This is a genomic window from Allobosea sp. WAO (assembly GCF_001509835.1).
In the GTDB taxonomy this organism is placed as follows: domain Bacteria; phylum Pseudomonadota; class Alphaproteobacteria; order Rhizobiales; family Beijerinckiaceae; genus Allobosea.
The window spans coordinates 568,915-680,021 of sequence record NZ_JXTJ01000004.1; the positions used below are offsets into that span (position 1 = coordinate 568,915).

General features: G+C 67.2%; 111 protein-coding genes and 1 pseudogene (2 of these 112 only partly in view). 44 read left to right on the top strand and 68 right to left on the bottom strand.

Annotation, left to right across the window (positions count from 1 at the left end; translation table 11 throughout):
- Nucleotides 1–281: the 3' portion of a YARHG domain-containing protein gene (locus DK26_RS06980; protein WP_066469700.1), read on the top strand. The gene continues 1 nt to the left of window position 1, outside the view; 281 of the gene's 282 nt are visible here — the last part of the coding sequence; only part of the start codon is in view: it crosses the left edge, with 2 bases visible at nt 1–2; its stop codon occupies nt 279–281.
- Between the two features lie 139 nt (nt 282–420).
- Here the strand turns inward: DK26_RS06980 and DK26_RS06985 are convergent, their stop codons facing one another.
- Both DK26_RS06985 and DK26_RS06990 read right to left on the bottom strand, forming a co-directional pair.
- Nucleotides 421–1,134, bottom strand: a complete 714-nt coding sequence (locus tag DK26_RS06985; RefSeq protein WP_066469701.1) for a DNA helicase — start codon at nt 1,132–1,134, stop codon at nt 421–423.
- A 159-nt stretch (nt 1,135–1,293) separates the two neighbouring features.
- Nucleotides 1,294–2,208: a LysR substrate-binding domain-containing protein gene (locus DK26_RS06990; protein WP_066469702.1), complete on the bottom strand. Its 915-nt coding sequence runs from the start codon at nt 2,206–2,208 to the stop codon at nt 1,294–1,296.
- A gap of 116 nt (nt 2,209–2,324) precedes the next feature.
- Here DK26_RS06990 and DK26_RS06995 point away from each other — a divergent pair, with 116 nt between their 5' ends.
- The 4 genes from DK26_RS06995 to DK26_RS07010 all read left to right on the top strand — a co-directional run bounded on the left by DK26_RS06995 (nt 2,325) and on the right by DK26_RS07010 (nt 5,659).
- The gene (locus DK26_RS06995; protein WP_066469703.1) at nt 2,325–3,050 is read left to right on the top strand and encodes an SDR family oxidoreductase; all 726 of its coding nucleotides are present in this window, start codon (nt 2,325–2,327) and stop codon (nt 3,048–3,050) included.
- Nucleotides 3,051–3,060: 10 nt separating this feature from the next.
- Nucleotides 3,061–3,522: a carboxymuconolactone decarboxylase family protein gene (locus DK26_RS07000; protein ID WP_066469704.1), complete on the top strand. Its 462-nt coding sequence runs from the start codon at nt 3,061–3,063 to the stop codon at nt 3,520–3,522.
- A gap of 74 nt (nt 3,523–3,596) precedes the next feature.
- Nucleotides 3,597–3,887 carry an Atu4866 domain-containing protein gene (locus tag DK26_RS07005; protein ID WP_066470207.1) on the top strand — a complete coding sequence of 97 codons (291 nt, stop codon included), beginning with the start codon at nt 3,597–3,599 and terminating at the stop codon, nt 3,885–3,887.
- 263 nt (nt 3,888–4,150) lie between these two features.
- Nucleotides 4,151–5,659 carry an ATP-binding protein gene (locus DK26_RS07010; RefSeq protein ID WP_066469705.1) on the top strand — a complete coding sequence of 503 codons (1,509 nt, stop codon included), beginning with the start codon at nt 4,151–4,153 and terminating at the stop codon, nt 5,657–5,659.
- A gap of 127 nt (nt 5,660–5,786) precedes the next feature.
- On the opposite strand, the gene DK26_RS07015 is transcribed toward DK26_RS07010, so the two are convergent.
- Complete coding sequence (locus DK26_RS07015; RefSeq protein WP_066469707.1) at nt 5,787–6,359, bottom strand: TIGR00645 family protein; 573 nt, start codon at nt 6,357–6,359, stop codon at nt 5,787–5,789.
- Between the two features lie 231 nt (nt 6,360–6,590).
- On the opposite strand from DK26_RS07015, the gene DK26_RS07020 reads away from it, so the two are divergent.
- From DK26_RS07020 to xth, 3 genes are all read left to right on the top strand, one after another.
- Nucleotides 6,591–7,034, top strand: coding sequence for a BA14K family protein (locus DK26_RS07020; protein ID WP_066469709.1), 444 nt, complete (start codon nt 6,591–6,593; stop codon nt 7,032–7,034).
- Nucleotides 7,035–7,343: 309 nt separating this feature from the next.
- Nucleotides 7,344–8,555, top strand: a complete 1,212-nt coding sequence (locus DK26_RS07025) for an NAD(P)/FAD-dependent oxidoreductase (protein WP_066470209.1) — start codon at nt 7,344–7,346, stop codon at nt 8,553–8,555.
- A gap of 170 nt (nt 8,556–8,725) precedes the next feature.
- Nucleotides 8,726–9,505 (top strand): exodeoxyribonuclease III, encoded by a 780-nt coding sequence (gene xth / locus DK26_RS07030; protein ID WP_066469712.1) that lies wholly within the window; start codon nt 8,726–8,728, stop codon nt 9,503–9,505.
- 169 nt (nt 9,506–9,674) lie between these two features.
- Here xth and DK26_RS07035 read toward each other — a convergent pair whose 3' ends face one another.
- Together DK26_RS07035 and ilvD are read right to left on the bottom strand one after the other, a co-directional pair.
- Nucleotides 9,675–10,634 (bottom strand): tetratricopeptide repeat protein, encoded by a 960-nt coding sequence (locus DK26_RS07035; RefSeq protein WP_083533025.1) that lies wholly within the window; start codon nt 10,632–10,634, stop codon nt 9,675–9,677.
- Nucleotides 10,621–12,351: a dihydroxy-acid dehydratase gene (ilvD, locus tag DK26_RS07040; protein ID WP_066469715.1), complete on the bottom strand. Its 1,731-nt coding sequence runs from the start codon at nt 12,349–12,351 to the stop codon at nt 10,621–10,623. Before ilvD ends, DK26_RS07035 begins: the two co-directional genes overlap by 14 nt.
- Nucleotides 12,352–12,909: 558 nt before the next feature.
- On the opposite strand from ilvD, the gene DK26_RS07045 reads away from it, so the two are divergent.
- The 3 genes from DK26_RS07045 to DK26_RS07055 all read left to right on the top strand — a co-directional run bounded on the left by DK26_RS07045 (nt 12,910) and on the right by DK26_RS07055 (nt 17,496).
- Complete coding sequence (locus DK26_RS07045; protein WP_066469718.1) at nt 12,910–13,923, top strand: extracellular solute-binding protein; 1,014 nt, start codon at nt 12,910–12,912, stop codon at nt 13,921–13,923.
- Nucleotides 13,924–14,018: 95 nt separating this feature from the next.
- On the top strand, nt 14,019–15,614 hold the full coding sequence (locus tag DK26_RS07050) for an iron ABC transporter permease (RefSeq protein WP_248309885.1): 1,596 nt from the start codon (nt 14,019–14,021) through the stop codon (nt 15,612–15,614).
- A gap of 148 nt (nt 15,615–15,762) precedes the next feature.
- A complete protein-coding gene (locus DK26_RS07055) occupies nt 15,763–17,496 on the top strand; it encodes an AsmA-like C-terminal region-containing protein (protein ID WP_066469720.1) in 1,734 nt (577 codons plus the stop codon).
- 197 nt (nt 17,497–17,693) lie between these two features.
- Here DK26_RS07055 and gyrA read toward each other — a convergent pair whose 3' ends face one another.
- Nucleotides 17,694–20,507 carry a DNA gyrase subunit A gene (gene gyrA, locus DK26_RS07060; protein ID WP_066469721.1) on the bottom strand — a complete coding sequence of 938 codons (2,814 nt, stop codon included), beginning with the start codon at nt 20,505–20,507 and terminating at the stop codon, nt 17,694–17,696.
- A gap of 212 nt (nt 20,508–20,719) precedes the next feature.
- Between gyrA and DK26_RS07065 the strand changes: the two genes are divergently transcribed.
- The 3 genes from DK26_RS07065 (at nt 20,720) to DK26_RS07075 (ending at nt 22,494) form a co-directional block, all read left to right on the top strand.
- The gene (locus DK26_RS07065) at nt 20,720–21,352 is read left to right on the top strand and encodes a MarC family protein (RefSeq protein WP_066469724.1); all 633 of its coding nucleotides are present in this window, start codon (nt 20,720–20,722) and stop codon (nt 21,350–21,352) included.
- Nucleotides 21,353–21,493: 141 nt separating this feature from the next.
- The gene (locus DK26_RS07070; protein ID WP_066469726.1) at nt 21,494–21,919 is read left to right on the top strand and encodes a hypothetical protein; all 426 of its coding nucleotides are present in this window, start codon (nt 21,494–21,496) and stop codon (nt 21,917–21,919) included.
- A gap of 2 nt (nt 21,920–21,921) precedes the next feature.
- Complete coding sequence (locus DK26_RS07075) at nt 21,922–22,494, top strand: hypothetical protein (RefSeq protein ID WP_066469729.1); 573 nt, start codon at nt 21,922–21,924, stop codon at nt 22,492–22,494.
- 83 nt (nt 22,495–22,577) lie between these two features.
- Here the strand turns inward: DK26_RS07075 and DK26_RS07080 are convergent, their stop codons facing one another.
- The 4 genes from DK26_RS07080 to DK26_RS07095 all read right to left on the bottom strand — a co-directional run bounded on the left by DK26_RS07080 (nt 22,578) and on the right by DK26_RS07095 (nt 25,579).
- Complete coding sequence (locus DK26_RS07080; RefSeq protein WP_066469732.1) at nt 22,578–23,966, bottom strand: PepSY-associated TM helix domain-containing protein; 1,389 nt, start codon at nt 23,964–23,966, stop codon at nt 22,578–22,580.
- 99 nt (nt 23,967–24,065) lie between these two features.
- Nucleotides 24,066–24,470, bottom strand: a complete 405-nt coding sequence (locus DK26_RS07085) for a hypothetical protein (protein WP_066469735.1) — start codon at nt 24,468–24,470, stop codon at nt 24,066–24,068.
- A gap of 72 nt (nt 24,471–24,542) precedes the next feature.
- Nucleotides 24,543–24,890: a gamma-glutamylcyclotransferase family protein gene (locus DK26_RS07090; RefSeq protein WP_066469739.1), complete on the bottom strand. Its 348-nt coding sequence runs from the start codon at nt 24,888–24,890 to the stop codon at nt 24,543–24,545.
- Between the two features lie 23 nt (nt 24,891–24,913).
- Nucleotides 24,914–25,579: a DJ-1/PfpI family protein gene (locus tag DK26_RS07095; protein ID WP_066469742.1), complete on the bottom strand. Its 666-nt coding sequence runs from the start codon at nt 25,577–25,579 to the stop codon at nt 24,914–24,916.
- A 74-nt stretch (nt 25,580–25,653) separates the two neighbouring features.
- On the opposite strand from DK26_RS07095, the gene DK26_RS07100 reads away from it, so the two are divergent.
- Nucleotides 25,654–26,616 (top strand): helix-turn-helix domain-containing protein, encoded by a 963-nt coding sequence (locus DK26_RS07100; RefSeq protein WP_066469750.1) that lies wholly within the window; start codon nt 25,654–25,656, stop codon nt 26,614–26,616.
- 28 nt (nt 26,617–26,644) lie between these two features.
- On the opposite strand, the gene DK26_RS07105 is transcribed toward DK26_RS07100, so the two are convergent.
- Together DK26_RS07105 and DK26_RS07110 are read right to left on the bottom strand one after the other, a co-directional pair.
- Nucleotides 26,645–27,175 carry a gamma carbonic anhydrase family protein gene (locus DK26_RS07105; RefSeq protein ID WP_066469752.1) on the bottom strand — a complete coding sequence of 177 codons (531 nt, stop codon included), beginning with the start codon at nt 27,173–27,175 and terminating at the stop codon, nt 26,645–26,647.
- Nucleotides 27,176–27,229: 54 nt separating this feature from the next.
- On the bottom strand, nt 27,230–27,559 hold the full coding sequence (locus DK26_RS07110; protein ID WP_066469756.1) for a hypothetical protein: 330 nt from the start codon (nt 27,557–27,559) through the stop codon (nt 27,230–27,232).
- Nucleotides 27,560–27,763: 204 nt separating this feature from the next.
- Here DK26_RS07110 and DK26_RS07115 point away from each other — a divergent pair, with 204 nt between their 5' ends.
- Nucleotides 27,764–28,489, top strand: coding sequence for a hypothetical protein (locus tag DK26_RS07115; RefSeq protein ID WP_157089549.1), 726 nt, complete (start codon nt 27,764–27,766; stop codon nt 28,487–28,489).
- Between the two features lie 175 nt (nt 28,490–28,664).
- Here DK26_RS07115 and DK26_RS07120 read toward each other — a convergent pair whose 3' ends face one another.
- Nucleotides 28,665–28,877, bottom strand: coding sequence for a DUF3126 family protein (locus DK26_RS07120; RefSeq protein ID WP_066469761.1), 213 nt, complete (start codon nt 28,875–28,877; stop codon nt 28,665–28,667).
- A gap of 177 nt (nt 28,878–29,054) precedes the next feature.
- Here DK26_RS07120 and DK26_RS07125 point away from each other — a divergent pair, with 177 nt between their 5' ends.
- The gene (locus DK26_RS07125) at nt 29,055–30,428 is read left to right on the top strand and encodes a serine hydrolase domain-containing protein (protein WP_066469763.1); all 1,374 of its coding nucleotides are present in this window, start codon (nt 29,055–29,057) and stop codon (nt 30,426–30,428) included.
- A gap of 189 nt (nt 30,429–30,617) precedes the next feature.
- Here DK26_RS07125 and DK26_RS07135 read toward each other — a convergent pair whose 3' ends face one another.
- The gene (locus tag DK26_RS07135) at nt 30,618–31,289 is read right to left on the bottom strand and encodes a GntR family transcriptional regulator (protein ID WP_066470214.1); all 672 of its coding nucleotides are present in this window, start codon (nt 31,287–31,289) and stop codon (nt 30,618–30,620) included.
- Nucleotides 31,290–31,508: 219 nt separating this feature from the next.
- Here DK26_RS07135 and dctP point away from each other — a divergent pair, with 219 nt between their 5' ends.
- The 4 genes from dctP (at nt 31,509) to DK26_RS07155 (ending at nt 35,040) form a co-directional block, all read left to right on the top strand.
- Complete coding sequence (dctP, locus tag DK26_RS07140; protein ID WP_066469773.1) at nt 31,509–32,498, top strand: TRAP transporter substrate-binding protein DctP; 990 nt, start codon at nt 31,509–31,511, stop codon at nt 32,496–32,498.
- A 243-nt stretch (nt 32,499–32,741) separates the two neighbouring features.
- The gene (locus tag DK26_RS07145) at nt 32,742–33,260 is read left to right on the top strand and encodes a TRAP transporter small permease subunit (RefSeq protein ID WP_066469775.1); all 519 of its coding nucleotides are present in this window, start codon (nt 32,742–32,744) and stop codon (nt 33,258–33,260) included.
- Nucleotides 33,257–34,570, top strand: coding sequence for a TRAP transporter large permease (locus DK26_RS07150; protein WP_066469777.1), 1,314 nt, complete (start codon nt 33,257–33,259; stop codon nt 34,568–34,570). The genes DK26_RS07145 and DK26_RS07150 overlap by 4 nt, the downstream gene beginning before the upstream one ends.
- Before the next feature lie 35 nt (nt 34,571–34,605).
- Nucleotides 34,606–35,040, top strand: a complete 435-nt coding sequence (locus tag DK26_RS07155; RefSeq protein ID WP_066469784.1) for a type II 3-dehydroquinate dehydratase — start codon at nt 34,606–34,608, stop codon at nt 35,038–35,040.
- A gap of 192 nt (nt 35,041–35,232) precedes the next feature.
- On the opposite strand, the gene DK26_RS07160 is transcribed toward DK26_RS07155, so the two are convergent.
- A complete protein-coding gene (locus DK26_RS07160) occupies nt 35,233–36,558 on the bottom strand; it encodes an aminotransferase class I/II-fold pyridoxal phosphate-dependent enzyme (protein WP_066469785.1) in 1,326 nt (441 codons plus the stop codon).
- Nucleotides 36,559–36,683: 125 nt separating this feature from the next.
- On the opposite strand from DK26_RS07160, the gene DK26_RS07165 reads away from it, so the two are divergent.
- Nucleotides 36,684–37,565, top strand: a complete 882-nt coding sequence (locus tag DK26_RS07165) for a LysR substrate-binding domain-containing protein (protein WP_066469786.1) — start codon at nt 36,684–36,686, stop codon at nt 37,563–37,565.
- A 113-nt stretch (nt 37,566–37,678) separates the two neighbouring features.
- On the opposite strand, the gene DK26_RS07170 is transcribed toward DK26_RS07165, so the two are convergent.
- The 6 genes from DK26_RS07170 to DK26_RS28905 all read right to left on the bottom strand — a co-directional run bounded on the left by DK26_RS07170 (nt 37,679) and on the right by DK26_RS28905 (nt 42,695).
- The gene (locus DK26_RS07170) at nt 37,679–38,125 is read right to left on the bottom strand and encodes a GNAT family N-acetyltransferase (RefSeq protein ID WP_066469787.1); all 447 of its coding nucleotides are present in this window, start codon (nt 38,123–38,125) and stop codon (nt 37,679–37,681) included.
- 11 nt (nt 38,126–38,136) lie between these two features.
- Entirely contained in the window at nt 38,137–39,315 is a 1,179-nt protein-coding gene (locus DK26_RS07175) for a homoserine O-acetyltransferase (RefSeq protein ID WP_066469789.1), read from the bottom strand.
- A 186-nt stretch (nt 39,316–39,501) separates the two neighbouring features.
- Nucleotides 39,502–40,617 (bottom strand): M20 family metallopeptidase, encoded by a 1,116-nt coding sequence (locus tag DK26_RS07180; RefSeq protein WP_066469791.1) that lies wholly within the window; start codon nt 40,615–40,617, stop codon nt 39,502–39,504.
- A gap of 154 nt (nt 40,618–40,771) precedes the next feature.
- The gene (locus DK26_RS07185) at nt 40,772–41,410 is read right to left on the bottom strand and encodes a VOC family protein (protein ID WP_066469794.1); all 639 of its coding nucleotides are present in this window, start codon (nt 41,408–41,410) and stop codon (nt 40,772–40,774) included.
- Nucleotides 41,411–41,522: 112 nt separating this feature from the next.
- On the bottom strand, nt 41,523–42,071 hold the full coding sequence (gene ssb / locus DK26_RS07190) for a single-stranded DNA-binding protein (RefSeq protein WP_066469796.1): 549 nt from the start codon (nt 42,069–42,071) through the stop codon (nt 41,523–41,525).
- 372 nt (nt 42,072–42,443) lie between these two features.
- Nucleotides 42,444–42,695: a hypothetical protein gene (locus tag DK26_RS28905; RefSeq protein ID WP_157089550.1), complete on the bottom strand. Its 252-nt coding sequence runs from the start codon at nt 42,693–42,695 to the stop codon at nt 42,444–42,446.
- A gap of 151 nt (nt 42,696–42,846) precedes the next feature.
- On the opposite strand from DK26_RS28905, the gene DK26_RS07195 reads away from it, so the two are divergent.
- Nucleotides 42,847–44,433: a winged helix-turn-helix domain-containing protein gene (locus tag DK26_RS07195; RefSeq protein WP_066469799.1), complete on the top strand. Its 1,587-nt coding sequence runs from the start codon at nt 42,847–42,849 to the stop codon at nt 44,431–44,433.
- Nucleotides 44,434–44,473: 40 nt separating this feature from the next.
- Here DK26_RS07195 and DK26_RS07200 read toward each other — a convergent pair whose 3' ends face one another.
- Nucleotides 44,474–44,758 (bottom strand): hypothetical protein, encoded by a 285-nt coding sequence (locus tag DK26_RS07200; protein ID WP_157089551.1) that lies wholly within the window; start codon nt 44,756–44,758, stop codon nt 44,474–44,476.
- Between the two features lie 132 nt (nt 44,759–44,890).
- Here DK26_RS07200 and DK26_RS07205 point away from each other — a divergent pair, with 132 nt between their 5' ends.
- Nucleotides 44,891–45,331: a CBS domain-containing protein gene (locus DK26_RS07205; protein ID WP_157089552.1), complete on the top strand. Its 441-nt coding sequence runs from the start codon at nt 44,891–44,893 to the stop codon at nt 45,329–45,331.
- A 77-nt stretch (nt 45,332–45,408) separates the two neighbouring features.
- Nucleotides 45,409–45,711, top strand: a complete 303-nt coding sequence (locus DK26_RS07210) for a hypothetical protein (RefSeq protein WP_066469804.1) — start codon at nt 45,409–45,411, stop codon at nt 45,709–45,711.
- Nucleotides 45,712–45,749: 38 nt separating this feature from the next.
- Here the strand turns inward: DK26_RS07210 and DK26_RS07215 are convergent, their stop codons facing one another.
- The 9 genes from DK26_RS07215 to DK26_RS07255 all read right to left on the bottom strand — a co-directional run bounded on the left by DK26_RS07215 (nt 45,750) and on the right by DK26_RS07255 (nt 54,152).
- Nucleotides 45,750–45,959: a hypothetical protein gene (locus DK26_RS07215; protein WP_066469806.1), complete on the bottom strand. Its 210-nt coding sequence runs from the start codon at nt 45,957–45,959 to the stop codon at nt 45,750–45,752.
- An 81-nt stretch (nt 45,960–46,040) separates the two neighbouring features.
- Nucleotides 46,041–47,126: a hypothetical protein gene (locus tag DK26_RS07220; protein WP_066469808.1), complete on the bottom strand. Its 1,086-nt coding sequence runs from the start codon at nt 47,124–47,126 to the stop codon at nt 46,041–46,043.
- Between the two features lie 238 nt (nt 47,127–47,364).
- Nucleotides 47,365–48,075, bottom strand: coding sequence for a L,D-transpeptidase (locus tag DK26_RS07225; protein ID WP_066469810.1), 711 nt, complete (start codon nt 48,073–48,075; stop codon nt 47,365–47,367).
- 229 nt (nt 48,076–48,304) lie between these two features.
- Complete coding sequence (gene aroA, locus DK26_RS07230) at nt 48,305–49,588, bottom strand: 3-phosphoshikimate 1-carboxyvinyltransferase (protein ID WP_066470217.1); 1,284 nt, start codon at nt 49,586–49,588, stop codon at nt 48,305–48,307.
- A gap of 193 nt (nt 49,589–49,781) precedes the next feature.
- Nucleotides 49,782–50,519 carry a DUF1629 domain-containing protein gene (locus DK26_RS07235; protein WP_066469812.1) on the bottom strand — a complete coding sequence of 246 codons (738 nt, stop codon included), beginning with the start codon at nt 50,517–50,519 and terminating at the stop codon, nt 49,782–49,784.
- Nucleotides 50,520–50,623: 104 nt separating this feature from the next.
- Nucleotides 50,624–50,923 carry a putative quinol monooxygenase gene (locus DK26_RS07240; RefSeq protein WP_066469814.1) on the bottom strand — a complete coding sequence of 100 codons (300 nt, stop codon included), beginning with the start codon at nt 50,921–50,923 and terminating at the stop codon, nt 50,624–50,626.
- An 89-nt stretch (nt 50,924–51,012) separates the two neighbouring features.
- Entirely contained in the window at nt 51,013–51,885 is an 873-nt protein-coding gene (locus DK26_RS07245) for an ABC transporter permease subunit (RefSeq protein WP_248309886.1), read from the bottom strand.
- Nucleotides 51,882–52,877, bottom strand: coding sequence for an ABC transporter substrate-binding protein (locus DK26_RS07250; RefSeq protein WP_066469816.1), 996 nt, complete (start codon nt 52,875–52,877; stop codon nt 51,882–51,884). The genes DK26_RS07245 and DK26_RS07250 overlap by 4 nt, the downstream gene beginning before the upstream one ends.
- Before the next feature lie 390 nt (nt 52,878–53,267).
- Complete coding sequence (locus DK26_RS07255) at nt 53,268–54,152, bottom strand: LysR family transcriptional regulator (RefSeq protein ID WP_066469818.1); 885 nt, start codon at nt 54,150–54,152, stop codon at nt 53,268–53,270.
- 113 nt (nt 54,153–54,265) lie between these two features.
- On the opposite strand from DK26_RS07255, the pseudogene DK26_RS29615 reads away from it, so the two are divergent.
- The 4 genes and pseudogenes from DK26_RS29615 to uvrA all read left to right on the top strand — a co-directional run.
- A pseudogene (locus DK26_RS29615) lies at nt 54,266–54,406 on the top strand (DUF1127 domain-containing protein); the annotation flags it as partial.
- Between the two features lie 69 nt (nt 54,407–54,475).
- Nucleotides 54,476–55,042 carry a GNAT family N-acetyltransferase gene (locus tag DK26_RS07260; protein ID WP_066470223.1) on the top strand — a complete coding sequence of 189 codons (567 nt, stop codon included), beginning with the start codon at nt 54,476–54,478 and terminating at the stop codon, nt 55,040–55,042.
- Nucleotides 55,043–55,222: 180 nt separating this feature from the next.
- Entirely contained in the window at nt 55,223–56,401 is a 1,179-nt protein-coding gene (locus tag DK26_RS07265) for an MFS transporter (protein WP_066469819.1), read from the top strand.
- Between the two features lie 189 nt (nt 56,402–56,590).
- On the top strand, nt 56,591–59,506 hold the full coding sequence (uvrA, locus tag DK26_RS07270; RefSeq protein WP_248309897.1) for an excinuclease ABC subunit UvrA: 2,916 nt from the start codon (nt 56,591–56,593) through the stop codon (nt 59,504–59,506).
- Nucleotides 59,507–59,565: 59 nt separating this feature from the next.
- On the opposite strand, the gene DK26_RS28910 is transcribed toward uvrA, so the two are convergent.
- Both DK26_RS28910 and DK26_RS28475 read right to left on the bottom strand, forming a co-directional pair.
- Entirely contained in the window at nt 59,566–60,081 is a 516-nt protein-coding gene (locus tag DK26_RS28910) for a hypothetical protein (RefSeq protein ID WP_157089553.1), read from the bottom strand.
- The gene (locus DK26_RS28475; protein ID WP_083533031.1) at nt 60,072–61,790 is read right to left on the bottom strand and encodes an HD domain-containing protein; all 1,719 of its coding nucleotides are present in this window, start codon (nt 61,788–61,790) and stop codon (nt 60,072–60,074) included. The genes DK26_RS28910 and DK26_RS28475 overlap by 10 nt, the downstream gene beginning before the upstream one ends.
- A 796-nt stretch (nt 61,791–62,586) precedes the next feature.
- Between DK26_RS28475 and DK26_RS07280 the strand changes: the two genes are divergently transcribed.
- The 3 genes from DK26_RS07280 to DK26_RS07290 all read left to right on the top strand — a co-directional run bounded on the left by DK26_RS07280 (nt 62,587) and on the right by DK26_RS07290 (nt 64,281).
- Complete coding sequence (locus DK26_RS07280) at nt 62,587–62,853, top strand: c-type cytochrome (RefSeq protein WP_066469828.1); 267 nt, start codon at nt 62,587–62,589, stop codon at nt 62,851–62,853.
- 7 nt (nt 62,854–62,860) lie between these two features.
- On the top strand, nt 62,861–63,685 hold the full coding sequence (locus DK26_RS07285) for an arylamine N-acetyltransferase (RefSeq protein WP_066469830.1): 825 nt from the start codon (nt 62,861–62,863) through the stop codon (nt 63,683–63,685).
- Nucleotides 63,686–63,780: 95 nt separating this feature from the next.
- Nucleotides 63,781–64,281 (top strand): invasion associated locus B family protein, encoded by a 501-nt coding sequence (locus DK26_RS07290; RefSeq protein WP_066469832.1) that lies wholly within the window; start codon nt 63,781–63,783, stop codon nt 64,279–64,281.
- Nucleotides 64,282–64,404: 123 nt separating this feature from the next.
- On the opposite strand, the gene DK26_RS07295 is transcribed toward DK26_RS07290, so the two are convergent.
- The 3 genes from DK26_RS07295 to DK26_RS07305 form a co-directional block, all read right to left on the bottom strand.
- Nucleotides 64,405–65,079: an RraA family protein gene (locus DK26_RS07295; RefSeq protein ID WP_066470225.1), complete on the bottom strand. Its 675-nt coding sequence runs from the start codon at nt 65,077–65,079 to the stop codon at nt 64,405–64,407.
- Between the two features lie 168 nt (nt 65,080–65,247).
- A complete protein-coding gene (locus tag DK26_RS07300; protein WP_066469834.1) occupies nt 65,248–65,715 on the bottom strand; it encodes an SRPBCC domain-containing protein in 468 nt (155 codons plus the stop codon).
- A complete protein-coding gene (locus tag DK26_RS07305; protein WP_083533032.1) occupies nt 65,712–66,050 on the bottom strand; it encodes a metalloregulator ArsR/SmtB family transcription factor in 339 nt (112 codons plus the stop codon). The genes DK26_RS07300 and DK26_RS07305 overlap by 4 nt, the downstream gene beginning before the upstream one ends.
- A 187-nt stretch (nt 66,051–66,237) precedes the next feature.
- Between DK26_RS07305 and DK26_RS07310 the strand changes: the two genes are divergently transcribed.
- Nucleotides 66,238–66,480, top strand: a complete 243-nt coding sequence (locus tag DK26_RS07310) for a hypothetical protein (protein ID WP_066469836.1) — start codon at nt 66,238–66,240, stop codon at nt 66,478–66,480.
- A 23-nt stretch (nt 66,481–66,503) separates the two neighbouring features.
- On the opposite strand, the gene DK26_RS07315 is transcribed toward DK26_RS07310, so the two are convergent.
- A complete protein-coding gene (locus DK26_RS07315) occupies nt 66,504–67,163 on the bottom strand; it encodes a ceramidase domain-containing protein (RefSeq protein ID WP_066469838.1) in 660 nt (219 codons plus the stop codon).
- A 442-nt stretch (nt 67,164–67,605) separates the two neighbouring features.
- Here DK26_RS07315 and DK26_RS28480 point away from each other — a divergent pair, with 442 nt between their 5' ends.
- The 3 genes from DK26_RS28480 to DK26_RS07325 all read left to right on the top strand — a co-directional run bounded on the left by DK26_RS28480 (nt 67,606) and on the right by DK26_RS07325 (nt 70,939).
- Nucleotides 67,606–67,761: a DUF1127 domain-containing protein gene (locus DK26_RS28480; RefSeq protein WP_083533033.1), complete on the top strand. Its 156-nt coding sequence runs from the start codon at nt 67,606–67,608 to the stop codon at nt 67,759–67,761.
- Between the two features lie 161 nt (nt 67,762–67,922).
- Nucleotides 67,923–69,335, top strand: coding sequence for a methylenetetrahydrofolate--tRNA-(uracil(54)-C(5))-methyltransferase (FADH(2)-oxidizing) TrmFO (gene trmFO, locus DK26_RS07320; protein ID WP_066469840.1), 1,413 nt, complete (start codon nt 67,923–67,925; stop codon nt 69,333–69,335).
- 293 nt (nt 69,336–69,628) lie between these two features.
- Nucleotides 69,629–70,939 (top strand): MFS transporter, encoded by a 1,311-nt coding sequence (locus DK26_RS07325; RefSeq protein WP_066469842.1) that lies wholly within the window; start codon nt 69,629–69,631, stop codon nt 70,937–70,939.
- Nucleotides 70,940–71,026: 87 nt separating this feature from the next.
- Here the strand turns inward: DK26_RS07325 and DK26_RS07330 are convergent, their stop codons facing one another.
- The 5 genes from DK26_RS07330 to yajC form a co-directional block, all read right to left on the bottom strand.
- The gene (locus DK26_RS07330; RefSeq protein ID WP_066469843.1) at nt 71,027–71,911 is read right to left on the bottom strand and encodes a phytoene/squalene synthase family protein; all 885 of its coding nucleotides are present in this window, start codon (nt 71,909–71,911) and stop codon (nt 71,027–71,029) included.
- A 220-nt stretch (nt 71,912–72,131) separates the two neighbouring features.
- Nucleotides 72,132–72,509, bottom strand: a complete 378-nt coding sequence (locus DK26_RS07335; protein ID WP_066469844.1) for an Mth938-like domain-containing protein — start codon at nt 72,507–72,509, stop codon at nt 72,132–72,134.
- A 24-nt stretch (nt 72,510–72,533) separates the two neighbouring features.
- The gene (gene secF, locus DK26_RS07340) at nt 72,534–73,475 is read right to left on the bottom strand and encodes a protein translocase subunit SecF (RefSeq protein ID WP_066469845.1); all 942 of its coding nucleotides are present in this window, start codon (nt 73,473–73,475) and stop codon (nt 72,534–72,536) included.
- A 27-nt stretch (nt 73,476–73,502) separates the two neighbouring features.
- A complete protein-coding gene (gene secD, locus DK26_RS07345) occupies nt 73,503–75,113 on the bottom strand; it encodes a protein translocase subunit SecD (RefSeq protein ID WP_066469852.1) in 1,611 nt (536 codons plus the stop codon).
- Between the two features lie 111 nt (nt 75,114–75,224).
- Nucleotides 75,225–75,494 (bottom strand): preprotein translocase subunit YajC, encoded by a 270-nt coding sequence (yajC, locus tag DK26_RS07350; RefSeq protein WP_066470227.1) that lies wholly within the window; start codon nt 75,492–75,494, stop codon nt 75,225–75,227.
- Between the two features lie 300 nt (nt 75,495–75,794).
- Here yajC and DK26_RS07355 point away from each other — a divergent pair, with 300 nt between their 5' ends.
- Complete coding sequence (locus DK26_RS07355) at nt 75,795–76,673, top strand: ATP-binding protein (protein ID WP_066469854.1); 879 nt, start codon at nt 75,795–75,797, stop codon at nt 76,671–76,673.
- A gap of 198 nt (nt 76,674–76,871) precedes the next feature.
- Here the strand turns inward: DK26_RS07355 and DK26_RS07360 are convergent, their stop codons facing one another.
- The 11 genes from DK26_RS07360 to nagZ all read right to left on the bottom strand — a co-directional run bounded on the left by DK26_RS07360 (nt 76,872) and on the right by nagZ (nt 87,249).
- Nucleotides 76,872–78,206 carry a peptidoglycan DD-metalloendopeptidase family protein gene (locus tag DK26_RS07360; RefSeq protein ID WP_066469856.1) on the bottom strand — a complete coding sequence of 445 codons (1,335 nt, stop codon included), beginning with the start codon at nt 78,204–78,206 and terminating at the stop codon, nt 76,872–76,874.
- Nucleotides 78,207–78,346: 140 nt separating this feature from the next.
- Nucleotides 78,347–79,006: a methyltransferase domain-containing protein gene (locus DK26_RS07365; protein WP_066469859.1), complete on the bottom strand. Its 660-nt coding sequence runs from the start codon at nt 79,004–79,006 to the stop codon at nt 78,347–78,349.
- 198 nt (nt 79,007–79,204) lie between these two features.
- The gene (gene surE / locus DK26_RS07370; RefSeq protein ID WP_066469863.1) at nt 79,205–79,966 is read right to left on the bottom strand and encodes a 5'/3'-nucleotidase SurE; all 762 of its coding nucleotides are present in this window, start codon (nt 79,964–79,966) and stop codon (nt 79,205–79,207) included.
- A gap of 4 nt (nt 79,967–79,970) precedes the next feature.
- Nucleotides 79,971–81,275 carry a serine--tRNA ligase gene (serS, locus tag DK26_RS07375; RefSeq protein ID WP_066469866.1) on the bottom strand — a complete coding sequence of 435 codons (1,305 nt, stop codon included), beginning with the start codon at nt 81,273–81,275 and terminating at the stop codon, nt 79,971–79,973.
- Nucleotides 81,276–81,485: 210 nt separating this feature from the next.
- On the bottom strand, nt 81,486–82,325 hold the full coding sequence (gene tatC / locus DK26_RS07380; protein WP_066469867.1) for a twin-arginine translocase subunit TatC: 840 nt from the start codon (nt 82,323–82,325) through the stop codon (nt 81,486–81,488).
- Entirely contained in the window at nt 82,322–82,867 is a 546-nt protein-coding gene (gene tatB / locus DK26_RS28485) for a Sec-independent protein translocase protein TatB (RefSeq protein ID WP_083533035.1), read from the bottom strand. Before tatB ends, tatC begins: the two co-directional genes overlap by 4 nt.
- Before the next feature lie 158 nt (nt 82,868–83,025).
- Complete coding sequence (locus DK26_RS07390; RefSeq protein ID WP_066469872.1) at nt 83,026–83,265, bottom strand: twin-arginine translocase TatA/TatE family subunit; 240 nt, start codon at nt 83,263–83,265, stop codon at nt 83,026–83,028.
- A gap of 66 nt (nt 83,266–83,331) precedes the next feature.
- The gene (locus tag DK26_RS07395; RefSeq protein ID WP_248309887.1) at nt 83,332–84,444 is read right to left on the bottom strand and encodes an ABC transporter ATP-binding protein; all 1,113 of its coding nucleotides are present in this window, start codon (nt 84,442–84,444) and stop codon (nt 83,332–83,334) included.
- 207 nt (nt 84,445–84,651) lie between these two features.
- Nucleotides 84,652–85,335, bottom strand: a complete 684-nt coding sequence (scpB, locus tag DK26_RS07400; RefSeq protein WP_066470230.1) for an SMC-Scp complex subunit ScpB — start codon at nt 85,333–85,335, stop codon at nt 84,652–84,654.
- 13 nt (nt 85,336–85,348) lie between these two features.
- Nucleotides 85,349–86,167, bottom strand: coding sequence for a ScpA family protein (locus DK26_RS07405; protein WP_066469874.1), 819 nt, complete (start codon nt 86,165–86,167; stop codon nt 85,349–85,351).
- Nucleotides 86,168–86,235: 68 nt separating this feature from the next.
- Nucleotides 86,236–87,249 carry a beta-N-acetylhexosaminidase gene (nagZ, locus tag DK26_RS07410; RefSeq protein WP_066469875.1) on the bottom strand — a complete coding sequence of 338 codons (1,014 nt, stop codon included), beginning with the start codon at nt 87,247–87,249 and terminating at the stop codon, nt 86,236–86,238.
- A gap of 129 nt (nt 87,250–87,378) precedes the next feature.
- On the opposite strand from nagZ, the gene DK26_RS07415 reads away from it, so the two are divergent.
- A complete protein-coding gene (locus tag DK26_RS07415; RefSeq protein WP_066469876.1) occupies nt 87,379–88,068 on the top strand; it encodes a hypothetical protein in 690 nt (229 codons plus the stop codon).
- A gap of 170 nt (nt 88,069–88,238) precedes the next feature.
- Here the strand turns inward: DK26_RS07415 and DK26_RS07420 are convergent, their stop codons facing one another.
- From DK26_RS07420 to DK26_RS07440, 5 genes are all read right to left on the bottom strand, one after another.
- Nucleotides 88,239–89,333 carry a TRAP transporter substrate-binding protein gene (locus DK26_RS07420; RefSeq protein WP_066469882.1) on the bottom strand — a complete coding sequence of 365 codons (1,095 nt, stop codon included), beginning with the start codon at nt 89,331–89,333 and terminating at the stop codon, nt 88,239–88,241.
- Nucleotides 89,334–89,632: 299 nt separating this feature from the next.
- The gene (locus DK26_RS07425; protein ID WP_066469885.1) at nt 89,633–90,571 is read right to left on the bottom strand and encodes an arginase family protein; all 939 of its coding nucleotides are present in this window, start codon (nt 90,569–90,571) and stop codon (nt 89,633–89,635) included.
- A gap of 187 nt (nt 90,572–90,758) precedes the next feature.
- A complete protein-coding gene (locus DK26_RS07430) occupies nt 90,759–92,372 on the bottom strand; it encodes an SPOR domain-containing protein (RefSeq protein WP_066469890.1) in 1,614 nt (537 codons plus the stop codon).
- A 188-nt stretch (nt 92,373–92,560) separates the two neighbouring features.
- Nucleotides 92,561–94,327: an arginine--tRNA ligase gene (gene argS / locus DK26_RS07435; protein WP_066469892.1), complete on the bottom strand. Its 1,767-nt coding sequence runs from the start codon at nt 94,325–94,327 to the stop codon at nt 92,561–92,563.
- 58 nt (nt 94,328–94,385) lie between these two features.
- On the bottom strand, nt 94,386–95,621 hold the full coding sequence (locus DK26_RS07440) for a deoxyguanosinetriphosphate triphosphohydrolase (protein ID WP_066469894.1): 1,236 nt from the start codon (nt 95,619–95,621) through the stop codon (nt 94,386–94,388).
- A 115-nt stretch (nt 95,622–95,736) separates the two neighbouring features.
- Between DK26_RS07440 and DK26_RS07445 the strand changes: the two genes are divergently transcribed.
- On the top strand, nt 95,737–96,087 hold the full coding sequence (locus tag DK26_RS07445; RefSeq protein WP_066469896.1) for an iron-sulfur cluster assembly accessory protein: 351 nt from the start codon (nt 95,737–95,739) through the stop codon (nt 96,085–96,087).
- Nucleotides 96,088–96,192: 105 nt separating this feature from the next.
- Here DK26_RS07445 and DK26_RS07450 read toward each other — a convergent pair whose 3' ends face one another.
- The 4 genes from DK26_RS07450 to DK26_RS07465 form a co-directional block, all read right to left on the bottom strand.
- Nucleotides 96,193–97,782 (bottom strand): ABC-F family ATP-binding cassette domain-containing protein, encoded by a 1,590-nt coding sequence (locus DK26_RS07450; protein ID WP_066469898.1) that lies wholly within the window; start codon nt 97,780–97,782, stop codon nt 96,193–96,195.
- A 160-nt stretch (nt 97,783–97,942) separates the two neighbouring features.
- Nucleotides 97,943–98,989: an HD domain-containing phosphohydrolase gene (locus tag DK26_RS07455; protein WP_066469900.1), complete on the bottom strand. Its 1,047-nt coding sequence runs from the start codon at nt 98,987–98,989 to the stop codon at nt 97,943–97,945.
- A 106-nt stretch (nt 98,990–99,095) separates the two neighbouring features.
- Nucleotides 99,096–99,773, bottom strand: a complete 678-nt coding sequence (locus tag DK26_RS07460; protein ID WP_066469902.1) for an HPP family protein — start codon at nt 99,771–99,773, stop codon at nt 99,096–99,098.
- Nucleotides 99,774–99,987: 214 nt separating this feature from the next.
- On the bottom strand, nt 99,988–100,602 hold the full coding sequence (locus DK26_RS07465; protein WP_066469903.1) for a cold-shock protein: 615 nt from the start codon (nt 100,600–100,602) through the stop codon (nt 99,988–99,990).
- Nucleotides 100,603–100,976: 374 nt separating this feature from the next.
- Between DK26_RS07465 and DK26_RS07470 the strand changes: the two genes are divergently transcribed.
- Both DK26_RS07470 and DK26_RS07475 read left to right on the top strand, forming a co-directional pair.
- Complete coding sequence (locus DK26_RS07470; protein WP_083533037.1) at nt 100,977–102,368, top strand: oxygenase MpaB family protein; 1,392 nt, start codon at nt 100,977–100,979, stop codon at nt 102,366–102,368.
- A 257-nt stretch (nt 102,369–102,625) separates the two neighbouring features.
- Nucleotides 102,626–103,258 (top strand): LysE family translocator, encoded by a 633-nt coding sequence (locus tag DK26_RS07475; protein ID WP_066469904.1) that lies wholly within the window; start codon nt 102,626–102,628, stop codon nt 103,256–103,258.
- Here the strand turns inward: DK26_RS07475 and DK26_RS07480 are convergent, their stop codons facing one another.
- On the bottom strand, nt 103,259–104,014 hold the full coding sequence (locus tag DK26_RS07480; RefSeq protein WP_066469906.1) for a Sir2 family NAD-dependent protein deacetylase: 756 nt from the start codon (nt 104,012–104,014) through the stop codon (nt 103,259–103,261). It abuts the gene before it with no gap.
- 118 nt (nt 104,015–104,132) lie between these two features.
- Here DK26_RS07480 and DK26_RS07485 point away from each other — a divergent pair, with 118 nt between their 5' ends.
- Nucleotides 104,133–105,317: an aminotransferase gene (locus DK26_RS07485; protein ID WP_066469907.1), complete on the top strand. Its 1,185-nt coding sequence runs from the start codon at nt 104,133–104,135 to the stop codon at nt 105,315–105,317.
- Between the two features lie 168 nt (nt 105,318–105,485).
- On the opposite strand, the gene DK26_RS07490 is transcribed toward DK26_RS07485, so the two are convergent.
- On the bottom strand, nt 105,486–106,688 hold the full coding sequence (locus DK26_RS07490; protein WP_066469909.1) for an ABC transporter substrate-binding protein: 1,203 nt from the start codon (nt 106,686–106,688) through the stop codon (nt 105,486–105,488).
- 58 nt (nt 106,689–106,746) lie between these two features.
- Entirely contained in the window at nt 106,747–107,685 is a 939-nt protein-coding gene (locus DK26_RS07495) for an alpha/beta fold hydrolase (protein WP_066469912.1), read from the bottom strand.
- 87 nt (nt 107,686–107,772) lie between these two features.
- Here DK26_RS07495 and DK26_RS07500 point away from each other — a divergent pair, with 87 nt between their 5' ends.
- A complete protein-coding gene (locus tag DK26_RS07500; RefSeq protein WP_248309888.1) occupies nt 107,773–108,282 on the top strand; it encodes a MarR family winged helix-turn-helix transcriptional regulator in 510 nt (169 codons plus the stop codon).
- A 25-nt stretch (nt 108,283–108,307) separates the two neighbouring features.
- On the opposite strand, the gene DK26_RS07505 is transcribed toward DK26_RS07500, so the two are convergent.
- A complete protein-coding gene (locus DK26_RS07505; protein ID WP_157089555.1) occupies nt 108,308–108,700 on the bottom strand; it encodes a hypothetical protein in 393 nt (130 codons plus the stop codon).
- A gap of 167 nt (nt 108,701–108,867) precedes the next feature.
- Between DK26_RS07505 and DK26_RS07510 the strand changes: the two genes are divergently transcribed.
- Complete coding sequence (locus DK26_RS07510; protein WP_066470235.1) at nt 108,868–109,851, top strand: VOC family protein; 984 nt, start codon at nt 108,868–108,870, stop codon at nt 109,849–109,851.
- A gap of 173 nt (nt 109,852–110,024) precedes the next feature.
- On the opposite strand, the gene DK26_RS07515 is transcribed toward DK26_RS07510, so the two are convergent.
- Both DK26_RS07515 and gnd read right to left on the bottom strand, forming a co-directional pair.
- A complete protein-coding gene (locus tag DK26_RS07515; RefSeq protein WP_066469916.1) occupies nt 110,025–110,552 on the bottom strand; it encodes a gluconokinase in 528 nt (175 codons plus the stop codon).
- Between the two features lie 4 nt (nt 110,553–110,556).
- Nucleotides 110,557–111,107 carry the 3' portion of a phosphogluconate dehydrogenase (NAD(+)-dependent, decarboxylating) gene (gnd, locus tag DK26_RS07520; protein ID WP_066469918.1) on the bottom strand. It continues 436 nt past the right edge of the window, so only the last 551 of its 987 coding nucleotides appear in the window; its start codon lies off the right edge, out of view — the gene reads right to left on this strand; the stop codon is at nt 110,557–110,559.

A 111,107-nucleotide genomic window follows, 5' to 3' on the forward strand; every position in this document is an offset into this window, starting at 1 on the left:
TGTCGAAGCCTATCCTCCTCGCCTCCGCCATCGGCCTCGCTTTGCCCCTGCTCTCGGCAGCGACGCCGGCCGCGGCCCAGAGCTGCGAGGCGCTCTGGTACCAGCGCAACGAGATCTACAAGGCGCAGGGCTACTGCTTTCGGACGCAACGCGGCATCCGCGCCTTCGGCAATGCCGGCTGCCAGTACGACAATGTCGAGGATGTCCCGCTGTCGGCGAACCAGCGCCGGCAGGTTGCCGATATCCAGCGCGAGGAACGCGCCTATGGCTGCCCGCGCTGAACATCGACCATCGCCTGCCGTTTTCCGGTCGTAGCGAAACGGAGCCCTGGAACTCATCGTAGGGCTCGGCACTGTTTGACCGATTCCGGAACTGTGCGGCTTCGGCGCCAGTCTGGAATGACGGTGTAGTCTGAAGCGGTTAGCCGGTCGCCTGGAACCGGACCTCGCCCGCGTTCAGGAAGCAGGCCTTGCTGAACAGCGAGAGGTCGAGCGGATTGGGCAGGCGGACATCGTCGAGATCGGGACAGGGCTTCGTCGCCGGATCGTAGGATCGGTCGATCTGCGAGATGAAGCCCAGGATCAGCCCCCTCTCCCGCGCAAAGGCCTTGAGTGCGCTGATCTGCGCGCCAAGCTCGGGATTGCCGCGCTTCTGGTCGAGCAGCTGCAGATAGTCGACGATCGCCAGCGTGCCATCAGGCGCATCGGCCAGCACCTGCATGATGTGATCGGCATTGATCGCATCGGAATCGTCGAAGGTGAACAGCGCCTCGAATTGCGCCGGCTCGGCGCCGAGCGCCCGGAAGCAGCCGAGCACGTCCCTGGTCGTATATTCCAGTGTGAAGAAGACCGCCCGGCGGCCGGCCTTCATCGCCTCGACGGCGAGCTGGAGGCTCAGCAGCGTCTTGCCATGCCCCGGCCTCGCGCCGATCAGCAGCAGATCTCCCGGTGCGAGGCGATCAAGGAGCCCGGCGGCGGACAACATTTCTGCAGATTTGGCCGAAAGCAGACTCCAGGCGCCGACCCCCTCGCCGATGGCGATGCGGTCGAGCGCGCGATGCAGCGGAATGTTTTCCTTGCGCGAGAGTTCCCTGGCCTTGCGCTTCAAGCGGTAGACGGGTGCGGAAAGCTTCATCGGTGACCTCCTGATGCGAGCTACATCCGCAACCCCTCCTTATGCGCAGCGCTCGAACAGTCGGTTCGATGATCGGATCGGCCCTGCACGGCAGCGTGCTTCCCGATTGGAGGGTGGAGGCGCGGGCAGCGCCTGGAATCGGATCATAGCCGATCCCGCTCAGGCCGTCGCCTCGTGCCTGCTCCATTCGAAGCGCCGCAGATGGTCGACGAGCGCGCGCAGCTTAGGCGCCATGGCGCGGCGCCCGGGATAGTAGAGATAGAATCCCGCAAAGCTCGGGCAGAACGGCTCCAGCAGCGGGACCAGCTCGCCGCGCGCCATCGCCGGCTGGAAGCTCTCCTCCATGCCGAAGGTGATGCCGGCTCCCGCCACCGCGAGCTTGATCATCAGCGCCATGTCGTTGGTCGTGATCTCGGGCGCGACCGCGACGCTGAACTCCTTGCCGCCCTCCGCGAACTCCCAGCGATAGGGCGCGAGCTTCGGCGCCGGTCGCCAACCGATGCAACGATGCGCGGCGAGTTCCCTTGGATGCGCCGGCACGCCGAAACGCTCGCGATAGGCCGGCGAACAGACCGCCAGCTGGCGCTCCTCGCCACCGATCGAAACCGCGATCATGTCCTGCTCGATGACCTCGCCGAGCCGAACGCCGGCATCGTAGCCGGCGGCGACGATGTCGAACTCCTCGTCGGTCACCGTGATGTCGAGCTCGACCTCGGGATTAGCCGCCACAAAGCTCGCGAGAAACGGCCCCGACAGGAAGCGCTCGGCGATCGACGAGACGGCGAGGCGCAGGCGCCCGCGCGGTCCGGCCCGCAGATCCCGCGTCGCCTCGACGGCGGCGCGCAGATCGGACAGTGCCGGCGCGAGATCGGCGAGAAGGCGCGCGCCCGCCTCGGTCAGGCTGACGCTGCGCGTCGTGCGGCGGACCAGCGCGATGCCGAGCCGCTCCTCGAGCTTCCTGATCGTCTGGCTGACGGCCGAGCGCGTCACGCCGATCCGGTCGGCCGCCCCCCGAAAGCTGCTCTCCTCGGCGACGAGGGCGAACACGGCGAGCGCATTGAGATCGGGCTCCATTGGTTAGAATTTCTCTCCAGATCAGAAATAACAAGGCCGCTTATCGCGACAATGCCGCGCGCCTAGCTTTCGGGCAACCGCAATTCGCGGTGACAGGAACAAGCACGGAGTTCGACATGCCTCTCGACAAGGTCGTCCTGATCACGGGCGCCTCCAGTGGAATCGGCGCCGGCATTGCCCGCGAACTCGGCGCCGCCGGAGCCAGGCTGATGCTCGGCGCGCGACGTACCGATCGCCTCGATGCCCTCGCCCAGGAGATCCGGGCCGCAGGCGGCGAGGCTCGCATCCGCCGCCTCGACGTGACCGACCGCAGCGATGTCGCAGCCTTCGCCGATGCAGGCCGCGAAGCGTTCGGCCGCATCGACGTCATCGTCAACAATGCCGGCGTCATGCCGCTCTCGCTGCTGGCCTCGCTCAAGGTCGAGGAATGGGACCGGATGATCGACGTCAACATCAAGGGCGTGCTCTACGGCATCGCCGCCGTGCTGCCGCAGATGACGGCCCAGGGCTCCGGCCATGTGATCAACATCGCCTCGATCGGCGCGCTCGCCGTCTCGCCGGCTGCGGCCGTCTACTGCGCGACGAAATACGCGGTACGCGCAATATCCGACGGGTTGAGGCAGGAGCATGAGGAGCTGCGCGTCACCTGCGTCCATCCGGGCGTGGTCGAGAGCGAGCTCGCCGATTCGATCACCGATCCGATGGCGGCGGCACTGATGCGCAGCTACCGCGCCATCGCGCTCCAGCCCGACGCGATCGGCCGGGCGGTGCGTTTCGCCATCGAGCAGCCCGGCGACGTCGACGTCAACGAGATCGTCATCCGCCCCACCGCCGCCCGCTGAGGAGATCGCAATGAACGCTTACATCAGTACACCGCTCAAGATCGCCGCCACGGCCCTCTTCCTGGCCACACCGCTGCCTGCCGCCGCAGAGACCACCGAGGAGCGCCTGAAGCGCGGCGATGCCGTGATCCGCAGCCTCAACAAGGGCGCACCGCAGCCGGCGCTGGAGCGCCTGCGGCAGGAGTTTCCCTTCCTGGCCGAGGCGACCGAAGGCTATGCGCTCGGCGACGTCTGGTCCCGTACCGCGCTGGACAGCCGGACGCGGCAGCTCGCCGCCGTCACCGCCTTCGCCGCGCTGGGCGAGCTGCCCATCATGAAGGTCCATGCCGGCTACGCGCTCAATATCGGCGTCAGCGAGGAGCAGCTGAAGGAGGCGATCTATCTGGTGACCGTGACCTCCGGCTTTCCGCGCGCGCTCGCCGCTTCACAGGCCCTCTCCGAACTCTTCGCCGAACGCCGGAGGCAGCAATGACCAGGAGCTCGAACAAGAACCGCCTGCTGGCGGTGGCCGGTGCATGCGCCGCGGCCATGACCATCGATCTCGCAATGGAAGGTCCGATCCGCATGACGGTGACGCGAGCCGCCTCGGCCCAGACCCCGCAGAGCCACCCCTATGTCGGCATGTGGGTGACCGAAGACGGCCATGTCCGGCACAACCTCCTGCCCAATGGCCGCTATGACGAGGCCCGCGGCAGTCGCGAGAGCGCCTATCGCGGCCGCTACAGGGTCACCGGCGACCATATCGACTATTGGGACGATACCGGCTTCACCGCGGACGGAACCTTCATCGACGGCGTGCTGCACCATGGCGGCATGGTGCTCTACCGGCGCGAATAGCGGCCTCGCTTTATGCCCGAGGCGCTCCGGTATTTTGTGGATGCGGCGTTAGGCAGCGCTTCTAGCCCGCGCCGCGTATGCTAGACCTCGCGCCCGCCCGATCCGCACCGAATCGGGCCGCTGGAGCCGGATCCGGTCAGGCTGAATCGTCCTGGCTGGCGAATCCGCTTCCAAATGATTGATAGGGCACGCAGTTTCTGGCCGGTTTGCATCGCAATCCGACCGGCGCGTGCCCTAGGACCGAAAGCGACGCGCAAGCAGGCATGAAGACTGGCATCGACATGGGTTCGACGCGCAGCGGCGAGCCCGCTGAGCTCGATCTCGCCGAATTGCTGGCGACGCGGCTTCTGGTCCAGGGCAATTCCGGCTCGGGAAAATCGCATCTGCTGCGCCGCCTGCTCGAGCAGAGCGCGCCGCTGGTGCAGCAGGCGGTGATCGATCCCGAAGGCGATTTCGTCTCGCTGGCCGACCAGTTCGGCCATGTCGTGGTCGACGGCACGGCGAGCCCGCCCGAACTGCAGAAGATCGCACTGCGCGTACGCCAACACCGTGTCTCCGTCGTCCTCAATCTCGAGGAGCTCGATGCCGACGAGCAGTTGCGCGCCACTGCCGCCTTCCTCGGCGGGCTGTTCGATGTCGACCGCTCTTGCTGGTATCCGATGCTCGTCGTCGTCGACGAGGCGCAGCTCTTTGCCCCGGTGATGGCGGGCGAGGCTTCCGACGAGGCCCGCCGCCTCTCGCTCGGCGCCATGACCAACCTGATGTGCCGCGGTCGCAAGCGCGGGCTGGCCGGCGTGATCGCCACCCAGCGCCTCGCCAAGCTCGCCAAGAACGTCGCGGCCGAGGCCTCGAACTTCCTGATGGGCCGCACCTTCCTCGACATCGACATGCAGCGCGCCGCCGACCTGCTCGGCATGGACCGCCGCCAGGCCGAGATGTTCCGTGACCTCGAGCGCGGCCAGTTCGTCGCGCTCGGCCCGGCCCTGTCGCGGCGCCCCCTGCCGGTGCGCATCGGCTCCGTCGCCTCGGTCGACCGCGGCGGCGCGCCGAGCCTGCTGCCTCTACCCGACCAGGCCCCCGAGGATGCGAGCAAGCTGATCTTCACCGCCGGCGAAGGCGAGGCCACGCCCGCCCCCTGGCCGCGTCAGGCGCGCCCCCGTCCGGTCGTCGCCCCGGAGATCATCCGCCGGATCGAGACGCACCAACCGCCGGCGCCGCCGCCGGAACCCGAGATCGAGATGACGCCGGAGGAGCGCGAAGCGGCGCTCGTCGAGATCCTCAACGAGCTGCTCGACGATACCGAAGCGCGCGACCGGCCGGTCGCCGTGCTCTACCAGGACTTCACCGTGCGCTGCCGCATGCGCCGCGTCAGCGGCCCGGAGACTGGACTGGAGGCCTTCCGCAAGCGCCTCGCCGTCGCCCGCGCCGGGGCGAGCGAAGCGGTGCTGTCATCCGATGCCTGGGAGAAGGCGCTCACCGCCGCCGAGACGCTGCCGGAGGACCTGCACGGGCTCTTCCTCTTCATCGCCCGCAGCGCGATCGAGGGCGTCCCCTGCCCGTCCGATGCAGAGCTCGCCGAAGCCTATGGCAGCCATTCGCCGAGCCGGGCCCGCCGCCTGCTCGGCTATATCGAGGAGCGCGGGCTGCTCGTCTGCCATGTCGACTTCCGCGGCCAGCGCACCCTCGCCTTGCCGACGCTCGGCGTCGAGACCGCCGCCGGCCAGGCCGCGCCGCTGGTCAAGGGCCTGCCGCCGCGCCGAGCGCGGGGGTAATACGCGTCATTCTCGGGCGCAGCGAAACGTAGACCCGAGAATCTCCTGACGAGAAGGCGCTGTATTGACGCCTCCTCCGGCCCGAGATGCTCGGGTCAAGCCCGAGCATGACGCGTTTTGAACGTCCTCAATGCCCCTTGCCGCTGCCCACAGTCATCTTGTCGACCCAGGCGATTCCGAGCGCCGAGACGATGAAGATGGTGTGGATCAGCGTCTGCAGCAGCACCCCCGTGGTCGTATAGTTCGTCGCCGTCGGCCCGCCGATATTGCCGGCCTCGATGAAGGTCCGCAGCAGGTGGATCGACGAGATGCCGATGATCGCCATGGCGAGCTTGATCTTCAGCACAGAGGCGTTGACGTGGCTGAGCCATTCCGGCTGGTCGGGATGGTTCTGCAGCTTCAGGCGCGAGACGAAGGTCTCGTAGCCGCCAACGATCACCATGATCAGCAGGTTCGAGATCATCACCACATCGATCAGGCCGAGGACGACGAGCATGATCTGCTGCTCGGTGAAGTCGAAGGAGTGGGTGACGAGGTGCCAGAGCTCCTTGAGGAACAGGAAGACATAGACGCACTGCGCCACGATCAGGCCGAGATAGAGCGGCACCTGCAGCCAGCGCGAGGCGAAGATGATCATCGGCAGCGGCTTGAGCGCGGCGGAGGCCGGCAGCGCGCCGGCGGGTTCGACGGGGTGCGACATGTCGGGTTCTGGACCTCTGAGGGAATCGGACGCGAGGCGTCTTGTGCAGCGCGAAATGGTGCGTTGTTGCGACGTTCGCAAGCGAAATTGCTGAATTATCGCCGAGAACGTTGAAGTTTCGCCGTTTTTGGCGATTAGTGCTTTTGGCTACGTAGCGCCGCCACCGATGGCGGCGGTTACTCGGGGGAACTGTTTGCGTTCCTCTCGCGTTGGAGAGGAAAGGAGATTTCTATGCTCAGGACGACCATGATCGCAGCCGCTGCCGTTGCGGGTGCATTCGTTCTCGCCGCCCCCGCCGGCGCCGCTCCGCTGGCCCCGGCCACGGCAGCCGTCGCGGCCTCCGCCAGCGAAGGCTTGGTCGAGGCGGTTCAGTATCGTCGCTATTACGGGCCGCGCTACGGCTATCGCGGCGGCTACTATGGCGGCTATCGCTACAACCGCGGCGCCGCCGTCGGCGCCGGCATCGCGGCTGGTGCGATCGGCGCACTCGCGGCCGGCGCCCTGCTCGCGCCGGGCCCGGTCTATGCCGAGCCGGTACCGCCGCCCTATCGCGGGCCGGTCTATGCCACGCCGGATGCCGACGCGATCGCCTATTGCTCGCGCCGCTTCCGCAGCTACGACCCCGAGACCGGTACCTATATCGGCAACGGCGGCGTGGTCCGCGCCTGCCCGTAAGGGTCGCGCTTGTCGAGACGCGTCGAGGCCTCCCCGGATCGGGAGGCCTTTTTCGTCCGCGGCCGCGCGACGGGCTCCCGGTCGTTCGCCTCGGCGGTTGCTGGCGGAGCGCGGATCATCTACCCGAGGCCGGGCGTCGCGCGATGCCGCCGAAAGCGCGGTGCTATGCCCGTCCGGGCTATGCTGGGGCCAGAATCGGACCGAGAAGCGGAAACCGCGTTTCGGAGGAATCCGATGCTTAGACTAAGGGGATAGATCGCCGTTTTGCGTCCACCGGGACGCATGGCGATCGAGCACTATCCGATGCCGATCGAGCGTTTTGACACCGTCATCCTGGGCGCCGGTGCTGCCGGAATGATGTGCGCCATCCATGCTGCATCGCGCGGCGGGCGTGTTCTCGTTGTCGATCATGCCAGGGCCCCCGGCGAAAAAATCCGCATCTCCGGCGGGGGGCGCTGCAACTTCACCAATATCGGCACGAGCGCGCGCAACTTCCTTTCCGGCAACCCGCATTTCGCCAAATCGGCGCTCGGGCGCTACACGCAGCACGATTTCATCGGCCTGGTCGAGAAGCATGGCATCGCCTACCACGAGAAGACGCTAGGCCAGCTCTTCTGCGACGATTCCGCCAAGCAGATCATCGCGATGCTGCTCGACGAGATGGCGCAGGCAGCCTGCGAGCTGCGCCTCGGAACAACGCTGGAAGCTCTCGAACGAAGCGATGACGGCTTTGCGGTCAGGCTTGGCGGCGACGGCGCGGCCGACATCCGGTGCCGGCACTTCGTCGTGGCGTGCGGTGGCAAGTCGATCCCGAAGATGGGCGCGTCCAGCCTTGGCTACCAGATTGCCGACCAATTCGGCCTGGCGGTGACGGAAACGCGCCCGGCCCTGGTGCCGCTGACATTCGGCGACGAGGTTCTTGCCGGATTTCGCGAAATTGCCGGCGTCGCCGCCGATGCACGGGTCTCATGCGGCAAGACCAGCTTCGAAGAGGCGCTGCTGTTCACGCATCGCGGACTTTCCGGTCCCGCGATTCTGCAGATCTCGTCCTACTGGCGGGAGAAGCAACCGATCAGGATCGCCCTTCTCCCCAGGCTCGATTTTTTTGCCGCCTTGCGCGCCTCCCGACAGGAGAACGGTCGCAGGAGTATTTCAAACACCCTCGCCGAGATTCTTCCGAAGCGGTTGGCGGCCCACCTTGCCGATGCCAATGGCTGGGCGGGGCCGATCGGAGATGCCAGCGACAAGAAGCTCGCCGCGATCGCCGCGATCCTCCATGGCTGGGAGGTTCTGCCCATCGGATCGGAAGGATATCGGACCGCGGAGGTCACGCTGGGCGGCGTAGACACCTCCGGTCTGAGCTCCCGGACGATGGAAGCAAGGGCGGTCGACGGCCTGTACTTCATCGGTGAAGTCGTGGACGTAACCGGCTGGCTCGGCGGCTATAATTTCCAATGGGCGTGGTCGTCGGGATGGGCTGCGGGGACAGCGATCGCGGAACGGAGTTCGCCGCGCAACTGAGCCCTCTACCCGCGGCTTCAGGGTTCTTCCCGGTCCAGACTCCGCGCATTGCGGGGCGGGCCTCCTGGGGGCGAGACGCCGGCCCCCTCTTCGCCTGGTGAGGTTGCTGACTTGCCTTGGCGCCCACCCCGGTCCTTATGGTGCACACCAGTAGAATCCGGAGTCAGCCCGTGCGTATCGCCACCTGGAACGTCAACTCGGTCCGCCAGCGGCTTCAGCACCTGCTCACCTTCCTGAAGGAGGCCGAGCCCGATGCGCTCTGCCTGCAGGAGCTGAAATGCGTCGACGGCGACTTTCCGCGCGCCGAGATCGAGGAGGCCGGCTGGCAGGTCACGACCCATGGCCAGAAGGCCTTCAACGGCGTCGCCATCCTCTCGCGCAGCAAGCTCGAGGATGTCCGGCGCGGCCTGCCCGGCGACGATGGCGACGAGCAGGCGCGCTATCTCGAAGGTGTCCTGCCGCATGGCGACGGCGTCGTCCGTCTCGCCTCGATCTACCTGCCGAACGGCAATCCACCCAACACCGAGAAATATCCTTACAAGCTCGCCTGGATGGAGCGTCTGGCGGTGCATGCGCGCGGCCTGCTCGCGCATGAGGAGCCGCTGGTGCTGGCCGGCGACTACAACGTCATCCCCGAGCCGCGCGACGCGCGCGATCCCGCTGCCTGGGTTGGCGATGCGCTCTTCCTGCCGCCGACCCGCACCGCCTTCCGCAAGCTCGTCAATCTCGGCTTCACCGAGGCATTGCGCGCGACCAGCGATGCGCCCGGCCTCTACACCTTCTGGGATTACCAGGCCGGCGCCTGGCAGCGGAACAACGGCATCCGCATCGACCATCTGCTGCTGTCGCCACAGGCGGCCGACCGGCTCGCCGGCGTCTCGATCGCCAAGCATGTCCGCGGCTGGGAAAAGGCCTCCGACCACGTCCCAGTGCTGATCGAGCTGAACTGAACGCAGTTCAGCTCCCTGCCCAGCCGGTTGTCCTGATCGCCCGTCATCAGCGGCCGCACAGCAGCTTGATCAGGATGGATGCAGTCGGCGGCCGAGGGGGGCCCAGCCGCGAGGCTGCCCTGCCCTGTTGGACTGCTGCGGTGCAACGTGGCGCTGGAAGTCCAGGCCGTCAGCGACGCCCGCCGCGGCCCGCCACCTGCTGGCGTTCAACCAGCGCCAATGCCGCGGTCCGGTCGGCCGGGCTTGCGGCCGCAAAGGCCGCATCATAGCGCTCGACGATCCAGCCTTCGCGGGTCTCGTCGGCACCCTCGCGGGCCAGCGCCAGCCACATCAAGCCGAGGATCGGATGGCGCGGAACGCCATCGCCGCCACGCAGGAGCATGTCGCCGAAGACAGCGCGCGCCGGGGCATGCCCCTTCTCGGCGGCGAGCTTCATCCAACGGGCCGCCTGGCGCGGATCGCGCTGCGCGCCGGTGCCGTTCATGTAGAGCCGGGCGAGATTGTACTGGCCGTCGGAGTCGCCGAAATAGGAAGCGGCATAGTGGAACATGTCGAAGGCACGGTCGGCATTGGGCTTCACATAGGTGCCCTTGATGCCGTCAAGGAAATAGCCCCCAAGCGCCACGAAGGCGCTGGCGACGATTCGCGCATCGGAGGTGCCGGGAATTTGGTCGGCGTTCTCATCCGCGATCTTCGAGAAATACTCGAAGGCTTTGAGATCATTGACTGGAACACCGTCGCCGCTGGCGTAGACGCGGCCGAGCTTGAACTGTGCCGCGAGGTGGCCGCGCGAAGCGGCGAACTCGAGGGCGCGCACCGCGCCGACCTGATCGCCGGCCGAGGAATCGCGCATCCAGGCCTTGAGCGCGTCGCGCGCACTGGTGAAGGGAGCCAGCGGCAGGGCGGTATGCGCAGCAGGCCCGCTCGGCGGGGCGGCGATGGCACGGCCGCCGGCGAGCGGGGCGGGTTCGCCGACCGCGCCATCCTCCGGCTCCGGCAGGGCGATGCCGGGAATCGGCCGCGGCGGCAGGAGCCCGCGCGACTGGCCCGACGCCTCCTGTGCCCAGGCTACCGACTGGCAGCCCAGGGTGAACAGGAACCCGGCGAGGATGGTTTCAGATATCCGCATAGCAATGGGTCTCGGCCGCCCCTCCGGGGTGGGTAACGGCCCCTCCCTTGGCGGAGCCGACAGTCTGCGCGTATTTCCAGAGCGCGCCGGAGTTGTAGTCGGTCCTGCGCGGCTTCCAGGCCTTACGACGCTCCTCAAGTTCGGCATCAGAAAGGCGGACTGCGAGCTTTCCTGTGATGGCATCGAGCTCGATGATGTCGCCGTCGCGAAGCAGTCCGATCGGCCCACCGACGGCGGCCTCGGGACCGACATGGCCAACGCAGAAACCACGCGTCGCGCCGGAGAATCGCCCATCGGTGATCAGCGCGACCTTATCGCCCATGCCCTGGCCGTAGAGGGCTGCGGTCGTCGCCAGCATCTCGCGCATGCCAGGGCCGCCCTTCGGCCCCTCATAGCGGATCACCAGCACGTCACCGACCTGGTATTCACGATTGGCGACGCATTTGAACGCGTCCTCCTCGCAGTCGAAGCAGCGCGCCGGGCCGCTGAACACGAGGCTTTCCTGCGGCATGCCGGCGATCTTCACGATCGCCCCTTCCGGCGCGAGATTGCCGACCAGGCCGACGACGCCGCCATTGTCGGAAAGCGGCTTGTTGGCCGGGCGGATCACGTCCTGCTCGTCATTCCATTTCACCGAGGCGAGGTTCTCGGCGATGGTGCGGCCGGTGACCGTCATGCAGTCACCATGCAGATAGCCATGGTCGAGCAGGGTCTTCATCAGAAGCGGGATGCCGCCGACCTCGAACATGTCCTTGGCGACGTATTTCCCGCCCGGCTTCAGGTCGGCGATGTACGGGGTCTTCTTGAAGATCTCGGCGACGGCGAAAAGGTCGAAGTCGATGCCGCATTCATGCGCGATCGCCGGCAGGTGCAGCGCGCCATTGGTCGAGCCGCCGGAGGCCGCGACGACCATGGCGGCGTTCTCGAGCGCCTTGCGGGTGACGATGTCGCGCGGCCGGATGTTCCGGGCGATCAGCTCCATCACCATCTCGCCGGCGGTGTAGCAGAAGGTGTCGCGGACATCGTAGGGCGCCGGCGCGCCGCAGCTATAGGGCAGCGCGAGGCCGATCGCCTCGGCGACCGTAGCCATGGTGTTGGCGGTGAACTGCGCGCCGCAGGACCCGGAGGACGGGCAGGCCACCTCCTCCAGTTCCTTCAGATCCTCGTCCGACATCGCGCCGACCGAATGCTTGCCGACCGCCTCGAACACGTCCTGGATGGTGACCGGCTTGCCCTTGAAATTGCCGGGCAGGATCGAGCCGCCATAGATGAAGATCGACGGCACGTTGAGGCGCACCATCGCCATCATCATGCCGGGCAGCGACTTGTCGCAGCCGGCGAGGCCGACGAGCGCGTCATAGCAATGGCCACGCATGGTCAACTCGACCGAGTCGGCGATCACTTCGCGCGAAGCCAGCGAGGACTTCATGCCCTGGTGGCCCATGGCGATGCCGTCGGTCACCGTGATCGTGCAGAACTCGCGCGGCGTGCCGCTCGCCGAGGCGACGCCCTTCTTCACGGCCTGGGCCTGGCGCATCAACGCGATGTTGCAGGGCGCAGCCTCGTTCCAGCAGGAGGCGACGCCGACGAAAGGCTGCGCGATCTGGCGGGAGGTCATCCCCATCGCGTAATAGTAGGAGCGGTGCGGAGCGCGGGCCGGGCCGACGCTCACATGTCGGCTGGGTAGCCTAGACTTATCGAAAACGCGTCCGTCCATCGTACTCTGTCTTCCTGACCCCAGACCGCGCCTTCTGCGCGGCTTGGATGTGCCACGCGGCCAGCGCGGGGCGCAACGTCACCTCGCCGCCTCCAGGAAGCATGAAACCCTTTCCGGAAATCCGGAAAAACAATCTCAAATCTTCCATAACGCGACGAATTGACGGGATCATTTGCTGAGAGCGCTTTGTGGCGGCTTCGCGGCAATTGCGGCGCTCAGCTTTGGGCGCGCTGCAATCCGAACAATTGTTGTAGAAATATCACGAATTTTCGAGCGGAAATCGCGGCATTCAGCGGCGTTTTCGCGTGCCGCACCGCAGCATGTCCCCGCCAGCCCGTCCCGCGCCGCAACAGCCACCTGCGCGCGCCTCGAGCGCCTCGGCCGTACCACTTCCAGAGCGATCGGCAGGCATTAGTTTAGAATTCCTAGAAAGAGAGATTACTTTAGAATAGATATAACTCATTGATTACAAAGCATATTTCCTTGACCAAGCGCCTTCCGCGGACTACCCCGAGCGGACACCCGACGAGGTTCGGGGACCGTATCCAGGAGTGAGCAATGTCCGTAAAGTCCCGCCTCTATGCCGCAGCGCTGACCTCCTGCCTGCTCGCCGGCCCGGCTTTCGCACAGAGCGTCAACCTCTACACCACGCGCGAACCGGCCCTGCTCAACCCGGTGATCGAGGCCTTCACCAAGGACACCGGCATCAAGGTCAACGCTGTCTTCCTGAAGGACGGCCTGCAGGAGCGCATCAAGGCCGAGGGCGCCAACAGCCCGGCCGACGTGATGCTGCTGGTCGATGTCGGCCAGATCAATGATGCCTCCGATGCCGGCATCACCCAGCCGATCCAGTCGGCCCTCGTCGACAAGACCGTGCCGGCCGCGCTCCGCGGCCCCGGCAACAACTGGGTCACGCTGACCCAGCGCGCCCGCATCGTCGTCGCCTCGAAGGACCGGGTGCAGCAGGATGCGATCACCTATGAGGAGCTCGCCGATCCCAAGTGGAAGGGCAAGTTCTGCATCCGCGCCGGCCAGCACCCCTACAACAACGCCTTCTTCGCGGCCTATCTCGCCCGCAACGGCGCGGAAAAGACCGAGGCCTATCTCAAGGCGCTGAAGGCCAACACCGCCCGCAAGCCCGGCGGCGGCGACCGCGAGGTGGCGCGTGACATCCTCTCCGGTCAGTGCGACATCGCCGTGATCAACACCTACTACATCGGACTGATGAGCCAGGCGAAGAACGAGCAGAAGGGCTGGTACGACGCGATCAAGCCGCTGAAGAGCAGCTTCGCCGGCGGCGGCACGCATGTGAACGTCTCGGCTGCGGCGATCGCCAAGAACGCGCCGAACAAGGAGAACGCCGTCAAGCTGGTCGAGTACATGCTCGGCGAGAAGGCCCAGCATCTCTATGCCGACGGCAATTTCGAGTACCCGGTCAACGCCGATGTGAAGGAGGCCGCCTCGGTCAAGCTGCTCGGCGCCCTCACCCCGGACACGACCCCGCTCGGCGACGTCGCCAAGAACCGCAAGGCCGCTTCCGAGCTGGTCGACAAGGTCGGCTTCGACAATTGAGCTCGGGTGCCTTCAGCACCCTGAATCGACGGCCGTCACTCTCGTGGCGGCCGTCGACGCGTCTTGCCTGGCTCGCCGCGCTGGCGGCCGGCCTCGTGGCACTGCCCGTTCTATCGCTCGGCCTCACCGCGCTCTCGCGCGAGGCGCTGGCGGTCTGGCCACATCTCACCGCCAATGTCCTGCCGGCTGCGCTCGGCGACACGCTGCTGCTGCTCGCCGGCGTCGCCGCCTTCTGCGGCATTGTCGGCGTCGGCACCGCCTGGCTGGTCACCCAGCACGATTTTCCCGGCCGGCGGAGCCTGGAATGGCTGCTCGTCCTGCCGCTGGCGATGCCGACCTACATAACGGCCTATGTCTATGTCGAGATCCTCGGCTTCCAGGGGCCACTGCAGAGCGCCCTGCGGGCACTGACCGGCTGGCGCACGCTGCGCGACTACTGGTTCCCCGATCCGCGCAACCTCACCGGCGCGATCCTGATCCTCGGCCTCGTGCTCTACCCTTACGTCTATCTCAGCGTGCGGGCACTGTTCGGCATGCAGAGCGCCGCCATCGTCGAATCGGCGCGCACGCTCGGCGCCTCGCGCTGGACGTTGTTCCGGCGCGTCGGCCTGCCCATGGCCCGCCCGGCATTGGTCGCCGGCCTGACGCTCGCTCTGCTCGAGACCCTCAACGATATCGGCGCCAGCGAATATCTCGGCGTCCGCTCGCTGACCCTCTCGGTCTACACCACCTGGCTCAACCGCTCCTCGCTGCCGGGTGCCGCGCAGATCGCCTGCATCATGCTGCTGGTCGTCGTCGGCCTGATCATCGCCGAAATGCGCACCCGTGGTTCCCGTCGCTTCGCCCTGCCGGTCAAGCGGCTCCGGCCGGTCGGCCGCAGCAGACTGCCCCGTGGCTGGTCACTGGCGGCGACTGCGGCCTGCGCTCTTCCCGTCCTGCTCGGGGCGCTCCTGCCCCTCGCCTTTCTCTTCAGCGAGTTCCTGCGTCGCGACCTGATCGCGCAGCTCGACGCGGCGATGCTGCGCTCGCTCGCCAACACGCTGGCCATCTCGGCGGTTGCCACCGCTCTCGTCGTCGCCGTCGGCCTCGGCGTCGCGGCGGCGGTCAGACTTGGGCGCGAGCCCTGGCTGCCCAGCGTCGCGAGGCTGGCCTCGCTCGGCTATGCCCTGCCCGGCACCGTGCTGGCCCTCGGGCTCCTTGTGCCGCTCGCCGCCTTCGACAATCTCGTCGCCGATGCCAGCCGCGCCGCCTTCGGCGCCAGCCCGGGGCTGATCCTGCTCGGCTCGGGCGCCGCGCTGATCATCGCCTACCTCGTCCGCTTCCTGTCGATTGCGCTGGCCGGCACCCAGAGCGGCCTCGCACGCATCTCGCCGCGCATCGACGATGCCGCCCGTTCGCTCGGCGCCGGACGTCGCGAGTTGCTGCGCCGGCTACACTGGCCACTGGCCCGCCCCGCCGTCGCCGCCGCCGCCCTGCTGGTCTTCGTCGATTGCATGAAGGAATTGCCGATGACCTTGCTGCTGCGGCCGCTGAATTTCGACACGCTCGCGACGCTGGTCTATGGCCACGCCTCGCGCGGCGTCTTCGAGGACGGCGCGCTGGCGGCGCTGCTGATCGTGCTGATCGGGATCTATCCCGCAATCATGCTGGCGCGCGCCGGCGACGGCGAGAAACTGGCCACCGGCAGTTGAGATCGGCCCGGCAAACTCGACATTCGCGAGCCGGGGGAATACACCCTTTGCCGCGCGAGTGCCGTTCCGGCCCGATTGGCGCCGATTCGCTTGCGATTTTTTCGTGCACCGCGGCCCGAAACGGCAGCCGCAGCGCAGACCGAGGCCCATGACACGACGCGCTTCCATTCTCGGCCTGGCAGTCGCCGCGGTGCTGCTCGCGCTCGGGTTGCAATCCTGGGGACTGGCGCTGGCGCTGGTCGAGCGTCATGTCGTCGCCGGTATCGAGAAGCGCGTCGGCCTTAAAGTGACCTCGCTGAAGCGGGCCGAATTCGCCTTCCTGCCCTTGCCGCGCATCAGCCTGTCCGGAGTCACCTTCGCCGCTCCCGATGGCAGCCTGTCCGGTACGGCCGTGCGCCTGCGGGCCCGGGCGCGCCTGCTCTCGCTCGTCGCCGGCCAGCTCGATTTCGACCGCGTCGACCTGATCGGGCCGGAAATCGACATCGCCGTCCCCAATGAGCCCGAAAGCTATGCCAACTGGGTCGCACCGCCCTTGGCCTATCTGTCCGCCCTCAAGGGTGAAACCCAGCTCGTGATCAGTTCCGGAAGCCTGATGGCACGCTCCGGCAGCACGATTCTGACCACGTTGCGCGACGTCAATCTGGTCATCGAGGACCGCGACGAGGGCGAGCCCGTCGCCTTTGCCGGCAGCTTCACCTGGCGCGGCGAGACGACAAGGGTCAACCTGCTCTGGCCGGTTACCGGCGAACGGGCCCGGGTCGCGCTGGCGCTCTCCTCGAACCTGATGAGCTTCCGCCTCAACGGCACGCGCCTCGGCGCCCAGGGCGTCACGACCGGCCAGATCGAGTTCAACGCGCGCGCCCTGCCCGACGCGCTCGCCTGGATCGGCCCGCGGCCGCGGATCGCGACGCTGGTGCGCCAGGTCGAACTCACCGCCGAGGCACAGATCGCCGGCGACAACATCTCGCTCAGCAACGTCATCGCCAAGCTCGACGGCGACCAGCTCGAGGGGGCGCTCAAGCTCGACGGCAGTGGAGCGCGCCGGGTGCTCTCGGGAACGCTGGCCGGCGCCGAGTTCGATCTCGCCCGGCTGCTCCGGCAAGCCGGCCAACCGCTGTCGGGTACCGGCGTGGCAGACGAGACACCGCTCGAGTTCGATAGCTGGACCGCCCACGACGTCGATCTGCGGATTTCGCTCGACGCCGCCCGCATCGGCACCGCCAAGCTCGGCGACCTCGCCGCCCAGCTCCTGGTGCGCAAAGGCCGTTTCGAAGCCGCGGTGCTGCGCGCCGCCGCCTATGGCGGTTCGGCCCGCGCCCGCATTCTCGCCACCGCCGTTCCGGCCGGCGCCGAAGTCAAGCTCCAGCTGGGTCTCGACCGGGTCAACCTCGCCCAGGCCGGCGCCGATCTGCCGGAGCTTCTCGGCGGCCTGACAGGCTTCGCCACCGGCCAGATCGCTCTCGATGGCAGCGGCGACAGCTTCGAGCAGGTCGTCGGCTCGCTGACCGGCCGTGCCAATGCGACCCTGCGCCAGGGCGAGTTCAAGGGCATGGCGTTCGGCGAGTTGCTGCGCCGGGCCGAGAAGCCCGCGGCGGCGCGCGACTGGCGCCATGGCAAGACCGCTTTTGATACCGCGCAGTTCGCCGCGCTGGCGAACCGCGGCGTGCTGACCCTGACCGAGGCGCAGATGGCCGGTCCCGGCTATGCCCTGTCGATGACCGGCAGCGCCGATCTCGGCCGGCGCTGGCTCGAGCTCACCGGCCAGTTGAGTGCGACCAGCGGCTCCGCCCGCACGCCTTTCGAAATCCGCGGCCCGTTCAACGACGCCGCCTTCACCCCGACCTTCGACGCCGCCATCCATCCAACCGGATCGCTCAGGTAGCCGGGCACTCCCGCCTTCCTATTGTCTGGGGCATTGCCAGCGACGATCGGGCGTATCCGGCCGACACACGCTGCGCCGGCCATTCCCCACGACCCGGCTTGCGCCCTCAAGACAGCCGAACGAAACGGGGCGCCGCTGCCTGGCCAGGCAGCGGCGCCCCGATAATGCGTCCAGCTTCGTAGCGAAGGTGGGGTTGCTCAGGCCTCGCCGCCGGCCTCTCCGGCGTCACCGCCCTCGCCGCCCTCGCCGCCTTCGGCCTCCGCCTCGCCTTCGCTATCCTCGCCGGCGTCGCCGATGCACTCGACCGAGACGACCTTCTCGTCGCCATGGGTGTTGAACACGGTGACGCCCTGGGTCGAGCGGCCGGCGATACGGATGCGATTGTTGGGCCCGGCATCGACCGGCACGCGGATCACCTGGCCGCCATCGGTGACCAGCATGATCTGGTCGGTGTCGACGACCGGGAAGGAGGCGATCAGCTTGCCGTTGCGCTCGTTCACCACCATGGCGACGATGCCCTTGCCGCCGCGCCCGGTCACCCGGTACTCGAAGGACGAGGTACGCTTGCCGTAGCCCTTCTCCGACACGGTCAGGATGAACTGCTCGGAAGCGCCCATCTCGGCATACTTCTCCTGGCCGAGCTCGATGTCGCCGACGGCCTCTTCCGCATCGGCGGCCGGTGCGCTCGCCTCCTCGCCATCACCGGTCACGGCACGCCGCGCCGCCGAAGCGAGCTTCAGATAGGCGGCGCGCTCGTCGGCCGTGGCATCGAGGTGATGCAGGATCGCAAGCGAGATCACCTCGTCGCCCTTGGCGAGGTTGATGCCGCGCACGCCGGTCGAGTCGCGGCCCTTGAAGACGCGCACCTCGGGCACGGCGAAGCGGATGCACTGGCCTTCAGCCGTCGTCAGCAGCACGTCGTCATGCTCGGAGCAGATCTGCACGTCGACGATGGAATCGCCCTCGTCGAGCTTCATCGCGATCTTGCCGTTGCGGTTGACCTGGACGAAGTCGGACAGCTTGTTGCGGCGGACATTGCCGCTCTTCGTCGCGAACATCACGTCGAGACGGCCCCAGCTCTCCTCGTCCTCCGGCAGCGGCATCACCGTGGTGATGCGCTCGCCCTGGTCGAGCGGCAGCATGTTGTTGAGGAACTTGCCGCGCGCATTCGGCGCCGAAAGTGGCAGGCGCCAAACCTTCTCCTTGTAGGCCTGGCCCAGCGAGGAGAAGAAGATGATCGGCGTATGGGTGTCGGCGACGAAGAGCCGGGTGACGAAATCCTCGTCCCTGGTCGCCATGCCCGAGCGGCCCTTGCCGCCGCGCTTCTGTGCCCGATAGGTCGAGAGCGGCACGCGCTTGATATAGCCGGCGTGGCTGACGGTGACGACCATGTCCTCGCGGGCGATCAGGTCCTCGTCGTCGAGGTCGGAACCCCAGTCCATGATCTCGGTGCGACGCGGCGTGGCGAACGCAGCCTTCACCTCGGAGAGCTCGGTCTTGATGATCTCCTGGATGCGCTGGCGCGAACGCAGGATGTCGAGATAGTCGGCGATCTCCTTGGCGAGCTTTGCAAGCTCGTCGCCGATCTCGTCGCGGCCGAGTGCGGTCAGGCGGGCGAGACGCAGCTCCAGGATCGCCTTTGCCTGGGCGTCGGACAGCCGATAGGTGCCGTCGGCGTTCATCGGATGGCGCGGATCGTCGACGAGCGCGATCAGCGGCGCGATGTCCTCGGCAGGCCAGTCGCGCGCCATCAGGGCCTCATGCGCAGCCGACGGCGTCGGCGCCGTGCGGATCAGGCGGATGACCTCGTCGATATTGGCGACGGCGGTGGCAAGGCCGCACAGCACATGGGCGCGCTCGCGCGCCTTGTTGAGCAGATAGCGCGTGCGCCGCGAGACGACCTCTTCGCGGAACTCGACGAAGGCCGAGATGAAGTCGCGGAGGTTGAGCACTTCGGGCCTTCCGCCGGTCAGCGCCACCATGTTGGCGCCGAACGAGGTCTGCAGCGGCGTGAAGCGGTAGAGCTGGTTCAGCACGACATCGGCGACGGCATCGCGCTTGATCTCGATGACGACGCGCACGCCCTCGCGACTCGACTCGTCGCGCAGGTCGGAGATGCCCTCGATCCGCTTCTCGCGGACGAGATCGGCGATCTTCTCGACCATCGTCGCCTTGTTCACCTGATAGGGAACCTCGGTGACGACGATCGCCTCGCGCTCCTTGCGAAGCTCCTCGATATGCGTCTTCGAGCGCATCATGATCGAGCCGCGGCCGGTGTGATAGGCCGAATGGATGCCGCTGCGGCCCATGATCAAGGCCCCGGTCGGGAAATCGGGACCGGGCACGATCTCGATCAGCTCGTCGATCGTTATCTCGGGATTTTCGATCAGCGCGATGCAGGCGTCGATGACCTCGCCGAGATTGTGCGGCGGGATGTTCGTCGCCATGCCGACGGCGATGCCGCCGGCGCCGTTGACCAGGAGGTTCGGATAGCGCGCCGGCAGGACCGTCGGCTCATGCTCCTTGCCGTCATAGTTCGGCTGGAAGTTGACCGTGTCGAGATCGAGATCCTCGAGCAGCGGCATCGCCGCCTTGTCGAGCCTCGCCTCGGTGTAGCGATCGGCCGCCGCACTGTCGCCGTCCATCGAGCCGAAATTGCCCTGGCCGTCGATCAGCGGCAGGCGCAGCGAGAAGTCCTGCGCCATGCGCACCAGCGCGTCATAGACCGCGAGATTGCCGTGCGGATGGTACTTACCCATCGTGTCGCCGACGATGCGGGCGCATTTGGTGTAGGGCCGCTCGGGCAGGTTCTTGTTCTCGTGCATCGAGAACAGGATGCGCCGGTGCACCGGCTTCAGGCCGTCGCGGACATCGGGCAGAGCGCGGCTCACGATCACGCTCATCGCGTAATCGAGATAGCTCTTCTTCATCTCGTCGGTGATCGCGATCGGCTTGATGTCGCCACCGAACTGCGAGCCGTCGTCGCGCTTGTCGTCGTTGTCTTCGCTCAAGGGAAAATGCCCCGATTCAACCCAGTTTTTCAGCTTTCTGGCTATCCGATTCCGTGCGCCGAAGCCAGCAAAAGGCGAGACAATCCAGTGAAAATAAGTCTCTGATTTTTCAGCGCTTTACCGCCCGTTCCTGAATCGGTTCCGCAGGCTTACCGCAATCTCGCCATGTTTCGCGCGTGACGCCGGCGCGGCAGCATGCGTAAGGTCGCCGGATGTTCGTCGAATATCTCACTTCCGCCCTCGTCACGCTGCTGGTGACGCTCGACCCGCCGGGGCTCGCGCCCATCTTCCTGTCGCTGACCCGCGGCATGACCAATGACGAGCGCCGCCAGGTCGCGATCCGCGCCTGCCTGATCGCCTTCTGCATCATGGCGTTCTTCGGCCTGGCCGGAGACCTCGTGCTGAAGGCGCTCGGCGTCTCGCTGCCGGCCTTCCGCATCGCCGGCGGGCTGCTGCTGTTCTGGATCTCGTTCGAGATGGTCTTCGAGCGCCGCAACGAGCGCAAGCAGGCGACCGCCGAGACAGCGATCACCCAGGATCACATCCGCAATGTCGCCGCCTTCCCGCTTGCGATCCCGCTGATGGCCGGGCCCGGTGCGCTCACCGCGGTCATGCTGCTCGCCGGTCGCGCCGGCGGCGACGTCGCGATGCTCACCTCCCTCGCCGTGATCTGCGGGCTCGTCATTCTCTCCTGCCTCGCCGTCTTCTTCCTGGCCGTGCCGATCGCGCGCCTGCTCGGGGTTACCGGCAATGTCGTGCTGACGCGCCTGCTCGGCGTCATCCTCGCGGCGCTCGCCGTGCAGTTCGTGATCGACGGCGTGCGCGCGGTCGTCGGCGGCGGCTAGCTCCCCGCAGGCGGGACAGCACAGCGGCGCAGCACGGCCGCGAACTAAGGAGTGGTAAATCCGCTCGCTCGACTTGAAAGGCGTGGGAAGAACAAAAGCTTACGCCCTGCGGCTAAGACGAGGCTGCATCGGGAGATCAATATGCGCCTCGTCATCCTATCCGCCTGCTTCGCACTCGCCACCGCCGTCAGCCCCGGCTCCGCCGCCGGCCTCGACGGCTCGCTCTGGGACCATAACGGCTCCGCCATGGTGCTGGAGCAGAGCGCCGGCAGGATCGTCTATGACGAGCCCAAGGCCGCGATCACGGGCACGGTCCGCCGCGGCACGGTGCTGTTCGAAGGCCGTTTCTCGGGCAAGCGCATCAACGGCACCGCCTATGTCTTCAAGAAGGGCTGCGAGCCGGCGCCCTATCCGGTCTCGGGCGTAATGGAGAACAATCCGCGTGGCTTCGGCTCGCGGATCGTGCTCACCGGCCCAGCGCCCCGCCGCGACAGGAATTCCTGCGCCATCATCGGCACGACCGGCGCCCATTCGCGCCTCGTTTTCGAAGAGATGGGCGACATCTGAGCATGCCTCGCATCCTCGAGACCTGCACGCATCGGCTCTATTGCGGCAGCCAGGACGAAAGCACGGGCAGCAAGGGCGACGCCCAATGGGGCCATGTCGTTCCCGACAGGGCGGCGCTGGACGAGCAGCTCGCTGCATTGGCAGCGGAACTCAGCGAAGGCGGCTGGGAGATCAAGGCGGTCACGCCGCTGATCGCCAGCTACTACTACGCCGCCAGCCAGTACATGGTCTCGCTCGACCGCTCGAACTGGGGCGGCTACGGCGTCGGCTATGGCGCGCCCTATACCGAAGGCCTCGTCGTGGTCGCGCAGCGCTGGGTCGAGATCACTCGGGAGCAGCAGGACGAGCGTGAACGCCGGGGCGCGGAGCGCGCGGCGGCAGAGGCGGCCGCGGCGCTTGAGGCAAGGCGCCAGGCACGCGAGGTCGAACTCGCCAGGCTCGCCGCCGAGCCGGTCGGCAAGGCCGGGCTGCTGCGTGACAAATGGCGCTTCCGCGGCCAGGACTATCCCACGGAAGCGCTCGCCCAGAGCGCAAAGGAAGCTGCCTACAAGGCGTTGCGGGACCGCCCGCTCTAGCCTGCGCGAGGGCCCATGTCCCCGGCGCCGCGGCTGAGCCGCGCCGGGCAGAGACCGCCGACGCGCGCTCCATGCTCGGCTGCTCAGGCCGGCCTGGAGAGCCGCCAGCGGACGAGATCGACGAGGCAGAACAGCGTCAGGCTGACGCCGACCAGCGGCAGCGCCCAGCCCAAGGCCGCAGCCATCCCGATTGTTGCCGTCCGAGCCGGCCAACCCAGCCGCAACCAGGCGACAACGAGCGTGCTCGGCAGCCCACCGGGCGCCGGCCGCTGGCGCCACCAGATCCGGTAGCCGAGCACGGTCGCCACCATCAGCCCGAGGCCGAGCAGCGCCATCAGCAACTGGTTGGGCCAGCCGAACAGGACGCCCATATGCGCGTCGATCCCCCAGCGGACCAGCTTGGCGACCAGCGGAAAGGCTTCGAAATCGGCCCGGCTGACCACGGCGAGGTCGCGCGGGTCGAGTGCGAGCGTGTCGACCTGCGTCGGCCAGCTCCGGTCATACTCCCGCACCAGCCAGGCCTGGCCTTCGCCGCGCGGCGGCCGCATCTCGACATGCCCGGAATCGATCCCCGCTGCCTTCGCCGCCGCGAAGACGGCGTCGAGCTGGCCGACACTGCCGGGAGCAGCGCCTCCCACCGAAGGGCCGTGATCGCCGTGGTGGGCGTGCTCGCCACCCGCTGCAGGCGCGGCACCGAGCTTCAGCGAGACCGAGGGCGTCACCCAGCCGAGATTGGCCCGGAGCGCGTCGATCCGATCGCCGGCATATTTCGACCAGGTCAGCCCCGTCACCGACAGGAAGACGAGGCCGAGCGAAAGCGTCAGGCCGATCAGCCCATGCCAGCGCCGGTCGCGTAGCGCCGGGTTGTTGCGGGCGCGCTCGGCCGCTTTCGGGTGGCGTCGCCAGAACCACATCAGGATGCCGCCGAACACCACAGCCCAGAGCCACGATGCGGCCAGCTCGCTGTAATTGCGACCGAACTCGCCGAGCAGAAGATTGCGGTGCAGATAGTCGAGCTGGGTTCGGAACGGCAGGATGCCGCTGGTGCCATAGGCGATAAGGTCGCCCTTCACCGCCAGGGAGACCGGATCGACGAAGATCGCCCGGCTCTCGGAATCACCGAGCCTCGCCTGCGCGAACATCACCCGTGTGGTCTCGCCGGATCGCGGCGCCGGGCGGATCGCAAAGAAGCGCGGCCCCTCGCCGATATGCCGGCGCGCGGCCTCGACCTGCGCGGCGAGCGAAGCAGGCTCGCCCGCGCTCGTTGCTGTCAATTGCTCGCGGTAGATCAGGCTCTCGATCTGCGGCGTCAGCACATAGAGCGTGCCGGTCAGCGCCGCGATCAGGATGAAGGGGCCGACGAGCAGCCCGGCATAGAAGTGCAGCCTCGTGATGAAGGCCTTGAATTCCGACGACAAGGCGAAGGCGCGGCCGGAATTGGCGCGCGTCTGGACATCCGCGTGAGCGGTCATTGCTGAATTCCTCGATGGACCTGCCGACGCTCCACCGGCGACTGGGATTGGGCGGAGCTTCGGTCATTGCGACAGGGCGGCCAAAAGGCCGCTGCGGCGTCAGGTCAGGTGAGGAGGACCTCTAGGACGGGCGGCGAGCCGCTCCTGCCCGGGCAGCGGCGGCGCTATGAGATCGCCGAAGCTGACGGGCTCGACACTGGGCTCTGCTCGCTCTGCTATCGCGGCCCGAACCGGCGGCGCATGGGCCGCGCCGATCCAGGCGCAGCCGAGCAGGCAGCACGCCGGCAGGTGCGGCGTCCTTTCCTCCCCCGGCAGCGGCAGGCTCTCGGAGCCCGGCGCGCACAGCGTGAGATGGATCGTCCGGTCGAGCAGCGCCGGCGCAAGGCTCTGCCCGGACAGAACCGCGCCGAACAGCCCCTGCAGCACGAGCACATAGGCCGCTGCGATCGCAACCCAGGACCTCGTTCTGATCGACCTTGTTCTGACGGACTCGGCTGCGCTCAAGGACGGGCTCTCCTGCACCGTCGATAGCGATGCCCCGGAAACTTGTCTATCAGCCGAACTGCCGCAGCGGCACTAGGCCTTGACGTAGACAAAGGCTTCCTTGCCCGAGGCGAGCCGGACGCTGATGCGCTTGTAGTCGGCGACCTCGTAACGGTCGGCCGCCGCGAGTTCCTCGGCGCTGATGCTGAAGACCTTGCCGGGCACGCTGTCGGCCGGGTCGTCGCTCGGCGCCACCACCGGATGGAAGCGCTTGCCGCTGGCGCGGATCACCTCGGGATCGGTGATCTCCAGCATGGTCTGGGAATAGCCCGGCATGGCGTCGTCATGGCCGTCGAGCAACCGCCCGAACGAGGAAAGCTGGACGTTCTCCTGCTGCAGCGTGCCGTAGGAAAACAGAAGGATGCTGCGTTCGTCGGCCATGCTCGCTCCGGATCAGCCGCGGCTCACGACGCCGCCAGCAGTTTTTCGCGTGCGGCGCGCGAGCCGGCAAGGCGCCGCCGCGCCGCAGCCAGGATCGCCTCGGGCGCCTCCTGCGGCGTGCCGGCCTTGAAAGGCGGCTCCGGCGCGTATTCGAGCGAGAGCTGGATCAGTTGCGCCTCCTCCTCGCCGAGCAATTCTGCGATCACCGTCAGCCCGAAATCGATGCCGGCGGTGACGCCGCCAGCGGTGATCAGATTGCCGTCGCGCACTACGCGCCCCTGCGTCGGGATCGCGCCGAAACGCGCCAGGAAATCATGCGCGTTCCAGTGGCTGGTCGCGCGCTTGCCTTTCAGCAGCCCGGCCATGCCGAGCACCAGCGATCCCGTGCAGACCGAGGTGAGATAGCGCACCTGCCCTGCCCGCTCGCGCAGGAAGGCGAGCACGGCCTCGTCCTTCAGCAGGGCGTTGACCCCGGCACCACCCGGCACGCAGAGCACATCGAGCGGCGGGCAGTCGGCGAAGGTCGTGGTCGGCGTCAGCGTCAGCCCCGTCGCGGCCTTGAGCGGCGCGGTGTCCTTCCAGATCAGATGCACCTGCGCATCCGGAGCCGAGGCGAAGACCTCATAGGGGCCGGTCAGGTCGAGCTGCTGGACTTGCGGGAAGACGAGGATGCCGAAGCTGAGCGACATGGGATGATCTCCTGGTTGACGAGAGCACCCTACAGAGAGATGATCTGGCCGAACTGCCAAGCATCCCTCGCTTCATGCCAAACCAGCGCCGCATCGAAATCCTGACCTTCCCCGGCGGGCAATTGCTCGACGTTGCCGGGCCCTTGCAGGTCTTTGCCACCGCCAACGACCTCGCGCATGTCGCCGGATGCCCGCTACCCTATGAGACCGCGGTGGTGGCGGCAGAGGGCCGCGTCGTCACCAGCGCGAAGCTGGAGCTCGGCGCAGCGCCGCTCCCGGAGCCGTCCGCACCGCTGCACACGCTGGTCGTCGCCGGCGGCTATGGAGTCAACGCCGCCTGTAGCGACCCCGCCCTAGTCGACTGGGTCAGGCAGCGCTCCAAGGCAGCGGAGCGTGTCGCCTCGGTCTGCAGCGGCGCCTTCCTGCTCGCTGCGGCCGGCCTGCTCGACGGCAGGCGCGCCGTGACGCATTGGGGCCGCTGCGATGAATTCCGGGCGATGTTCCCTGCGGTGCGGCTGGAGCCCGACCCGATCTATGTCCGCGACGGCGATGTCTGGACCTCGGCCGGCGTCACCGCCGGCATCGACCTCGCGCTCGCACTGGTCGAGGCCGATCTCGGCCGCGAGCCCGCGCTCGCCATCGCGCGCCAGCTCGTCGTCTTCCTCAAGCGCCCCGGCGGCCAGGCGCAGTTCAGCGCCGCGCTCACCCTGCAGGAGAAGGATGAGCGCTTCGACCGGCTGCATGGCTGGATCGTCGAGAACCTGCGCAGCGACCTCTCGCTGGAGGCCCTCGCCGGGCAGGCCAATATGAGCCTGCGCAGCTTCGCCCGGCATTATCGCCAGGCGACCGGGCGCACGCCGGCTCGCGCCGTCGAGGAGATCAGGATCGAGACGGCGCGCCGCCTGCTCGAACAGGGGCTTTCCGTCGCCCAGGCCGGCCGCCGCTGCGGCTTCGGCTCCGAGGAGACCTTGCGCCGCGCCTTTCTGCGCCGGCTCGGGGCGAGCCCGCAGGCCTACCGCGAGCGCTTCGCCGGGTAGCGCCCGCGGCCTCTTGGCCGGCCGGCGTTCAGCCGACCTGCTTCATGCCGGCGGCAAAGCGCTTCCAGTTCTTGACATAGCCGGTCGAGGCCCGGCGCAGCCCCTCGACGGCCGCCTCGTCGAGCGAGCGCAGCGCCCGGGCCGGCGAGCCGACGATCAGCGAATTGTCCGGATACTCTTTGCCCTCGGTCACCAGCGCATTGGCGCCGACCAGGCAGTTGCGACCGATCTTGGCGCCGTTGAGGATGGTCGCGCCCATGCCGACGAGGCTGTTCTCGCCGATCGTGCAGCCATGCAGGATCGCCCGGTGACCGATCGTGCAGCCGGCGCCGATGGTGAGCGGGAAGCCCATATCGGTGTGCAGCACGCAGCCTTCCTGGATGTTCGAGCGTTCGCCGATCTCGATCCACTCGTTGTCGCCGCGCAGCACGCAGCCGAACCAGATCCCGACTTCATGGCCGAGGCGGACCCGGCCGATGACATGGGCGTCGGGCGCGAGCCACCATTCCCCCTCCGGCGCTGTCTCCGGCGCGGTTCCATCGAGCGAATAGAGCGGCATGGGCATGATCCTCGTTAACAGGCGACGAGGAATGCAAGCCCGGCGCCCCTGCCGTCAAGCCGCGCCGAGCATCAACAGGAGGTCGAGCACGACGCGCCCGCTGATCAGGCTCCAGAGCGAGGCGATCATGCTCGCCGCCATCACGAAGAAGAAGGGCCGTCCCTCGATGCGCCGGCCACGCACCGTGTTGCGCAGGATCAGGAAGGGCGCGCTGAAGACCACGACCGGCACGCTCGCCACCGCCCTCACCCCACCAGTCTCGAGCAGCTCGAAGCCGGCCCGGCGCTGCGTGAACAATTCGAAGGCGCTGGCCAACAGCCCGGCGAAGGCGAAGCCGATGAACAGCGATTTCAGCGCCTCGACGGCGGCGGGTTCGAGCGACACGGGGACACGGGCCTTACGCTACTGGCGATGCCCGACCATGCCGCAGGCAGGCCAAAGCGGAAAGCGGGATCGTAACCTTTGGTTAACCATGACGACCTCGCCCCTTTCGAGGCCGCCCCGGCGAACATGGTTTACGCGCCGTTAAGCGCGCTCTGGTTCAGTCTTGGGAAGGCCGCAGCGGCGGCCATCCCGGATGCCCTGATCATGAGCCTGCACGCCCCCCCGGAACGCCATTACCCCGGTCACGGCGCCGCCGATGTCGCGACGCTGATCCGCACCCGCCTGCAGCGCCGGCCGCCTCCGGTGCTGCCGAGCGGCGACCGGGCCCTGCTGCGCCTCGCCGTAGCCGTGCTCTTCCTCGGCGCCGCCGGCACCGGTCTCGCCTTGCTGGCGACGCGGAAGCCGGCCGATACCGGCAACGAGCTCCAGGCGACGCGCGTCGGCGACACCGTGCTGGCGATCCCCGAGAATCTGACCGGCGCCGATTCGGAAGAAGGGCGCCTCGTCGGCATGGCGCGGCTGCGGCTGGACTGGCCGAGCCTCGGCCCGGTCACGCCGGAGACGCGTAGCCGGTTGCTGGTGACCCTGAGCCCGCAGGACAAGGTCAACGAACCGGCGACGCAGCTTTCGGTCTATGCGCGCTTCCTGACCAATACGGTCTGGTCCAATCCGGGCGGTCTCGTGGTCCGCGGCTTCCGCAAGGGCTCTCCCTATCAGGGCGACGAGCTGTTCGTCTCGGTGCCCGACGGTCGCGGCTTTGCGGCGCGCTGCCCGATCGCGGTGCCGGCCTCGGGGCTCGACGAGCTTTGCCGCGTGACCTTCCGCCATCGCGGCATGGATGTGAACATCCGCTTCCCGCGCGCCATCATCGCCGATTGGGAACTGATGCTCGGCGGCGTCCGCCGCGCAGTCGACCGGCTGGTGCGCTAGGACCGCCGCACGCTCCTAGCGCCGTCGCTCTGGCTGGGACAAAGCGAAACGCCGGAATCCATCGCAGGACCCCGGCGTTCGAAGATGGATTCCGGCGCTACACGGCTTCGCCGCGTCTCCGGAATGACGAGCTTGGCCTAGCGGAAAAGCACGTTTCCACAGAGCCTTAGAAGCCTCAGTCGTCGAGATCGACGTCGAGGATCGCCATGGTGAAGTTGAAGGAACGGTCGCCGTCCTCGTCGTCGACATGGATGATGCCGATGAACTCGTCGGCGAGGTAGACCTCGGCGGAATCGGTCTTCTTCATCCGCGCCCGTACGCTGATCTGATGGTTCGAGAAGGTGCGGCGAAGATAGGCTTCGAGCTTGGCGAGTTCGGTCTTGTCCACGTGGGCGATCCTTTTGCGTTGGGCGGACGGATGCCATGCGAGGCCGGCGAGAGCAAGCGAAACGGCATCTCGCCCGGACGAGCGCGACCTGCATGGGCCCATCCGCCGGAGCACCTGACGCAACGGCGCCGCGCGTGACATGTTCCCGCTGAACCGGCTCGAAGGATAGGTCTAGCGATGAAACCCTGGTTGCCCGCCGCCCTCGACTATATCGGAAGCTGGCTCGCCTTCCAGCGCCGCCATCACGACCAGCCCGGCTGCGCGGTGGCCGTCGCCAGCGGCGGCGAGATCGTGCTCGAGGCCGCCTTCGGCAAGGCCGATCTTTCCAGCGGCGAGGCTCTGACGCCGCGGCACGGCTTCCGCATCGCCTCGCATTCGAAGAGCTTCACCGCCGCGGGCCTGCTGCGCCTCGCCGAGGCCGGCCGCCTGCGCCTCGACGACAAGGTCGGCGCCTATGTGCCGGGCCTGCACGAGGACGTCGCGAAGGTCACTCTCACCCAGCTCCTCTCCAACAGCGCCGGCCTCGTTCGCGACGGCGCCGATTCCAGCCAGTTCTTCGATCGTCGTCCCTATCGCCGCCGCGACGAATTGCTGACCGACCTTGCCCAGCCGCCGGTCTACCCGGCTGCCCAGCGCCTGAAATACTCCAATCACGGCTTCGCCCTGCTCGGATTGGTGATCGAGGCGGTGACCGGCGAAGCCTATCCCGACTGGATTCTCCGCGAGATCGTCATCCCCGCCGGCCTGCGCGAGACGCAGCCCGATATCGGCCTCTGGACCGGCCCGATGGCCAAGGGCCATAGCGGCACCCAGCCGCTCGGCCGGCGCGTGGTGATCCCCGCCGACAATCCCGGCAACGCCATGACGGCGGCCGCCGGCTTCGTCGCCACCGCCGCGGATGTCGCCCGCTACTTTGCGCAGCTTTCGCCGCGCGCCGAATCCAGCATCCTCTCCCCGCTCAGCCGGCGCGAGATGACCCGTCGGCTCTGGCCCGACAGCGAGAGCAGCCTCGGCCGGCATTACGGGCTCGGCACCATATCCGGCGGCGAAGGAAGCTGGCACTGGGTCGGCCATTCCGGCGGCTTCCAGGGCTTCATCACCCGCACCGTGATCCTGCCGGAGCATGACCTGACCGTCTCGGTCCTGACCAATGCGATCGACGGCCTCGCCCATCCCTGGCTCGACGGCATCGTGCACATCCTCAAGGCCTTCTGCGAGCACGGCGCCCCTTCCAAGGCGACGCAGGATTGGAGTGGACGTTGGTGGACGATCTGGGGCGCGGCCGATCTCGTTCCGGTCGAAAGCAAGGTGCTTTGCGCCAATCCGGCCCTGTTCACGCCCTTCCTCGATGCACAGGAGATTGCCATCGAGGCGCCCGATCGCGGCCGCATCGTCAGGGCGTCGGCCTTCAACAGCCCCGGCGAGCCGGCCCGGCTCGAACGCGACGACGCGGGCAATGTCGCGTCGGTCTGGCTGGGCGGCGGCCAGGCGATCGGCGAGGACGCCCTGCGCGCAGAGATGCAGGAACGCTATGGCCGGGCCGGGAGCTGAAGCGAAGGCGCTCAGACCGATTTCAGAAGTCGTCCCGGGCGACCGGAGGGAGACCCGGGACCCATGCCTGAACTTTCCCGAAAAATGGCCCGGCATGGATCCCGGATCGACGCGGCTGAAGCCGCTTGTCCGGGATGACGGCGCGGGTAGACGGAGGAACAACGCGGGCGAGGAGCAGGCCGTCGAAACCTAACCAAGCATCCCCAGCGCCAGCGTGTGCTCGACGCAGGCGTTGACATGGGTGCCGAGCACGGCGGCGGCGCGCTCCTGATCGCGCTTTAGCGCGCAGTCGAGCAGAATCTGGTGCTCCTCGGCCGCGATCTGCCCGCGAAAGATCACCGCGACCATCTGGTAGCGCAGATACTTGTCATAGATCGCGGCATGCGTATCGAGCAGAACTTGCGAGCCGCAGGCCGAGATCAGCGCGTGGTGGAACTCCCAGTCATAGCGCTTCCAGAGCTCGGCATCGGCCCGGCCCTTGTCGAGCATGCGCTTTTCCATCTGGGCGAGCTTGTGATGGGCGGCGACGACCCGCCCTTCCCACTCCATGTCGCCCGCAGCGAAGGACTGGGCCAGCGCATGCCCTTCGAGCAGCAGCCGCATCGCAGCGATCTCGCGCAGATTGGTCGCCGAGACCGGCGCGACCATGAAGCCCTTTTGACCCTCGGCCGCGATCAACCCTTCCGAGGCGAGCCGGTTCAGCAATTCCCGCAAGGTGCTGACGCTGGCGCCATAGCCCTCGCGCAGCACCTCCAGCTTGAGCTTCTGCCCGGGCGCCAGCCTGCCGAAGATGATGTCGGCGCGGATGCGGCGATAGGCCAGCTCTCCGACAGACGCGTCCGGCGGGGCGATGTTGAGCATCTTCACGGCCTCGATGCGGGTGAACGGATCATGCCGGCGCCGAAGCTCCCGCCCCGTGCCGCCGGCCAATGCTAGCGCAGTGCCGCCGGATTGCACAATCATCCGGCAAAACCAAAAACATCATACGAAACTGAAAATCGAGGTTGCGCCTGTGCCGAGCTGTGGCGATAGTGCGCCGCGACAGGCGGCACCATAAGCCGCCATGCAGGAGGGATCGGCATGACATTCAAGCTCGACAGGCGCGCTCTGCTCGCTGGCGGCGCCGCCGCGGCGACGGTTGGCTTCACCGGTGCGGCCATGGCCCAAGGCAAACCCAATCTGCGCTTCTCCGCGGTGTTCTCCGAGCAGGACATCCGCGCCGAGATGATGAAGAAGTTCGGCGAGGCCATCAAAGACGACTTCACGCTCCAGCCCTATTACGGCGGCAACCTGTTCAAGCAGGGCACCGAGCTGGTGGCGATGCAGCGCAACAACCTCGAAATGGGGAACATCGCGCCGCAGGACGTCTCGAACCAGATCCCGGCCTGGTCGATCGTGACCTCCGCCTATCTCTTCCGCGACGCCGACCATCTCAAGAAGGTCTTCGCCAGCCCGGTCGGCGCCGAGCTCAAGAAGATGGCCGAGGACAAGCTCAACATCAAAATCCTTGGGCCGACCTATTTCGGCGCCCGCCAGGTCGGCCTGAAGCCGAAGAAGAAGATCAACACCCCCGCCGACATGGCCGGCATCAAGCTGCGCATGCCCGGCGGCGACGCCTGGCAGTTCCTCGGCCAGTCGCTCGGCGCCAACCCGACGCCGATGGCCTATGCCGAGGTCTATACCGGCCTGCAGAGTGGCGCGATCGACGGCCAGGACAACCCGCTGCCCAACGTCCAGAACATGAAGTTCTACGAGGTCTCCTCGCAGATCGTGCTGACCTCGCATCTCGTCGGCTTCGACCTGCTCTGCGTCACCAAGCGCGTCTGGGACGGTATGGATGCGAAGAAGCAGGCCGCCTTCCAGGCCGCCGCCGATGCCGCGATCGACTGGAGTACCAAGGAGCACCTCGCCAAGGAGGTCGAGCTCGCCGACTTCTTCAAGAAGCAGGGGCTCGAGGTCTACACGCCCGACCTCAAGGCCTTCCGCGACTTCGCCCAGAAGAAGTACCTGGAATCCGACCTCGCCAAGGGCTGGACGCCGGGCATGCTCGACAAGATCAACGCGCTTTAGAGCCGCTCCGGCCGGGTCGATACGGGTCCGGCCGGAAGCTCCACCTTTTGAACCATCGATCGGGAACGCATGATCCGGTCAGCCTGCTCGGTGGGCTGACTGGCGTGGGCTCTGTCGTCACCCGCCTTCGGCCAGTGGCCGGGCGATCCAGTTTCTGCGCTGGCCTCCTTGGGGCCGGCGCGGCCCGCCGAGGCGCGGCCCGCCGATTGAGGGGTCGGCGGGCCGAATTTCACGGGAGGACCGATGCTGCGCTCGCTGAAACCGCTCGGAGCCTGGCTGGCGCGCCGCGCCGAGAATGTCCTCGTGCTGATGCTCGGCGCGATGTTCGCCGTGTTCCTCGTGCAGATCGTCTTCCGCTACGTCTTCAACCTGCCGATCGGCTGGACGCATGAGATCAGCGTCCTGCTCTGGCTCTGGCTGGTGCTGTTCGGCGCCGCTTTCGTCACCCGCGAGAGCGACGAGATCCGCTTCGACATCATCTATGGCGCCGTCGGCCCTAGGGCCCGGCGCGTCATGGCGGTTGTCACCGCCGTGCCGCTGATCGTGCTCTACACGATCTCGCTGCCGGCCATGGCGGACTACGTCTCCTTCATGAAGGTCGAGCGCACCGCCTATCTGAAGCTGCCCTTCAACTGGGTCTATTCGATCTACATCGCCTTCGCGGTCGCCGCGATCGTGCGCTATCTCTGGCTCTGCACGCAGGCCCTGCGCGGCAAGGCACCGGAAGCCTTCGACCCGACCAAGGCGGGCTCCGGCGTATGAGTCCCTTCGCCCTCTGCATCGCGACGATCGTCGCCCTGTCGCTGCTCGGCCTGCCGATCGGCCTGCTCGGCCTGCCGATCGGCCACGCCATGATCGCCGGCTCGATCTTCTATCTGCTGCTGGCCGGCCAGGACCTCTCCATCGCCGCCGAGCAACTGCTCAACGGCATGTACACCAACTACGTCATCCTCGCCGTGCCGCTCTTCATCCTGGCGGCCGAGCTGATGAACATCGGCAGCATGACCGAGCGGCTGCTGCGCTTCTGCGATGCGCTGGTCGGCCGCTTCCGCGGCGGCCTCGCCCAGGTCAACGTCGTCCAGAGCGTCATCTTCGCCGGCATGTCCGGCTCCGCGATCGCCGACGCGGCCGGCACCGGCCGGATGATGCAGGCGATGATGACCAAGGACGGCAAGTACCCGCCGAGCTTCGCCGCTGCGCTGACGGCGGTCACGGCCGTCATCGGGCCGATCATCCCGCCCTCCATCCCGATGGTGCTCTACGCCCTGGTCTCGGATGCCTCGATCGGCTTCCTCTTCCTCGGCGGCGTCATCCCCGGTCTGCTGATGGCCCTGGCGCAGATGAGCCTGATCGGCGCCACCGCACGCCGCCGCAATTTCCCGGTCGAGGCTCCTGTGCCCTTGCGCGAGCTACCCGGCATCACCTGGCGCGCCTTCCCGGCGCTGATGATGCCGGTCGTGCTGCTCGGCGGCATCTATGGCGGCGCGACGACGCCGACCGAGGCCGCAGCGGTCGCCGCCGCCTATGCGCTGGCGATCTCGGTGCTGCTCTACCGCAGCGTCTCGCTGCGCGCCTTCTACGCCTCGCTCGCCTACAGCGCCCGCACCACCGCCTCGATCGGCATGCTGATCGCCGGCGCGCTGGTCTTCAACTACGTCGTCACCATCGAGAACATCCCGGAGAGCCTGAAGGTCTTCCTCTCCGGCTGGGATCTTTCGCCCATCGGCTTCCTGATCCTGGTCAACCTGATCCTGCTCGTCCTGGGCTGCCTGCTCGAAGGCACCGCGATCCTGCTGATCGTCGTGCCGGTCTTCATCCCGACCGCCAAGGCGCTCGGCATCGACATGGTACATTTCGGCGTCGTCGTGGTGGTCAACATCATGCTCGGACTGATCACCCCGCCCTATGGCCTGCTGCTCTTCGTCATGACCAACATCACCGGCGTCCCGCTGCGCGACATCGTCCGCGAATGCATGCCCTTCCTCGGGGCGATGCTGGTGGCGCTGGCCCTCATCACCTTCATCCCCGAGCTCGTGCTCTGGCTGCCCCGGCTGATGGGTTACCAGGGCTGAGCGCCGATGAACGGAAACCACGAACAGGTGCTGCCGTGAACAAGCCGATCTATGTCCTGAACGGGCCGAACCTCAATCGCCTCGGCAAGCGCGAGCCGCATATCTACGGCAAGACCACGCTCGCCGAGGTAGAGACCATGTGCCGTGAGACGGCCGGCGACTGGCCGGTCGAGTTCCGGCAGAGCAACCGCGAATACGAGCTGGTCGACTGGATCCATGAGGCGATCGACGAAGGCAGCGCGATCATCATCAACCCCGCCGCATATTCCTTCACCTCGATCGCGATCCTCGACGCGCTGAAGATGTTCCCGGGCCCGATCATCGAGCTCCACATCTCCAACATCCACCGCCGCGAGGCGCACTACCACAAATCCTATGTCTCGCTCGCCGCGACCGCGATCATCGCCGGCCTCGGCGCCCGCGGCTACGCCACGGCGATCCGCTCGGCGATCGAGCTGGTCGAGGGTTAGCGGCGCAGTCATTCGGAGCTGGCCTACCCATCCCACAGCCCTCATCCTGAGGAGCCATTCCGACAGGAATGGCGTCTCGAAGGATGCTTCAGGAGGCTCCGGAAGCAGCTGGACCATCCTTCGAGACGCAACCTTCGGCTGCGCCTCAGGATGAGGGGCTTTTCTACCCGTGCCGGCCGCGCGGCACCGGCCTCAGCGCATATAGTGCAAACTGGTGAAAAGCTTGCGGAAGCCGCTCACCTCCTGCGCCACCGTCTCGGCCGGGCGCGCACCTGACAAGCCGTCGGCAATGTAGCCGGCAAGTTCCGGCATATGCTCCGGCTTCATGCCGAAGCGCACGATCTCCGGCGTACCGAGCCTGAGCCCGTTCACGTCTCCCGGCACTTCCGCGATCGGCAGGCCGATGCCGCAGCTCAGGATGTTGGCGGCGCGAAGCCGCTTCGCCGCCGCCTGGCCGCCGCCATAGGCGCCCGCCTCGATGGCGAACTGGTGCGATTGGGTCATGCCGCGCTCGCGTGCGAAGACCGGCACCTGCCGCTCGACCAGCGCGTCTGCCAGCGCCTTGGCCGTCGCCGCCATCATCTGCGCATAGTCACGCCCGAACTCCTGCCAGTCCATCAGCGTGATCGCCAGCGACGCCGATTTCGCCACGTCGAAATTGGCGGTCAGCCCGGGATAGGCGATGGCGTCGAGCTTCTTGGCGATCGCCGCGTCATTGGTGACGATCAGGCCCGAAGGCGGCCCGCCCAGGCTCTTATAGGTGCTCATCGTCATGACATGGGCGCCCTCGGCCAGCGGCTGCTGCCAGGCATGGCCGGCGATCATGCCGGAGAGATGGGCCGCGTCGAACAGCACGATCGCGCCGACCTCGTCGGCGATGGCGCGGATCTCGCGGATCGGATGAGGGAACAGGTTGAGGCTGCCGCCGATGCTGATCAGCTTGGGCTTCAACCGGAGCGCATCCGCGTGCAGCTTGTCGAGATCGACCGTGTAGTTCTGCGCATCGACCGGGGCAGGATGGGTAACGATGCCGTAGAGCCCGGCCGCGCCGGCGCCGTGATGAGTGACATGGCCGCCGATCGCCGGTGGCGGCGCGATGATGCAGTCGCCCGCCTTCGCCGCGGCCATGAAGACATAGAGATTGGCGATGGCGCCGGATGGCACCCGGATCTCTGCATGGCCCGCGCCGAAGACCTCGGCAGCGAGCTCGGCGGTGACGATCTCGATCTGCTCGATCGCCTCCAGCCCCATCTCGTATTTGTCGCCGGGATAGCCGAGGGAGGGCCGCGCGCCCATGCCCTGGCCGAGCACGGCCTCGGCACGCGGGTTCATCACATTGGTCGCCGGATTGAGGTTGACGCAGTCGCGCTCATGGATCGCCCGGTTCTCGGCAACGAGCCCGGCCAGCCGCGCCTCCGTCGCCGCCCGGTCCTGCCCGGCGACCTCCCCGGCGATACGCAGGACATAGTCCTCGCTCGCCGCCGGCACCCAGTCCCGCCTCGCCAGTTTCGCGCTCATCCGCCTGCCCTGCCCCAACCCCGTGTTTCGTGGCGCCATTGGAACGGCTTGGCACGCGCCGCGCAAACCAGTTATCGTCGCCGGAAGGCCTAGGAAATCTAGGTCTGAGCCAGCGAACCCGATCCATGCCCGTCGCACCGCCGCGCCCGCCCATGCCGCCGCTCAACGCGCTGCGCGCCTTCGAGGCGGCGGGCCGGCTAGGAAGCTTCGCCCGCGCCGCCGAGGAACTCGGCGTCACGCCCGGCGCCATCGCCCAGCAGATCCGCCAGCTCGAAGCGTTCCTCGGCTTTCCGCTGTTCCGTCGCCTGCCCCAGGGTGTCGCGCTGACGGACGCCGGCAGGCAGGCACAGCCGCGCCTCAGCGCCGCCTTCGAGGCGCTCTCGCTCGCGGTGCACGATCTGCGCGCAAGCCATACCGGTCAGGCGCTCGCCATCGCCGCCCTGCCCTGCATCGCCCAGCTCTGGCTTTCGCCGCGCCTGCCGGCCTTGCAGCAGGAGTTTCCGGAGCTGCAGATCTCGATCTCGGCGATGGAGGAACCGCCAACCGGGCCGCGCGAGGCCTTCGACCTCGCTCTGTTCTATCTGGCGGAGCCGCCGCCGGGAGCCCTCGCCCTTGCCGAAGACAGCCTTGCCCCGATCTGCTCGCCGCATCTGGCTCAGCAGTTGCTCACGCCCTCCGATCTCCTGGGCAAGACCCTGCTGCACGATGCGGTCTGGCGCAGCGACTGGGCGCGCTGGCTAAGGCATGCCGGTGTGACCGGCATCGATGCCGGCCGCGGCCCGTCTTACTCGCTCTATGCGCTGGCGCTCGATGCCGCGCTCGGCGGCTCCGGCATCCTGATCGGCCGCGCGAGCCTGGTCGCGCCGCTCCTGGCCCAGGGCCGGCTGGCCACGCCCTTCGCTGATGCGATGCCGAGCGGCGATCGGCTGACGATCCTGTCCCCGGCGACCCGCACGCCGCACCCGCTGCGCGAGCAGGTTCTGGAATGGCTCGGTGAAAGTGGCTGAGCCAGGCCGGCGAGGCGCGGCCATTCGAACCGGGCGGATGAGGCTGCTGCGATCGGTTCCAAGCTCCCCCAGGCTCGTCGCAAGCACTTTGCGCAGCAGCGTCCCTCGACCTTCTACAGCGCCAGCTCCATGACCCTTTCGCCATTGGCGCGGGTCTCGCCGGTATCGACGAAGCCTTGCGCCAGATAGAAGCCGTGCGGCCCGCCATCGCCGGGTACATAGCTGGTTTGCGCCAGCCTATATCCCTGCGACGGCAGGACCTTCAGCCAGAGCGCGATCGCCTCGCGCCCATAGCCTCTGCCCTGATGGCGCCCGTCGATCATGAAGCGCCAGAGGAAGCAACTCGCGCCGTCATCGCCGGGCCGCCACATGATGAAGCCGACCGGCTCCTCGTCGGCATAGATGGCACGAAACACCGCGGCCGGATTGAAATGGGCCTGCGCGATCGAGACCGCATTGGGCGCGACGAAGCCGCTTTGCGCCCCGTGCGGCGCGAGTTCGCAGATCGTGCGCACGGTCTCGGCCGTGACCTCCTGCAGCGAGACCGTGGTCTCTCCCAAGCGAGCCCGCCTCACTTCTCGAGGAACGCCTTCACCGCCCCTTCCGCCTGCTTCATGGAGATCACCCCGTCGAGATGGCCACGTGTGCCCTGGATAGTGACGTGGGAAACGTCGCGGCCGGCCTTCTTCGCCTCGGCGACGGTGCGCTGGATCATCTCGTCCGGGAAGACCAGATCCTTCGGCTGGCTGACGATAAGCAGCGGCGCCTTGATCCGGCTCATCCCGTCGGCAAGCGACTTGCCCCCCGCGGCATAGAGCTGGTTCGCCTTGACCAGATAGAGGAAATGGTTGGCGTCCGAGAGCTTGGCGCGTGCCTCGCCGGCATTGTCGAGCACGCTCTGGACCTGGAACTTGTTGCCGAGCGCCTTGGCCGGATCGTCGCCCTCCTTGGCCGGGCGGCGGCCGAAGGTGCCATTGGTCCAGTCGCCGTGATTGGCCTGCAGCGTCACCGCAGTCAGCGCCTTGGCGAGGCCGGCATTGGGTGGGGTCTTGCCGTAATAATCGCCCTTGTTCCAATTGGGGTCGACCAGGATCGGCGCTGCCCAGACATCGAGCCAGGCGATCAGCTGGGCATCCGCCTCCGCCGCGCCGATCACCGCCATCGCCTTGCCGACCATGTCGGGATGGCTCGCGGCCCATTCATAGGTCTGCAGCGCGCCCATCGAGGGACCGGCGACCATGACCAGTTTCCTGATTCCAAGACTCTCGACCAGTGCCTTCTGGACATTGACGAAATCGCCGATGGTCACGACCGGGAAGTCGAGCGCGTAGGGCTTAGCCGTATCGGGATCGATCGAGGCCGGGCCGGTGGTCGTGGTCTTCGGATCGCCGGTGTTGAGGTTGACCAGCGTGTCCGAGGACAGGACGAAATACTTGTCGGTGTCGATCGCCTTGCCCGGGCCGATGATCGCGTCCCAATAGCCGGGCGCGGCATCGGAGGCCGCATATTTGCCGGCGGCATGCGAATTCGCCGAGAAGAAATGGCAGATCAGGATCGCGTTGGACTTGTCGGCGTTGAGCGTGCCGTAGCTCTCCCAGCCGACCTTGACGTTCTTCAGCGTGCGCCCGCCCTGCGTGGTGTAGCTCGGCAGCTCGAAGATCTTCTTCTCGACGATCAGCTCCTGAGCCTCCGCCATTCCCGTCACCACCATCCCGACGACACCCAGCACGCCCGCGATCCAGCCCTTCATGCCGCGCTCCCTTGCTCCGGCCGGTTTCTCGGCCTTGAGGCGGATCAGAGCGGATTTGGCCGGCTAACGGAAGGGGGGGTACACCCCGTCATGCTCGCCCCTGTGGCGAGCATCCACGTCTTGAACAGCGCATTGTAGGAAGGAAGACGTGGATGGTCGGGACAAGCCCGACCATGACGCGGAGTGCTAAAGCGTCTCCAGCAAGCCCTTGATCAGCGCCCGGCGCGGGGCGATCGACGGGATCAGCCCGTATTCCTGCAGGGTGTGGGCGCCGTCGCCGTCGATGCCGAGCCCGTCCAGCGTCGGGACGCCGAGCGCCGCAGTGAAATTACCATCCGAACCGCCGCCGGTCATCGGGCAGTCCTGCAGGTCGAAGCCGATGCCGGCCGCGATCGCCCTCGCCTTCTCGTAGAGCGCCGTGACATCGTCGCTCTTCTCATAGGGCGGACGGTTCATGCCGCCGGTGACCGTGACCTTCACATCCGGATCATGGGGCTTGAGGCCGAGGATGCGCCGTTCCATCGCCACGCCGTCCGCCACCGTGGTGACGCGGCAATCAACACTGAACCAGGCATGCTGCGGCACGACGTTCGCCGCCGTGCCGCCGCCGACCAGCGCGACCGTGGTGGTGATGCCGCGCGAATAGTCGGTCATGCCCTCGACCGCGAGGATCTGGTGCGCCGCCTCGCGGATGGCGTTGCGGCCATCGGCATGGCGCGAGCCCGAATGCGCCGGGCGCCCCTCGATCTTCACCTCGAAGCGGCCGACGCCCTTGCGCGCCGTGACGATCCGGCCGCCCTCGCGCGCCGGCTCGGTGACCAGCACCGCCATCGACTTGCGCCCGATATCCTCGATCAGCCCGCGCGTTGTCGGCGAGCCGATCTCCTCGTCCGGCGTGAACAGGAAGACCATGGGCCGCCGGGCCGCGCCGGCCTTGGCGGCGTCCTTGAAGGCCTGCAGCGCCAGCCAGGCGCCGCCCTTCATGTCATAGACGCCGGGCCCGTAGAGCCGCTCGCCCTCGACCCTGACCGGCAGGTCCTTGGCACTGGTGCCGACCGGGTGAACCGTGTCGAGATGCGACATCAGCGCGACCGCCTTCTCGCCATTGTCGACGCCGGCGCGCAGCACCAGGCTGTCGCCGAGCCCGTCACGGCCGGGAATGCGCTCGACGGCGATCGGCAGGCCTTCGACCTCCCTGGCGACGAGGTCCATCATGCCGTTGACGCCGGGCACGTGATGGGTGGGGCTCTCCAGCGCAACCCAGACGGAGAGCGCGGGAACGGCGGGATCGTGAATGGTCATGATGGCTGGGTTTCGCAGGACAGCGTGGCGATAACGAGGAGATTGGCCAATTTGCCGGCTTTGTCCATCGCCGCAAGCGGGCAGCAGCCCTGCGGTTCGCGGGAGCCCGCGGGATGATCCGGCCGGCCGGCAACGCACCGCGCAGCGGCGGTGTTCAGGTGAGTTCCTTCGGCCCGGCCGGCGTCTCGATCTGCGCATGATAGCGCAGCCTTTGCGCCTGAGTGAGCGCCGGAGCGCCCTCGACCGCGAGCTCGCGATAGAGTGCCGCGACGGTCTCCGGTTGCGGATGCGCGAGCGAGAAGCCGCGTAGGCGCGCCCCGAGATCGGCGATCCCAGCCATCGAGCGCGGCTTGCCGCGCCGGTCGATCAGAGAGGGAGCTGCGCCGTCGAGGGGCAGCGAGCCATCGTCGGGAATGGCGAAGTCGAAGGTCGGGTCGTTCGCGGGAAACGCGACCTTGCGGCCGAAGATACCGCCGCGGCCTGCGAGCACGGCATCGATCGCATCGCTCCGCGCGACCCAGCCGCGCAGGCGCCGCCCTTCCCCCCAATCGGCTCTGACCTGCCTTTGATCGTCGAGGCCGAACCAGCGCGCCCGGCCGGGCGCCTCACCCTCGGGGTCGAGCGCCACGATCTCCAGATAGACGCCGTCGCCGAGCTGCAGCAGGTGGTTATGCGTGCCCATATAGGGATGGCGCTGGCCGAAGGGCACATCGAGGTCGAGGCAGGCGCGCACATGCCCGACGCCCTCGGCGAGCGTCGGGGCTATCACGGTGAGATGGTCCAGCTTCAGCATGCCCTGCTCACCATCCCTGCCCGCGTCCCATCTCGCAGATATGAAAAGAGGCGCCTCCTGCGAGACGCCTCTCCATTGACCAGGCCCGTGTGAAACCCGCCCGCCGCGAAGGCTAGAACGGAATGTCGTCGTCGAGATGGCTCGAGGACCGCGAGGAACCACCGCTCGAACCGCCGCCAGACATCGCCGGCTGGCGCGAGCCACCACCGCTGCCCATCGGGCTCTGGCGGCCGAAGGAGCCGCCGCCAGAGGAGCGATCCTCGAAGGAACCACCGCCGCCCTCGCCATACTCATCCGAGCCGCCCTGGCCGCGGCTGTCGAGGATGGTCAGCTCGCCGCGGAAGCGCTGCAGCACGATCTCGGTCGTGTACTTCTCGACGCCCTGCTGGTCCTGCCATTTGCGGGTCTGCAGCTGGCCCTCGATGTAAACCTTCGAGCCCTTCTTCAGATACTGCTCGGCGACCTTGGCGAGGTTCTCGTTGAAGATCACCACCGAATGCCACTCGGTGCGCTCCTTGCGCTCGCCCGACTGCTTGTCGCGCCAGGTTTCCGAGGTGGCGATGCGCAGATTGACGACCGGCTCGCCGCTGCCGAGGCGCCGCACCTCGGGGTCGCGCCCGAGATTGCCGACCAGAATGACCTTGTTGACGCTACCAGCCATGACAGGCTCCGTTTTCCTGCGCACTTCACCACAAACCGGCCGATCGACCGGAAGCGGACCCTAGCGATCCCGGCAGGGACTATCAATGATGTTCCTGTTTTGTTCAAGGACAAAATCGGAAGTTGTCCCCGGAGATTCGCAGCCGGCAGGTCAGCGTGGACCGCTCGCAGCAGGGTCAGGGGGAGGCCAGCGGACATTCTGCAGCGCACGCAGTTGCCGCCGACCGAGCAGGGGTGGCCATCGGGTGGTTGCGGGGAAGCCGGTATGGCCACGCGGGCCTGACCTTTGGCCCGCCTTGGTGGACCGGAGGCGCGTACCTCGAAGGCTCGAAGGCGCGGTTGGTCATGATCCGCGCCTCCAGACAACCGTAGTTCACGGCCGCCACATGATCCCGCCATGTCCCCATAGCGGCGCGTTGGGGCTTTGTTCCGGCAGCAGGCCGATGTCGCGCAGATCACCGGGCGTGAGCCGAGGACCGGGCTGCAGGCTGCGCCATAGAAAGCGCGTGGCGGCGAGCGCAACCGACAGGCAACGAGCAGGCAGTTCCCTGATGGCAGACAAGCGCCGGGAGACTTCATGCGGCCTCTCGGAGTGCGAGATCGAAACGCTTTGCAGAAGGCTCATCCCAACCTCCCTCGAAGAGCGGCCCAGCCAGAAGCGGGTCGCGGGAAGGACCGTCGCGCTCGGTGCCGGCAAAGTCCTGAGGCGACGTCGGAATCGCGCTGAGATTGCGTTTATGCTTTTCTGAGGGATCACCGATCGCCGGAACGCTCTGATGAACGAGGCAGCCGGAAAGATCCTGCGCTTTGCCGGCATCACGCTCGATGGTGCGCAGGGCCGCCTGCACGATCCGAACGGTCTGGAAGTGCGGCTGGCACCGAAGCCCTTCGACCTGTTGCTCGTGCTCGCGCGCAATGCAGGACGCATCATGAGCAAGGACGCCTTGCTCAGCGCGGTCTGGCCAGGCGTGCACGTGACCGAAGACAGCCTGTTTCAGGCGGTCCGCGAAGCCCGCAGGGCCATCGGAGATGAGGCGGGTCGCGTGCTGCGCGCGCTGCCCCGGCGCGGCTACATCCTGGACTCCGATGTGATTGTCGTCGCCGAGGCACAGGGCACCGAGAGACCACTCATCGCGCCGGCTTCCGCTCGTTTGGTGCCCCCGGCGGACAAGCCGTCGATCGTGGTGCTGCCGTTCACCAACATCAGCGCCGATCCGGAGCAGGATTACTTCGTCGACGGCCTGGTCGAAGACATCACGACCGCGTTGTCCCGCATTCGCTCATTCTTCGTCATCGCTCGCAATTCGGCCTTCGCCTACAAGGGCCGCGTCGTCGACGTGCGAGAGGTCGGACGGGAGCTCGGGGTCGGCTACGTGCTGGAAGGCAGCGTCCGCAAGGCGGGCGGACGCATTCGCGTCACGGGCGAGCTCGCGGATTCGAGGACCGGCGCGCAGATCTGGGCAGACTGGTTCGACGGTCCGCTGGACGAGGTTTTCCTTCTGCAGGATCGCGTGACAGAGGCCGTCGCCGGCGCGATCGAGCCACACCTGCAGCGGGCCGAGATCGAGCGCGCGCTACGCCGGCCAACGGAAGATCTCGGCGCCTATGACCTCTATCTGCGTGGGATCGCGGTGTTCCAGGATATCACGCCCGACAGCATCAGGGAGGCGCGGGACTATTTCGTCCGCGCGTTCGCTCAATATCCCAATTATGGCGCGGCCTACGGCATGGCGTCGCTGTGCGTCGCCCAGTTGAAGACCCAGTGGGACCCCGATCTGTCCGCAGCAACCAAAGCGGAAGCTCTGGCCTGGGCGCGGAAGGCCGCGGAAACCGGTCGCGACGATGCCACGGCACTGTGGACCGCCGGGATCACCGTGACCTATCTCGGCATGGACCCCGAAGCCGGCATTCTGCTGCTCGACCGGGCTTGCGCGATCAACCCGAACTCGGCGCGGGCCAGGTCCCGCGCCGGCGCGGCGCAGAACTATCTCGGCGATCCCGCAAAGGCGATCACGAGCTATGAGCGCGCGTGCCGGCTCAGCCCGCAGGATCCGCTCCGCTATATCGACCTGAATGGCATGGCCTTCGCGCTGATGCAGGCGGGCGCCTATGAGGAGGCGGTGGCCTCGGCCGCGCGCTCGGTCAGCGAAAAGTCCGGCTGGGCCTTAAGTCAGCGCAATTTCGCTGCTGCGCTCGCCCTGTCGGGCCGCGTGAAGGAGGCTCAGCACGCAATGGCGGAGCTGTTGCGGCTCGCGCCGACGATGAGGCTTGCCATGATGGCCGAGTTCAGCGGTCCGCTGCGCAATCAGGACTACGTTGCACGATTGGCCAAAGCATTACGCTTGGCCGGCATGCCCGAATGATCGCGGTTCGGCGTCTGAAGCCAATGTCCTGAACGCCGCGCTAGTCCGCGTTCAGTTTCCCGATGTTGCGCGGAAGGCCCGAGAACGGCAACTCATTGTCCGTCAGCAATTGCCGGCCCAGCCATTCCTGGCTCTCGAACATGGTGATCGCGGCAACGAGCAGTCCCGGCGGTGGTTCAGCCTCGCTGCGCAGCAGCCTTTCGACCTTCTGCCTGCTGGAGCCGGATCGCTGAACGAGTTCGACGATCCAGTCCGAATGTGGAAAGCGACTAGCCATGTGAGAGGCCAGTTCCTTCCCTGAAGAGACTGTCTCGGGAAAGCTCATCGCCTTGCCTCGTCTGTTTCGCCCGTCACGAAATCTGCCACGACCTTGGGGCCGTCATCAACTTGGGTTGCCAGAGTGCTAGCGCGCTTCGGCCCGGAGATTTACAGTTCCCTCGGCAATCTGGAGGCGCTGATGCTGATCGATCGACTTCTGCCTGAAGCTCGCGAGCTGCTCGTGACCATCAAGGATGGCTCTCCCCTCATCGACGCGGCCAATCAGTTCCGAAAGGGAATTGACCTTGTCGTGGTCTGCGACGAAAGCGGTCGCGCCTGTGGCGTCGTGACGAAAACCGACGTGGTGGCGAAAATGAGCCAGTGTGGCGGTGCCAGTTGCACCGAGCCTGCTTCCACCGTCATGACGCGGAAGATCGTCTCCTGCCAGGCCTCTGACTGGGGAACGGCGGTCTGGGCCTCGATGAAAGAGCATCGCCTGAAGAACCTGCCGATCCTCGACGGCGAATCCCGCCCGATCGGCGTCATGACGGCTCGTCTCGTGCTGCAACTATTGCTGGAAGAGACGAGCGACGAAGAAGCCCTGCTGCGGGACTACGTCATGAATGTCGGCTACCACTGAGCGCGCCACGCGCCGAAAGGCGTGTCGAACGGACCCGAGGAAGGACCTCGGCTCGGCGATCACTCGGAGTCTTCAGGATGAACACTGCGAACCTCCAACTCGAAGGCCTCCTCCTCGCGACCGCCGCGCTCTTCGGAGAGTTGAAGCGAAAAGGCCTGCTGGACAGCAGCCAGATCGAGGCAGCGCTCGATCGTGCCGACGAAGGCGCGTCCGCCAGGGCGACGGAATTGTCTGGCGCCAATCGGGAGGCGATCCACTTTCCGGTGCGCTTCCTGCGCCAGGCGCTTCGGGACGATGCCGGCCCGCTCGACTATCGCACCATCGCCGTCGAGATTGGCCGTTCGCTGGACGCCAAGCCGAACCAGAACACAGGCAAGTAGGTTGTCCGAGCTGCCGTTTCGGAGTCGCCGCCGAAGCGTCAGCCGCGCCCCTGCTGCCGATCGAGCGCGCCCTGCAACTGCTCGACGCGGATGGCGAGGGCTTCCCTGGTCAGGTTGATGCCTTCCGGCGCGCCGTCTATCGACAGAAGGACGCCGCGCTCGGCCATGTCGAGCTGCTCCTGTGCGAGCTCGAGATGCTTCTTCAGGACTTGTGTGACGCGGTCCTTGGCCGCCGGGTCCGTATCCATAGCGCCCTCGCCTGTTCGCCCCCGAGCGCGCGACGATCGCACGGCCGGGGCCACTCGCCAAACATTCGGGCATTCCGCGGCCTAGACCTGCGACTGAAGCCCTGAAGCCTGCAGGCTCTCTCCGCCTCCGGCCTGCGGCACCCGCGCGAGGCGCTCCGCCATGACACCGGCAAGCGCCTGAGGCGCGCACCGCCGCTGCCACCAGTCGAGTGAGCGCCTGTGCAATTCTTCGAGGCGCTCCGGGTCGGCGAGCAAGCCGTTTACGCAAGGGCCGAGCTTGGACCAGTCGTCAAGCTGGATAAAGGGGCAGTCCGCGAAGAACCAGTGCCGAGGCACCCGATCGCAGATCACGACGCAACCCTGACGCATGCCCTCGAACAGCCGGAACGTCTCGGTCGAGGAGCCCCGCGGGGCGAGGCAAATCCTGGAGTCCGCCATCAGCTCGGAATAACGGACCCCGTCGGAGAGCACCCCGTTCATGTAGGAGCCGGTATCGGCGAAAAACACCTCGCCCGGCATGGTTTCGGCGAGACGCTGCAATTCGTCGAGCATGCGCGAGCGCGCAATGTCCTTCGGCGTTCCCAGCAGCGCCCGGATGGAGAGCGGATGGTAGGCGCGCTGCTTCACGCTGCCGACGAAGGAGACCGCGTAGCGGCGCTCGCCGAAGGGCTTGCCCGGCAGGTCCGTCTGCCTGGCATAGCCAAGCGGCACGGTCATGCCGCCCTCCTCGCGGGCGATAGCGCCCTTGTGCCGGAGCGCCAGCAGGCCGCTGCTGGAGGCCCAGCGCGCGGCGTCCCGGACCGCCTTCAGCATCAATGCCAGGCTCGCGCCGAGCTGAAGCGTGTTCACATAAGGGAAGAAGCCGTGCGTCTTGAAGACGTAGCGAACCTTGTCGAAATAGGGCGGTATCTCGCAGAACTCCTCCATCAGGAGCAGGACCACGACGTTCTTCCCATAGCTCGGCAGCTCCCGCACCGTCTCCGTGCCCCAGACGATGTAGAAGACGAGGCCCTCTGCATCGAGCAGGACCTCGAGCATCTTCAGGACACCGACCCAATACGCCAGGAAGACGTCGACGAAAGGGTCGACATACTCCGACAGATTGATCTCGACGGGATCGTGCGCGTGGCGGCACAGGAAGTATCGGAACTTGCTGTCCTCGGTCATTCCGCCGAAAGCCCCAATGCCGGCGCGCGAAGGCGCCCGTCACACACCCAGTTGCCATGGTGGCGTCGAGGCCGGCGCAAGGCCACGGCTCTTCGGAGGTAGCCCTGCGGACATGGCCTCGCCGGAATCCCGTTCGGGATCCGCCCCGTCGAGAGCGGCGGAAACGACAACGCCGCCGCTTTTTGGGAAGCGGCGGCGGATCCTGCTGCGCAATTGCAGCCGTTTCGTCAGCTTTAACCTAGGCCGGCAGGACGACCACCTTCGTCTTCACCGGGGTCTGGGCATAGAGGTGCATCATGTCCTGGGTGAGCAGGCCGACGCAGCCGCTGGTGATGCCGTTGCCGATCGATTCGGCATCCAGAGACGCATAGATCGTGTAGAGCGTGTAGGCGCCGTTCTGGTAGAGATGGAGCGTGCGCGCGCCGAGCGGGTTTTCGAGGCCGCCCGGCATGCCGCGGGCGTATTTCGCCACCTCGGGCTGGCGCTTGATCATCTCCTTGGGCGGCGTCCAGGTCGGCCATTCGGACTTGCGCCCGACATAGGCGTTGCCAGTCCAGCGGAAGCCGTCGCGGCCGACATTGGCGCCATAGCGGGTCGCGGTGCCGTCACCGGCGACGCGATAGACATAGTAATTGCCGGGATCGACGATGATCGTACCGGCCGGCTCCTTGGTATCGTAGGCGACCGTCCGCCGGAAGTACTTCGGATCGACCTTGCTGACGTCGATCGCCGGAACCGGGAACTTCTCCTCGGGCACCGGGCCGTAGAGCTTCTGCGCCTCGGCGAGGCTCATGCCGTCGGATGTCGCGCAGCCGCCTAGCGCCAGCGCGCCGAGACCGGCTGCCGAACCGGCCAGAAACGACCGGCGGTCGAGCCCTCCGATCCGGCGCCCGCGCAAGGCGGCCGCGTGCAGCTTGCCGGCATCGGCATTCCTATCGTCGATGATCATGATTCTGGGCTTCCCATGTCCTGTTTCCCGAAGAAAGAACGCTTCGGCATAGGCCCGCTGATGGTATCGCTGGGCTGAGATTGCCGTCATCCCGCCGCGCTGGCAAGCGCGCGCCTGCGCTGCGGCGGGCTTCCACACACCGGGATCGGTGCCTTCCGCCCACTCGAACCGCCTCGCCTGGCGTCGAATGCGACAGGTTGCAGTCGCTTATTGCATGGGCATTGCCCGCTCAGGGCGCCTCGCCCTCGAAGCGCACGCCGAGCGAGGCGAGCGCCCGCCAATACTCCGGATAGGTCTTCGCCACGCATCCGGGATCGAGGATGGTGATGCCGCCGATCTTCAACCCGGCCAGCGCGAAGCCCATCGCGATGCGATGATCGGCGAAGGTGTTGATCTCGGCCGGCAGGGTCTGCCCGGCGAGCGAAGGATCGGAAGCGACGAGGAGATCGTCCCCCTCCTCCACCCCGAGCCCCGGCCGGATCCGCGACAGGCCTTGCGACAGGGCCGAGACCCGGTCGCATTCCTTGACGCGCAGATTCGCGATGCCGGTGAAGCGCACCGGCGTATTGTTGAAGGCGGCGAGCACCGCGAGCGTCGGCACCGCGTCCTGCATCTGCGAGCCATCGATCTCGGCAGGCAGATTCGGGAAGGCGGCGATCAGCGCATACGCCTTGGCGTCGGGCTGGGTGAAGGCCGCCGCCGGCACGCCGAGGTCGATCTTGCCGCCGGTCAGCACTTCCGCCGCCCAGAGATAAGTCGCCGCCGAGGCGTCGGGCTCGATCAGGTAATCGGCGGCACGGTAACCGGTCGGCTCGATCCGCCAGGTCGCCGCGTCCGGCTGCGAGACTTTCGCGCCGAAAGCCGCCATCGTCGCGAGCGTCAGGTCGACATAGCCGCGCGCGCCGATCTCCCCGCTGTCTCCGAGGCCGCTGAGCGCGACCTCGACCGGCCCGCGCGCGCAGGCGCCGGCCATCAGCAGCGCCGAGACATATTGGCTGGAGAGCCCGGCATCGACCTCGACCCGGCCGCCGGCGAAGCCGCCCTGCCCCGCGATCGTCACCGGCGGGCAGCCGCTCGGCGCCTCCACCGTGACGCCGAGCGTCCGCAGCGCCGTGACCAGCGGCGCGATAGGCCGCTTGCGCATATGCTCGTCGCCATCGACCACGACCTGCCCCTCGACCAGCGCTGCTGCGGCAGTAAGGAAGCGCGTCGCCGTGCCGGCATTGCCGAGGAAGAGCGGCGCCGCCGGGGCGCGCAGGCGGCCATCGCCGGTGACGACGAAGCTGGTCGCGTCCGGCTCCTCGACGGTGACGCCCATCGCCCGCAGCGCCTGCGCCATGTAGCGGGTGTCGTCGCTCTTCAGCGCGCCCGAAAGCCGGCTGGTGCCCTTTGCCAGCGCCGCGACCAACAGCGCCCGATTGGTGATCGACTTCGAGCCCGGCGGCGTCACCTTGCCGTGCAGCGCCCCGGCGAAGGGCACGATGGTGAGTTTGCGGACTTCGGAATCGGTCATGACAGGCTCGCCCTCGCCGTTCGGCTGCGTTGCGAGGCTCTTAGCCCGAGCGATCCGCAAGCGGAAGCCGCGCCGGTCATGCCGGCCCGTCACTGCCGTCACATCGAAACGGAGCCCCGGAATCCACCACAGCGAGCCGCGGCTTTTCGGACGATCGGCATTCGCCGGCAAAAGCCCGCCGGCCCGCGAGCTATCACGACAGCCAATGCGGCATGTGGGCCTTCACCCAGTCGAGGTGATCTTCGAGCAGTACCGCCGGCCGGTTGGCCTCGATCCAGTCAACGATGCCCGGCACCTGCTCGCGGTAATCGAAGGGCGTGTCGACCTCCGCGAAATGCTGGGCCCAGGGCTCCTTGAAGGTCAGGCGCCGGATCTTCGCATCCATCAGCGCGGCCCTGAGCTGATCGGAAACCATGATCTTCCTACTTTGCGGAACCCAACGGGTCCGCCAGAGATGGCGACCGGCAATCGTCGTCCGGCTGGCGGACATTGGCGGCCTTTTACCCATCCAGGACATATACGGCATCCCTTCAAGGCCGAGGGCGACCATGCTGCCCCATTCGAAATCGATCCCCTTGATCAGGATGCAATCGAAACGCTGGCGGACATTGATCAGGAAATAGGGCTCCGCATAGGCGACCCGCTTCCGCGATTTGAGCTGGATCGGAAAGAACTCATGGACGCCCGGCTCGAAGGACTCCACGATCGCCCGAAACCGCTCGCTGACGCAGTTGAACCCGGGCAGCGGGAAGACGTCGACGAGCGGCTTGCTGTCGGTCTGGGTCGCGCTCGTGGGGACCGGGCAGCCGATGCGGCTATGGAGCGCGCCCCATCCCCAGCCAAACCCCCATGGCGCTTCTCCGGCGCTGTCCTTGTCGATCTCGAAGCCCGGTTGCGCGGAGACGAAGTCGATGTCGAGCTTCCAGGCCATTGGCGCTTCCGGTTTCCGAAGTTTCTCGTCACGTCTGCCGCGCGACGTATCGTCAACCTAGGCCCAAAAAGCTGAAAAACGGTTAGATGCGAGCGGCGTCGTCCTCAGCCACGCGCCAAGCCATGCCCACCTACCGGCTCGGTCACGGTGTGATTATCGAAACCTGCGATCAGTGGGCGGGCCTTGGCGATTGCCGCCTGCACCGCCGGCAGCTGCAGCGAGGCGGCATGGCTTTCCTCGCGATCCCAGACCTCCGTCACCCAGATCGCATCGGGATTGGCGGGATCGCGGGCGACGACATAGCTCAGGCAGCCGGGCATCGCCGCGCTACTGCCGAGGATATGGCCGATCAGCGCCTCGCGCTCGCCGGGTTTGGCCAGCATCCGTCCGATCAGACCATACATGGCGCCTCTCCCCGAGTCCTTGCAGCCGGCAAGCTGCCGAAGCGCTGGGGCACGCGCAACAGGCTCCCTGACGGCCGATGTCAGCAGCCTCAGGGCACGCCGGGCCGGCGCGGAGAACGTTGCGCGCGGAAGATCGCCTGGGCGAGCCGGTCGAGCAGCACCGCCAGCAGCACGATGCCGAGCCCGCCGACGAAGCCGAGGCCGGGATCGGCGCGCTGCAAGCCGAGGAGCACGGTCTCGCCCAGCCCCTTGGCACCGATCATTGAGGCGACGACGACCATGGCGAGCGCCATCATGATCGCCTGGTTGAGCCCTTGCAGGATCGCCGGGCGGGCGAGCGGCAATTCGATCAGCCAGAGGCTCTGCCGCGCGCTCAGGCCCAGCGCCCGCGCCGCCTCGACCGCGCGCCCGTCGACCTCGCGCAGGCCAAGTTCGGTCAACCGGGCGAAGGGCGGCAAGGCATAGATCAGGGTCGCGACCAGGGCCGGCGCCCGCCCGAGCCCGAGGATCATCGCGACCGGGATGAGATAGACGAAGCTCGGCACGGTCTGCATGAGGTCATAGAGCGGGGCGAGCGCCCGCGAGATACGCGGCGTCCTCGCCGCCGCGACGCCGAGCGGCAGCCCGAACAGCACGATCAGCACGACGGCGACGACGATCAGTGCCAGCGACTGCATCGCGGCCGGCCAGACCCCGAGCAGAGCGAGCATCAGCACGAGCGCCGCCATTCCGGCCGCGAAGGCGATCCGGCGGGTCGCGAGCCAGGCGGCGAGCCCGACCATGGCGATGCCCGCCTCCGGTGGCACCTGCGCCAACGCGCTTTCGAGCAGCCTGACCGGCGCGGTCAGCCCGTCCGAAACGGCATCGAGCTTGTCGCCGGAACCGGTGACGAGCGCATCGACCAGCCGGTTGACGGCGCCCTGGAGCGGCTTGCCGAGATCAGGCAGCAGGCCAGCACTCACAAGCCGGCCTGAACCTTCGCAGCGACCTCGGCGGTGACCCAGTGGCGCCAGTCATCCGGCCGGTCCTTGAGGAAGCGCAGCGCCTGCTCCTCCGGTGTGATCCCGGCCTTGCGGGCATCGCCCAGCATCTGCGAGGTCAGCGCGCTGCTGATGCCGTAATTCTTGAAGAAGCTCGTCAGCTGCGGCGCCGCCTGGGTGAAGGCGAGATTGGCGCCGATCACTACCTTGCTGACTGGATAGGCGGTCGCCCTGGTCGGCTTGTCGCTCGCCTTCAGCTCGGCCCAGATCGCCGGGTCGAAGGCCGGCTCGCCGAGCTTGACGAGGTCATAGGCGCCGATCAGCCAGCTCGGGCTCCAATAATAGAACAGCACCGGCTGCCTGCGGTTGAGGTTCGCCTCGATCGCCGCGACCAGCGCCTCGCCCGAGCCGCCACGGACATTGTTGTAGTCGTCCGCAAGCCCATAGGCTGTGAGCTTCTTGGTGTTGATGCCTTCGCAGACCCAGCCGGCGACGCAATTGTAGAAGCGGCCCTTGCCCGGCTCTTCCCGGTCGGGGAAGAGCGCCTTGTGGCGCTTGAGATCGGCGACCGTCTTCAGGTCCTTCGCCTTGGCATCCGCGCCCTCGACGAGATAGCGCGGCACATACCAGCCCTCATTGGCGTCGGGAAAGGTCGTGCCGAGCGGAATTACCTTCCCGGAGGCCTCCGCCCTGGTCCAGGCCTCGACCGGGTTGGCCAGCCAGATCTCCATGATCACGTCGACATCGCCGCGCGCCAGCCCGTTGACCAGCGGCGCGACCACGCCGGGCACGCGCTCGACCTTGCAGCCAAAGCCCTTCTCGACCACGGCCCGCGCCACGGCGGTGTGGAAGGCGGCGGAATCGTAGTCGAGCCCGGCGATCTTCAGCGGCCTGTCGAGCTCACAGGAGAGAACGGGCGCGGCCAGCCCGAGGCCGAGCAGCAGAGTTGCAGTGCGCAGAACGGCTTTCATCATGACGATCCCCCGCTGGCTGCTGTGCCCGGTCTGGGCACCTGACGGTTGGGCATGTCCACGAAGCGCGAAAGCGAGCGAAATGTTCCGCCCGGCAAGCGACGACATTAACGCCACTTCCCGCCTTGGGCACTGCGCAAACGGGTGATGGCATGGACCGCCCCTCCGACCAGGCCTGTCAGCAGCGCTGGCGGCCGCTGGCCATCAACATGAGATCTTGTCGTCCAATATGAGATCGAGTCGTCCCGGACGCAGCGAAGCGGAGATCCGGGACCCATCCCTGAACCCCTATCGGTGAAGTTCAGGCATGGGTCCCGGGTCGCACTTCGGTCGCCCGGGACGACGATGCGATGGCGAAGCGCTCAGGATGAACGGCTCGGTTCCGCAGAGCCCTCAGCCGAGCGTGCCCAGCGCCCGCAGCGCCTTCAGCGTCTCGCGCAGGCCGCGATGCAGCGGCTTGTCCTTGCGCAGGACGAGGCCGAGCGTGCGATGCACCCGCGGCGACAGGGAGCGAACGATCAGCCCCTCGCTCTCGCCGCGCACCGCCATGCCGGGCAGCACGGCGCAGCCGAGACCGGCGCCGACCAGCCGCTTGATCGCCTCGACGCTGCCGAGCGACATCACTGGCTTGAGCGTCACGCCGGCGCGGGCGAACCATTCATCGGCGATGCGCCTAGTGATGCCGCCGGGCTCGAACAGCAGGACAGGCAGGCGCGCCAGCGCTTCCGGCGTCAACCGTGCCGGCAACTCCATGCCCGGCGGCGCGATCACCGCGAACTCGTCCTCCAGCAGCGGCGTCACCTCGAGGCTGCGGCCGGCGGCCGGCAGCGAGACCAGGCCGATATCGATCTGGTTGTCCTCGATCGCCTTGACGATATCCGAGGTGTTCCCGGTGCTGACGGTGATCTCCAGCGTCGGATGGCGCTGGCGCAGGTCGCGCAATAGCGGCGGCAGCAGGAAGATGCAGGCGGTTGCGCCGGTGCCGATCCGCACCCGGCCCATCGCCCCGGTCGCATGACGCGCCATCGCCTCTTGCGCCGCCGCCACCGCCGCCTCGATCCGCCCGGCATGGTCGAGCAATTCGGTGCCCGCCGCCGTCGGCTGCGCCCGGCGCCCGACGCGCTCGATCAGGGTCACGCCGAGCCGCCGCTCGAGCTCGCGGATCTGCAGGCTGACGGCCGGCTGGCTCAGGCCGAGCCTCTCGGCCGCCGCCGAGAAGCTGCCGAGCGCGATCACCTGGCGGAAGCTGTCGAGCTGGTCGAGGCGAAGGTCGCGCATCTCAAAGAAATTCTCATGCTCTGCATAACTTTGAGAAGCTTCATTTATGGCGCGGCGAAACGCAAGTTGCCCTGGCGATTCGGCAAGAGCCCGGCCGCGGTAGGGCGCAAGCGATGAGCGGGATATGGTCTGCGGGACAATGGCTGTTGCGCGAGGCAGCAGATTATATCGGCGCCTCCCAGCATTCGCGCTATCAGCAATTGCGGTCCCTGCGCGAGCTCGACGACCAGCAACTCGCCGATATCGGCGTGACGCGACAGGAGGCGCTGACCGGGCGCCCCGACCAGACGGAAAGGCGGCCCTCCGGGGCCGGAACAACTGCGATGACGACGACCGAGTTCGCCGGCCACACCACGCCGCCCATCCTCGTCCGCGATGCTGGTGAGGCCGACATGGCCGCGATCCAGGCGATCTACAGCCACCATGTCCTGCACGGCCTTGCGAGCTTCGAGGAGACGCCGCCGAGCGTCGAGGACATGCTGGCGCGCCGGCAGGCGGTGCTGGGCCTCGGCCTGCCCTATCTCGCCGCCGAGCAGGGCGGGAGGGTCGTCGGCTACTGCTATGCGACGGCCTATCGACCCCGCCCCGCCTACCGCCACACCATCGAGGACTCGGTCTATGTCGCCGACGGCTTCGGCGGCCGCGGGATCGGCTCGACCCTGCTCGGCGCGCTGATCGCCCGTTGCGAGACCGGCCCCTGGCGCCAGATGCTCGCCAATGTCGGCGACAGCGCCAATGCCGGCTCGATCGGCCTGCATCGCCGCTTCGGCTTCGAGCCTATCGGCACCCTGCGCTCGACCGGCTTCAAGCTCGGCCGCTGGGTCGACACCGTCCTGATGCAGCGCAGCCTCGGACCGGGAGACCGGACGCTGCCCGGCGGAGCGAGATAGTGCTGCGTCAGTTTAGAACTCTAATCATCCCGGGCGACCGACCGGAGACCCGGGATCCATGCCAGCGCGCTTCCGATGGAGGTTCAGGCATGGATCCCGGATCGGCGCGGCTTTGCCGCTTGTCCGGGATGATCGCGTCGGGGTCGAGTGTGACTGCTTGCTGCCGTCAATGAGTCCGCGATGATCTCTCGCAGCACCGTCTTCTGCCTCGGGCTGGCGCAGCTCATCTCCTGGGGCGTCTCTTATTATCTCGTTGGCGCGTTCGGCGAGCGGATCGCGAGTGAGCTCGGCTGGTCGCAGGCGGTCATCCATGGCGGGCTCTCGGCCGGCCTGCTGGTGATGGGTTTGACCTCGGGCGCGGTCGGCCGCCTGATCGATCGCCATGGCGGCAGGACCGTGATGTGCGCAGGTTCGCTTCTCACCGCCGCCGGCATCGCCGGGCTCGCCTTCGCCCACACGATCGCCGCCTATTACGCCGCCTGGCTCTGCCTCGGCCTCGCCATGCGGCTTAGCCTCTACGACGCCGCCTTCGCGGCGCTGGCCCGGATCGGCGGCAGCGCCGCGCGCAGGCCGATCGCCCAGATCACCCTGCTCGGTGGCCTCGCCTCGACCGTGTTCTGGCCGCTCGGCCATGCCCTCGCCGAACAGTTCGGCTGGCGCGGGGCGCTCCTCGTCTATGCCGGCTTCGCCTTGCTGACCCTGCCGCTGTACCTGACCTTGCCGGCCGTCTCCGCCCACCCACTGCCCGGCGCAGCCGCTGCGAAACCCGCCGTCGCGCTCAGCCCAGCCGACACCCGCTTCGCCGGCCTGCTCTACGCCCTGATCGTCACCTTCGCCGGCATCCTCAATGCCGGCATGTCCGCGCATATGATCGGCATCCTTGCCGGGCTCGGCCTACCCGCTGCCGCCGCGGTCTGGATTGGTGCGACGCGGGGCATCGGCCAGTCGCTGGCGCGGCTCGGCGAGGTGCTGTTCGGGGCGAAGACCAGCCCATTCGACCTCAACCTCGTCGCCTGCCTCGTCCTGCCGCTCTGCTTCGTCCTCGGCCTCGCCGGCGGCGCGAGCGCTTTCGCGGCGCTGGCCTTCGCCTTCTGCTACGGCGCCGGCAATGGCGTGCTGACGATCACACGCGGCACCTTGCCGCTGATGCTGTTCGATCCGAAGAGCTATGGCGCCTATGTCGGCCGGCTGCTGGCGCCGGGCTTCGTCCTCTCCGCCGCCTCCCCGCTCGCCTATGCGCTGCTGATCGAGCGCTATGGCGCAGGGGCGGCGCTGATCCTGTCCGGGGCGCTGGCGCTCGCCATGCTCGCCTCCGCGATCCTGCTCCGGAGACGCTTCCGCAGCCTGCCACGCTCCTGACAGCGCCTGTCAGCAAGCGCGACAAGAACAATGCAGCAACATCCGCGGCTGCGTGCTACTCATGCCAGCCTTTCGTCGGGCCGCACTGGCAGGACCCGGCATTTGCCCTATCTCTACGGCTTACCCGAACCGGACACCGCAATGGCTCGCAAGACCACGCTCGCCGAACAGGCCGCGACGCTCGAAGACATGTTCGACCGCAACCGTGCGGCCGACCCGAACTCGCGCGTCATCTCCGTGCGCGGCGCGCGCGAGCACAATCTCAAGAATGTCGACCTCGCCATTCCCCGCGACAAGCTGATCGTCTTCACGGGGCTTTCCGGCTCGGGCAAGTCCTCGCTCGCCTTCGACACGATCTATGCGGAGGGCCAGCGCCGCTATGTCGAGTCGCTCTCGGCCTATGCCCGCCAGTTCCTCGAGATGATGCAGAAGCCCGATGTCGACCAGATCGACGGGCTCTCCCCGGCGATCTCGATCGAGCAGAAGACGACCTCGAAGAACCCGCGCTCGACGGTCGGCACCGTCACCGAGATCCACGACTATATGCGCCTGCTCTGGGCGCGCGCCGGCATCCCCTATTCGCCCGCGACCGGCCTGCCGATCGAGAGCCAGACCGTGCAGCAGATGGTCGACCGGCTGGTCGAGCTGCCGGAGAAGACCCGCGGCTATCTGCTCGCGCCGGTGGTGCGCGGCCGCAAGGGCGAGTTCCGCAAGGAGATGGCCGAGTGGCTGAAGCGCGGCTTCCAGCGCGTCAAGGTCAATGGCGAGTTCTACGAGATCGCGGACGCGCCCAGCCTCGACAAGAAGTTCAAGCACGACATCGACGTCGTCGTCGACCGCATCGTGATCCGGCCCGATCTCGGCGCCCGCCTCGCCGACTCGCTGGAGCAGGCGCTCGACCTCGCCGACGGCATCGCCGTCTTCGAATATGCCGACGAGAAGGAGGAGAATGGCGATGCCAGGCGCGTCACCTTCTCCTCCAAGTTCGCCTGCCCGGTCTCCGGCTTCACCATCCCCGAGATCGAGCCGCGCCTGTTCTCGTTCAACAACCCGTTCGGCGCCTGCCCGACCTGCGACGGCCTCGGCCACGAGATGCGGATCGACCCGGAGATGATCGTCCCGGATCATTCGCTCTCGCTGAAGAAGGGCGCGATCGCGCCCTGGGCCAAGTCGACCTCGCCCTATTACGGCCAGACGCTCGACGCGCTCGCCAGGCACTTTGGCTTCTCGACCACAAAACCCTGGTCGGAGCTGCCGCAGCAGGCCAAGGATTCGATCCTGTTCGGCACCGGCACGGAAGCCGTGCGCATGGCCTATAACGATGGCCTCCGCGCCTATGAGGTGAAGAAGCCCTTCGAGGGCGTGATCACCAATATGGAGCGGCGCTGGAAGGAGACCGAGAGCGACTGGGCCCGCGAGGAGATCGGCCGCTTCATGTCGGAGACGCCCTGCGCCGCCTGCAACGGGTTTCGCCTGAAGCCCGAGGCGCTGGCGGTGAAGATCGACATGCGCCATATCGGCGAGATCTCGCAGCTTTCGGTCAAGGACGCGCTCGCCTGGGTCACCGCCCTGCCCTCGCGCCTCTCCAACAAGCAGAACGAGATCGCCCCGCGCATCCTCAAGGAGATCCGCGACCGGCTGACCTTCCTGCTCGATGTCGGCCTGGAATACCTGACGCTGGCGCGCGGCTCGCGCACGCTCTCCGGCGGCGAGAGCCAGCGCATCCGGCTGGCCTCGCAGATCGGCTCCGGCCTCACCGGCGTGCTCTATGTGCTGGACGAGCCCTCGATCGGCCTGCACCAGCGCGACAATGAGCGCCTGCTCGGCACGCTGCGCCGCCTGCGCGACCTCGGCAACACCGTGATCGTCGTCGAGCATGACGAGGACGCGATCCTGACCGCCGATTATGTCGTCGATGTCGGCCCCGGCGCCGGCATCCATGGCGGCGAGATCGTCGCCAAGGGCACGCCGCAGGACATCCTCGGCGATCCGAACTCGCTGACCGGCAAATACCTCACCGGCGAGATGAGCGTCGCCGTGCCCGGCAAGCGCCGCAAGCCGCAGAAGGGCCGGAGCCTGAAGATCGTCGGCGCCCGCGGCAACAACCTCAAGGACGTCACGGTCGACATCCCGCTCGGCCTGTTCACCTGCATCACCGGCGTCTCCGGCGGCGGCAAGTCGACGCTGGTCATCGACACGCTCTACAAGGCGGTGGCGCGCAAGCTCAACGGCTCGATCGAGCATCCTGCCAGCCATGACCGCATCGAGGGCATGGAGCATCTCGACAAGGTCATCGACATCGACCAGTCGCCGATCGGCCGCACGCCGCGCTCCAACCCGGCGACCTATACCGGCGCCTTCACGCCGATCCGCGAATGGTTCGCCGGCCTGCCCGAGGCCAAGGCGCGCGGCTACCAGGCCGGCAGGTTCAGCTTCAACGTCAAAGGAGGCCGTTGCGAGGCCTGCCAGGGCGACGGCGTCATCAAGATCGAGATGCATTTCCTGCCCGACGTCTACGTCACCTGCGATGTCTGCAAGGGCAAGCGCTATGACCGCGAGACGCTGGAGGTGAAGTATCGCGACCGCTCGATCGCCGATGTGCTCGACATGTCGGTCGAGGAGGCCAAGGACCTGTTCAAGGCCGTGCCCTCGATCCGCGACAAGATGGTGACGCTCGCCCGCGTCGGGCTCGACTATGTCAAGGTCGGCCAGCAGGCCACCACCCTGTCGGGCGGCGAGGCGCAGCGCGTAAAACTCTCCAAGGAGCTTTCCAAGCGCGCCACCGGCCGCACCCTCTACATCCTGGACGAGCCGACCACCGGCCTGCACTTCCACGACGTCGCCAAGCTGATGGAGGTGCTGCACGAGCTGGTCGAGCAGGGCAATTCCGTGGTGGTGATCGAGCACAATCTCGAAGTGATCAAGACCGCCGACTGGATCATCGACATGGGCCCCGAAGGCGGCGACGGCGGCGGCGAGGTCGTGGCCCAGGGCACGCCGGAGGATGTCGTCCGGATCGGCAAGGGCCACACCGCGCGCTTCCTCAAGGAAGTGCTGGAGCGGCGGCCGTTGAAGGGCAAGGGGGCAAGGCAGGCGGCGGAGTAGAGCGTCGGCTTGGGCCCGTCATTGCTTTCGATTAACGACAGTCCTCCTCGGGGAGGACTTTACACAATTGCCGGGAGCGGAACCGGCGTTGGAATGCGTGACAGAGCGCGCAACAGTTCTCTGGCTCTATCTATCCGACCACCTTCAGCTTTCTCGGGCTTCCGCCTTGCCGTTTCTGCCCACGGGTCACTGTAACTTTCCGAGGCAAGTAGGACTGCTGTCGCCGCCAATTCCAGCTCGATGGCGTCCGCGTTAGCGGCAGCTCTAGCGAACTGTCGGCGAAGATCGCCCACCTCTGCTTCCGCAGGCGCTGTGGCTGTGTAAATCGAATAAGACCCGCCCCAAGACGTGGACTGCTCGGTCTCGGTAAGCTCGCCAAAAAGGCTGCCCATTCGAGCTGCTGTAGCCAAATCTTCGCTATACGGACCGTAGTGCTTATAGCTAAACGCGAACCCGCTCTCCAGCCCGGTCACAGTCAGTAGGTAGGCAATTTTTTGGAGGCGAGTACGACCAACCACGCGGCCGCCAGCATCAGCGACGATAGCCGCGACCTTTTTCGCGTCATTTAGCGGCATGCCTGGACCTCCTGATCGATAATAGCGCCAATCGTTTTGCACGCCTCCTGATCACCACGATCATGATAGACGCGCAAAAGCATAAAATCGGCTAGATTCGCAACAACGCGAGAACGCTGTTTGAGATCCACCAAGCTGCCCCCATCGGTCCGCACGTTGATAGTTTCGATTGGTCCTCGTGCGCCAACAGCGTCCTTGTAGGGAGAACGCTTTGCCTCATCGATAAGAATCCGGGGAATATCCCCAGGTTGAGCGTTAGCCCATTCAGTTAATTTTGCATTTACCCTTGCGCAGCAGGTTTCGATTTTTGCCACCCTTTCGGGAGTGCCAACGATATCGGGATCAAATTCGTGGCTTATCCGCGCACGGATGTCGAAGCACTTATAGAGCTTGCGATCCCTAAGCCGCACAGCGAATTGACTCACAAGCGGATCATCCGCATCGCTCATCAGTGCCAGCGCACCCCATATGACGGTGTCATCAAGGCAAAGGACTATATCGAGGCTCTCTGGATCCAGCGCAAACCGGATCAGAGGATGGCGCTCAGGTAGCCCTGTCTTGGCCGCCAAACCGTTCCTAGCGAGATCCACAACTCGAACCAGTAATTCACAAAATATCTTCTCTGCACCCCTAGTAGCTTTATGAAAATAAACGGTAGGGTAAAGCTGAAAAAGCCCCAAAATGTAGCCTTCAGCAGCATGAACTGCCTTTGGGCCAATAACAAAAGTCTCAACAGACCCAGTTTGATGCTCATCAACTCCAGTCGGCAGAGACGCGATCTCAAGGTTAGCTATAAGCCAATTGAAATCGATGGCAGCATGCTCGGTACCTGTCATAAGACGATCTCGACGCATATAGTCAAGCCGATCAGCATCAAACTGACTAGACACGACAGCGTTATGAACCGTCGCGTGACCATCTTTCTTAATCATATCTGAAACATCTACAGCAAATCCGCTCCCCATTGCGTTAAGTATTTCAGCAACCTCGCCATCCTTAATAAGCAAATCACTGACATGCTCGTGATCGGCAAGCTTGAGGCCAAGCCGTTTTCCTACTGTCTCGAACGCGTGACTAAAGGGACCGTGGCCTAAGTCATGAATCAGCGCAGCTGCCAATGCGATGCGCTCTCGACTCTCAGAGCGCGCACGATAATTCCTGACAACCTCCATGAGCTGTCTGGCCGTAAAGAAAACGCCCACACTATGCGCAAACCGAGAATGACTGGCGCCCGGATAGACTAGATCAGAAAAGCCTAGCTGCTTTATGCGCCGCAGCCTTTGAAAGGGACGTGCTTGCAAAACACGCCATAACGTCCGCTCAAGTTCATTATCCTTGAACTCGACAAGATTGTGCAGAGGATCGCGAATTCGCTGCAGCGCCATAATAGATGCAATACGCGATTCGCACGCTGGTGACTGCCGCTGTGCTGCAAATTTCTCTGCGCTAGCACGACGACCTGATATACGGCCTCGCTCGCTCTGCCATGCACGGCTCAGCTCGAGCCTCATCGGAAAAATATCGCGACCAAACCTGACATAGAAAGAATGCCTCATTCGCCCCCACTTAAGACTGACGGGAACGCCCCAAAATTCCGGCCCACAGAAACAGAACAAATAGAGAACAATTTCACCGATGTCGATAGCAGAAGCGAGTCTGCTAGCCTTTATCCCCGCTGCCAAAACCTCGCGTACAATCCCCTCGCCCATCACCCATACGGGGCGGCCGTCCGGAGGTATGCCAGAGGCTGGGTGAGGGTCGGCGCCTGCGGGCGGGGGTTACGCCCCGCTCCCGGGAGGCTTCGGGAACCGACCTGGGGGCATTACGACCCCTGCGCGAGGAGCTCGCTAGACTGCGCCGGCCGCAAGGCCGGCGCGATAGAAGCGCGGCCCGGAGACTTAAAGAGCCGAAGGCGGAGCGCCACGGGGCGTGCGGATGGGGACCATCCGCGCCGCTTCCTGGCTCAACGGAAGCGGATCTCACGACGCGCCTCGCGGCGCTCCGCCAGCCCCGTATGATTCAGCGCCCGCAGGCAGGCCTGCGGGCGGGCAGGCTCATGCGTCATTCTCGGGCGAAGCGAAGCGCAGACCCGAGAATCTCAGGACGGGAAGGCGCTGGTTGGAATCTTCTCCGGCCTGAGATGCTCGGGTCAAGCCCGAGCATGACGCTTGTGGGGAGGCCGCAGCAGAGCCGCTGCGCTTTCTGCGGCAGCGACAGGCCCTCATCCGGCGCTCCGCGCCACCTTCTCCCATCCGGGAGAAGGCAAGAGGCGGCAAGTCGAGCCGCGCGTCGCAGGCGGTGTTGACGTAGCTGCCGGACAGGTCGAGCCCGTCAGCGCCGGCGGCGCGGGCTTGCCCATGCGGTCGTTTTTCGTGGAGCAGCTGCGCGAGGCTGCGGCTTTTGTTTACCCTCTGCCCCTCTAATCTCGCCGCAAACAAGAAGCGGGGGATTCGGATTTTGACGGGACGACATCGCAGAGGGCGACGCTGGGCCATCGCGCTGGCGATGGCGGCGAGCACCGGTCCGGCGCTGGCCGAGCCGCGCTCCTCGCCGGTCGAGCAATGCGCCTATTGCCATGGCGAGGACGGGATCGCGCGCGATACCGAGGTGCCGCATCTCGCCGGCCAGAACGAGAAATATCTGTTCAACCAGATGATGGCCTTCCGCGCCGGCAAGCGCCCGCACAAGGAGATGCGCTTCATGGCCCGCCATATGACGGTGCAGGAGGTCGCGGCGATCGCGGCCTATTACGCCGCTTTGCCGCCGCGCTGAGGCAATCATGCTCGCCCCGGACGACCTTTCCGCCTATCTCGCCCGCATCGGCTATGATGGCGAGGTCGCGCCGACGAGGGTGGCGCTGGCGCGGCTGCATTTCCTGCATCCGCAGGCGATCCCGTTCGAGAATTTCGACGCGCTGGCCGGAAGGGGCGTGGAGATCGGGCTGGCGGCCGTCTTCGAAAAGCTCGTCGGCCGGCGGCGCGGCGGCTACTGCTTCGAGCACAACACCCTGTTCCACGCCGTGCTCGAGGCCTTCGGCTTCCCGGTCACGGCGCTCGGCGGGCGCGTCCTCATGGGCCAGGCCGAGGATGCGCAGGTCGCCCGCAGCCACAAGCTGCTGCGCGTCACCTGCGAGGGCGAGGATCTGATCGCCGATGTCGGCTTCGGCGGCATGACGCTGACCGGTCCGCTGCGCCTCGCTGAGGGCGCCCCGCAGAAGACGCCGCACGAGCCCTACAGGCTCGACCGCAGCGGCGAGGATTGGTGGCTGCGCGCCGAGATATCGGGCGAATGGCGCCTGCTCTACCGCTTCACCCTGCAGCCGGTTCCGGCGATCGACGAGGTGGTGGCGAACCATTATGTCGCGACCCACCCCGCCTCCGCCTTCACCTTCACCCTGCGCGCCGCCCGCATCCTGCCGCATGGCCGGCTGACCCTGCTCGACCGCCGCCTGACCGAGCACCGGCTCGGCGAAGCCTCGCTGCCGCAGCAGATCGAGGATGACGCCGCGCTGCGCGCCGCGCTCGAAACCCGCTTCGGAATCGTGCTGGACGACGACCAGTGGCAGGCCGCGCTGGCGCGCATCGCGGCCGCCCCCGCGCCCTGACGCAGATCGTCGCTACACGCATTTTTGACGATCTTTTTTACGCCTCGTTAATCTCCGAGGTTTCATCCCTTGCTCAGGCAAAAGGAGATGAGGCTATGATGAAACTGACGGCGCCAGCGGTGTTCCTGCTTCTTGCCGCTGCCGGAACGGCACAGGCCAACCCCGCCAAATCCATGGGACAGTTCAAGGATTGGAACGCCGCGTCCTACCAGAACGGAAATAGCCAGCGTTGCTATATTACGAGCACGCCTACAACATCGAAACCAGACCAGTTGCGGCATGGAGACGTATTCTTCTTCGTCCAGACCAGCGACGGCAAGGCCAGCAACACCGAGACGAGCTTTCAGACCGGCTATGAATTCGCCAAGGACTCGGTCGTCCGCATCACCATCGGCGATGCGGAATTCCAGATGCTGACGCTCGGGAAGGGCGCCTGGCTGAACCGGCTGGAAAACGAAGGCGACCTGCTGGCGGCGATGAAGGCGGGCTCGTCCATGCTGCTGGAGGCGACCTCCGCCCGCGGCAACGACACCAGCTACACCTTCTCGCTCAGCGGCATCACCGCCGCCTCGCGCCTGCTCGATCAGTGCGGCTGAGGCCAGCCGTCAACCGCCTTTCCCGTCATGGTCGGGCTCGTCCCGACCATCCACGTCTTCACTGATCGCATGCCACGCTCGAGACGTGCGGGCTCGCCACAAGGGCGAGCATGACGTGGAGATTCAGAGCACGCCGTGACGCTCGAACACCGAGCGCAGGCTCGCGCCCGCCAGGAGTTCGTCGCGGGTGCTGTCCTCGGCCTCGATCTTCTCGAGCGCCAGCTTGACGGCCTCGGCCGCGATCTTCTGCGGCACGATCACCACGCCATCGACATCGCCGAAGATGAAATCGCCGGGCTCGACGCGGGCGCCGGCGACCTCGACCGGTTCGTCGGCCGCCATCATCTCGGCGCGGCCCTTGGTGTCGAGCGGCCCGATGCCGCCATGGAAGAGCGGGAAGCCGAGCTCGCGGATGCGGCGGACATCGCGCACCAGCCCGTCGGTCAGGCAGCCCGCCGCCTTGCGGACCATCGAGGCCGTGGTCAGCAACTCGCCCCAGGGCGCGATCCGGTCAGTCGGCCCGTCGCAGGCCAGGACTGGGATCTCGCCGGGCTTCAGGCTGTCGATCAGGTCCATTTCCAGCGCGTAGGGATTATGCCCCTCCGGCAGATGATAGCGCTTCATGTAGAGCCCGGTCCGGGCGAAGCCGCAAAGGATCGCATTGTCGTCGACCGGCCGGACGAAAGGCTTCACCGCCTGATTGGGATAGCCGAGCTGGTCAAGCACGTCCGAGAGGACGGCCGAATAGAGCCGGGTCTTCAGAGATTCCAGATCGAACGTAGCAGCCAACTCAGACATCGCTTCCCCCATGTTTTGCGGAAGCTTGTCGGCGCCCTGCCCGAGGGTCAACCGATCCGGCGGCCTTGGGGCAGTGCGGGAAACGCAGGGCTGCGGGCCAAACCAAAAAAGGACGGGGCCGCAAAGGCCCCGTCGAAACACTGGATGCCGCTTCCGAAGCCCGCGGAATCAGCCGGACATCGCGTCAAGCCGAGCGTAGCTCGCCTCCATGCCGTGTTCCATGCCGGTCGCCAGCATCGCGGCGCGGGTCGCGCTGTCCGGAAGGGTCATGCGCATGATCATCAGCGTGCCGGTGCCATCCGCTTCGAAACGGGTCTCGATCCGGTTGTCCGGGGTCGGGTCGGGCATATGGAAGCGCTCGATATGAACGATACGGCCGAACGGCTCGAGCGCGACATATTCGCCGGTGAGAAGAAGGCTGCCGCCCTTGCCGTCGCTCCATTCATAGCGGATCCGTCCGCCCGAACGCGCCTCGTTGATGCAGACCGGCATCGTCCAGCCTTCGGGGCCGAGCAGCCATTTCTGGATCAGCTCGGTCTCCGTGTGGGCGCGATAGACCGCTTCGGGCGAAGCCTTGAAGCGGCGGGTCGCGAGGATATGCGTATCGCCCTCGAGCGTCAGCGTAAGCTTGGTCATGTCTGGCCGTCCTCCTTGCTTGCTTCCATCTCGGCCAGAAGTTGGTCCAGCCGGTCATAGTTGGCCTCCAGGGCTCGCCGGAGCATGGCGAGCCATTTGTCGATCTCCTCGAGCGCTCCCGGCGCGAGCCGGCAGGGCCGCTTCGTTCCCTCGATCCGCCGGGTGATCAGCCCCGCTTCCTCCAGCACCTTGAGGTGCCGAGACACCGCCGGCTGGGTCATCTCGAATGGCCGGGCCAGCTCCATCACCGTGGTCTCGCCCAAAGCCAGTCGCGCCAGGATCGCCCGGCGGGTCGGATCGGCGAGCGCCGAAAAGGCAGCATCAAGCCCGTTCATCTCCATCTCCTTATATAATTTATATGTTATATAAAGGGGCGCGTATCGTCAAGCACCCCCGGCAGCCTGAAACGAGACAGAATTCCCTTGCGGAACACCAGAGCGGGGCAGACGATCCGATGCAGCGCCGCCAGTTGCCGCGACGCAGGAAACAAGGCTCGCCATCCCCGAACGGAGAGATGCCGCCATGCACAGCCTTCTGAAATTCGCAGTCCTGCTCACTGTCGGCGCCGGCGGCTTTCTCGCCCTGGTGCCCGCGATCTCGACGCCGGCCGAGGCCGTGGTCTGCGCCCGCGGCGTTCGCGGCGCGGCCTGCGCGGGGCCACGCGGCGCGGCGGCGGTTCGTCGCCCTGCCCCGGTCGTCGTCGCCCCGGCTCGCCGCGGCGCTGTCGTCGTGCCGGCACGACGCGGCGCGGTGGTCGTGCGCTGAGCAGCACGCGGCCGGCAGCGAGCCTAGATGCGACCCGATGGACTGCGATGCGCGATCGCAACGCGCAGCAGCAGATAGAGCACGGTCGCGTTGAGCAGATGCCAGGCCCAATGCAGCCCGAACGGAACCTGCTTGCAGAGCGCCCCATCGAGCGAACGAAGGGTCAGGGAAAGAGCGAAGACAAGGCCCGCCAGCCCGATCTGGCGCGCGGCACCAATCTGCGCCCGCAAAGCCAGCGCGAACGCGACCCCGAGCAGCGCGAGCACGAAGCCGGCATAGCCGGCCGAACCACGCGCCGCCGGCGGCAGCCAGAGCCCGACGACGGTCGCCAGCGCCGAGGAGCCGACCAGGAAGGCGAGCGTGCCGAGAATCGCGGCTGCCGGCGACAAGCCGAAGAAGCGGTGCAGCACCAACCCGAAATAGAAGAAGGCGAAGAGCTGGATCGGCACCACATCGGCGAGCAGCGTCCAGCGCTGCGGCATGGTGTGGAACAGGAAGGAGCCGGCCGCGATCGCGAACACCAGCGCGATCAGGAGCGCAGCCGGCCGATCGGGCCGACCGGCGCGCCAAAGCAACACGAGGCCGGCCAGCCCCGCCAACACGAAGGCGCCATTGCTGACCGCATTCAGCGGCTCGGCCCAGAAGGAGGGATCGGTGCGCTCGCAATAGCTGGAACCGTTCATCCGCCCTCGCCTCCCGCCCCAGCCCTACGTCCGCCTTGTCATTGCCTGACGACGCCTTCGCGACCATATCGCATGCGCGAAATCCGTCATGGTGAACGGTCGGTTTCAACCGCCGGGACGCCCCTAACCATATTGCAGCGCAACATCGCATGACAGAGAGGGGCAATCTGGCGCCAATTTAGGCGAAACTCAAAACGCCCGCCGACCGTGCCTGGTACTGCTCACTGGATAGGCACGATTCTCACGGTTCCTATCAAATTGTTAAGCGCCCTGCGCGGGTCTGGGGAACTTTCCAAACGGTCTCTTAATTCATCATGCACCCAGAGCATAACGGAACTGATGGAACAGCCCCTGCAATAAGCAGCCTGATCGCTCTATATGCAGTGCACAACGAATTCATCGCTGTCAGGGGTTGAGCCCTGCAATAACAAGGAGAACCACCATGTTCGTCACCATGATCGCTGCCAAGATTCGCGCCTATCTTCGCTACCGCGAGACCGTCCGTGAGCTGTCCCGCCTGACCGACCGCGAGCTCGACGATCTCGGCCTGTCGCGCTCCGAGATCCAGTTCGTCGCGCGCTCGCACGCCGCGGTCTGAAGATAAGACGCCTGATTTCTCCCGGACCGTGTCCTCCCCTCGGTCTGGTCGAAGAGCGAATGCCCGCTTTCGAGCGGGCATTTTGCGTTTTAGGGACTGTTTCAGGCCGAGGGCGCATCCTGCCCCTTGACCTTCCGGTCGCGCGCGGACACATCGCGGCGATGAGCACCTCACCCATTCACGTCGTCGGCGGCGGCCTCGCCGGCTCCGAAGCCGCCTGGCAGATCGCCCAGGCCGGCGTTCCCGTCATCCTGCACGAGATGCGCCCGGTGCGTGGCACCGACGCCCACAAGACCGAGGGGCTGGCCGAGCTGGTCTGCTCCAACTCCTTCCGCTCGGACGATTCGACGAGCAATGCGGTTGGCCAGTTGCATTGGGAGATGCGCCGGCTCGATTCGCTGATCATGGCCAAGGGCGACGCCCATCAGGTCCCGGCCGGCGGCGCGCTCGCGGTCGACCGCGACGGATTCTCGCAGGCGGTGACGGCGGCGCTCGAGGCGCACCCGCTCGTCACCATCGACCGCGGCGAGATCGCCGGCCTGCCCCCGGCCGAATGGGACAAGGTCATCATCGCCACGGGACCGCTGACCTCCCCGGCCTTGGCCGAGGGCATCAAGTCGCTGACCGGCGAGAGCGAGCTCGCCTTCTTCGACGCCATCGCCCCGATCGTCCATTTCGACTCGGTCGACATGGACACGGCCTGGTTCCAGTCGCGCTACGACAAGCCGGGCCCCGGCGGCACCGGCGCCGACTACATCAACTGCCCGCTCGACCGCGACCAGTACGAGGCCTTCATCGACGCGCTGCTGGCCGCCGACAAGACCGAGTTCAAGGAATGGGAAGGCACGCCCTATTTCGACGGTTGCCTGCCGATCGAGGTCATGGCCGAGCGCGGCCGCGAGACGCTGCGCTGGGGGCCGATGAAGCCCGTCGGCCTGACCAACAAGCACAACCCGACGGTCAAGGCCTATGCCGTCGTCCAGCTCCGCCAGGACAATGCGCTCGGCACGCTGTTCAACATGACCGGCTTCCAGACCAAGCTGAAATATGGCGAGCAGGCCGCGATCTTCCGGATGATCCCTGGCCTGCAGAACGCCGAGTTCGCCAGGCTCGGCGGCATCCACCGCAACACCTATCTGAACTCGCCGAAGCTGCTCGACCCGACGCTGCGCCTGAAATCCGATCCGCGCCTGCGCTTCGCCGGGCAGATCACCGGCTGCGAAGGCTATGTCGAGAGCGCCGCGATCGGCCTGCTCACCGGGCGTCTCGCCGCTGCCGAGCGCCTCGGGCGCGAGCTCGAACTGCCGCCTGCGACGACGGCGCTGGGTGCGCTGGTCAACCACATCACCGGCGGCCACATCGTCACCATCGACGAGGGGCCGCGCTCCTTCCAGCCGATGAACATCAATTTCGGCCTGTTCCCACATATCGAGGGCCACGCCACGCATGGGCCGGACGGCAAGCGCCTGAAGGGCCCGGCCAAGAGCGTCGCCCGCAAGCAGGCGCTGACGGCGCGCGCCAAGACCGCGCTCGATGCCTGGATCTCGGGCACGCAGGCGCAGGCAGCCGAGTAGAACGGCGGCATCCACACGAATGTGAACGGCGTCGCCCGGTGCGGCGCCGTTTCCGATGCCCTTCCGTAAGCTGAATCTCGCCCGCAAGCGGTTCGCTCAAACCTTTGATATACAATCGATTTCGAGAGCCCGTCCGGGACTCCGCCGGCGCACGCGCGGGCGGCGGCGCGAGCGCCTTCGACGCGCCTGCCCAACGCATGGCAGGCAGGCCCTGAGGTCGTGGCCGCGCGCGCTCAGCGCCTCTAACAGTCCTGCATCAAATGCAATTCCAAGGACTGGAGACGCTCTAAATTATGACTGATACGCATAGCTCGCGGCCGCAGGCCAGCGCCGCGAACATCCGCAAGGCCGTGACCGCCGCGACGGTCGGCACGGTCATCGAATGGTATGACTACGCGCTCTACGGCGCCGCCTCCGGGCTGATCATCAACAAGCTGTTCTTCCCCAACCTGTCGCCGGCCACCGGCCTGCTCGCCGCCTTCGCGACTTTCGCCGTCGGCTATTTCGCCCGGCCGGTCGGCGGCATCGTGATCTCGCATATCGGCGACAAGTTCGGCCGCAAGCCGGCGCTGATCCTCACCATCCTGCTGATGGGCCTCGCCACCGTCGCGATGGGCCTGCTGCCGACCTATCAGAGCATCGGCATCGCCGCGCCGATCCTGCTCGTGCTGCTGCGCCTGGTCCAGGGCTTCGGCGCAGGTGCGGAGCTCGCGGGCGCGATCGTCCTCGTCGCCGAATACGCCCCGGCGAACCGGCGCGCCTTCTACACCGGCCTGCCTAACGCCGCGACGCTGGTCGGCATCATGCTGGCGACGCTCTCCTTCCTGGTGATTTCCTATCTGCCGGAAGAGGTGCTGCTCGGCTGGGCCTGGCGCGTGCCGTTCCTGCTCTCCGGCGTGCTCTTCCTCGTCGCGATCTACATCCGCAAGCATCTCGACGAGACCCCCGAATATGTCGAGGCCATGGCCCGCGCCGAGGCCAAGAAGCACGAGCAGCAGGTCCCGCTCGGCGAGCTCTTCCGCAAGAGCCCGAAGGAAGTGCTTTTCGGCTTCCTCTCGGTGACCGGCCACAACGCCAATGCCTACATCCTCAGCGCCTTCTCGCTGAGCTACATGACCAACACGGTCGGCATGGCGCGCACCGACGGCTTGATCGCCGTCACCATCGGCTCGCTCTTCGGCATTGCCGGCGTGCCCTTCATGGGCACGCTGGCCGACAGGATCGGCAGCGCGAAGGTCTATATGGGCGGCGCGCTGTTCGTGCTGCTGCTCGCCTATCCGCTGTTCTGGATGTTCGACACCGGCAGCCTGTTCTGGTCGACGCTCGGCATCAGCCTCGGCTACGGCATCGGCTTCGGCGCCATGGCCGGCGCGCAGGGGGCGTTCCTCACCAACCTGTTCCCGACGCGCTATCGCTTCTCGGGCCTCGCCATGTCGCGCGAGCTCAATGGCGTGCTGGTCGCCGGACCGACGCCGCTGATCGCCCAGGCTCTGGTCGGCGCCGCCGATGGCCGGCCGACCTATGTCGCCGCCTATCTGATGGCCTGTTGCGCGCTGGCGATCTTCGCGATCCTGGTCATCCAGAATCGCTCGGTGCACGAGTAAGCGCCCACACGACACACGCCGGCGCGTCGCAGGCGCGCCGGTGACTGCCTCCTGCGAATACCGCCTTCTAGAGTTTAGAGTTTCGCCTCAGCGCGCGCGAGACGCGCGCCAGAGCGCCCATTGCCGGCGCAGCGGCGAGAGCGTGACGATGGTCCGGTAGGGATCGTAGCCGCGCCGCTCCATCGCCTTCAGATAGGGCTCGACCAACGCCACCGGAAGGAAGGCCGGCATGATCGCGGCCGGGACCGTGGCGCGCAGATCGTTCATCTTGCGCAGGTGGATCCGCGCCAGAGCCCGCAATTCCTTCAGCGAATAATCGACGCCGGGGCCGCCGCGGCCGCGCACGATGTCCTCGCGGGTGACGCCGTTGCGGGCGAGAATGTCGGCAGGCAGATAGACCTGCCCTCGCGCCGCATGCCAGGGGAAGGCCCGCATCAGCCCGGTCAGCGCATAGGCGACGCCGGCATGGCCGGCAGCGGTCGCCCCGCCGGGATCGCGCCCCTGCCCCAGCACGAGGCAGGCAAGCCGGATCAGCGCGCTCGATGTCTCGCCGGCATAGCCCTCGAGATCCGAGAGCGAGGGCATCGGATCGTCATAGAGATCGAAGACGCGCGCCTCGACCAGCCCGGAAAGTGGCGCGATCGGCAGGCGGAAGCGGCGTACCGTGTCCAGCAGCGCCTGCGCCACCGGGTGCGCCGAGCTGCCGCCGGCCTCGCCGTTTTCGAGAACGTCGCGCCACCATTGCAGGCGCACCTCGCCCGGAAGCGGCTCGCTGACCTGCTCGCGGACGCGCGCGATCTCGTGACTGAAGGCATAGAGCGCATGCAGGCCCGGCCGCAGCGCCTCCGGCGCATAGAGCGAGGCGACGTAGCGGTCGGGATCGGCCTCCCGCAGCAGCGCAGCGCAATGCGCATAGGCCTGCGACAGCGGGGCCGGTGCGGTGCCGGCGCGATGCTCGGTTTCGGTTGTCATGCACCCTCCCGCGATCGCTGTGACGCGATCCGAAGTCGCCGGCAGTCTAGGCTCGCCATTCCCGATTGGCTACGCGGACCGGGCATGGCCGATGGGATTTGATCGATACCCGTCATTCTCGGGGAAAGCGCAGCGCAGACCCGAGAATCTCAGGACGAAAAGGCACGGACCACAGCTCATCCGACCTGAGCTACTCGGATCAAGCCCGAGCATGACGTGATCACTCCACCGCGATCAAGGCCGCAGCGACCCGCCGCTCCTCGCCGACCAGGACATTGTAGGTCCGCGCCGCCGCCGGCGTCGCCATCGCCTCGACGGTGATCCCGACCTCGCGCAGCGGATCGCGCAGGCTCGGCGGCAGGAAGGCGATCTCATGGCCGATGCCGAGGATCAGGAAGTCGATCGCCTCCGCCTCGTCGAAGACGGGCTTGAGGCTCTCCAGGGTCAGTTCGGCGAAGCGCGTCACCGGCCAGATCCTGACCCCGCCGGGCGTCGCCAGGATCGAGCCGCGATGGCTCATCTCGGCGAAGCGGAAGCCGCCGTCGCCAAAGGCGTCGATCAGGTGCCTGCCGGGCACGAAGCCGTCGAAGCGCGCCATTATCCGGTCCTGGCTAGAGGCCGCTCAGACGCGGGCCTTGGCCTCGGCGGCATCCTCGCCCTGGTCGAGCCGGCCGGCGCGGACGTCGAGATAGAGCAGAACCGGCGTCGAGATGAACATCGCCGAATAGGTACAGACGATCACGCCGAACAGCATGACGAGCGCGAAACCCTCGATCGCCGTGCCGCCGAAGAGCACGAGGGCGATCAGCGCGAGCACGGTGGTGGTCGAGGTGATCGCGGTGCGCGACAGCGTCGAGTTCACCGAGAGGTCGAGCAGTTCCTCGACCGGCATGGTCTTGTAGCGGCGCAGCAGTTCGCGCGTACGGTCGAACACAACGACCGTCTCGTTCAGCGAGTAGCCGACGATGGTCAGGATCGCCGCGATCGAGGTCAGGTTGAACTCGAGTTGGGTGATCAGGAAGAAGCCGAGCGTCAGGACGATGTCGTGCATCGTGCCGACGATGGCGCCGATCGCGAGCTGCATCTCGAAGCGGAACCAGAGATAGATCAGCACGCCGATGATCGCGAGCACGACGCCGATCGTGCCGGCCTGGACAAGTTCGCCCGAGACGCGCGGGCCGACGGTCTCGACGCGGCGGAAATCGTATTCCTGCGCGAAGGCGGCGCGCGCCTTGGTGACCACCGCCTGCTGCGCGACCTCGCCGCCGGGCTGCAGCGCGAAGCGCATCGAGAGATCGCCGGCACTGCCGAACTCCTGGACCTCGACCTCGCCGAAGCCGAAGGCGTTGGCGGTCTGGCGGACATGGGCGATGTCGGGCTTGCCGCTCTTGGCCTGCATCTCCATCAGCGTGCCGCCGCGGAAGTCGATGCCGAAATTGAGCCCGACGGTGACAAAGAGCACTAGGGTCAGGATCGAGTACAGCGCCGAGAACGGGTACGAGAACCGCCGGAAGCGGACGATCTTGAAACGGGTATTGTCCGGAACGATGCGAAGCAGACGCATGCTTTTATATCTCCTGAACCAGCAGCGTCAGAACGGCAGGGTCTTGGGCCGCGCCAGGCGATACCACAGCGCGATCAGCATCCGGGTCAGCGTCACCGCGGTGATGACGGTGGTGAGGATGCCGAGGATGAAGACGACCGCGAAGCCGCGCACGGGGCCGGAGCCGAGCGAGAACAGCGCCACCGCTGCGATCAGCATGGTCACGTTCGAGTCGATGATGGTCGCGAAGGCGCGCGTGAAGCCCGCCTCGAGCGCCGAAACCAGCGACCGGCCAAGATGCGATTCCTCGCGCATGCGCTCGTAGATCAGCACGTTCGAGTCGACCGCCGTACCGATCGTCAGCACGATGCCGGCGATGCCCGGCAGGGTCATGGTCGCCCCGAGCAACGACATCAGGCCGAAGATCAGGCAGACATGGACGAGCAGCGCGACGCTCGCGATGACGCCGAAGATGCCGTAGTTGCCGATCATGTAGAGGATGACGAGCACGGTCGCGATCAGCGTCGCCATCTTGCCCGCCTGGATCGAATCCTGGCCTAGGCCGGGGCCGACGGTGCGCTCCTCGACGATGGTCATCTTGGCTGGCAGCGCGCCGGCGCGCAGCAGGATGGCGAGGTTGTTGACCGCCTCGACCGTGAAATTACCCGAGATCTGGCCGGAGCCGCCGGTGATCGGCGACTGGATGACCGGCGCCGAGATCACCTTGTTGTCGAGCACGATGGCGAGCGCGCGGCCGAGATTCTCGGTCGTCGCCTGGCCGAAGCGCTGGGCGCCGCGGATGTTGAAGCGGAAATTGACGATCGGCTGGCTGGTGCGCTGGTCGAAGGCCGGCTGCGCGTCGATCAGGTCCTCGCCCTCGACGATCACCTGCCGCTGCACCGGGATCGGCTGGCCGCCGGCATCCTGCGAGGGCAGCATGTCGACATCGCCGCCCGGCGAATCCGCGACCATGCGGAACTGCAGCTTGGCGGTCTGGCCGAGAATGTCCTTCAGGCGCTGCGGATCCTGCAGGCCGGGGACCTGCACCAGGATTCGGTCGAGGCCCTGGCGCTGGATGTTCGGCTCGGTCGTGCCCAGCGCGTCGACGCGCCGGCGCAGCACTTCCATGGCCTGCTCGACGGCGCGGCGGATGCGCTCGTTCGAGCCGGCCTCGGTGACGTTGAGCTGGATCAGGCCGTCGGGGGTCTCGCTGACCTCGATGGTCTGGTTGCCCGACGGGCCGAAGGCGCCGAGCGTCCCGACCGGCTGCGCCAGCTCGCGGAACTTCGGCAGCAGCTTGGCCCGGTCGGCGGCGTCCGGCACGCGCAGCTGCACGCCACGCGGCGTCAAGCCGATGCCGCCCTGGAAGGAGACGCGCTCCTCGCGCAGGATGCGGCGGACGTCGTCGCGCAGCTGCATGACCTGGCTGCGGATCAGGTCGGCCCGGTCGATCTCGAGCAGGACGTGCGAGCCGCCCTGCAGGTCGAGCCCGAGCGTGACCGCATGGATCGGCAGCAGGAACTTCGGAATCCAGGACGGAGCGCCCTGCTCGATCGCCTTGCGCGTTTCGGGCGAGAACAGATTCGGCAATGCGAGCCCGCAGCCGAAGAGCAGGACGAGGAGGACGACGATGACCTTGCGGGCCTGGAAACGAAGCATCTGCTTGGGAAGCCTTTTCTGCGTCGGCACGGTCCGGGGGCGTCGAAGGGAAGCCGATCAGAAGACCGGCTCCCGCTTCAGATGCCCTGTCCGGCCGCGCCTAGCGCGCCTTCAGCTCTTGACCGGCTCGCCCTTGGAGCGAACGTCCTGGACCATGCCCTTGAGAATGCGCACGCGCACGCCGTCGGCGATCTCGGCCTCGATCTCGGTGTCGTCGACGACCTTCGAGACCTTGGCGATGATGCCGCCGGAGGTGATGACCGTGTCGCCGCGACGGACGTTCTTGATCATCTCCTGATGGGTCTTCACCCGCTTCTGCTGCGGCCTGATGATCAGGAACCACATGATGATGAAAATCAGGACGAACGGGACCAGCGACATCAGGATGTCGTTGGTGCCGCCGCCTCCAAGGCCCTGGGCAAAAGCGGGGGTGATCACGGGAAGGCTCCTTCACGTCGCCGGGCCGAGTGCTCGGCCGGCCGGCGCGGGGGTTGCAAAAACGGGCGGACTATAGTCAGCGGCGAGCTGAAATCAATGCGAGGAGGCGGTTTTCCCCCTTCGCCGCCCTCACCTATGAGGTCCCTGCCCTTCGCGCAATGGTCTTGATTTCAGCCTTGCGCTGCGGTCTATGGAGCGTACCGTACCGTTCGGTACAATCCAGCCCAGCGGAAGCCCTTTCCGATGACCGACATCGCCGCCGACCAGACCCTCGACACCCTGCTGCGGATCGCCGCCGCGCTGGAGCGCCTCGCCCCGCCGGCAAAGCGCGCGCCCGACCTCACCGCCGCCGACGCCTTCGTCTGGCAGGCGGCGGGCCATGCTCTCTCCCCGGTGCCGAAGGTCAACCGTGTCGCTCTCTCCCTGCTGCGCGGCGTCGACCGGGTCCGCGACACGCTGGCCGAGAATACCGAGCGTTTCGCCCGCGGCCTGCCCGCGAACAACGTCCTGCTCTGGGGTGCCCGCGGCATGGGCAAATCGTCGCTGGTCAAGGCAGTGCATGCCGACACCAACCAGCGCCTGCCTGCCGGAGCCCTGCCCCTCAAGCTGATCGAGATCCATCGCGAGGACATCGAGAGCCTGCCGGTGCTGATGGGGCTGCTCAAGGCGGACCCGCATCCGGCCATCGTCTTCTGCGACGATCTTTCCTTCGACGGGCAGGACACCTCCTACAAGTCGCTGAAGGCGGCGCTGGACGGCGGCGTCGAAGGCCGGCCGGCCAATGTCGTGTTCTATGCGACCTCGAACCGCAGGCACCTGCTGGCGCGCGAGATGGTCGAGAACGAGCGCTCGACGTCGATCAACCCCGGCGAGGCCGTCGAGGAGAAGGTCTCGCTGTCGGATCGATTCGGGCTCTGGCTCGGGTTCCACAAGTGCAGCCAGGACGAGTACCTCGCCATGATCGACGGCTATGTCAGCCATTTCGGCCTGGCGATCGAGCCCGAGCAGTTGCGCCGCGAGGCGCTGGAATGGGCGACGACGCGCGGCTCGCGCTCGGGCCGCACCGCCTGGCAATACATCCAGGATCTTGCCGGCAGGCTGGAAAAGAAGCTGGAGGGGTAAGCGCCAGTCATTCTCGGGCGAAGCGAAGCGTAGACCCGAGAATCTCAGGACAAGCTGCCTCTGGTCTCCGAGATGGTCGGGTCAAGCCCGACCATGACGTCGTTCAACGAATAGAAAACGGGGCGGCCTTTCCTGGGACCGCCCCGTCTCGTGTCGACCGGCAGGGTCTCGCGAATCCGGTCGAATGGTGAATTCGGCTCAGTTGTTCAGGTAGGGAACGGGATCGACCGGCGTCGAACCCTTGCGCAGCTCGAAATGCAGCTGCGGCGAGTTGACGTTGCCGGACTGGCCGGACTTGGCGACGACCTGGCCACGCTTGACCTGATCGCCACGCTTGACGTTGAGCTCGCCATTATGGGCGTAGGCCGAGACGTAGCCGTTCGGGTGGCGGATCAGCACGAGATTGCCGTAGCCCTTGAGCTCGCTGCCGGCATAAGCGACGACGCCGCCCTCGGCTGCCTTCACCGGCGTGCCTTCCGGCACGGCGATGTTGATGCCTTCATTGCCACCCTTACCATTGTAGCCGGCGATGACGCGGCCGCGGGCCGGCCAGCGGAAATCGGCGCTCGGGCCGGCAGCCGGCTCTTCCGCCTTCGGCGGCAGGCTGGCGGTGGTCTGCGGCTCGGCGACCGGCTTCGGCTCCGGCCTGGACTGCACGGCCGGCTTCTGCTCGGCCGGCAGGCTCGCAACCTGGGTCGCCGCCTTCGGCTTGGCCGCAGCAACGGGCGCCGGGGTCGGCGCAACCGGCTTGGCCTCGGCCACCGGCTTCGCAGCCGCCTTGGCCTTGGCCTCGGCGGCGAAGCGGGCCCGGGATTCGCTCATCGCCTTAGCGTCGGCGGCAGCCTTGGCCTTGGCTTCGGCAGCGGCCTGAGCCCTCGCCTCGGCGGCACTGACCGCCTTCGGAGCGGCTGCGATGGGACGGGCAGCAGGAATAGCGGGTGCAGCGGCGACCGGACGCATAGCCGGCGGCGGAGCGAGCCGGCTGGCGTCGTCGCGGCCCTCGCTCGGCGAAGGCTGGCGCGAAGCGGTCTGGCTGCCGCTGGCATTGTAGACGGGAACGACGATGCGCGTACCGGGCGTGACCTCGGCGCTCGACAGGCCGTTCGCCGACATCAGCGCCGAACGCGGCACGCCGTAGCGGCCGGAGATCGTGTCGAGCGTCTCGCCATGCGCCATCACGATCGGGGTGCCGCCCTGGGCGCTCCAGCCATTGGCCGAGCCGACGACGGCAGGAGCCGACGACGCGACGGGCGCGGAACGCAAAGCCACGGAGGAGGTCGGCGGCGGCAGCGGCTGACTGCGGACACCACCACCGGAGGCGATGGGCGACGATTCATACGGACGGGACGGCGCCGATTGCGGCGCGCTCCGGCCGATCGAGCCGGTCGTCGTGGGGTCGTAGCCCGACGGGGCCTGAGCGGTCCTGAAGGGATTGCTGAACGGCGCCTCGGTGAAGCGCGTAGCCTCCGAGCAGGCCCCGAGAGCGACCGTGAGGGCGCACACCGACACGAGGCGGACCAGGGGCTTCGGCATTGCCAACTCAACTTGCTTACGCATGGACTCAGCACTCGCGAACGACGCAACTCTATGGTCCGTATTAAAACGGCGGTTAGGTTACGAAACCGTTTCGCAGTGGCTGGTCGGCGTAAATTTTGAAGCCGACTGAACCCGGCTCAGAGGGCCCGCGCCAGGCCGGGCGCCAGCGGCGGCAGGCGGATCGCCGGGCCGAGCGCATGGTCGAAACCGTTCTCGCCGCTCGTCACCACGACGCGTCGGGTGATGCCCTCGACGCGCAGCGCCGCGACGAGGCGCCCGCTTTGCCCCAACCGCGCCAGCAACGCTTCGGGCAGGGCCTGCGTCACGCCATTGACGAGGATGCGGTCGAAACGGCCGAGGGCACGGTCGGGCTGGAAGCCGTCGGCATGGTGCAGCTCGACCGATTTCGAGAAGCCGCCGCCGGCCAGCCGCTCATGGGCGGCGAGCGCCAGCGTGCGGTAGCGTTCCAGCGAGACGACCTGCGCTCCCATCGCCGCGAGCAGGGCCGCGACATAGCCCGAGCCGGAGCCGATCTCGAGCACCCGGCAGCCCGGCTTGATCTCGAGCGCCCCGACCAGCGCCGCGACGGTGTGCGGCGCCGTCATGGTCTGGCCGCAAGCCAAGGGCACCGAGACGTCCTGACGCGCGAGATCGGCGAAGCGCGAGGGCGCGAAATGCTCGCGCGACACCTTCTCCATCGCCCGCAGCAAGGGGAGATCGCGCACGCCGCGCGCGCGCAGGGAGAGGAGGAAGGCGACGGTGCGCTCGCTCTCGCTGCTGGCCCCCTCCTCGGTCATCGCTGGCAGTGCCTTATCTCCACGGCCCTCATCCTGAGGAGCGATCCATAGGACCGCGTCTCTAAGGATGCCCCGGATAGCCCCCTCGCCTCCTGGAGCATCCTTCGAGGCGCCGCGGAGTTTGTCCTTGGGCCGGCCAGAGGCCGGACCCGAGGGCGGCTCCTCAGGATGAGGGCTGTGGAAGACATGTCAGTCAGCTCAGGCAAAGACCTGCGCAAAGCGGGTCAGCGTCGGCTCGTGGGTCAGGTCGAGCTCGAGCGGCGTCAGCGAGATTTTGCCCTCGGCCAGCGCCCGCAGATCCGTGCCGTTCGCCGGGTCCCGCTTCGAGCGCTGGAAGGCGATCCAGAAATACGGGTTGCCGCGGCCGTCCTGGCGCGGCTCCAGCCGCACGAGCTCCTGGTCGCGCCGGCCCTGCACCGTCACCGCGACGCCCTTGACCTCGGCCGGCGGGATGTTCGGGAAGTTAAGGTTGAAGAGGATGTCCTTCGGGATGCCCTCCTCCAGCAGCTTGCGGATGATCGATGGCGCGTGCTGCTCGGCGCAGTCCCAGCTGATCTTGCTGCGGTCGCCCGGCGTATAGGCCTGGCTCACCGCGATCGACGGGATGCCGAGCAGCGTGCCCTCCATCGCCGCGGCGATGGTGCCGGAATAGGTCACGTCCTCGGCGACGTTCTGGCCGCGATTGACGCCGGAGAGCACGAGGTCGGGCTTGGCGTCGGCCAGGATCGAGCGCACCGCCATGATCACGCAATCGGTCGGGGTGCCCTGCACCGCATAGCGCTTCTCGCCGATCTCGCGCAGGCGCAGCGGGTTCGACAGCGAGAGCGAATGTGCGACGCCCGACTGGTCGGTCTCGGGCGCGACGACCCAGACATCGTCGGAGAGCTGCGCGGCGATGCGCTCCAGCACCGCCAGCCCCTCGGCATGGATGCCGTCGTCATTGGTCACCAGGATGCGCATGGGATCAGGCCGCCTTCTCGATGCGGGTGACCCCGCGCATATAGGGAACCAGCGCGTCCGGCACGGTGATCGAGCCGTCAGCGTTCTGGTAGTTCTCCATCACCGCGATCAAGGCGCGGCCGACCGCCGTGCCCGAGCCGTTGAGGGTGTGGACGAAGAACGGGCCCTTGCCGTCCTTGGTCTTGTAGCGGGCGTTCATGCGCCGCGCCTGGAAATCGCCGCAGACCGAACAGGACGAGATCTCGCGATAGGTCTTCTGGCCCGGCAGCCAGACCTCGATGTCGTAGGTCTTCTGCGAGGCAAAGCCCATATCGCCGGTGCACAGCGTCATCACGCGATAATGCAGGTCGAGCTTCTTCAGCACACTCTCGGCGCAGGCGAGCATGCGCTCATGCTCGTCGCGCGACTTCTCCGGCGCGGTGATCGAGACCAGCTCGACCTTCTCGAACTGGTGCTGGCGCAGCATGCCGCGCGTGTCGCGGCCGGCAGAGCCCGCCTCGGCCCGAAAGCACGGCGTCAGCGCGGTGAAGCGGCGCGGCAGTTCCTCCTCGGAGAGGATCGATTCGCGGACCAGATTGGTCAGCGGCACCTCGGCGGTAGGGATGAGCCAGTGGTCGTCGCCGGCGCGGAACTGGTCGTCGCGGAACTTCGGCAGCTGCGCCGTGCCGAACATCGCGTCGTCCCGCACCATCAGCGGCGGATTGACCTCGGTGTAGCCATGCTCCTCGACATGGGTGTCGAGCATGAACTGGCCGATGGCGCGGTTGAGCCGCGCGATCTGCCGGTCGAGCACGACGAAGCGCGAACCCGAGAGCTTGGCCGCCTTCTCGAAGTCCATCTGGCCGAGCGCCTCGCCGAGCTCGTAATGCTCCTTGAACTGATTGAAGCCAAAGAGCCGCCCACCGGATTTCTCGGGTGCCTCGCCATGGCGGCTGTATTCGACATTGCCGTGCTCGTCGGCGCCTTCCGGCACATCCTCATGCGGCTGGTTCGGGATCGCGGCGAGCTGCTCGCTCAGCGTCTCGACCGCGGCCTTCTCCTCGGCCTCAAGCGCCGGGCCGGCCTCCTTCAGCGCCGCGACCTCGGCCTTGAGCTTGTCGGCGAGGGCGACGTCCTTCGCCCCCATCGCCTTGCCGATCTCCTTGGAGAGCGCGTTGCGGCGTTCCTGCGCGGCCTGCGCCTTGGCGATGGCCGCACGGCGGGTATCGTCGAGCGCGAGCAGCGATGACGACAGTGGCTCCAGCCCGCGCCGCTTCAGCCCCCGGTCGAACGCTTCCGCATTCTCGCGAATCCATTTGATGTCGTACATCGCCAGTCACGCCGTTAATCGAAAGAGCGTGATGCTGTAGACCGGGACGGCGCGCGAGGGAACTGCCTGTGTCGCGCAGGCCGCAGATCGCCTTGCGCCGTCATGCTCGCCCTCGTGCCGAGCATCCACGTCTTGACCGCGCTTCAGCCGACAAAGCCGTGGATGGTCGGGACAAGCCCGACCATGACGGGGAACTGTCCGAAGCGAGCCCTACTCGCCGGCCTTCTCTGCCGCCTCCTCGGCAGCCTTCTTCTCCTCGCGCTTCTTCTCGACATGGCGGACCGAGAACACCGAGAGCTCGTAGAGCAGCAGCATCGGCACCGCGAGCATCAGCTGCGAGATCACGTCCGGCGGGGTCAGAACGGCGGCCACCACGAAGACGAAGACGATGGCGTAGCGGCGCTTGTCCTTCAGGAACTGCGAGGTGATGATTCCGGCCTGGCCGAGCAGGGTCAGGATCACCGGCAGCTGGAAGGAGACGCCGAAGGCGAAGATCAGCGTCATGATCAGCGAGAGATACTCGCTGACCTTGGGCAGCAGCTGGATGCCGGCCTGTCCCTCGGTCGCCGCCTGCTGCATGCCGATCGAGAACTTCATCAGCACCGGCATGGCGAAGAAGTAGACCATGGCCGAGCCGAGGATGAAGAAGATCGGCGTCGCCGCGAGATAGGGCGCGAAGGCCTGGCGCTCGTTCTTGTAGAGGCCCGGCGCGACGAACTTGTAGATCTGCGTCGCGATCACCGGGAAGGCGAAGAAGCCCGCGCCGAACGCCGCGATCTTGATCTGCGTGAAGAGATATTCGAGCGGCGCCGTGTAGATCAGCTGGACATTGGCGCCCGGCCCCGCCGCCCAGACATAGGGCTGGACCAGCAGGTTGTAGATCTGCGTCGCGAAGGCGAAGCAGACGAAAAACATGATCAGGAAGGCGACCAGCGACTTGATCAGCCGCGAGCGCAGCTCGATCAGGTGGTCGATCAGCGGCGCGCGCGAGGCCTCGATCTCATCATCGCCCTCGCGGCCCGCAGGCGTCTTCACCTCGGCGAGACTCATGCCGGGCTCCCGTCTTCAGTCTCTGCGGCCTTGGGCTTGCGCTTGCGGGCGGGCTTGGCGGCAGGCTCCGGCGGCGCGGCCTCGGCCTCCGGGATGACGGGCTCTTCGGTGGCCACGGTCTTGCGCTTGCGCTTCGGCTTCGCCGGCTCTTCGGCAGCCGCAACCGGCGCCGGATCGATCACGACCTCGGGCAAGGGCTCCGGTCCGGGAATCGCCGCGAGCTTGGCCTCGGCTTCCTTGACCGCTGCATCGTCGGGCTTCGGCGCCGCCGGCGTGCCAAAGTCCTTCATCGGCTCGATCGGGTCGAAATTGGTCGAGGCCTGCACCGAGGTGCCGATATCCTCGACCTGCTTCTTCAGATCATGAAGCTCCGCCTCGCGCATCGCATCGTTGAACTGCCCCTGGAATTCCGCGGCCATGCGCCTGACCTTGCCGACCATCTGTCCGGCAGTGCGCAGGGCGCCCGGCAATTCCTTGGGGCCGATCACGATGAGCGCGACGCCCCCGATCAGCAATAACTCGCTCCAGGCGATGTCGAACATCGACGGCTAGTCCTCTCGCCACTCACGCCGCTCTAGAGCATGCGCAGCCGCAAGTGGAAACCACTTTTGCGGGCCGACCTGCTCAAGATATCGATCCGGCGCGCTCTCCTGCGTCCGGCCGCATACGGCCGATCGGAAAGCGCGCTGGCGGCGCGCCCTCAGGCCTTGGTTTCGGCCTTGGCGGGGGCGGGGTTGGCCGTCTGCGCGGTGTGGTCGATCACCTTGGGATCGGCCGGCTGCGCGGCGGTCTCCGGCGGATCATCCTCCGCCATGCCCTTCTTGAACGACTTGATGCCCTTCGCGACGTCGCCCATCAGCTCCGAGACCTTACCGCGGCCGAAGAGCAGCATGACGATGACACCGACGACGACCCAGTGCCAGATACTGACGCCACCCATCGAAAATTCCTCCGAATTGAACCCAGCCTCCGACCTCCCAGCCGGGCCAGTCGCTTGTGCCGGAAACTAGGTGTCCCCGCTAGGGAACACAAGGACTTCGTCGGTCGAGATGTCGAGGCCGACATCCTCGCCCTCGCGAACGGACCCCGGTTGCGCGAAGCGCACGGTCAGCGGCTTGTCGAGCCCGTCGACCGCGATCTGGAGATCGTCGACCTCGCCAAGGAAGCGCCGCGTCACCACCCTCCCCGGCAGGCAGAAGCCCCTGGGCACGAGCCGAACGCCTTGCGGACGCACGCAGACCACAGCCGCCGCGCCTTCGGCCAGTCCATTCGCGGGAAAGCGGCCGATCGGCGTATCGACGGCGCCGCGCACGACCGTCCCGTCGATCTCGGTAAGATCGCAGAAAAATCGGGCGGCAAAGAGGCTGACGGGCTTGCGGTACAGCTCCTCGCCCGTCCCGATCTGCACGATCCGGCCCTGGCGCATCAGCACGATCCGGTCGGCGATCCGCATCGCATCCTCGGGATCATGGGTGACGATGATCGAGGTCGCGCCGATTTCGTCGAGCAGCGCCATGGTCTCGTCGCGCACCGTATCGCGCAGGCGCCGGTCGAGATTGGAGAAGGGCTCGTCCATCAGGAGCACGCCGGGCCGCGGCGCCACCGCCCGCGCCAGCGCGACGCGCTGCTGTTCGCCGCCCGAAAGCATGTGTGGATAAGCCTCGGCGAGATCGGCGAGACCGACGCGGGCGATCGCCCGCAGGGCCGTGGCATCCGCCTGCGCGTCGCTGTAGCCGCGCAGGCCGAAGCGGACGTTCTCGCGCACGCTGAGATGCGGGAACAGGGCGTAGTCCTGGAAGACCAGCCCGACGCCGCGCTCCTCCGGCTCGACGAAGGCGTCGGCCGAGGCGACATCCCTCCCCTCGAGCAGAACGCGGCCGGCGCTCGGCCGCTCGACGCCGGCGGCGAGCCGCAGCAGCGTCGTCTTGCCGCAGCCGGAATGACCGAGCAGCGCGATGACCTCGCCCGGCGCGACCTTCAGCGAAACATCGTCGAGCGCGGTCACGCCGCCGAATCGCTGCGTCACCCCCTCGAAGCCGAGCGAGACCGGAATGGCGGCGCCAGCGGTGCCGCGCCGTCCCCAGCCCAGCCAGCGCGTCATGCTTTCGGTACGGGCCAATGCGTTCTCCTAGGGCACATTCCGTCATTCCGGGGCGCGGCGCGGCCGCGAGCCCCGAACACAGAACCGATACCGTCACCAGAAGGAGCGAACGGGTGCAGTGCCCTTGCGACAGGCGATATCGCTTCTGGGTTCCGGGCTCTTCGCTCCGCGAAGCCCCGGAATGACGGCGTAGTTCCGTAATCCACTCTCCGCGCTGTGCGGCGGCTAGTCGCCTTCGTCAAGCGGGCTGAACAGGTCGCCGAGCGGATCCTCGTCGGCGCGCAGGTCCGGATCATCGTCCGGAATCGGCACCGAGAGGTCCTTGGAGAGCCGCCCCTCGATGAAGCCGGCCCCCTTCAGCTCGTCGAGCCCGGGCAGGTCGTCGATGCGGTCGAGCCCGAAATGGTCGAGGAAGCCCGGCGTGGTTCCGAAGGTCACCGGCCGCCCCGGCGAGCGGCGACGGCCGCGCAGCCGCACCCAGCCGGCCTCGAGCAGGATGTCGAGCGTGCCCTTCGCCGTGGCGACGCCGCGGATCTCCTCGATCTCGGCCCGCGTCACCGGCTGGTGGTAGGCGATGATCGACAGGATCTCGAGCGCGGCGCGCGAAAGCCTGCGCGGCGCCTCGGCTTCGGGCGCGAGCAGATAGGCAAGATCGGGCGCAGTACGGAAGGCGAAGCCACCGGCGACGCGCTTCAACGTCACGCCGCGCATCGCATAGGTTTGTTCGAGCTCCTTCAGCACCTTCTCGATCGGCACATTGGCCGGCACCGACTTGGCGAGCGCCTCGGCGGAAAGCGGCGCGGCCGAGGCGAACAGCAGCGCCTCGGCGATGCGGCAGGCGCGGGCCAGCGCCTCGGCACCGTCCCAGTGCTCGTCATCCTCGTTCCTCTGGGCCTCGGCCTGCGCCATCCGGATCAGGTCCTCACAATCCCAGCGATGGCGGCCGGGCCGAGCGCCGGCGGACATAGAGCGGCGCGAAGGCGCCGTCCTGGCGCAGGTCGAGCAGCCCCTCGCGCACCATTTCGAGCATGGCCGAGAGCGAGGAGGCCTTCACCGTCGCCGTCATGGTCTCGGCCGGCATGCCATGGCTCTGCATGTACTGCGCGAGATAGAAGTCGATCGCCGTCCACTCCCCGGCCTCGCCGACCAGCCGGGCCAGCGCCTCGCGCGCCTCGACCAGCGAGAGCACCTGTCGGTGGCCGACGCTCATCGGCGTGCGGACATGGCGCTGGCGCTGCTGCGCATAGGCCGCCAGCAGGTCGTAGAGCTCGGCCTCCCAGACCGGGCGCACGCCCGCCACCACCGCCTCCGGCGCGCCGCGCGCGAAGACATCGCGGCCGAGCCGCTCGCGCACGGCGAGGCGCTGCGCCGCAGCCCGGATCGCCTCCAGCCGCTTCAGCCGCAAGGCGAGCGCCGTCGCAAGCTCGGCTGCGCTCGGCTCCTCGCCCTTGGGCGGCTCCGGCAGCAGCAGACGCGATTTCAGATAGGCGAGCCAGGCCGCCATCACGAGATAGTCGGCGGCGAGTTCGAGGCGCAGTTCCCGCGCCCGCTCGACGAAGGAGAGATACTGCTCAGCCAGCGCCAGGATAGAGATCCGCGCCAGATCGACCTTCTGGCGCCGGGCCAGGTCGAGCAAAAGGTCGAGCGGCCCTTCATAGCCGTCGACGTCGATCAGGAACGCCGGCTCGTCCACCGCGCGCTCGGGCGCGGCGCTCTCCTCGAAAGGCAGTTCAGCGGCCATCGGTGGCCCATCCCCATATCCGGCGAACGGCCTATCGCCGCGCCACAGCCCCGTGGGACAGGTTCGGCCTAACGCCCGCCCATGGCAAGCGCACTGGCGAGCTGCGCGCGCGCCGCGTCGACGTCGAGCGGCTCCGGCTCATGACGAATGCGCGCCAGCGCCATCGCCGCACGGCGCGCTCGGTGGCCGGTCATCATCGGCACCGCCCCGGCGACCGCGACCATCTCCTCCATGATGCCGTGGCAATGCAGAACGACGTCGACGCCGGCCCGGATCGCCGCCTTCGATTTCTCGGCGAAGCTGCCCGAGAGCGCCTTCATCGAGATGTCATCGGTCATGATCAAACCGTCGAAGCCGAGCTCGCCACGCATCACGTCGCGGACGATCCGGCGCGAGGTCGTCGCCGGTTTGCGCTTGTCGAGCGCGGTGAAGACGACATGCGCCGTCATCGCCAGCGGCATGTCGGCGAGATGGCGGAACGGCGCGAAATCATGGGCGCGCAGCTCCTCGAGGCTCGCCTCGACCACCGGCAGGTCATGATGGCTGTCGGCCTTGGCCCGGCCATGGCCGGGCATGTGCTTGACCACAGGCAGCACGCCGCCGGCGAGCAGGCCCTCGGCCGCAGCGCGCCCAAGCTTCGCCACCATCGCCGGATCGCGCGCATAGGCGCGGTTGCCGATCACGTCATGGCTGCCGACGACCGGCACGTCGAGCACCGGCAGGCAGTCGACATCGATGCCGACGGTCTTGAGGTCATGCGCCATCAGCCGCGCCGAAAGCCGGACGATCTCGCGCTGCTGCACGGGATCGTTGATGGCGAGGAAGGCCAGCGCCGGCGGATAGGGCGGCCAGTGCGGCGGCCCCATGCGTTGAACCCGCCCGCCCTCCTGGTCGATCAGGATCGGCGCCTGCCAGCCGACGCATTCGCGCATCGCGGCCGTCAGCGCCGCGACCTGCGCCGGGTCCTGGGTGTTGCGCTTGAACAGGATGAAGCCCCAGGGCCGGGCGTCGCGGAAGAAGGCGCGCTCGTCTTGGGTGAGGCTCGTGCCGAGGCAGCCGGCGATGAAGGCGCGCGAAGTCATGGCACAGGCGTAGGAATGCCGGCCCTGCCGGTCAAGCGGGTGGCAGCGCCGAATTGTGGGTTGGCGCTTGCGGCCGCCGCTTCCCTGCCTAGACTTTCGTCAGGCCCCGTGACGCGAGACTGCATTGCCATGATCGACGAAGCCCCGCTGCTGACCATCCGCAAGACCTTCGAGCGCCCGCAGGCCGGGCTGGTCGCAGCCTTCAAGGGGGTTCCGACGGCCCAAATCTCCGACGCCATGCATGCCGGCGGCGCGATGGATTTTGCGATCAAGCCGCCGCCCGGCATGCCGGAATTCTTCATCGGCACCGCCCTCACCTGCGATTGCGGTCCCGGCGACAACCTCGCGGTCTGCGCCGCCGTCGCTTTGGCCGAGGCGGGCGACGTGATCGTGGCGGCGACGCACGGCTTCACCCAGGCCGGGATCATCGGCGATCTCCTGGCGGGGATGATGCAAAATCGCGAGGTCGCCGCCTTCGTCACCGACGGCGTGGTGCGAGACATCGCCGATCTGCGCCGCATCGGCCTGCCGGTCTTTTCCAAGGGCGCGACGCCCGCCTCGGTGCACCGCTCGGGACCCGGCACGGTCGGGCTGCCGATCGTCTGCGGTGGCATCGCCGTCGAATCGGGCGACATCCTGATCGGCGACCCCGACGGCGTCGTCGTCGTCCCGCATCGCCGCGCCGCCGAGATCGTCGAGCGGCTGAAGGTGGTGCGGACCAATGAGGCAGGGTTGCTCTCGGAGGTCACCGCCGGGCTCGACGCCCCCGGCTTCGCCATCGAATTGCTGGCGAGCAACCGGGTCCGCTATCTCGACTGAGCCCGCACCAGCCAACGCCCGCTTGAATCAGATTGTATGGACCCGGCTGCAAACCATTGATGGAGCGACCGGATCGCCGCCACCCGCAGCGCGGGTGGCATTCGTTGCGAACCGCTTCATCATCCCGGCCGGGCCGCGCCCAGCCGGGATGACTGTGTCGGGTCTGCCGCTCAGCGCAGCTGCGCCGCGGCCTGGGCGTTGAACGCGTCGAAGGGCAGCTCGGCGACGCGGAACCAGAGCTGTTCCTTCTTCCAGTAAGGCAGGAAGGAATCCCAGAACGTCTTGAAGTTCGGGTTGCTGGCGGCGAGCTCGGCGTAGAGCGCGAAAGCCTCCTTGAAGGCGGCCTGCATCACGTCCTGCGGGAAGGGCCGCAGCTCGGCGCCGGTGCCGACGAGGCGGATAAGCGCGTCCGGGTTGCCATGGTCGTACTTCGCCATGCACAGCGCGTTGGCCTCGGCGCAGGCGGCCTCGACGATCGCGCGGTAATGCGCCGGCAGCGCATTCCACTTGTCCATGTTGGCTATGAAGCTGACATTGGCGCAGCCTTCCCAGAAGCCCGGGTAGTAGTAGTACTTCGCCACCTTCTGGAAGCCGAGCTTCTCGTCGTCATAGGGGCCGGAGAACTCGGCCGCGTCGAGCGTGCCGCGCTCCAGCGCCGGATAGATGTCGCCGCCGCCGAGCGTCTGTGGCACCACGCCGAGCTTCGACATGATCCGCCCGCCGAGACCGGCGATGCGGAACTTCAGGCCCTGCAGGTCGGCGACCGACTTGATCTCCTTGCGGAACCAGCCGCCCATCTGCGCGCCGGTGTTGCCGGAGGGGATGGTGTGGATGTTGAACTTCTTCATGAAGTCGCGGCAGAGCTCGAGCCCGCCGCCGGCATAGAGCCAGGCGTTCTGCTGGCGGGTGTTCAGGCCGAAGGGCAGCGAGGTCTCGAAGGCGAAGGCGGTGTCCTTGCCGATGTAGAAGCTCGCCAGGGTGTGGCTGCATTCGACCGTGCCGTTCTGCACCGCGTCGAGCGCCTGCAGCGCCGGCACGATCTCGCCGGCGGCGAAGGTCTGGATCTGGAAGTTGCCGTCGGTCGCTTCCGCGACGCGCTTGGCGACCTGGGTCGAGATGCCGAACAGCGTGTCGAGGCTCTTCGGATAGCTCGAGGTCAGGCGCCAGCTAACCTTCGGCATCGACTGGGCCACCGCCGGAGCGGCGATGGCGGCACTGGCGGCGGCACCGGCGCCGGCCGACTTGATGAATTTACGGCGATCCATGGCTTTCCTCTTTCTCGCGAGCCTTCGGCGCCTCTCGGGCGGCACTGCTCGTCAGGTAGCGCGACGCTACTGCTACCGCCCTAGCCGCAAAACGGCACGGCCGGAAGAGCGACATGCGCCTCAGGCAGGGCGGCAAGCCGCATCGGCCGCGCCGCAGATCGCATGCACCGGCCGGGCAGCGCCAGCGGAAGCTGCGGGCGCACTCAATCGCCCGGGCGTAGGCCAATCGAAGCGCGCGCCGCGGCGCTGTTTCTGCGTTACCGCAAGAATGCCGCGCAAGGCGCTGAAGCGATTCGCGTTCAGCGCCTTGCGCCTCTGGCGAGCAGCCCCGCCGCCAGCATGGCGAGACGGCAGACCGTCCGCGTACCGAGCCCGCCGATATCCTGCTGTGGCACGAACTCGACGATGTTGAAGCCGATGATCGGCGCGCGCTCCGCGACGCCGTTCAGCAGGTCGACGACATCGCCGAATCCGAGCCCGCCCGGCGCGCGGCCGAGCACGCCCGGCACCACCGAGGGATCGAAGCCGTCGACATCGAAGCAGACCACGACCGGGCGGCCGGCCGGCACGCATTGCACGGCGTGAGCGATGCCCTTGGCCCTTAGCGTGCGCATGTCGATCAGTTGCGCTCCGGCGGCCCGCGCATCGGCCACCTCGGCCTCGCGGGCGCTGCCGATGCCATGGGCGCCGACCTGGACGATCGCCTTGACGCCGGGGAGCTCCGAGGCGCGCCGCATCGTGCTCGACAGCCCGAAGCGCTCGCCCTCGACCTCGTCGCGCCAGTCGATATGCGCGTCGACCTGCAGGATGCTGATCTCGCCGCGAGCCGCGAAGGCGCTCAGCGCCGGAATCTGGACACTGTCGTCGCCGCCGAGCAGGAGCGGCGCCGCCCCTCGCTCCAGCAGGCTCGTATAGACCGCTTCGATCCGCGCCCGGTTGCCGGCGAAATCGGCCGGATCGAAAGCGATATCGCCGCAATCGACCAGCCTGTCCTGCGCTCGCAGCAGCGGCCCACCGAGGTCGAAATCATAATGCCCGCGCCGCGCGGCCTGGGGTGCGCTCGCACTGCGAATCGCAGCCGGCGCCGCCTCGCTATGGCACGAGCCCGATCGGTAGGGCGTCGCGCCGGGAATACCGATGACCGCCACCGAGCCAGGCGTCACAGCCTCGTAGTGCACGGTTTCGGCGCCGAGGAAAGGCACGAACCCGGCAGGCCGGGGGGTCGGATCGGAAAGCATGGCAGGCGGACCGCAGGCTCGAGAGCAACGCGCCCAGCCTGCCCCGCCGTCGACGCCGCGCGCAAGCGTGCGACACCGCCCTCACCCCGGCGCCGCTCCCAGGGCGTAAAACGAAAGCGCCGGCCGCGATGCTCGCGGCCGGCGCTGATCGAGTGACGGCGACGCCGTCAGATCCGGTGTCGGCGGATCAGTTCTTGGCGATGAAGCACTGGCCGCCCGCTGCCTGCAGGGCCGTGCACATCGTCGCCGCATCCTCGCGCGAATACGGGCCGACGCGCAGGCGGTAGACGGTCTTGCCGCCGGCGAGCTCGGTCTTGCGGACGATCGGGCTCTGGCCGCCGAGCTGGCCGGGATATTTGCGCTGCAGCGCCGCGAAGGTCGCGCGCGCCTCGGCTTCGCTGCCGGGCGCCGCCAGCTGGACGGCGAAGCCGCCATTGGCGTCGGTGCGCGGAGCGGTCGCAGCCGCGGTCGGGGCCGGGCTGGCCGGCGGGGTCGGGTCGAGCGCGGCCGTGCGGGTCCGCGGAGCCGGAGGCGGCGTTACCGCAGCCTGCGGCGTGGTCGCGGCAGCAGCGCGCTCCTGCACCTTGGCGGCATCGGCCGCCGGCGTCGCAGCCGGGCGATTGACCGGGGCGGAGCCGGTGACCATCGGCTGCTGGGCCGCCGCAGCGGCGCCATTGCCTGCCGGCGGAACCGGCGTGCCATCGGGGCGAATCGCGACGGTACGGACCTTGCGGGGCTCGCCGAGGCCGGGCACGGGCGGAACCGGAATCAGCCCGGGCTCGCCGGCAGCCATCGCGGCAGCGGCCTGGTCGGACGAGACCGGGCGCGACGGCATCGAGCGCGCCGCCTGCTGAACGTCGACCGGCTGCTCCTCGCGGGAGACCACCTTCGTCTCGGCGCCGACAGCGTCGGCCGAGCGCTCGTAGATCTGCTTGTTCTGGTTCGGGATCTCGGCACCGCCCGGATTCACCGGCGCGACCTTGGTCGGCGCGTTATCGGCGGCGATCACCGGCGGCTGGCCATCTGGGCCCGCTGCCGGGCGCGAACTACGGAAGGTCATGGCGAGGCCGACGCCTGCCACGGTGACGGCAATCAGCGCGGCTGCAGCCCAGAGCCCCTTGCGCGAGCGCGGCTTCTCGTAGTCGCGCCCCTCATCTTCCGCCTGCGGCTGCTCGGCATATTGCGGCTGCTCGGAATAATCCTGCGGCAGCGCGTGGTCGTAGCCGACCGGGTAGCCCTGCTGCGCGGCCTCGTCGAGATCGCGCGGCTCTTCCGGAACATAGGCATGGGGGCCGGTCTCGACCTGCGGCGCGTAACCCTGCGGCGCATAGGCCCGCGGAACCGCGGCCGGCTCGGCATACTCCGGATAGGCCGGCTCATGATGGGGCGGCTGCTCGTACTGGCGCGCCGGCACGGGAGCAGCAGGCGCGACGGGCGCCCTTGCCGGCTCGGTGCGGCGCAGCAGCGCCTCGAACTCGTCGAGCGCCCCCATGATCTCGGCCGGCGGCTGCGAAGCCTCGACGGGCGCCGGTTTCGCCGGCGCCGGGCGGAAGGAAGGCTCGGCACGAGGCGCCTGCCACTGCGCCGGCGCTTCCACCGCAGGTCGTGCAGGAGCGGCTGCGGCAGGCGCACTGCGGCCGCTGAACAATTCCTTGAGCGGATCGTCCTGGCCGACGAGCCTGGTCAACTCCATCAACGGGTCGTTCGCAGCACCCGGCTTCTGCGGCTGCGCCGCGCCGCGCAGCTGGCGCTCGAGGTCATCCAGATCGAGGGCGAAACGGTTTCTAGCTGGCTCGCTCATGACGTGATCCATTCCGGCGCGCTGCCAACGCCATCAAAGAACGGCGGCCGCGCGCGGTCAATCTGACGAAAGCCCGGCCAGCCTGCCTTCCGGCACGCCCAACCAATCCCGCTCCCGCATCGATCCCGGCAAGCGCTGGCCGGATCTTCTGATCCGCAAGGCGCCCGAGGCGACGGGGGTCAGACCCGTCAGCGCATCTCTTCCGGCGCCGTCACACCGACGACCGCCAGACCGGAAGCAAGGACGCTGCGCACCGCATGCACGAACGCCAATCTTGCTGCGGTCGACTTTCGATCAGTTTGATTAACGAACCGTAATTGCGGCGAGTCTTTGCCCTTGTTCCAGAGCGAGTGGAAGGCACTCGCCAATTCGTGGACGAAGAAGGCGACACGATGGGGCTCATGTGACGAAGCCGCGGCGTCGATCATCCTCGGATAGGCGGCAATCATCTTGACGATGCCGATCTCCGCTTCGTCGGTCAGCAAGCCGAGATCGGCCAGCGCCAGCGCCTGCGGCGACAGGTCGAGATCCGGGAAGGCTTCCTTCGCCTGGCGGAAGATCGAGGCGCAGCGCGCATGCGCGTACTGGACGTAGAAGACCGGATTATCCTTCGACTGCTCGACCACCTTGGCGAGATCGAAGTCGAGCGTCGCGTCGTTCTTGCGGAAGATCATCATGAAGCGCACCGCATCGCGGCCGACCTCGTCGATGACCTCGCGCAGCGTGACGAAGTCGCCGGAGCGCTTCGACATGCGGACTTGCTCGCCATTGCGCAACAGGCGCACGAGCTGGCAGAGCTTGACGTCGAGCGCGCCCTCGCCGTTCGTCACGGCCTTCACCGCCGCCTGCATGCGCTTCACGTAACCGCCGTGATCGGCGCCCCAGACGTCGATCATCTCGGCGAAGCCGCGCGTGAACTTCGAGCGGTGATAGGCGATGTCGTTGGCGAAATAGGTGTAGCTGCCATCCGACTTCAGCAGCGGCCGGTCGACATCGTCGCCGAACTTGGTGGCGCGGAACAGGGTCTGCTCGCGGTCCTCCCAGTCCTCGTCCTTCTGGCCCTTGGGCGGCGGCAGGCGGCCCTCATAGATCAGGTCGCGGGCGCGCAGATCCTCGATCGTCTGGTGCACGGCGTCGGAGTTCCCGTCCCTGCCCTGCAGCGAGCGCTCCGAGAAGAAGACTTCGTGGACGACGCCGAGCGCAGCGAGATCGTCGCGGATCATCGCCATCATGCCGTCGATCGCCGCCTGGCGCACGGTCGGCAGCCAGTCCCATTCGGCCTTGCCGAGCAGGGCCTGCCCATGCTCGCGGGCCAGCGCCTGGCCGACCGAGACGAGATAGTCGCCGGGATAGAGCCCCTCGGGGATCGCGCCGATCTCCTCGCCCAGCGCCTCGCGATAGCGCAGGAAGGCCGAGCGGGCGAGAACATCGACCTGCGCGCCGGCATCGTTGATGTAGTACTCGCGGGTGACGTCATGACCGGCGAAGGCGAGCAATGCCGACAGCGCATCGCCGAACACGGCACCGCGGCCATGGCCGACATGCATCGGCCCGGTCGGATTGGCCGAGACGTATTCGACGTTGATCTTCGGCACGGGCTTGGGCTGACCGCGGCCATGCTCGGTGCCGGCGAGCACCGCGGATTTCAGAACCGCCGTGAAGACGGCCGGCTGCAAGGTGAGGTTGATGAAGCCCGGTCCGGCGATCTCGGCCTTGAGGACATCGGCGTCCCTGGAAAGTTCGGCGACGATCAGCTCGGCGAGCGCGCGCGGCGCCATGCCGGCTTCCTTGGCGAGCACCATGGCGGCGTTGATCGCGAGATCGCCATGGGCCGGATCCTTCGTCGGCTCGACCACGACTCGCGCCAGCGAGAGGCCGGCGGGGATGCGGCCGGCCTCGGCCATGCCGGAGAGGGTGGCGGCAAGGCGCGCGGAGAAAGTCTCGAAAATATTCATGGCAACCAGCGATTTTCGACGGAGATTGATGGATTTCGAAGGATTAACCGGCCCGGCCCTATCGCAGCGACGGGGTGGCGTCAAACAGGCGGCGATGCTCGCCCAGCGCGTAGGAGTCGGTCATGCCGGCGATGTAGTCGGCGATTCGGCGCGCCCGGCGCCCTTCGTCCAACGCTGCGCAATCGGCCGACCACTCGCCCGGCATCGCCTCCGGCGAGGCGTTGAAGCGGTTAAACAGGTCGCGCACCACATCAGCCGCCTGCTGGCGGATCACCTTGATGCGCGGGTGCCGGTACATGTTCGGATAGAGGAAGCCCTTGATCGCCTTGTCTGCCGCGGCGACCTTGTCCGAGAACGCGACGACCGGCGCCCCGGCGCGGCGGATCGCATCGACATCGGCCGGAGCGAGCGCCGCGATCAGCGCCTCGGAATTGACGATCACATCCTCGACGAAGCGGGTGATGACGCGCCGCACCAGCTCATTGGTCGCGCGCGGCTTCTCAAGCCCCGGATGCAGCGTTTCGATCTCGTCGAGCAATTCGGCGAGGAAGGGCACGGCGCGCAGCTCGGACAGCTCGAACATCCCGGCGCGCAGGCCGTCATCGATGTCATGGGCGTTGTAGGCGATGTCGTCAGCGAGCGCCGCGGCCTGCGCCTCGGCCGAGGCGTGCGTGTCGAGCCAGAGGTCCTGCTTGGCCTGGTACTCGACGATCGCCGCCGGAATCCCGTTGACCGCATAGCGCGGCACCGGTTGGCCATCGGCGCCGAGCAGCGGGCCGTTATGCTTGACCAGCCCTTCCAGCGTCTCCCAGGTCAGGTTCAGCCCGTCGAAGCCGGCATAGCGCCGTTCGAGGCGCGTCACGATCCGCAGGGTCTGTGCGTTGTGGTCGAATCCGCCGAAATCCCTCATGCACTCGTCGAGCGCATCCTCGCCGGTATGGCCGAAGGGCGTGTGGCCGAGGTCGTGCGCCAGCGCCAGCGCCTCCGCCAGGTCCTCGTCGAGGCCGAGCGCCCGGGCGAGAGCGCGCGCGATCTGCGCGACCTCGATCGAATGGGTCAGCCGGGTCCGGAAATGGTCGCCTTCATGCGAGACGAAGACCTGGGTCTTGTGTTTCAGCCGGCGAAAAGCGGTCGAATGGATGATGCGGTCGCGGTCGCGCTGGAACGGGTTGCGCGTGGCCGAGCCCGGCTCCTCGACCAGCCGGCCGCGGCTCGTCGCCGTGCGACAGGCATAGGCGGCGCGCCAGCGATCGCCGGGTTCGCGTGGAAGGGAATGGTCTGGTGCTGACGCCATGTTCGCCTGCTGCCTGTTCGCGCGCTGCCTGGCCGCCCACCGGCGGACGCGGCTTGAACGGGCGCAGGCTGGCCATTACCTTTGCAGTCGAGGCAGGAGCAAGGATGTTCTGCGCATGACCACCGTGATCGAGGCCAATCCGCACGCGATCTCGCTGACCGACAAGGCAGCGGGCCGCATCGTCGCGGTCATGGCCAAGGAACCGCCCGGCTCGATGCTGCGTGTCAGCGTCGTCGGCGGCGGCTGCTCGGGCTTTCAATACGTGTTCGACATCGACCAGGAGAAGGCGCCCGGCGATCTCGTGATCGAGCGCCGCGGCGCGACGGTCCTGATCGACGAAACCTCGCTCGACCTGCTCGAAGGCTGCACGATCGATTTCGTCGACGATCTCGTCGGCCAGTCCTTCAAGATCACCAATCCGAACGCGACCGCGTCATGCGGCTGCGGGACCTCGTTCGCGCTCTGAGGGGATCGAGCGCCGGGCAGGCGCCACGCCGGTAGCCGGAGTTCGAAGGCGCACGCTTCGCCGCGATTTGCTGGAAGCGCCGAGACCGTTTCGCCATGGCGCCCGTTAGTCGGCGGCGGCCAGTTCCAGCCAGCGCGATATCGCGATCTCCTCCAGGAAGCGCCGGTCGTGGCTGACGACGAGCAGCGCCCCATCATAGGCGCGCAAGCCGCCTTCGATGATCTCGACCGATTCGATGTCGAGATGGTTGGTCGGCTCGTCGAGGATCAGGAGGGCCGGCGGATTGGCCCCGCCCAGCACGCAGGCGAGGCCCGCTCGCATGAGTTCGCCACCGCTCAGCGTAGCCACCACCTGCAAAGCGGCATCGGCCCTGAACCTGAAGCGGGCCAGTGCGGCGCGACAGGCATTCTCATCGGCACTGGGATTGAGCTGCCGGAAATTGTCCCTGATCGAGCCTGACGGGTCGAGAATGCCGACGCTCTGGTCGAGCAGGGCCCAGTCGACATCGAGGCGGATTTCTCCCGTCGACGAAGGCAGTTCGCCGGTCAGCAGCCTGAGCAGCGTCGACTTGCCCGAACCGTTGGGGCCGGTCACCGCGACGCGTTCCGGCCCGATGATCGAGAACGACAGATCCCGGACGATCGGGCGGTGGGGTGCGTAACCGCCACTCAGGCCATCGACCCGCAACACCATTTTCCCGGACGCAAGCCCCGACGTGGGAACCGCGACCGAAAGCGGCTGAAGGACCTCGATGTGACTGCGCGCGGCCTCGATCGCTGCCACGGCCTGGGCCTGCTTCCGTTCGGCCAGGAGCGCGGCGTTCCCGCCGCTGTTCTCGCTCCGGTTTTGCCGCGCTCCCATCAGTATACGCGGCATGTCGCCTTTGGCACGCTTGCGCTGGCCGGCGCCGTCCTTGCGCGCCTTGCGCTCGCTCGCGAGCTGCCTGTCCCGGGCCGCCTCCGCCAGGCGCTGCTCGGCGCTCGACAGATCATGCCGGGCGGCAGCCAGATCGAGCGCCTTCCGCTCCCGGTAATGGGACCAGTTGCCGCCGTATCGCGTCGCGCCGAGGGAATTCAGCTCGACGATGGCGTCCATGGTTTCGAGCAGCTCCCTGTCGTGACTGATCACGATCGCCCCGGCGCGCCATGTCGCGAGCATGCCGATCACCGCGTCGCGACCATCACGGTCGAGATTGTTGGTCGGCTCGTCGAGGACAAGGAAGTCGGGCTCGGCGAAGAGCAGCGCGGCAAGACCGGCCCGGGTCCGCTGGCCGCCGGACAGCGAGGCGAGCGCCGTGTTCGGGGCCACGGCAAGTCCGAACCTGGCGAGGGCCGCGGCGAGGCGCGTCTCCAGGGTCCAATCCGCTTCGGCGAGCTCGGCGCTTGTGGCGATCCCGCGCTCGGCACGGCCCAACAGGGCCAAGGCCGGGGCCGCGCCGAACAGCTCCGCCACCGTTTCTGCGGAGGCCTGCGGGACGGCCTGGGCCAGCACCGCGAGCTTGCTGCTGGTGACGACGCTACCTGAAGCTGGCGGCAATTCGCCCGCGATCAGCCTGAGCAATGTGGTCTTGCCGACGCCATTGCGCCCGACGAGACCCGTACGCTCAAGGCCGAATGAAAGATCGAGATCGGAGAAAAGTCGGCGCCCTTCAGGCGTGGACCAGCTCAGTCTGGACAGGGTGATCGAAGCAGGCATGGATATGGAATTCCCCGGCGGCAAGGCGAAGCGGCGTTGCGGTCAGGTCGAAATCCATGTCTGCGTTCATCCTCTCTGGTGTCGTGCTCCTCGGCTACACCGAGCATGCGGCGCATTCAAGTCGCTTGGCCGGGCCGGCCCGGCCGCGACCTCATTCCCGTCAATTCGGCAGAGCGACCTGCCTGAAGACGCGCACCAGATCGGCGTCGAGCTTGCCGACCATCGTCAGCAGCACCCGGTAGGCCTCCTCCGGCGCCATCGGCGCGCGGTAAGAGCGCCTTTCGATCAGCGCGCCATAGACGTCGCAGATGGTGATCATCCGCACGAGGTCGGAGATCTCCCCTGCGCGCAGCCCCTGCGGATAACCGGAACCGTCGAGATATTCGTGGTGGCTGCGGGCGACCTCGACGATGTCGGGAGCGAAATCACCCTGCCGGCGCAGCATTTCGTAGCCGATCTGCGGATGCTCCCGCACGATCAAAAGCTCCTCCGCGGTCAGTGGGCCAGGCTTGTGCAGTACGTCGATCGGAATGCGCGCCTTGCCGATATCGTGCAGCAGCGCTGCGCCCGTCACCAGCCGGCGGGCATGCTCGGGGAAGCCCAATCGCTGGGCGAAGGTGGCAGCGAGGCCCGCGACCAGCAGGCAGTGCTGGTAGGTCGCATCGTCATGGTCCCAGACCAGCTCGAGCCAGGCGCCAAGGTCACGATTGTCGGCGGCGCGGTTGATCGCCTCGACCCCCTCCTCGATCGCGGCAGCCGGCAACAGCTCGCCGCGGGCGGCGCTGGCCAGCATGTCGGCCACGGCCACCGAGGCCGAGAGGAAATGCTGCTGGACCGGCTCGGGCCCGCCGCCGCCATTCAGCATGCGGCCGACTTCGCCGAGCAGGACCTTGACCGGAACATCGGCTGGCAGGACGGCACTGGCGCCGATCGCATTCGCCTGGACCTTCGTCCGGGCTGAACCGTCCCGAACAAGACAGAGATGCGGCACACTCCGCTTTTGGCCGGCGAGCGCCCGGCGCATCGCCTCGACCGAGGCGCGGCTCGACAGATCGACGTCGCTGATCAGCAGCTGCCGCGTTTCGGGCAGCTTGGTCATCGGCCGGTTCAGGTCGATGACCGCGCACCGGCCCCACAGCGACAGCAGCCGGTCGAGCTTGTGACTTTGTTCTGGGCGGTCGGTGATCAGCAGCACGGCGATAGGCATGTCCTCATAACGAGGTCACCCTAGCCAGGAATCCATGAGACCTGATGAAACGGAATCGTTCAAATTCGCCGGTTCTTACGCAAAGCGCGAAGCGCACGGGTGCAGCTCAGGAGCCCAGGGCCTGCCGTCGCATCGCGCTCGCCTCGGCATATTGCAGCAGAAGGTCTAGGTCCTCGCGGGCGATATCGAAGGAATCCCCCATCTGCGCCAGAGCCTCGTCGATATCGGACGGACTGAACGCCGCCGCCGGAACGGCCCGGGGCATCACAGGATCGGCCGCTGGCGGACGATGCGGATAGCTGCGCCGCGTCAGGCCGTGGAAGGCGGCCCCGAGCGCAACCAGAGACAGGGAGCAAAGCCCGATCGGAACGAAGGGGAAGAGCAGTCCCCACTTCATCACGGCGGGACCGCCGAGTACGGCCGTCAGCGCGACGGCGCCGCCCGGCGGATGCAGCGAGCGCGTCAGCGACATGACCGCGATAGCAAGCGCGACCGCCAGCGCCGCCGCGATCGTCAGCTCCGGCACCGCCCAGGCGACCACCAGCCCGACGAAGGCCGAGATCACATTGCCGCCGATCACCGGCCAGGGCTGCGCCAGCGGGCTCGCCGGCACCACGAACACCAGCACCGCCGAGGCTCCGATCGGAGCGACGACGAGCGGGGCATGGATCGGAAACATGAAGCCGGCCGCGGCGGTGAGCGCGATCGCCGTGAAGACACCGGCGCAGGCTGCCGTGCGCTCGGCCAGCGTCGCACCGGCCAGGATCGGATGGAACAGCTTCACGGCCGGCTCTCCGGAGCTGCCCCGCCGGCCTTCGGGCCGAACCGGACAGGCTCCAACACTTAGTTTCGGCCGCCTCTATAATGGGCATTACGCATAAAACAACGGCAAAATCGTCAATTCACATCGTTGGACGTCATTTGCTGAAATCCTCCTCCGTGCGCGTTCGGCGCAATAAAAAAGGCGCCCGCAGGCGCCCTTCCGGAGAGTGTTGTTCTCAGTGCGAGCTCGGCGGCCCGCCCTGCTCCAGCCGGATCTCGGCCGCCATCAGCCCCTTCGGTCCCGGCCCGTAGCGGACCAACACGGTCTGGCCCGGAATCAGCTCGACGATGCCGTAGCGCCTCAGCGTCTCCATGTGGACGAAGATGTCGGGCGCGCCCTCGCCGGCCGAGACGAAGCCGAAGCCGCGCAGCCGGTTGAACCACTTCACCACCATGCGCTCAAGCCCGCTCGTCGGCGTCACCGTGGCGTTGGTGCGCGCCATCGGCATCTCGGCCGGATGGCGCCCCGAGGAGGTGTCGATTGAGAGCACGCGGATGGCTTGCCGCCCCCGCGCCTTAGCGACAACTTCGAGGACGATGCGAGCCCCCTCGGCGATGGCGTTGAAGCCGTCGCGCTTCAGGATCGTGACGTGGACGAGGATGTCGCTGCCGCCATCTTCCGGCACGACGAAGCCGTAGCCCTTGCTGACATCGAACCATTTGACGTAGCCGACCAACTCGGTGCCTGCGTCGGCGATGCCAGCCTCGGGCCCGTCGAGCCGCACGACCCGGTTGAGCGATTGGATCGGTCCGAGTGGGGGCCTCCCACCATCGCCGTACTCGTCGGACATGTGCCGCTCATCTCCGATGCGAAATCTGATTCGTCTTGCGACGATAGCACCGCAGCGGAGTCGCGAAACAGCGCGAACGCTTCCATCCACATGATCGAGGTCGAAAATATACTGGGATCGCGCCCCGCAGGACGGTTTGCGCTCCGATGGACGACCGCTCGCCCGGCCACGCCTTCACCGGGCGAGGTGGCGTGACAGGCAAGGGCCGGGCTCACGACCAGCAGCCGGCGTGCGCGCGATCCGACCGCCTGCGGGCCGGCCGCGGCAACTTGGAGCGCCGTTGGGTAAGCGAAGCTTAAGCGCAGCCTTCCTACGGTGCGCCCGCGTGGCTCTTGGGGGGCCGCTTCGAGACGGCGCCAAGCGGGATGAGCGGAATGGATAAGCAGCAGATTTGGGATCAGGTGCGGTGGCAGGCCATTGCGACACCCTCGATCTATGGAGCCGTGGATTTCGACGCCGTGCCGGAGCGAGTTGCCGGCACCGCCAATGACCCGAACGAACTGCGCACGGCAACCGCGGAGGAGCGCGCTCAGCTCCTCGCCGATGACCGCCTGATGACGCTGATCCGCGCCTACACTTTCATGGGCGACCGCGTCGCCGATCCCTATGCCGCCCTGATGCCGGAATATGGCTTCAAGCGACTGATCGAGATGCTCGAACAGGCCTGCAGGCACGGAATCGATTCCGTCGCCGACGCACCACCCGAGCTGCGCAGCTTCATCGCAGCGATGGAAACCGTGCCCGACTGGCTCGACATGGCGATGGTCGAGGAAGGCGCGCGCATCGAGCGTGCGCCCATGGCGATCATGAGCCCGATCGCCATCCGCGCCGCCTTCATCGCGACCTTCATGAACCGCTACGCCGCACTGCCTATGGCACTGACCGGGACGCTTTCGAATGCGAGCGCAGCACGGCGCGTAAAGGAGACGGCGACGTTCTTCGCGACCTCGGTGCTGCCCGGAGCGCTCGCCCGCGACGGCGAGGGCTTCCGCGCGGCGGCGATGGTCCGCCTGATGCACTCGATGGTGCGTTTCAACGCCATGCGCAAAGGCCGCTGGGACGTTTCTGTCTACGGCATCCCGATCCCGCAGGTCGATCAGATGCCGGCCGGTCTCATCGGGGTCACCATGATGTCGGCCGGCATTCTGCGCGAGGGCCGCAGCGAGTTCACGGCCCAGGAACGCGCCCGCGTCGAGCTCAGCCGCTACCGCTGCTACCTGCTCGGCCTGCCCGAGGCGCTGCTCGGGACGACGCCGAAGGAGATCGTAACACTGATGGCCGCGAGCCTGGCGACATTGCGCTCAGGCTTCGATGACGAGACCTGCGGCAACCTGCTGCGGGCGACGCTGGGCGCCTACCTCCCGGCCGACAACTCCCTGACATCGCGCCTCTTCGACCGTGTCGAAAAGGGATTCTCGAAGGTGTTCTTCGTCAAGAACTATGCGGGCGGGGACAAGGCGAAGGCGGCCGGCATGGGCGTGGTTCCCGATGCCCTGGACAAGCTCTGCTATGGCATCGCCGGCGCGGTCGCCGGCAGCCGCCTCCTGACCTACCAGTTCGCGATGAACATACCCGTACTCGCAGCTGCGGTGGATCGGCGCCTGGTCGCGATCATCCGCAAGCAGCTCTCCGACTGGGGACACGCCCATTTCACGACCGATGCCTCGGCTTACCGGCCGACCACGCCCTCGGCAGCGCGGCCGATGCCGGGTGAGCCGACTGGCGAGCAGCGAGAAGCGGCGGCGGCGACACGCGGCCGGACGTGACGCGAGCAGCCCCTCAAGCTGCTCCCGCGTCTTGCGCGGACCTGTCGGTTCGTCGGTCCGGGCGCTGGCACCGGCCCTGACGACGGGCAGCGGGGCGATCGGTTCACGCGAATCCGGCCCTAGAGCCTTCCAGCGTTTCCCCGAATCGCGGGAAGGCTCTAGCTCCTTGTTTTATCGCATTTTCTTCACGCGAACCGGCGTCCACTTCGCTCGAAAATGCTCTAGGATCGCGTGATCCGCGATGGAGACGTTAGGACATGCCTGATCTCGCGACGCTCGCCTTGTTCACGCTCGCCTGCGCCGTGCTGACGGCGACGCCCGGGCCCGACATGCTGCTGATCGCCTCGCGCAGCCTGGGCCAGGGCCGGGCCGCCGGTTTCATGACCTATGCCGGCATCGCCGCCGGCAGCTATCTCCAGGCCCTCGCAGCAGCCTATGGCCTGTCGAAGCTCTTCCTGCTCGTTCCAACCGCCTATGACGCGCTGCGCTGGGCCGGCGCCGCCTATCTTGCCTATCTCGCCTGGAAGACCCTGCGCTCGCCCGCGGCCCTGTTCGCTCCCAAGGCGGAAGCGGCACGCTTCCCGCTGCGCCAGATCTTCCTGCAGGGGCTCTTCACCAACCTGCTCAATCCGAAGATGGCGCTGTTCATGCTGGCGCTGCTGCCGCAGTTCCTACAGCCCGAAGCCGGCTCGCTCCTGCTTCAGGTCGTGATCCTGGCCTCGATCCTCAACCTGATGGGCCTTATCGCCAACGGCATCGTCATCCTGGGCGCCAGCCGGCTCGGCCGCGCCATCGCGAGCCGTCCCCGGCTCGCGCTCTGGCCACAGCGCGTCCTCGGCGTCGTCTTCGGCGCGCTGGCCCTGCGCCTCGCCTTCGCCGCGCGCGACTGATCAGTTTGCCAGCCTTGCCAGGGCCGCGCCGATCTCAGCCCTCACCACGAGATCGGCGATCGGGTCGAGATCGGTCGGCTCGCGGTTGAGAATCACGAGCCTGGCGCCGTTGCGCTTGGCGACGACCGGAAAGCTCGCCGCCGGGAACACGACCAGCGACGAGCCCGCGACGAGATAGAGATCGGCCGAGAGCGTCATCTCATGGGCGCGCAGCATCTGCCGCTGCGGCATCTGCTGACCGAAGGAAATGGTCGCGGCCTTCACCACGCCACCGCACATCAGGCAGTCCGGTGGCTCGCCCGAAGCCTCGAACGCCCGCCGGATCGCCGCGAGTTCATGGCGCCAGCCGCAGCTCAGACAGGTCGCATAGGTGCCGTTGCCGTGGAGCTCGATCACCGCCTCCTCGGCGATGCCCGAGGCCTGGTGCAGCCCGTCGATGTTCTGGGTGATCACGCCGGGCGAGCGCCGTTCCGCGACCAGCGTCGCCAGCGCGCGATGGCCGCGATTGGGCCTGGCATCGGGAAAATGGTCGTCCATGGCGAACTTCCGCCGCCAGGCCTCGACGCGTGCTTCCCGACTATGGACGAAGACGTCGAACGGGATCGGCTTGTTGACCATCCAGGGCGAGCCCGGCGAGCGGAAATCGGGCACGCCCGATTCGGTCGAGATGCCGGCGCCGGTGAAGGGGACGATCACCCGGGCGCGGTCGAACATCGCATGCAGTTCCTCGATCGCGTCCTGTGTCTCTTCATCCATGCCGTCGGGCTCCGGATCGTCATTGCTTCCCGGCGAATATGGCGGCGGGCGCCCCGCGCTCCAAGACTACAGGCGCCCAGGCGTTGACGGCGCGGCGCGGGCGCCGCAAAGCTCAGCCATGCCTTCGCCGTCCCCCGCCCCGCTGAACCCCGATCTCATCGACACCGCCACCCCGCCGATCCCCGAGGCGCAGGGCTGGGCGAGAGCCTATGACGGCCGTCGCGGCCCGCTGATCGACCTGTCCCAGGCCGTGCCGGGCTCGCCGCCGCCCGCGGCGCTGCTGGAGCGCCTCGCCGAGGCGGCCGGCCGCCCCGACCAGACCCGCTATGGCGCCATCACCGGCGACCTTGCCCTGCGCGAAGCCTATGCCGCCGAGACCAGCGCCTTCTATGGCGCGCCGATCGCGCCGCAGGAGATCGCGATCACCGCCGGCTGCAACCAGGCCTATGTCGTGACGATGATGGCTGTGGCCCACGCCGGCGACAATGTGCTGCTGCCGACGCCCTGGTACTTCAACCATGAGATGACGCTGAACATGCTCGGCGTCGAGCCGCGCCCGCTGCCCTGCGATCCCGAACAGGCCTTCGTGCCCGATGTCGCGACGGCCGAGAGCCTGATCGACGAGCGCACCCGCGCCATCGTGCTGGTAACCCCGAACAATCCGACCGGCGCGGTCTATCCGCCTGCCACCATCGCCGCCTTCGCCGCGCTCTGCCGGCGCCGCAAGATCTGGCTGGTGCTCGACGAGACCTATCGCGATTTCCTGCCGGACGGGGCTGGCCGCTCGCATGAACTCTTCGCCGCAAGCGACTGGCGTGATTCGCTGATCGGCCTCTACAGCTTCTCCAAGGCCTATGCCGTGCCGGGCTGGCGGCTGGGCGCGATCACCGCCGGCGAAGCGGTCCTGGCGCAGATCGGCAAGGTGCTCGACTGCATCCAGATCAGCCCGGTCCGGGCCGGCCAGGGCGCCATCGCCTGGGGCATCGACGGCATCCGCGCCTGGCGCGAGGCCAACCGCGCCGAGATCAATGCCCGAGCCGGTCTGTTCCGCCAGACGCTCGCGCCGCTCAACGGCTGGAACGTCCTCGCCGCCGGCGCCTATTTTGCCTATCTGGCCCACCCCTTCGAAGGCGTGCCGGCGGCCGAGGTAGTGCGCCGCCTGGTTCAGGAGCGCGGCGTGCTCGCCCTCCCCGGCCCCTATTTCGGCCCCGGCCAGGAGCGGCATCTGCGCATCGCCATCGCCAATGTCGGCGCCGACCGGCTCGGCGAGCTCGGCGACCGGCTGCGGGGCTTCTCGCTCTGAGCGCACAGCGCCCTTGAGCACTCCAAGGCCCTCATCCTGAGGAGCCATTCCGAAGGGAATGGCGTCTCGAAGGATATTTCAGGAGGCTCGGGAGACAGCTGGACCGTCCTTCGAGACGCAGCCTCTGGCTGTTCCTCGGGATGAGGACTGAGGGTCGAAAGGCGAGGCTCAGCCCTTCACCGCCGGGCAGCGGCTTTCGGAGAGCGGCCAGACGGTCTCGGACGGCTCGATCTTGCGCACGATCTCGAAATAGTCCCACGGCCCCTTCGAATCCGCCGGCTTTTTGACCCGGGCGAGATACATCTCGCGCAGCACGCGGCCATCGGCGCGGATCGTCGCGTCTTTGGTGAAGGCGTCGTTGATCGGCATCGCCCGCATCGCGGCGGCGACCTTGTCGGGATCGTCGGTGCCGGCCTGTTTCACCGCCTTGAGATAGTGCAGCACCGAGCCATAGACGCCGGCATGCAGCATGGAGGGCATCATCCCGGCCTTTTCCAGGAACTGCTTCGACCAGGCCCGCGAGGGCTCGTCGAGATCCCAGTAGGAAGCGGTCGTCAGATAGGTGCCCTGCGTCGCCTTGAGGCCGAGGCTGTGGACGTCCTGCAGGAAGAAGATCAGCGCCGCGAGGTTCTGCCCCTGCTCGGCCAGCCCGAACTCGCCGGCCTGCTTGATCGCGTTGACGGTGTCGTTGCCGGCATTGGCGATGCCGACGACCTTGGCGCCGGAGGACTGCGCCCGCAGCAGGAAGGAGGAGAAATCGGCATTGTTCAGCGGGTGGCGCACCGAACCGACGACCTTGCCGCCATTGGCCTCGACCACGTCGCTGGCATCCTTCTGCAACTGGTGGCCGAAGGCATAGTCCGAGGCCAGCATGAACCAGCTCGTCCCGCCGGCCTTGACCACGGCCGAGGCGGTGCCGCGCGCCACGCCATAGGTGTCGTAGGTCCAGTGGAAACCGTAGGGCGAGCACTGCTCATTGGTCAGCGCCGTCGTGCCGGCGCCGGAATACATCACGATCCGCTTCTTTTCGCGGGCGAGCGACTGCAGCGCCAGCGCCACCGCCGAATTGGGCACGTCGACCACCGCGTCGACCTTGTCGACGTCGAACCATTGCCGGGCGATCGAAGTGCCGACATCGGCCTTGTGCTGATGGTCGGCGGCGACGATCTGGATCGGCTTGCCGAGCACGGTCGCGCCGAACTCCTTCAGCGCCAGCTCGGCCGCGATCACCGAGCCCTTGCCGCCGATATCGGCGGTGACGCCGCCCATGTCGGTCAGCACGCCGATCTTCACGACATCGTCGCTGACCTGCGCCAGCGTCGGCAGATTGGCGAGCGCCAGCATGGCGCCGCCCAACAGAAGCGACCGCATCACATTCCTCCCGAGCTCGTTGTCTCGCCGGCTGCGACAAGCGCCGGCGTTCTTCACGTCAAAGACCCTTGGCCTCCAGCCAGGCGACGATCAGGGCCGCGATCTCGTCGCTGTTGTCCTCGCACATCGGCATATGGCCGTTGCCGGCGATCCCCCGCTCCGGCAGCCAGACGAATTCGGCGCCGAGATAGCGGGCCGTAGCCTCGTCGACCGCGCGCGGATGGCGCGGGTCGCTGTCGCCGGTGACGATCAGGATCGGATGCCCCGCCAGCGCCGCAGGATCCCCGATCCGCAAGCCTTTGCCGCCAATATTGAAGCGCTCGTTCATCAGGCGTGCGCTCTCGGGCACGATCGAGCGCCGATAGACCTCGAAGGCCTGTTTCGGGAAGCGCTCGGAGTTGGCCCAGTAGGCCCGCATGAATTCGGGCGGGATGAAGAGCGGCCTGTCCTCCTCGACCCGGACCGGGCAACCCAGGCTCTCATCATCCTTCAGCTTCGCCACCGCCTCGGCATCGTCGGGCAGCACAGGCAGGAGATTGGCCGGGCCGCCCGGCGCGACTCCGACGATTCCTGCGACCGCCTCCGGAGCCTGCTCGGCGATCCACCAGGCCATCGGCCCGCTCGCCGAATGCACCAGCAGCACCGCCGGCCCGACCTGCTCCAGCAGGCGCATCAACGAGGTCGCGATCTCCACTGTCGAAAGCGTCGCGAAATCCGGCCGCATCGGCGAGCGGCCATGGCCCGGCCAGTCCGGAACGAAGACCTCGCGGCCGGTGGCGGCGAAGGCATGTGCCCAGCCGGGCCGGCCATCGGGCGTCGTCAGATAGCAGGCGCCGGTATGGCCGCCGCCATGGACGAGCACGATGGGCAGGCGCCCGGCCCCGGCCGCACCGAGCCGGTCGACATAGATCGGATGGGCCTCGGTGCCCGAATAGAAGCATTGCCGTTGAAGCGCGCGCGAATGCGCCTGCCGCCCTGTGGCACCAGCCTGGTCCATCGCCTCCTCCCGGCGCGGCAAGGCCGTGCCATCTGTTGCCGAGGATGCTAGGACCGGCTCATGGCGCGCGCAACAAAAAAGTCTAATGTGAGACTAATTCAACAGGACGAGTCCGCCGGGCTGGACGCCGCGCAGCGGCGCGCCATCCTGGACGGGACGGCGATCCCGACCGCCTACAAGATCGGCTACGTCCTGAATTTCTATCGGGAGCCCTCTTTCCGCATGATCGAGACGGAGCTCGGGCTGACCCGGCCGGAGATCGTCATCCTGATCTTCCTGACCGTCCGCGACGGCGCGAGCGCGAGCGAGTTCTGCGAATTCTCCGGCCATCTCAAGGCGAGCGTCAGCCGCGCCGTGATCCTGCTCGACAAGAAGAAGCTGATCCGCCGGGAGCCCGACCCGGCCGACAATCGCCGCCAGCTGCTCTACCTCACGGCCGAGGGCCGGGCGCTCTACGAGCGCTACATCCCGATGCTGCAGGCGCGGGAGGCGGCAATGCTCGCCTGCCTCGACCCTGGCGAACGGGCGCAGCTCGGCAAGCTGCTCGACAAGCTCGCGACCCATGTCCCCGAATGGGGCTCCGCCTCCGATCTCTGACCGGAGGCGGCGGTCTCGGACGTCGTCAACGCAGCAGCGCCGCATAGCGGCCGCGATAGGCGAAGACGAGCAACGCGCCGCAGATGGCGACGATCGCCGCAACCGGAATCCCCTGCGGGTTGAGCTCGGCATGGAACAGCACGATCACCGTCATCACCGGCGCGATCAGCGCCAGCCCGAGCGCCGGCGCGATGTTGAGCAGCAGCAGGAGCCCGCCGACCAGGTTCACGCTCTTCAGCAGCGGCAGGAAGAATCTTGCCTGCTCCAGCGAGCGTTCCCAGGCGAGGCCGATTTCCGTCACCGGCGGATGGATCAGGTGATTACCGGTCGCCAGATACCAGAAGCCGTCGGCGGCACTGACCAGGAAGAGCAGGCCGAGGGCGGTCCGGGGCAGTGTGACCATTAGAAAATTGCGCATTGTCGGGGGTCTTGTCCGTTATGATGCGCCGGACGAATGCCGGCGCGGCTGCATTGCGACCGCCTGAGCGGATTTTGCCCCTCTCTCGCGCTTGTGACATGCATCCGGATGCAAAGAATGCTCTGCACTGCCGCAGCGGCAATGCGCCGCGAGCGGAATGGATGGCGATGACGATCGAACTGACCCGGCGGAAATTGTTGCGACTGGCCGGAACGGCCTCACTCGCCGTGGCCGCCGCCGCGGCCCGGGCGGAGGGAACGCCGACAGCCGGGGCGGGCACGATTGCGGCCACCGCCCCGGGCTTTGCCGGCAGCACGCCAATCCGCTGCGGCGCCATCGGCCTGCGCGTGCGCGATCTCGACCGGATGAGCCGCTACTACCAGTCCGTGCTCGGCTTCGCCGTCATCTCGGCCAGTGCGGATGGCGTCACGCTCGGGGCGGGCGGCGTCCCCCTCGTCTTCATGGAGGCGCGGCCACAGGCGCAGATTGAACCGCGCAACGCCGCCGGCCTGTTCCACACCGCTTTCCTGATGCCCTCGCGTCGCGATCTCGCGCGCTGGCTCGTGCATGTCGCCCGCAACCAGACGCCCCTCACCGGCTTCGCCGACCACAGCGTCAGCGAAGCCGTCTATCTCGACGATCCCGAGGGCAACGGCATCGAGGTCTATGCCGATCGCGACCCGCGCCTCTGGCGCTGGGAGGGCGAGCGCGTCGTGATGGGCACGCACCGGCTCGACGTCGACGGCATCCTTAGCCTCACCGACACCAGCCGCAACGACTACAGCTCGGCTCCCGCCGGGCTGCGCATCGGCCACATGCATTTGCGCGTCGGCGACATCCAGCAGTCCGAGAGCTTCTACCGCGACGCCATCGGCCTCGATTCGACCTCGCGACGCGACACGGCCAGCTTCCTGTCTTCAGGGCGCTATCATCACCATGTCGCGCTCAACACCTGGAACAGCGCCGGCGCCGGCAGCCGCGACCTCGCGGCAACCGGTCTCGACTGGTTCTCGCTGGAGGTCGCCGATCCCCGCCTGCTCACGGCGCAGCGCGAACGCATGGCGCGCGCCGGGTTCGCTCCGACTGAGGTCGCACGCGGCTTCGAGAGCACCGATCCCTGGGGAACCCGGCTCAGGCTGGTCGGGGTCTGACGCGCCCGGAACCGTCATGCTCGCCCTCGTGGCGAGCATCCACGTCTCGAACACCGCATGTGAGCAAGGAAGACGTGGATGGTCGGGACGAGCCCGACCATGACGGGGAAGGCTCAGGCGCAGCTAACGGCTGCCCTCACATCATCGCGCGGGAACAACGAAGCCAAAGCCGCTCAACCCAGCCGCAGCTCGCGCAAGACTTGATCGACGATCGCTTCCTTGCTGGCCTCGACCTGGACGACGAGCGGCTTCTCGTCCGCACCCGGCTCCTCCAGCGTCGCGAACTGGCTGTCGAGCAAGGCCGGCGGCATGAAGTGGTGCTGGCGCGCCGCCATGCGCTGGCCGATCAGTTCGCGCGAGCCCCTGAGATAGACCAGCGTGACGTCGGGCCGGTCGCCGACGATGACGTCGCGATAGGCCTTCTTCAGCGCCGAGCAGGTGACGATGCCGTTGCCGCCGGTCGTGCGCAGCCCGTCGATCCAGGCCGCGATCGCCGCCAGCCAGGGCTTGCGGTCCTCGTCCGTCAGCGGCGTCCCGCTCGACATTTTTGCGACATTCTCGGGCGGGTGAAAGCTGTCAGCATCGCGGAAGGGCCAGCCGAGCCGCTCCGCCAGCCGCTCGCCGAGCGAGGTCTTGCCCGAACTCGCGACGCCCATGACGACGATGACGGCTGGCTTGCCGTTACTGTTCGAGACGCTCATTCGCTCAGCCCTGCTTCTTCGGCTCGACATGGCCGCCGAAGCCTGCCCGCATGGCGGAGAGGATCTTCTCGGCGAAGGTGTGGTCCTTGCGCGAGCGGAAGCGGGTGTAGAGCGAGGAGGTCAGCACCTCTGCCGGCGTCGCGGTCTCGACCGCGGCCTGCACGGTCCAGCGCCCCTCGCCCGAATCCGAGACATGGCCGGAATAGGCCGAGAGCTCCTCGTCTGCGGCGAGCGCCGCGGCGGTCAGGTCGAGCAGCCAGGAGGTGACGACCGAGCCGCGGCGCCAGACCTCGGCGATCTCGGCCGTGTCGAAGTCGAAGCCGTATTCCTCCGGCAGGCCGTCCTTGGCCGAGGCGTTGCGCAGGAGGTCGAAGCCCTCGGCGAAGGCCTGCATCATCCCGTACTCGATGCCGTTATGGACCATCTTGACGAAATGCCCGGCGCCGGCCGGGCCGCAATGCAGATAGCCCTGCTCCGCCGTCGGGTTGCGGCCTTCGCGATGGCCGGTCGGCTCGATGTCGCCCTTGCCCGGCGCCAGCGCCTTGAAGATCGGCT

Coding starts and splice junctions, on each gene's coding strand:
- DK26_RS07505 (WP_157089555.1), bottom strand. CDS start 108,700: ATGCGCAATTTTCTAATGGTCACACTGCCCCGGACCGCCCTCGGCCTG.
- DK26_RS07470 (WP_083533037.1), top strand. CDS start 100,977: ATGGATAAGCAGCAGATTTGGGATCAGGTGCGGTGGCAGGCCATTGCG.
- DK26_RS07465 (WP_066469903.1), bottom strand. CDS start 100,602: ATGTCCGACGAGTACGGCGATGGTGGGAGGCCCCCACTCGGACCGATC.
- DK26_RS07015 (WP_066469707.1), bottom strand. CDS start 6,359: ATGTCGCACCCCGTCGAACCCGCCGGCGCGCTGCCGGCCTCCGCCGCG.
- DK26_RS07165 (WP_066469786.1), top strand. CDS start 36,684: ATGCCCGTCGCACCGCCGCGCCCGCCCATGCCGCCGCTCAACGCGCTG.
- DK26_RS07280 (WP_066469828.1), top strand. CDS start 62,587: ATGGCGGCGAGCACCGGTCCGGCGCTGGCCGAGCCGCGCTCCTCGCCG.
- DK26_RS07260 (WP_066470223.1), top strand. CDS start 54,476: ATGACGACGACCGAGTTCGCCGGCCACACCACGCCGCCCATCCTCGTC.
- serS (WP_066469866.1), bottom strand. CDS start 81,275: ATGTACGACATCAAATGGATTCGCGAGAATGCGGAAGCGTTCGACCGG.
- DK26_RS07075 (WP_066469729.1), top strand. CDS start 21,922: ATGCCTCGCATCCTCGAGACCTGCACGCATCGGCTCTATTGCGGCAGC.
- DK26_RS06985 (WP_066469701.1), bottom strand. CDS start 1,134: ATGAAGCTTTCCGCACCCGTCTACCGCTTGAAGCGCAAGGCCAGGGAA.
- DK26_RS07425 (WP_066469885.1), bottom strand. CDS start 90,571: ATGCTTTCCGATCCGACCCCCCGGCCTGCCGGGTTCGTGCCTTTCCTC.
- DK26_RS07000 (WP_066469704.1), top strand. CDS start 3,061: ATGAACGCTTACATCAGTACACCGCTCAAGATCGCCGCCACGGCCCTC.
- DK26_RS07215 (WP_066469806.1), bottom strand. CDS start 45,959: ATGGATACGGACCCGGCGGCCAAGGACCGCGTCACACAAGTCCTGAAG.
- DK26_RS07490 (WP_066469909.1), bottom strand. CDS start 106,688: ATGCGGTCGCTTCTGTTGGGCGGCGCCATGCTGGCGCTCGCCAATCTG.
- DK26_RS07485 (WP_066469907.1), top strand. CDS start 104,133: ATGCCTTCGCCGTCCCCCGCCCCGCTGAACCCCGATCTCATCGACACC.
- DK26_RS07090 (WP_066469739.1), bottom strand. CDS start 24,890: ATGGCCGACGAACGCAGCATCCTTCTGTTTTCCTACGGCACGCTGCAG.
- DK26_RS07010 (WP_066469705.1), top strand. CDS start 4,151: ATGAAGACTGGCATCGACATGGGTTCGACGCGCAGCGGCGAGCCCGCT.
- nagZ (WP_066469875.1), bottom strand. CDS start 87,249: ATGACTTCGCGCGCCTTCATCGCCGGCTGCCTCGGCACGAGCCTCACC.
- DK26_RS07220 (WP_066469808.1), bottom strand. CDS start 47,126: ATGACCGAGGACAGCAAGTTCCGATACTTCCTGTGCCGCCACGCGCAC.
- DK26_RS07150 (WP_066469777.1), top strand. CDS start 33,257: ATGAGTCCCTTCGCCCTCTGCATCGCGACGATCGTCGCCCTGTCGCTG.
- tatB (WP_083533035.1), bottom strand. CDS start 82,867: ATGTTCGACATCGCCTGGAGCGAGTTATTGCTGATCGGGGGCGTCGCG.
- DK26_RS07405 (WP_066469874.1), bottom strand. CDS start 86,167: ATGGCCGCTGAACTGCCTTTCGAGGAGAGCGCCGCGCCCGAGCGCGCG.
- DK26_RS06995 (WP_066469703.1), top strand. CDS start 2,325: ATGCCTCTCGACAAGGTCGTCCTGATCACGGGCGCCTCCAGTGGAATC.
- DK26_RS07360 (WP_066469856.1), bottom strand. CDS start 78,206: ATGCCGAAGCCCCTGGTCCGCCTCGTGTCGGTGTGCGCCCTCACGGTC.
- DK26_RS07515 (WP_066469916.1), bottom strand. CDS start 110,552: ATGAGCGTCTCGAACAGTAACGGCAAGCCAGCCGTCATCGTCGTCATG.
- DK26_RS28905 (WP_157089550.1), bottom strand. CDS start 42,695: ATGAGCCTTCTGCAAAGCGTTTCGATCTCGCACTCCGAGAGGCCGCAT.
- secF (WP_066469845.1), bottom strand. CDS start 73,475: ATGCGTCTGCTTCGCATCGTTCCGGACAATACCCGTTTCAAGATCGTC.
- DK26_RS07080 (WP_066469732.1), bottom strand. CDS start 23,966: ATGACCGCTCACGCGGATGTCCAGACGCGCGCCAATTCCGGCCGCGCC.
- DK26_RS07450 (WP_066469898.1), bottom strand. CDS start 97,782: ATGCCTGCTTCGATCACCCTGTCCAGACTGAGCTGGTCCACGCCTGAA.
- DK26_RS06990 (WP_066469702.1), bottom strand. CDS start 2,208: ATGGAGCCCGATCTCAATGCGCTCGCCGTGTTCGCCCTCGTCGCCGAG.
- DK26_RS07125 (WP_066469763.1), top strand. CDS start 29,055: ATGAAACCCTGGTTGCCCGCCGCCCTCGACTATATCGGAAGCTGGCTC.
- DK26_RS07420 (WP_066469882.1), bottom strand. CDS start 89,333: ATGGATCGCCGTAAATTCATCAAGTCGGCCGGCGCCGGTGCCGCCGCC.
- DK26_RS07495 (WP_066469912.1), bottom strand. CDS start 107,685: ATGGACCAGGCTGGTGCCACAGGGCGGCAGGCGCATTCGCGCGCGCTT.
- DK26_RS07235 (WP_066469812.1), bottom strand. CDS start 50,519: ATGGCCTGGAAGCTCGACATCGACTTCGTCTCCGCGCAACCGGGCTTC.
- DK26_RS07055 (WP_066469720.1), top strand. CDS start 15,763: ATGACACGACGCGCTTCCATTCTCGGCCTGGCAGTCGCCGCGGTGCTG.
- DK26_RS07415 (WP_066469876.1), top strand. CDS start 87,379: ATGATCGACGAAGCCCCGCTGCTGACCATCCGCAAGACCTTCGAGCGC.
- DK26_RS07160 (WP_066469785.1), bottom strand. CDS start 36,558: ATGAGCGCGAAACTGGCGAGGCGGGACTGGGTGCCGGCGGCGAGCGAG.
- DK26_RS07035 (WP_083533025.1), bottom strand. CDS start 10,634: ATGCGGATATCTGAAACCATCCTCGCCGGGTTCCTGTTCACCCTGGGC.
- DK26_RS07440 (WP_066469894.1), bottom strand. CDS start 95,621: ATGGCGTCAGCACCAGACCATTCCCTTCCACGCGAACCCGGCGATCGC.
- DK26_RS07135 (WP_066470214.1), bottom strand. CDS start 31,289: ATGCTCAACATCGCCCCGCCGGACGCGTCTGTCGGAGAGCTGGCCTAT.
- DK26_RS07195 (WP_066469799.1), top strand. CDS start 42,847: ATGAACGAGGCAGCCGGAAAGATCCTGCGCTTTGCCGGCATCACGCTC.
- DK26_RS07330 (WP_066469843.1), bottom strand. CDS start 71,911: ATGACAACCGAAACCGAGCATCGCGCCGGCACCGCACCGGCCCCGCTG.
- DK26_RS07315 (WP_066469838.1), bottom strand. CDS start 67,163: ATGAACGGTTCCAGCTATTGCGAGCGCACCGATCCCTCCTTCTGGGCC.
- DK26_RS07105 (WP_066469752.1), bottom strand. CDS start 27,175: ATGCCGCTCTATTCGCTCGATGGAACCGCGCCGGAGACAGCGCCGGAG.
- DK26_RS07365 (WP_066469859.1), bottom strand. CDS start 79,006: ATGACCGAGGAGGGGGCCAGCAGCGAGAGCGAGCGCACCGTCGCCTTC.
- DK26_RS07205 (WP_157089552.1), top strand. CDS start 44,891: ATGCTGATCGATCGACTTCTGCCTGAAGCTCGCGAGCTGCTCGTGACC.
- DK26_RS07265 (WP_066469819.1), top strand. CDS start 55,223: ATGATCTCTCGCAGCACCGTCTTCTGCCTCGGGCTGGCGCAGCTCATC.
- argS (WP_066469892.1), bottom strand. CDS start 94,327: ATGAATATTTTCGAGACTTTCTCCGCGCGCCTTGCCGCCACCCTCTCC.
- aroA (WP_066470217.1), bottom strand. CDS start 49,588: ATGACCGATTCCGAAGTCCGCAAACTCACCATCGTGCCCTTCGCCGGG.
- ssb (WP_066469796.1), bottom strand. CDS start 42,071: ATGGCTGGTAGCGTCAACAAGGTCATTCTGGTCGGCAATCTCGGGCGC.
- DK26_RS07070 (WP_066469726.1), top strand. CDS start 21,494: ATGCGCCTCGTCATCCTATCCGCCTGCTTCGCACTCGCCACCGCCGTC.
- surE (WP_066469863.1), bottom strand. CDS start 79,966: ATGCGCATCCTGGTGACCAATGACGACGGCATCCATGCCGAGGGGCTG.
- DK26_RS07355 (WP_066469854.1), top strand. CDS start 75,795: ATGACCGACATCGCCGCCGACCAGACCCTCGACACCCTGCTGCGGATC.
- scpB (WP_066470230.1), bottom strand. CDS start 85,335: ATGGCGCAGGCCGAGGCCCAGAGGAACGAGGATGACGAGCACTGGGAC.
- DK26_RS07045 (WP_066469718.1), top strand. CDS start 12,910: ATGTCCGTAAAGTCCCGCCTCTATGCCGCAGCGCTGACCTCCTGCCTG.
- DK26_RS07175 (WP_066469789.1), bottom strand. CDS start 39,315: ATGAAGGGCTGGATCGCGGGCGTGCTGGGTGTCGTCGGGATGGTGGTG.
- DK26_RS07335 (WP_066469844.1), bottom strand. CDS start 72,509: ATGGCGCGCTTCGACGGCTTCGTGCCCGGCAGGCACCTGATCGACGCC.
- DK26_RS07100 (WP_066469750.1), top strand. CDS start 25,654: ATGCCAAACCAGCGCCGCATCGAAATCCTGACCTTCCCCGGCGGGCAA.
- DK26_RS07200 (WP_157089551.1), bottom strand. CDS start 44,758: ATGAGCTTTCCCGAGACAGTCTCTTCAGGGAAGGAACTGGCCTCTCAC.
- DK26_RS07020 (WP_066469709.1), top strand. CDS start 6,591: ATGCTCAGGACGACCATGATCGCAGCCGCTGCCGTTGCGGGTGCATTC.
- DK26_RS07475 (WP_066469904.1), top strand. CDS start 102,626: ATGCCTGATCTCGCGACGCTCGCCTTGTTCACGCTCGCCTGCGCCGTG.
- DK26_RS07305 (WP_083533032.1), bottom strand. CDS start 66,050: ATGAACGGGCTTGATGCTGCCTTTTCGGCGCTCGCCGATCCGACCCGC.
- DK26_RS07250 (WP_066469816.1), bottom strand. CDS start 52,877: ATGATGAAAGCCGTTCTGCGCACTGCAACTCTGCTGCTCGGCCTCGGG.
- ilvD (WP_066469715.1), bottom strand. CDS start 12,351: ATGGACGGACGCGTTTTCGATAAGTCTAGGCTACCCAGCCGACATGTG.
- DK26_RS07240 (WP_066469814.1), bottom strand. CDS start 50,923: ATGTATGGTCTGATCGGACGGATGCTGGCCAAACCCGGCGAGCGCGAG.
- DK26_RS07310 (WP_066469836.1), top strand. CDS start 66,238: ATGCACAGCCTTCTGAAATTCGCAGTCCTGCTCACTGTCGGCGCCGGC.
- DK26_RS28910 (WP_157089553.1), bottom strand. CDS start 60,081: ATGCCGCTAAATGACGCGAAAAAGGTCGCGGCTATCGTCGCTGATGCT.
- DK26_RS07095 (WP_066469742.1), bottom strand. CDS start 25,579: ATGTCGCTCAGCTTCGGCATCCTCGTCTTCCCGCAAGTCCAGCAGCTC.
- trmFO (WP_066469840.1), top strand. CDS start 67,923: ATGAGCACCTCACCCATTCACGTCGTCGGCGGCGGCCTCGCCGGCTCC.
- DK26_RS07455 (WP_066469900.1), bottom strand. CDS start 98,989: ATGCCTATCGCCGTGCTGCTGATCACCGACCGCCCAGAACAAAGTCAC.
- tatC (WP_066469867.1), bottom strand. CDS start 82,325: ATGAGTCTCGCCGAGGTGAAGACGCCTGCGGGCCGCGAGGGCGATGAT.
- DK26_RS07065 (WP_066469724.1), top strand. CDS start 20,720: ATGTTCGTCGAATATCTCACTTCCGCCCTCGTCACGCTGCTGGTGACG.
- DK26_RS07290 (WP_066469832.1), top strand. CDS start 63,781: ATGATGAAACTGACGGCGCCAGCGGTGTTCCTGCTTCTTGCCGCTGCC.
- DK26_RS07510 (WP_066470235.1), top strand. CDS start 108,868: ATGACGATCGAACTGACCCGGCGGAAATTGTTGCGACTGGCCGGAACG.
- DK26_RS28480 (WP_083533033.1), top strand. CDS start 67,606: ATGTTCGTCACCATGATCGCTGCCAAGATTCGCGCCTATCTTCGCTAC.
- yajC (WP_066470227.1), bottom strand. CDS start 75,494: ATGTCGCTGGTCCCGTTCGTCCTGATTTTCATCATCATGTGGTTCCTG.
- DK26_RS07445 (WP_066469896.1), top strand. CDS start 95,737: ATGACCACCGTGATCGAGGCCAATCCGCACGCGATCTCGCTGACCGAC.
- DK26_RS07480 (WP_066469906.1), bottom strand. CDS start 104,014: ATGGATGAAGAGACACAGGACGCGATCGAGGAACTGCATGCGATGTTC.
- DK26_RS07325 (WP_066469842.1), top strand. CDS start 69,629: ATGACTGATACGCATAGCTCGCGGCCGCAGGCCAGCGCCGCGAACATC.
- DK26_RS07295 (WP_066470225.1), bottom strand. CDS start 65,079: ATGTCTGAGTTGGCTGCTACGTTCGATCTGGAATCTCTGAAGACCCGG.
- DK26_RS07390 (WP_066469872.1), bottom strand. CDS start 83,265: ATGGGTGGCGTCAGTATCTGGCACTGGGTCGTCGTCGGTGTCATCGTC.
- uvrA (WP_248309897.1), top strand. CDS start 56,591: ATGTTCGACCGCAACCGTGCGGCCGACCCGAACTCGCGCGTCATCTCC.
- DK26_RS07005 (WP_066470207.1), top strand. CDS start 3,597: ATGGAAGGTCCGATCCGCATGACGGTGACGCGAGCCGCCTCGGCCCAG.
- DK26_RS07285 (WP_066469830.1), top strand. CDS start 62,861: ATGCTCGCCCCGGACGACCTTTCCGCCTATCTCGCCCGCATCGGCTAT.
- secD (WP_066469852.1), bottom strand. CDS start 75,113: ATGCTTCGTTTCCAGGCCCGCAAGGTCATCGTCGTCCTCCTCGTCCTG.
- DK26_RS07115 (WP_157089549.1), top strand. CDS start 27,764: ATGAGCCTGCACGCCCCCCCGGAACGCCATTACCCCGGTCACGGCGCC.
- DK26_RS07430 (WP_066469890.1), bottom strand. CDS start 92,372: ATGAGCGAGCCAGCTAGAAACCGTTTCGCCCTCGATCTGGATGACCTC.
- DK26_RS07255 (WP_066469818.1), bottom strand. CDS start 54,152: ATGCGCGACCTTCGCCTCGACCAGCTCGACAGCTTCCGCCAGGTGATC.
- DK26_RS07210 (WP_066469804.1), top strand. CDS start 45,409: ATGAACACTGCGAACCTCCAACTCGAAGGCCTCCTCCTCGCGACCGCC.
- dctP (WP_066469773.1), top strand. CDS start 31,509: ATGACATTCAAGCTCGACAGGCGCGCTCTGCTCGCTGGCGGCGCCGCC.
- DK26_RS07185 (WP_066469794.1), bottom strand. CDS start 41,410: ATGCTGAAGCTGGACCATCTCACCGTGATAGCCCCGACGCTCGCCGAG.
- DK26_RS07225 (WP_066469810.1), bottom strand. CDS start 48,075: ATGATCATCGACGATAGGAATGCCGATGCCGGCAAGCTGCACGCGGCC.
- DK26_RS07300 (WP_066469834.1), bottom strand. CDS start 65,715: ATGACCAAGCTTACGCTGACGCTCGAGGGCGATACGCATATCCTCGCG.
- DK26_RS07145 (WP_066469775.1), top strand. CDS start 32,742: ATGCTGCGCTCGCTGAAACCGCTCGGAGCCTGGCTGGCGCGCCGCGCC.
- DK26_RS07180 (WP_066469791.1), bottom strand. CDS start 40,617: ATGACCATTCACGATCCCGCCGTTCCCGCGCTCTCCGTCTGGGTTGCG.
- DK26_RS28475 (WP_083533031.1), bottom strand. CDS start 61,790: ATGGGCGAGGGGATTGTACGCGAGGTTTTGGCAGCGGGGATAAAGGCT.